Source organism: Streptomyces sp. NBC_01296, assembly GCF_035984415.1.
In the GTDB taxonomy this organism is placed as follows: Bacteria; Actinomycetota; Actinomycetes; order Streptomycetales; family Streptomycetaceae; genus Streptomyces.
Genome location: NZ_CP130720.1, coordinates 5,915,091 through 6,025,706, shown reverse-complemented (window position 1 = coordinate 6,025,706; position 110,616 = coordinate 5,915,091). Strand labels below are relative to the sequence as shown.

The 110,616-nt window shown below is 72.3% G+C and carries 116 protein-coding genes, 1 other RNA gene and 1 pseudogene (2 of these 118 running past the window's edge); 72 read left to right on the top strand and 46 right to left on the bottom strand.

The genetic code is table 11. The features are described 5' to 3' along the window. Positions 1-755, bottom strand: partial view of an ATP-binding protein gene (locus OG299_RS27485; protein WP_327362930.1) — the 5' portion only. Its footprint begins 1,396 nt before the window's first position; the window shows 755 of its 2,151 coding nt (coding positions 1-755); its start codon is at positions 753-755; its stop codon lies off the left edge, out of view. Between the two features lie 138 nt (positions 756-893). Here OG299_RS27485 and OG299_RS27480 point away from each other — a divergent pair, with 138 nt between their 5' ends. Then, the gene (locus tag OG299_RS27480; RefSeq protein ID WP_327362929.1) at positions 894-1,937 is read left to right on the top strand and encodes a DNA cytosine methyltransferase; all 1,044 of its coding nucleotides are present in this window, start codon (positions 894-896) and stop codon (positions 1,935-1,937) included. A 340-nt stretch (positions 1,938-2,277) separates the two neighbouring features. On the opposite strand, the gene OG299_RS27475 is transcribed toward OG299_RS27480, so the two are convergent. Beyond that, positions 2,278-2,682, bottom strand: a complete 405-nt coding sequence (locus OG299_RS27475; RefSeq protein WP_327362928.1) for a hypothetical protein — start codon at positions 2,680-2,682, stop codon at positions 2,278-2,280. A gap of 709 nt (positions 2,683-3,391) precedes the next feature. Between OG299_RS27475 and OG299_RS27470 the strand changes: the two genes are divergently transcribed. Together OG299_RS27470 and OG299_RS27465 are read left to right on the top strand one after the other, a co-directional pair. Continuing rightward, positions 3,392-3,859 carry a MarR family transcriptional regulator gene (locus tag OG299_RS27470; RefSeq protein ID WP_327362927.1) on the top strand — a complete coding sequence of 156 codons (468 nt, stop codon included), beginning with the start codon at positions 3,392-3,394 and terminating at the stop codon, positions 3,857-3,859. Continuing rightward, on the top strand, positions 3,856-4,434 hold the full coding sequence (locus OG299_RS27465) for an HD domain-containing protein (RefSeq protein ID WP_327362926.1): 579 nt from the start codon (positions 3,856-3,858) through the stop codon (positions 4,432-4,434). The genes OG299_RS27470 and OG299_RS27465 overlap by 4 nt, the downstream gene beginning before the upstream one ends. On the opposite strand, the gene OG299_RS27460 is transcribed toward OG299_RS27465, so the two are convergent. Continuing rightward, positions 4,422-4,895 (bottom strand): NUDIX domain-containing protein, encoded by a 474-nt coding sequence (locus OG299_RS27460; protein WP_327362925.1) that lies wholly within the window; start codon positions 4,893-4,895, stop codon positions 4,422-4,424. The two genes, OG299_RS27465 and OG299_RS27460, sit on opposite strands and share 13 nt — an antisense overlap. A gap of 2 nt (positions 4,896-4,897) precedes the next feature. Beyond that, positions 4,898-5,656 (bottom strand): XRE family transcriptional regulator, encoded by a 759-nt coding sequence (locus OG299_RS27455; protein WP_327362924.1) that lies wholly within the window; start codon positions 5,654-5,656, stop codon positions 4,898-4,900. Positions 5,657-6,190: 534 nt separating this feature from the next. On the opposite strand from OG299_RS27455, the gene OG299_RS27450 reads away from it, so the two are divergent. The 14 genes from OG299_RS27450 (at position 6,191) to OG299_RS27385 (ending at position 14,584) form a co-directional block, all read left to right on the top strand. Next, positions 6,191-6,661 (top strand): transcriptional regulator, encoded by a 471-nt coding sequence (locus OG299_RS27450; protein ID WP_327362923.1) that lies wholly within the window; start codon positions 6,191-6,193, stop codon positions 6,659-6,661. An 89-nt stretch (positions 6,662-6,750) separates the two neighbouring features. Beyond that, positions 6,751-7,020, top strand: coding sequence for a DUF6284 family protein (locus tag OG299_RS27445; RefSeq protein WP_327362922.1), 270 nt, complete (start codon positions 6,751-6,753; stop codon positions 7,018-7,020). After that, positions 7,017-7,289, top strand: a complete 273-nt coding sequence (locus tag OG299_RS27440; RefSeq protein ID WP_327362921.1) for a hypothetical protein — start codon at positions 7,017-7,019, stop codon at positions 7,287-7,289. The genes OG299_RS27445 and OG299_RS27440 overlap by 4 nt, the downstream gene beginning before the upstream one ends. Before the next feature lie 56 nt (positions 7,290-7,345). Further along, entirely contained in the window at positions 7,346-8,350 is a 1,005-nt protein-coding gene (locus OG299_RS27435) for a hypothetical protein (RefSeq protein WP_327364603.1), read from the top strand. Next, positions 8,347-8,676 carry an RRQRL motif-containing zinc-binding protein gene (locus OG299_RS27430; RefSeq protein ID WP_327362920.1) on the top strand — a complete coding sequence of 110 codons (330 nt, stop codon included), beginning with the start codon at positions 8,347-8,349 and terminating at the stop codon, positions 8,674-8,676. Before OG299_RS27435 ends, OG299_RS27430 begins: the two co-directional genes overlap by 4 nt. Positions 8,677-8,702: 26 nt before the next feature. Then, on the top strand, positions 8,703-8,939 hold the full coding sequence (locus tag OG299_RS27425) for a hypothetical protein (RefSeq protein WP_327362919.1): 237 nt from the start codon (positions 8,703-8,705) through the stop codon (positions 8,937-8,939). Positions 8,940-8,976: 37 nt separating this feature from the next. Continuing rightward, on the top strand, positions 8,977-9,597 hold the full coding sequence (locus tag OG299_RS27420; RefSeq protein WP_327362918.1) for a hypothetical protein: 621 nt from the start codon (positions 8,977-8,979) through the stop codon (positions 9,595-9,597). A 1-nt stretch (position 9,598) separates the two neighbouring features. Beyond that, positions 9,599-9,814 carry a hypothetical protein gene (locus OG299_RS27415; RefSeq protein ID WP_327362917.1) on the top strand — a complete coding sequence of 72 codons (216 nt, stop codon included), beginning with the start codon at positions 9,599-9,601 and terminating at the stop codon, positions 9,812-9,814. Between the two features lie 473 nt (positions 9,815-10,287). Beyond that, positions 10,288-10,938, top strand: coding sequence for a hypothetical protein (locus OG299_RS27410; protein WP_327362916.1), 651 nt, complete (start codon positions 10,288-10,290; stop codon positions 10,936-10,938). Between the two features lie 17 nt (positions 10,939-10,955). Further along, a complete protein-coding gene (locus tag OG299_RS27405; protein ID WP_327362915.1) occupies positions 10,956-11,348 on the top strand; it encodes a hypothetical protein in 393 nt (130 codons plus the stop codon). Positions 11,349-11,361: 13 nt separating this feature from the next. Beyond that, positions 11,362-13,521, top strand: coding sequence for a hypothetical protein (locus OG299_RS27400; protein ID WP_327362914.1), 2,160 nt, complete (start codon positions 11,362-11,364; stop codon positions 13,519-13,521). Then, positions 13,518-13,979: a DUF6197 family protein gene (locus tag OG299_RS27395; protein WP_327362913.1), complete on the top strand. Its 462-nt coding sequence runs from the start codon at positions 13,518-13,520 to the stop codon at positions 13,977-13,979. The genes OG299_RS27400 and OG299_RS27395 overlap by 4 nt, the downstream gene beginning before the upstream one ends. A gap of 17 nt (positions 13,980-13,996) precedes the next feature. Next, on the top strand, positions 13,997-14,158 hold the full coding sequence (locus OG299_RS27390; RefSeq protein ID WP_327362912.1) for a hypothetical protein: 162 nt from the start codon (positions 13,997-13,999) through the stop codon (positions 14,156-14,158). Positions 14,159-14,404: 246 nt separating this feature from the next. Continuing rightward, positions 14,405-14,584: a hypothetical protein gene (locus tag OG299_RS27385; RefSeq protein WP_327362911.1), complete on the top strand. Its 180-nt coding sequence runs from the start codon at positions 14,405-14,407 to the stop codon at positions 14,582-14,584. Positions 14,585-14,637: 53 nt separating this feature from the next. On the opposite strand, the gene OG299_RS27380 is transcribed toward OG299_RS27385, so the two are convergent. After that, positions 14,638-15,069, bottom strand: coding sequence for a hypothetical protein (locus OG299_RS27380; protein WP_327362910.1), 432 nt, complete (start codon positions 15,067-15,069; stop codon positions 14,638-14,640). 202 nt (positions 15,070-15,271) lie between these two features. On the opposite strand from OG299_RS27380, the gene OG299_RS27375 reads away from it, so the two are divergent. The 6 genes from OG299_RS27375 (at position 15,272) to OG299_RS27350 (ending at position 20,681) form a co-directional block, all read left to right on the top strand. Beyond that, on the top strand, positions 15,272-16,000 hold the full coding sequence (locus OG299_RS27375; RefSeq protein ID WP_327362909.1) for a DNA cytosine methyltransferase: 729 nt from the start codon (positions 15,272-15,274) through the stop codon (positions 15,998-16,000). Next, positions 15,997-16,902, top strand: coding sequence for a bifunctional DNA primase/polymerase (locus tag OG299_RS27370; RefSeq protein WP_327362908.1), 906 nt, complete (start codon positions 15,997-15,999; stop codon positions 16,900-16,902). The genes OG299_RS27375 and OG299_RS27370 overlap by 4 nt, the downstream gene beginning before the upstream one ends. Then, positions 16,899-17,255, top strand: a complete 357-nt coding sequence (locus OG299_RS27365) for a hypothetical protein (RefSeq protein WP_327362907.1) — start codon at positions 16,899-16,901, stop codon at positions 17,253-17,255. Before OG299_RS27370 ends, OG299_RS27365 begins: the two co-directional genes overlap by 4 nt. Then, positions 17,252-18,790, top strand: coding sequence for a YfjI family protein (locus tag OG299_RS27360; RefSeq protein ID WP_327362906.1), 1,539 nt, complete (start codon positions 17,252-17,254; stop codon positions 18,788-18,790). The genes OG299_RS27365 and OG299_RS27360 overlap by 4 nt, the downstream gene beginning before the upstream one ends. 317 nt (positions 18,791-19,107) lie before the next feature. Beyond that, positions 19,108-19,344: a helix-turn-helix transcriptional regulator gene (locus OG299_RS27355; protein ID WP_442817537.1), complete on the top strand. Its 237-nt coding sequence runs from the start codon at positions 19,108-19,110 to the stop codon at positions 19,342-19,344. A 71-nt stretch (positions 19,345-19,415) separates the two neighbouring features. Continuing rightward, the gene (locus OG299_RS27350; RefSeq protein ID WP_327362905.1) at positions 19,416-20,681 is read left to right on the top strand and encodes a tyrosine-type recombinase/integrase; all 1,266 of its coding nucleotides are present in this window, start codon (positions 19,416-19,418) and stop codon (positions 20,679-20,681) included. Between the two features lie 75 nt (positions 20,682-20,756). Here the strand turns inward: OG299_RS27350 and OG299_RS27345 are convergent, their stop codons facing one another. Then, entirely contained in the window at positions 20,757-22,118 is a 1,362-nt protein-coding gene (locus tag OG299_RS27345) for a gamma-glutamylpolyamine synthetase GlnA2 (RefSeq protein WP_266629799.1), read from the bottom strand. Between the two features lie 173 nt (positions 22,119-22,291). On the opposite strand from OG299_RS27345, the gene OG299_RS27340 reads away from it, so the two are divergent. The 4 genes from OG299_RS27340 (at position 22,292) to OG299_RS27325 (ending at position 24,719) form a co-directional block, all read left to right on the top strand. Then, entirely contained in the window at positions 22,292-22,729 is a 438-nt protein-coding gene (locus OG299_RS27340) for a hypothetical protein (protein ID WP_327362904.1), read from the top strand. Positions 22,730-22,801: 72 nt separating this feature from the next. Beyond that, on the top strand, positions 22,802-23,455 hold the full coding sequence (locus OG299_RS27335) for a thioredoxin-like domain-containing protein (protein ID WP_266629795.1): 654 nt from the start codon (positions 22,802-22,804) through the stop codon (positions 23,453-23,455). Continuing rightward, positions 23,452-24,177: a DUF305 domain-containing protein gene (locus OG299_RS27330; protein WP_327362903.1), complete on the top strand. Its 726-nt coding sequence runs from the start codon at positions 23,452-23,454 to the stop codon at positions 24,175-24,177. Before OG299_RS27335 ends, OG299_RS27330 begins: the two co-directional genes overlap by 4 nt. 122 nt (positions 24,178-24,299) lie before the next feature. Further along, the gene (locus OG299_RS27325; protein ID WP_266629791.1) at positions 24,300-24,719 is read left to right on the top strand and encodes a CBS domain-containing protein; all 420 of its coding nucleotides are present in this window, start codon (positions 24,300-24,302) and stop codon (positions 24,717-24,719) included. On the opposite strand, the gene OG299_RS27320 is transcribed toward OG299_RS27325, so the two are convergent. After that, positions 24,704-25,672 (bottom strand): alpha/beta fold hydrolase, encoded by a 969-nt coding sequence (locus OG299_RS27320; RefSeq protein WP_327362902.1) that lies wholly within the window; start codon positions 25,670-25,672, stop codon positions 24,704-24,706. The genes OG299_RS27325 and OG299_RS27320 overlap by 16 nt on opposite strands. Continuing rightward, positions 25,669-26,349 carry a DUF998 domain-containing protein gene (locus tag OG299_RS27315; protein WP_266629787.1) on the bottom strand — a complete coding sequence of 227 codons (681 nt, stop codon included), beginning with the start codon at positions 26,347-26,349 and terminating at the stop codon, positions 25,669-25,671. The genes OG299_RS27320 and OG299_RS27315 overlap by 4 nt, the downstream gene beginning before the upstream one ends. A 110-nt stretch (positions 26,350-26,459) precedes the next feature. On the opposite strand from OG299_RS27315, the gene OG299_RS27310 reads away from it, so the two are divergent. The 4 genes from OG299_RS27310 (at position 26,460) to OG299_RS27295 (ending at position 31,872) form a co-directional block, all read left to right on the top strand. Then, on the top strand, positions 26,460-26,912 hold the full coding sequence (locus tag OG299_RS27310; protein WP_266629785.1) for a DUF6153 family protein: 453 nt from the start codon (positions 26,460-26,462) through the stop codon (positions 26,910-26,912). A 112-nt stretch (positions 26,913-27,024) separates the two neighbouring features. Further along, positions 27,025-28,644: a multicopper oxidase family protein gene (locus OG299_RS27305; RefSeq protein WP_327362901.1), complete on the top strand. Its 1,620-nt coding sequence runs from the start codon at positions 27,025-27,027 to the stop codon at positions 28,642-28,644. Positions 28,645-28,769: 125 nt separating this feature from the next. After that, positions 28,770-30,053 (top strand): DUF4190 domain-containing protein, encoded by a 1,284-nt coding sequence (locus tag OG299_RS27300; RefSeq protein ID WP_327362900.1) that lies wholly within the window; start codon positions 28,770-28,772, stop codon positions 30,051-30,053. Between the two features lie 64 nt (positions 30,054-30,117). After that, positions 30,118-31,872, top strand: a complete 1,755-nt coding sequence (locus OG299_RS27295; RefSeq protein WP_266629779.1) for an NAD+ synthase — start codon at positions 30,118-30,120, stop codon at positions 31,870-31,872. 63 nt (positions 31,873-31,935) lie between these two features. Here the strand turns inward: OG299_RS27295 and OG299_RS27290 are convergent, their stop codons facing one another. Further along, entirely contained in the window at positions 31,936-32,964 is a 1,029-nt protein-coding gene (locus tag OG299_RS27290; protein ID WP_327362898.1) for an endonuclease/exonuclease/phosphatase family protein, read from the bottom strand. Positions 32,965-33,304: 340 nt separating this feature from the next. On the opposite strand from OG299_RS27290, the gene panB reads away from it, so the two are divergent. From panB to OG299_RS27275, 3 genes are all read left to right on the top strand, one after another. Beyond that, the gene (gene panB / locus OG299_RS27285) at positions 33,305-34,165 is read left to right on the top strand and encodes a 3-methyl-2-oxobutanoate hydroxymethyltransferase (protein ID WP_266629775.1); all 861 of its coding nucleotides are present in this window, start codon (positions 33,305-33,307) and stop codon (positions 34,163-34,165) included. 111 nt (positions 34,166-34,276) lie between these two features. After that, positions 34,277-35,311 carry an ATP-binding cassette domain-containing protein gene (locus tag OG299_RS27280; RefSeq protein WP_266629773.1) on the top strand — a complete coding sequence of 345 codons (1,035 nt, stop codon included), beginning with the start codon at positions 34,277-34,279 and terminating at the stop codon, positions 35,309-35,311. Then, positions 35,308-36,168 carry an ABC transporter permease gene (locus OG299_RS27275; RefSeq protein ID WP_266629771.1) on the top strand — a complete coding sequence of 287 codons (861 nt, stop codon included), beginning with the start codon at positions 35,308-35,310 and terminating at the stop codon, positions 36,166-36,168. Before OG299_RS27280 ends, OG299_RS27275 begins: the two co-directional genes overlap by 4 nt. Positions 36,169-36,227: 59 nt before the next feature. Here the strand turns inward: OG299_RS27275 and OG299_RS27270 are convergent, their stop codons facing one another. Beyond that, a complete protein-coding gene (locus OG299_RS27270; protein WP_327362897.1) occupies positions 36,228-39,572 on the bottom strand; it encodes an AfsR/SARP family transcriptional regulator in 3,345 nt (1,114 codons plus the stop codon). Positions 39,573-39,645: 73 nt separating this feature from the next. Here OG299_RS27270 and OG299_RS27265 point away from each other — a divergent pair, with 73 nt between their 5' ends. After that, on the top strand, positions 39,646-40,446 hold the full coding sequence (locus OG299_RS27265) for a site-2 protease family protein (protein ID WP_327362896.1): 801 nt from the start codon (positions 39,646-39,648) through the stop codon (positions 40,444-40,446). Between the two features lie 12 nt (positions 40,447-40,458). Here the strand turns inward: OG299_RS27265 and OG299_RS27260 are convergent, their stop codons facing one another. Continuing rightward, complete coding sequence (locus OG299_RS27260) at positions 40,459-40,644, bottom strand: hypothetical protein (RefSeq protein WP_327362895.1); 186 nt, start codon at positions 40,642-40,644, stop codon at positions 40,459-40,461. Between the two features lie 249 nt (positions 40,645-40,893). Between OG299_RS27260 and OG299_RS27255 the strand changes: the two genes are divergently transcribed. Continuing rightward, complete coding sequence (locus OG299_RS27255) at positions 40,894-42,957, top strand: TerD family protein (protein WP_327364600.1); 2,064 nt, start codon at positions 40,894-40,896, stop codon at positions 42,955-42,957. A 116-nt stretch (positions 42,958-43,073) separates the two neighbouring features. Here the strand turns inward: OG299_RS27255 and npdG are convergent, their stop codons facing one another. Continuing rightward, positions 43,074-43,802 (bottom strand): NADPH-dependent F420 reductase, encoded by a 729-nt coding sequence (npdG, locus tag OG299_RS27250; protein ID WP_266629761.1) that lies wholly within the window; start codon positions 43,800-43,802, stop codon positions 43,074-43,076. A gap of 115 nt (positions 43,803-43,917) precedes the next feature. On the opposite strand from npdG, the gene OG299_RS27245 reads away from it, so the two are divergent. Further along, positions 43,918-44,523 carry a hypothetical protein gene (locus tag OG299_RS27245; RefSeq protein WP_327362894.1) on the top strand — a complete coding sequence of 202 codons (606 nt, stop codon included), beginning with the start codon at positions 43,918-43,920 and terminating at the stop codon, positions 44,521-44,523. Positions 44,524-44,541: 18 nt separating this feature from the next. Here OG299_RS27245 and OG299_RS27240 read toward each other — a convergent pair whose 3' ends face one another. Continuing rightward, positions 44,542-44,781: a hypothetical protein gene (locus tag OG299_RS27240; protein WP_327362893.1), complete on the bottom strand. Its 240-nt coding sequence runs from the start codon at positions 44,779-44,781 to the stop codon at positions 44,542-44,544. Positions 44,782-44,863: 82 nt separating this feature from the next. On the opposite strand from OG299_RS27240, the gene map reads away from it, so the two are divergent. Further along, the gene (gene map / locus OG299_RS27235) at positions 44,864-45,721 is read left to right on the top strand and encodes a type I methionyl aminopeptidase (protein WP_266629755.1); all 858 of its coding nucleotides are present in this window, start codon (positions 44,864-44,866) and stop codon (positions 45,719-45,721) included. 181 nt (positions 45,722-45,902) lie between these two features. Continuing rightward, entirely contained in the window at positions 45,903-46,550 is a 648-nt protein-coding gene (locus OG299_RS27230) for a biliverdin-producing heme oxygenase (RefSeq protein ID WP_266629753.1), read from the top strand. Between the two features lie 64 nt (positions 46,551-46,614). On the opposite strand, the gene OG299_RS27225 is transcribed toward OG299_RS27230, so the two are convergent. From OG299_RS27225 to OG299_RS27210, 4 genes are all read right to left on the bottom strand, one after another. After that, positions 46,615-46,977 (bottom strand): hypothetical protein, encoded by a 363-nt coding sequence (locus OG299_RS27225; RefSeq protein WP_327362892.1) that lies wholly within the window; start codon positions 46,975-46,977, stop codon positions 46,615-46,617. A gap of 66 nt (positions 46,978-47,043) precedes the next feature. Continuing rightward, the gene (locus tag OG299_RS27220) at positions 47,044-47,721 is read right to left on the bottom strand and encodes a PhzF family phenazine biosynthesis protein (RefSeq protein WP_266629749.1); all 678 of its coding nucleotides are present in this window, start codon (positions 47,719-47,721) and stop codon (positions 47,044-47,046) included. A 19-nt stretch (positions 47,722-47,740) separates the two neighbouring features. Further along, positions 47,741-49,198: an HtaA domain-containing protein gene (locus tag OG299_RS27215; protein WP_327362891.1), complete on the bottom strand. Its 1,458-nt coding sequence runs from the start codon at positions 49,196-49,198 to the stop codon at positions 47,741-47,743. Positions 49,199-49,277: 79 nt separating this feature from the next. Then, entirely contained in the window at positions 49,278-50,666 is a 1,389-nt protein-coding gene (locus OG299_RS27210) for an HtaA domain-containing protein (protein ID WP_327362890.1), read from the bottom strand. Positions 50,667-50,791: 125 nt separating this feature from the next. Here OG299_RS27210 and OG299_RS27205 point away from each other — a divergent pair, with 125 nt between their 5' ends. The 6 genes from OG299_RS27205 (at position 50,792) to efeU (ending at position 57,443) form a co-directional block, all read left to right on the top strand. Next, entirely contained in the window at positions 50,792-51,829 is a 1,038-nt protein-coding gene (locus tag OG299_RS27205; protein WP_327362889.1) for a heme/hemin ABC transporter substrate-binding protein, read from the top strand. Position 51,830: 1 nt separating this feature from the next. Further along, entirely contained in the window at positions 51,831-52,991 is a 1,161-nt protein-coding gene (locus OG299_RS27200) for a FecCD family ABC transporter permease (protein ID WP_327362888.1), read from the top strand. Beyond that, complete coding sequence (locus OG299_RS27195; protein WP_327362887.1) at positions 52,988-53,875, top strand: heme ABC transporter ATP-binding protein; 888 nt, start codon at positions 52,988-52,990, stop codon at positions 53,873-53,875. The genes OG299_RS27200 and OG299_RS27195 overlap by 4 nt, the downstream gene beginning before the upstream one ends. Positions 53,876-54,070: 195 nt before the next feature. Next, a complete protein-coding gene (gene efeO / locus OG299_RS27190; protein ID WP_327362886.1) occupies positions 54,071-55,219 on the top strand; it encodes an iron uptake system protein EfeO in 1,149 nt (382 codons plus the stop codon). Between the two features lie 21 nt (positions 55,220-55,240). Continuing rightward, positions 55,241-56,557 (top strand): iron uptake transporter deferrochelatase/peroxidase subunit, encoded by a 1,317-nt coding sequence (efeB, locus tag OG299_RS27185; RefSeq protein ID WP_327362885.1) that lies wholly within the window; start codon positions 55,241-55,243, stop codon positions 56,555-56,557. A 25-nt stretch (positions 56,558-56,582) separates the two neighbouring features. Then, the gene (efeU, locus tag OG299_RS27180) at positions 56,583-57,443 is read left to right on the top strand and encodes an iron uptake transporter permease EfeU (RefSeq protein ID WP_327362884.1); all 861 of its coding nucleotides are present in this window, start codon (positions 56,583-56,585) and stop codon (positions 57,441-57,443) included. 60 nt (positions 57,444-57,503) lie between these two features. Here the strand turns inward: efeU and OG299_RS27175 are convergent, their stop codons facing one another. The 3 genes from OG299_RS27175 to OG299_RS27165 form a co-directional block, all read right to left on the bottom strand. Next, entirely contained in the window at positions 57,504-58,082 is a 579-nt protein-coding gene (locus tag OG299_RS27175; protein WP_327362883.1) for a GNAT family N-acetyltransferase, read from the bottom strand. After that, positions 58,079-58,939 (bottom strand): PhzF family phenazine biosynthesis protein, encoded by an 861-nt coding sequence (locus OG299_RS27170; protein WP_327362882.1) that lies wholly within the window; start codon positions 58,937-58,939, stop codon positions 58,079-58,081. The genes OG299_RS27175 and OG299_RS27170 overlap by 4 nt, the downstream gene beginning before the upstream one ends. A gap of 67 nt (positions 58,940-59,006) precedes the next feature. Further along, positions 59,007-59,768 (bottom strand): SDR family oxidoreductase, encoded by a 762-nt coding sequence (locus OG299_RS27165; protein ID WP_327362881.1) that lies wholly within the window; start codon positions 59,766-59,768, stop codon positions 59,007-59,009. Between the two features lie 108 nt (positions 59,769-59,876). Here OG299_RS27165 and OG299_RS27160 point away from each other — a divergent pair, with 108 nt between their 5' ends. Both OG299_RS27160 and OG299_RS27155 read left to right on the top strand, forming a co-directional pair. After that, positions 59,877-61,232: a Bcr/CflA family multidrug efflux MFS transporter gene (locus OG299_RS27160; RefSeq protein WP_327362880.1), complete on the top strand. Its 1,356-nt coding sequence runs from the start codon at positions 59,877-59,879 to the stop codon at positions 61,230-61,232. Between the two features lie 113 nt (positions 61,233-61,345). Then, positions 61,346-62,353: a small ribosomal subunit Rsm22 family protein gene (locus OG299_RS27155; RefSeq protein WP_327362879.1), complete on the top strand. Its 1,008-nt coding sequence runs from the start codon at positions 61,346-61,348 to the stop codon at positions 62,351-62,353. A 28-nt stretch (positions 62,354-62,381) separates the two neighbouring features. Here the strand turns inward: OG299_RS27155 and ddaH are convergent, their stop codons facing one another. Beyond that, positions 62,382-63,212 carry a dimethylargininase gene (gene ddaH / locus OG299_RS27150; protein ID WP_353962820.1) on the bottom strand — a complete coding sequence of 277 codons (831 nt, stop codon included), beginning with the start codon at positions 63,210-63,212 and terminating at the stop codon, positions 62,382-62,384. 111 nt (positions 63,213-63,323) lie between these two features. Here ddaH and OG299_RS27145 point away from each other — a divergent pair, with 111 nt between their 5' ends. Further along, complete coding sequence (locus tag OG299_RS27145; RefSeq protein ID WP_327362878.1) at positions 63,324-63,953, top strand: TetR/AcrR family transcriptional regulator; 630 nt, start codon at positions 63,324-63,326, stop codon at positions 63,951-63,953. Between the two features lie 205 nt (positions 63,954-64,158). Beyond that, positions 64,159-64,905 carry a bifunctional DNA primase/polymerase gene (locus OG299_RS27140; protein WP_266629718.1) on the top strand — a complete coding sequence of 249 codons (747 nt, stop codon included), beginning with the start codon at positions 64,159-64,161 and terminating at the stop codon, positions 64,903-64,905. Positions 64,906-64,938: 33 nt separating this feature from the next. Here the strand turns inward: OG299_RS27140 and yaaA are convergent, their stop codons facing one another. After that, positions 64,939-65,739, bottom strand: a complete 801-nt coding sequence (gene yaaA / locus OG299_RS27135) for a peroxide stress protein YaaA (protein ID WP_266629716.1) — start codon at positions 65,737-65,739, stop codon at positions 64,939-64,941. Positions 65,740-65,841: 102 nt separating this feature from the next. Between yaaA and OG299_RS27130 the strand changes: the two genes are divergently transcribed. Together OG299_RS27130 and OG299_RS27125 are read left to right on the top strand one after the other, a co-directional pair. Next, complete coding sequence (locus OG299_RS27130; protein ID WP_327362877.1) at positions 65,842-67,287, top strand: RNB domain-containing ribonuclease; 1,446 nt, start codon at positions 65,842-65,844, stop codon at positions 67,285-67,287. Between the two features lie 146 nt (positions 67,288-67,433). Next, the gene (locus tag OG299_RS27125) at positions 67,434-67,700 is read left to right on the top strand and encodes a hypothetical protein (RefSeq protein ID WP_266629712.1); all 267 of its coding nucleotides are present in this window, start codon (positions 67,434-67,436) and stop codon (positions 67,698-67,700) included. A 126-nt stretch (positions 67,701-67,826) separates the two neighbouring features. On the opposite strand, the pseudogene OG299_RS42805 reads toward OG299_RS27125, so the two are convergent. Continuing rightward, positions 67,827-68,006 (bottom strand): annotated as a pseudogene (locus OG299_RS42805) (MerR family transcriptional regulator); the annotation flags it as partial. A 77-nt stretch (positions 68,007-68,083) separates the two neighbouring features. Between OG299_RS42805 and rnpB the strand changes: the two are divergent. Both rnpB and OG299_RS27110 read left to right on the top strand, forming a co-directional pair. After that, positions 68,084-68,484: RNase P RNA component class A (rnpB, locus tag OG299_RS27115), an RNA gene on the top strand. 137 nt (positions 68,485-68,621) lie between these two features. Continuing rightward, entirely contained in the window at positions 68,622-69,128 is a 507-nt protein-coding gene (locus tag OG299_RS27110; protein WP_327362876.1) for a hypothetical protein, read from the top strand. 50 nt (positions 69,129-69,178) lie between these two features. On the opposite strand, the gene OG299_RS27105 is transcribed toward OG299_RS27110, so the two are convergent. The 3 genes from OG299_RS27105 to OG299_RS27095 are packed head-to-tail and all read right to left on the bottom strand — an operon-like array spanning position 69,179 to position 72,107. Next, a complete protein-coding gene (locus tag OG299_RS27105; RefSeq protein WP_266629706.1) occupies positions 69,179-70,510 on the bottom strand; it encodes a bifunctional RNase H/acid phosphatase in 1,332 nt (443 codons plus the stop codon). Next, complete coding sequence (locus OG299_RS27100) at positions 70,510-71,253, bottom strand: zinc ribbon domain-containing protein (protein ID WP_266633587.1); 744 nt, start codon at positions 71,251-71,253, stop codon at positions 70,510-70,512. The genes OG299_RS27105 and OG299_RS27100 overlap by 1 nt, the downstream gene beginning before the upstream one ends. Then, a complete protein-coding gene (locus OG299_RS27095; RefSeq protein WP_266629704.1) occupies positions 71,250-72,107 on the bottom strand; it encodes a Nif3-like dinuclear metal center hexameric protein in 858 nt (285 codons plus the stop codon). Before OG299_RS27095 ends, OG299_RS27100 begins: the two co-directional genes overlap by 4 nt. 209 nt (positions 72,108-72,316) lie before the next feature. Between OG299_RS27095 and OG299_RS27090 the strand changes: the two genes are divergently transcribed. Further along, on the top strand, positions 72,317-73,408 hold the full coding sequence (locus tag OG299_RS27090; protein ID WP_266629702.1) for a hypothetical protein: 1,092 nt from the start codon (positions 72,317-72,319) through the stop codon (positions 73,406-73,408). Position 73,409: 1 nt separating this feature from the next. Here the strand turns inward: OG299_RS27090 and OG299_RS27085 are convergent, their stop codons facing one another. Continuing rightward, the gene (locus tag OG299_RS27085) at positions 73,410-74,588 is read right to left on the bottom strand and encodes an ROK family transcriptional regulator (protein WP_266629700.1); all 1,179 of its coding nucleotides are present in this window, start codon (positions 74,586-74,588) and stop codon (positions 73,410-73,412) included. A 105-nt stretch (positions 74,589-74,693) separates the two neighbouring features. Here OG299_RS27085 and OG299_RS27080 point away from each other — a divergent pair, with 105 nt between their 5' ends. Both OG299_RS27080 and OG299_RS27075 read left to right on the top strand, forming a co-directional pair. Continuing rightward, entirely contained in the window at positions 74,694-74,975 is a 282-nt protein-coding gene (locus OG299_RS27080; RefSeq protein WP_327362875.1) for a hypothetical protein, read from the top strand. Next, on the top strand, positions 74,972-75,559 hold the full coding sequence (locus OG299_RS27075; RefSeq protein WP_266629696.1) for a hypothetical protein: 588 nt from the start codon (positions 74,972-74,974) through the stop codon (positions 75,557-75,559). Before OG299_RS27080 ends, OG299_RS27075 begins: the two co-directional genes overlap by 4 nt. Here the strand turns inward: OG299_RS27075 and OG299_RS27070 are convergent. The 3 genes from OG299_RS27070 to OG299_RS27060 are packed head-to-tail and all read right to left on the bottom strand — an operon-like array spanning position 75,556 to position 78,480. Continuing rightward, positions 75,556-76,497: a 3-oxoacyl-ACP reductase gene (locus OG299_RS27070; RefSeq protein ID WP_266629694.1), complete on the bottom strand. Its 942-nt coding sequence runs from the start codon at positions 76,495-76,497 to the stop codon at positions 75,556-75,558. The two genes, OG299_RS27075 and OG299_RS27070, sit on opposite strands and share 4 nt — an antisense overlap. A 14-nt stretch (positions 76,498-76,511) precedes the next feature. Continuing rightward, complete coding sequence (locus OG299_RS27065) at positions 76,512-77,591, bottom strand: Zn-dependent alcohol dehydrogenase (RefSeq protein WP_327362874.1); 1,080 nt, start codon at positions 77,589-77,591, stop codon at positions 76,512-76,514. Positions 77,592-77,625: 34 nt separating this feature from the next. Next, the gene (locus OG299_RS27060; RefSeq protein WP_327362873.1) at positions 77,626-78,480 is read right to left on the bottom strand and encodes an enoyl-CoA hydratase ChsH3; all 855 of its coding nucleotides are present in this window, start codon (positions 78,478-78,480) and stop codon (positions 77,626-77,628) included. 273 nt (positions 78,481-78,753) lie between these two features. Between OG299_RS27060 and OG299_RS27055 the strand changes: the two genes are divergently transcribed. After that, the gene (locus OG299_RS27055) at positions 78,754-79,170 is read left to right on the top strand and encodes a response regulator (protein WP_266633586.1); all 417 of its coding nucleotides are present in this window, start codon (positions 78,754-78,756) and stop codon (positions 79,168-79,170) included. Positions 79,171-79,282: 112 nt separating this feature from the next. After that, complete coding sequence (locus tag OG299_RS27050; protein ID WP_266629688.1) at positions 79,283-79,708, top strand: hypothetical protein; 426 nt, start codon at positions 79,283-79,285, stop codon at positions 79,706-79,708. A gap of 207 nt (positions 79,709-79,915) precedes the next feature. On the opposite strand, the gene OG299_RS27045 is transcribed toward OG299_RS27050, so the two are convergent. The 4 genes from OG299_RS27045 to OG299_RS27035 all read right to left on the bottom strand — a co-directional run bounded on the left by OG299_RS27045 (position 79,916) and on the right by OG299_RS27035 (position 84,751). After that, positions 79,916-80,395, bottom strand: coding sequence for an SUKH-3 domain-containing protein (locus tag OG299_RS27045; protein WP_266629686.1), 480 nt, complete (start codon positions 80,393-80,395; stop codon positions 79,916-79,918). Positions 80,396-80,505: 110 nt separating this feature from the next. Next, positions 80,506-81,084, bottom strand: a complete 579-nt coding sequence (locus tag OG299_RS42800) for a YwqJ-related putative deaminase (protein WP_353962819.1) — start codon at positions 81,082-81,084, stop codon at positions 80,506-80,508. Between the two features lie 331 nt (positions 81,085-81,415). Beyond that, a complete protein-coding gene (locus tag OG299_RS27040) occupies positions 81,416-82,606 on the bottom strand; it encodes a lipid-transfer protein (protein WP_266629684.1) in 1,191 nt (396 codons plus the stop codon). Positions 82,607-82,618: 12 nt separating this feature from the next. Then, the gene (locus tag OG299_RS27035) at positions 82,619-84,751 is read right to left on the bottom strand and encodes an acyl-CoA dehydrogenase family protein (RefSeq protein ID WP_266629682.1); all 2,133 of its coding nucleotides are present in this window, start codon (positions 84,749-84,751) and stop codon (positions 82,619-82,621) included. Positions 84,752-84,907: 156 nt separating this feature from the next. On the opposite strand from OG299_RS27035, the gene OG299_RS27030 reads away from it, so the two are divergent. Next, positions 84,908-85,309, top strand: a complete 402-nt coding sequence (locus OG299_RS27030) for a hypothetical protein (RefSeq protein WP_266629680.1) — start codon at positions 84,908-84,910, stop codon at positions 85,307-85,309. A 9-nt stretch (positions 85,310-85,318) separates the two neighbouring features. On the opposite strand, the gene OG299_RS27025 is transcribed toward OG299_RS27030, so the two are convergent. The 4 genes from OG299_RS27025 to OG299_RS27010 are packed head-to-tail and all read right to left on the bottom strand — an operon-like array spanning position 85,319 to position 89,490. After that, positions 85,319-86,890 (bottom strand): serine/threonine-protein kinase, encoded by a 1,572-nt coding sequence (locus tag OG299_RS27025; protein ID WP_266629678.1) that lies wholly within the window; start codon positions 86,888-86,890, stop codon positions 85,319-85,321. Next, positions 86,887-88,419 carry a serine/threonine-protein kinase gene (locus OG299_RS27020; protein ID WP_266629676.1) on the bottom strand — a complete coding sequence of 511 codons (1,533 nt, stop codon included), beginning with the start codon at positions 88,417-88,419 and terminating at the stop codon, positions 86,887-86,889. Before OG299_RS27020 ends, OG299_RS27025 begins: the two co-directional genes overlap by 4 nt. A gap of 2 nt (positions 88,420-88,421) precedes the next feature. Beyond that, complete coding sequence (locus tag OG299_RS27015) at positions 88,422-88,682, bottom strand: DUF397 domain-containing protein (protein WP_266629674.1); 261 nt, start codon at positions 88,680-88,682, stop codon at positions 88,422-88,424. Next, positions 88,642-89,490, bottom strand: a complete 849-nt coding sequence (locus tag OG299_RS27010; RefSeq protein WP_266629672.1) for a helix-turn-helix domain-containing protein — start codon at positions 89,488-89,490, stop codon at positions 88,642-88,644. Before OG299_RS27010 ends, OG299_RS27015 begins: the two co-directional genes overlap by 41 nt. 84 nt (positions 89,491-89,574) lie before the next feature. Here OG299_RS27010 and OG299_RS27005 point away from each other — a divergent pair, with 84 nt between their 5' ends. Next, the gene (locus OG299_RS27005) at positions 89,575-90,042 is read left to right on the top strand and encodes an ATP-binding protein (RefSeq protein ID WP_442817536.1); all 468 of its coding nucleotides are present in this window, start codon (positions 89,575-89,577) and stop codon (positions 90,040-90,042) included. Between the two features lie 74 nt (positions 90,043-90,116). Continuing rightward, a complete protein-coding gene (locus OG299_RS27000; RefSeq protein WP_266629671.1) occupies positions 90,117-91,121 on the top strand; it encodes a polyprenyl synthetase family protein in 1,005 nt (334 codons plus the stop codon). Between the two features lie 371 nt (positions 91,122-91,492). Here the strand turns inward: OG299_RS27000 and OG299_RS26995 are convergent, their stop codons facing one another. Continuing rightward, positions 91,493-92,167 carry a hypothetical protein gene (locus tag OG299_RS26995; RefSeq protein WP_266629669.1) on the bottom strand — a complete coding sequence of 225 codons (675 nt, stop codon included), beginning with the start codon at positions 92,165-92,167 and terminating at the stop codon, positions 91,493-91,495. A 189-nt stretch (positions 92,168-92,356) separates the two neighbouring features. Between OG299_RS26995 and OG299_RS26990 the strand changes: the two genes are divergently transcribed. The 4 genes from OG299_RS26990 (at position 92,357) to OG299_RS26975 (ending at position 96,245) form a co-directional block, all read left to right on the top strand. Continuing rightward, on the top strand, positions 92,357-92,998 hold the full coding sequence (locus tag OG299_RS26990; RefSeq protein ID WP_266629667.1) for a class I SAM-dependent methyltransferase: 642 nt from the start codon (positions 92,357-92,359) through the stop codon (positions 92,996-92,998). Positions 92,999-93,173: 175 nt separating this feature from the next. Further along, entirely contained in the window at positions 93,174-94,136 is a 963-nt protein-coding gene (locus OG299_RS26985) for an N-acetylmuramoyl-L-alanine amidase (protein WP_266629665.1), read from the top strand. A gap of 134 nt (positions 94,137-94,270) precedes the next feature. Beyond that, positions 94,271-95,086: a DUF5336 domain-containing protein gene (locus OG299_RS26980; RefSeq protein WP_266629664.1), complete on the top strand. Its 816-nt coding sequence runs from the start codon at positions 94,271-94,273 to the stop codon at positions 95,084-95,086. A gap of 148 nt (positions 95,087-95,234) precedes the next feature. Beyond that, a complete protein-coding gene (locus tag OG299_RS26975; RefSeq protein WP_266633583.1) occupies positions 95,235-96,245 on the top strand; it encodes an LLM class F420-dependent oxidoreductase in 1,011 nt (336 codons plus the stop codon). Here the strand turns inward: OG299_RS26975 and OG299_RS26970 are convergent. After that, entirely contained in the window at positions 96,242-96,664 is a 423-nt protein-coding gene (locus OG299_RS26970) for a hypothetical protein (RefSeq protein ID WP_266629663.1), read from the bottom strand. The genes OG299_RS26975 and OG299_RS26970 overlap by 4 nt on opposite strands. Before the next feature lie 78 nt (positions 96,665-96,742). After that, positions 96,743-97,237 (bottom strand): hypothetical protein, encoded by a 495-nt coding sequence (locus OG299_RS26965; RefSeq protein ID WP_442817598.1) that lies wholly within the window; start codon positions 97,235-97,237, stop codon positions 96,743-96,745. 328 nt (positions 97,238-97,565) lie between these two features. On the opposite strand from OG299_RS26965, the gene OG299_RS26960 reads away from it, so the two are divergent. Then, entirely contained in the window at positions 97,566-97,868 is a 303-nt protein-coding gene (locus OG299_RS26960; protein ID WP_266629662.1) for a hypothetical protein, read from the top strand. A gap of 81 nt (positions 97,869-97,949) precedes the next feature. Here OG299_RS26960 and OG299_RS26955 read toward each other — a convergent pair whose 3' ends face one another. From OG299_RS26955 to OG299_RS26945, 3 genes are read right to left on the bottom strand one after another with little or no spacing between them, the layout of a single operon-like run. Then, complete coding sequence (locus OG299_RS26955; protein ID WP_266629660.1) at positions 97,950-99,032, bottom strand: prenyltransferase/squalene oxidase repeat-containing protein; 1,083 nt, start codon at positions 99,030-99,032, stop codon at positions 97,950-97,952. Continuing rightward, positions 99,029-99,763 carry a class I SAM-dependent methyltransferase gene (locus OG299_RS26950; protein WP_327362872.1) on the bottom strand — a complete coding sequence of 245 codons (735 nt, stop codon included), beginning with the start codon at positions 99,761-99,763 and terminating at the stop codon, positions 99,029-99,031. The genes OG299_RS26955 and OG299_RS26950 overlap by 4 nt, the downstream gene beginning before the upstream one ends. Positions 99,764-99,821: 58 nt before the next feature. Beyond that, entirely contained in the window at positions 99,822-101,138 is a 1,317-nt protein-coding gene (locus OG299_RS26945) for a glycosyltransferase family 4 protein (protein ID WP_266629656.1), read from the bottom strand. A gap of 260 nt (positions 101,139-101,398) precedes the next feature. On the opposite strand from OG299_RS26945, the gene OG299_RS26940 reads away from it, so the two are divergent. Further along, the gene (locus OG299_RS26940; RefSeq protein ID WP_266629654.1) at positions 101,399-102,061 is read left to right on the top strand and encodes a TetR family transcriptional regulator; all 663 of its coding nucleotides are present in this window, start codon (positions 101,399-101,401) and stop codon (positions 102,059-102,061) included. A gap of 78 nt (positions 102,062-102,139) precedes the next feature. On the opposite strand, the gene OG299_RS26935 is transcribed toward OG299_RS26940, so the two are convergent. Next, complete coding sequence (locus tag OG299_RS26935; RefSeq protein WP_266629652.1) at positions 102,140-102,373, bottom strand: ferredoxin; 234 nt, start codon at positions 102,371-102,373, stop codon at positions 102,140-102,142. After that, the gene (locus OG299_RS26930) at positions 102,373-103,836 is read right to left on the bottom strand and encodes an aldehyde dehydrogenase (RefSeq protein WP_266629650.1); all 1,464 of its coding nucleotides are present in this window, start codon (positions 103,834-103,836) and stop codon (positions 102,373-102,375) included. The genes OG299_RS26935 and OG299_RS26930 overlap by 1 nt, the downstream gene beginning before the upstream one ends. A gap of 215 nt (positions 103,837-104,051) precedes the next feature. Here OG299_RS26930 and OG299_RS26925 point away from each other — a divergent pair, with 215 nt between their 5' ends. From OG299_RS26925 to OG299_RS26905, 5 genes are all read left to right on the top strand, one after another. Beyond that, entirely contained in the window at positions 104,052-105,164 is a 1,113-nt protein-coding gene (locus OG299_RS26925; protein WP_266629648.1) for a Strvi_7410 family MBL fold metallo-hydrolase, read from the top strand. A 309-nt stretch (positions 105,165-105,473) separates the two neighbouring features. Continuing rightward, positions 105,474-106,712: an SCO2321 family membrane protein gene (locus tag OG299_RS26920; RefSeq protein WP_327362871.1), complete on the top strand. Its 1,239-nt coding sequence runs from the start codon at positions 105,474-105,476 to the stop codon at positions 106,710-106,712. Next, the gene (locus OG299_RS26915; protein WP_266629644.1) at positions 106,712-107,380 is read left to right on the top strand and encodes an SCO2322 family protein; all 669 of its coding nucleotides are present in this window, start codon (positions 106,712-106,714) and stop codon (positions 107,378-107,380) included. Before OG299_RS26920 ends, OG299_RS26915 begins: the two co-directional genes overlap by 1 nt. Before the next feature lie 251 nt (positions 107,381-107,631). After that, on the top strand, positions 107,632-108,738 hold the full coding sequence (locus OG299_RS26910) for an energy-coupling factor transporter transmembrane component T family protein (protein WP_406514159.1): 1,107 nt from the start codon (positions 107,632-107,634) through the stop codon (positions 108,736-108,738). Continuing rightward, positions 108,735-110,616, top strand: partial view of an ABC transporter ATP-binding protein gene (locus OG299_RS26905; protein WP_266629640.1) — the 5' portion only. 164 nt of this gene lie beyond the right edge of the window; only the first 1,882 of its 2,046 coding nucleotides appear in the window; it begins with the start codon at positions 108,735-108,737; its stop codon lies beyond the right edge, outside the window. The genes OG299_RS26910 and OG299_RS26905 overlap by 4 nt, the downstream gene beginning before the upstream one ends.

Here is a 110,616-nt window from a genome sequence, read left to right as displayed (position 1 = left end):
CAGTCGATTCGCTGAATTCCGAATCGCGCCGACAGTTGTCGGTGAAGTTCTTGGCCGCTCGGCACCTTCTTGCGACGGAAGTCTCGAAGTTTGATGGTCGTACCGTGATCGGGGGCCCATGTCCCGTTCTGTGGGCCAGGAGTCGGGTGATATACCGTATCCGTGTCGTCAAGAATCTCGTTCAGAGAGAGGATGAGGTGGGCGACCTCGTAACCCTTCTCGGTCTTGACTCCGCCTGCCGTGATTACCTCTACCGTTTCACAAATACCGAAAGGGGCCAGCTTGCCGATGCCTTTCCTTCCCATGACCGGCCTGTTCTTGTCTCGGGATGAATCTTTTCCGAAGCGCTTTCGGCGGTCTGAGCCTACGGTGAGGTAATTGCTGTTGACTTCCTCTGCCGTCATGCCGTGCCCGTCATCCTCGATCAAGATCTCGTACGGGCCTACCGGAGCGCTTCCCGGCTTGGCCGCCAAGAAGACGCCCCAGGGGAGACGTACCTTCACGTGCTCGGCGTCCGCGTCGTACGCGTTCGCGATCACTTCGGCCAGAACGGCGGAGACCCTGTCGTACATCTTGATGCCGAGTTTGTCCACTGTGAGGCGACTGATCCGCATTGCGTATGGCTTGCCAGGGTCTGCCGCGAGGGTGGGCTTGACGGTGTCGTGGCCCCCCGTCGCCTGTGAGGGGACTGCGTGGAACAGCATCCCGTCGTTGGCAGTCGGGTCGTCGCCCTCGTGTGTGTTGTTCTGCGTCATCGTGCCCACCCCTCCCGTGAACGACCTGCATCTTGAAGTGATGCTCGGTCACCGCTGGTGCACATAGTGTGATCCACTGCCCATCAACGCGCCAGGGAGACTGGTGCATTGACACTCCCTCAGGGCTAAGATCGCTGCATGTTCAGACCCAGCGCCATCGACCTCTTCGCTGGGGCCGGAGGCGCTACTAGGGGACTGCGCGACGCCGGCCTCAACGTTCTCGCTGCTGTCGAGAATGACCCTGAGGCCGCGGAGACGTACCGCGCGAACCATTCACGAGTTCGCCTATTTAGGGCAGACATTCGAGAGATCACCCCCGAGATGCTTCTTGAGTCAGTCGGGTTGCAGCGGGGGCAGCTCGACGTTCTGAAGGCATGCCCGCCGTGTCAGGGGTTTTCGACTCTGGCTAAGGGGGAAGTTGATCAGGAGCGTAACGACCTCGTACTCGACGTAGCGAGGTTCGTTGAGGGCATGCGGCCGAGGGTTCTTCTGCTGGAGAACGTTCCCGGATTGCGGCGTGATGCTCGCCTCGCGGAGCTGTTGCAGCGGTTGGCTGCCGCGGGGTATGTGTTCCGGGCGGACTCTCTCGACGCCACGGCGTTTGGTGTCCCGCAGCGGCGGAAGAGATTCATCCTATTTGGAGTTCGCGAGGATCTGAACTTTCCCGGCGACGGTGGCATCCTCGACCTACTGCCAGCCTCCTTTGCCACATCGGCTCGAACGGCTCGTCATGCCCTAGGGCACCTGAAGCGTCATGCTCGTGATGGAGATCCACTCGACGTTCACCGTGCGAGTAACCCTGCTGTGCGCAGTCGCATTGAGTCGATCCCAATAGGAGGCAACAGGTTTGATCTGCCGGAAGAGCATCAGTTGGACTGTCACCGCAAGCTAAAGACGCGGTCCGCGGCGAGCTCCTACGGCCGGATCAAGCTAGACGAGCCAGCGCCAACGATGACGACTCGCTGCACAACTCCCGCCTGTGGTTCATTTGTTCACCCAACTGAGCATCGAGGGCTCACTCTTCGGGAAGCTGCTACATTTCAGACCTTCCCGGTGGGGTACGTATTTCACGGCTACTACGGATCTATCGAGCGTCAAATCGGTAATGCAGTGCCTGTCCGCATGGCTAAAGGCCTCGGACTCATCGCGCTTGAGATTCTGCGCGGGGCGAAGGAAGCCTGACGATCGACTCTGGCTGGTGTCCCACCCTGGCCTGCGGTTACGCGTGAGCAGGGGCCGACGACCGTGGTGGCCTGTGGGTGAGCCGCCCACCAACGCCCCAACCGGCGGCTGGGCTGTCGCCGGCTGCCAGCATTGGTCACCACTGTGCGCCCTCCCACGGCCCGGAGGGCGCACACTTCCCAAGTCTGTTGGTCCAGATCAGGGTGATATTCGGGGGTGTTTTCCCGCGTTCGGGGGCGTTCAAATCTGATGGGTGGCTGGCCTGCGGACTGCATGCGAACTCCGACGTACGGAGGTGAATGAGACGGAAACTGAGACGATGCGCTGGCTCCCAGGGGTCTCATCCGATCTTGTCGAGGCTGCCTTCCACGGTCTGGTGGCGCCCTGCTCGCGTAATGCCCGAGTAGCGGAAGCTGAGGGTCTCAGGACCCTCCAGCGTGATGACGATTGAGCCTCCGGGTAGACAGGGACCGCCGTCGATGCGTTCGCCGAGTCGAAGGGTCTTGCCGCTGGCGGACTGAAGGCGCACGGTTCCCCAACAAGGACCCTTGGCGATTTCGTAGTACGTCTGGCCAACTTCGGAGTTAGTTCTGCCATCCCGCAGCGTGAGAGTGGTGCGATATTTCGCCACCTGTCCGTTGCGCTCTGTGGTTACTCCCTTCCAGCTACCCACAAACGCCGACGGTACGGCGCTCACGTTGTCGCTTCTGGCGTCGGGCTTGTGGTAGGTCACGTAGAGGGTCACGACGCCCCCGATCACTACGGGGGCTACCGCAATGATCAAGTTTCTATGCCATTTCTTCACTCCTTCAGAGTGGGCCCTGACCACACTCAACGCGCTCCTGGTTGCTGCGTCCGAGCGATGGCCCCTTGCGCGGAGTCGACGGCATTAGCCACAGTGCGCCCCGCTGTCATCCCGTCTGCCGTCGACCCACACGGAGTGATAGCAGAGCAGGCTTCTGGGGCCCAGGTGGAGCGCCCCTGCTGGACGAACGACCTGGGCCCCAGAAGCCTGCTCTGCTATGGCTTGCCTGGGTCGACGGCAGGCGGGATGACAGCCCCCACCCCGAACCACAACGCACCCGCGGCCGCACGGCGGGCCCCCGCATCCCGGAGCTGGCGCGCCCCCGCCGGAGGCATGTCGGTGAGGGATGGAATCCGCGGCCGTTGGGGCTCGACTCATGCCCTTTGGCCTATCCCGCTGGAGGGGCGGGCGTCGGCGCAGCGGGGGCGGAGCGGGCCGAAGGCAGGAGCGTCGCCCCGAGCGGAGCCGGGAAGCCCGCCCGGCGGAGCGGAGCGCAGCCGGGTGCTTGATGAGGTAGAGAAACTCTTACCGCAATGCCTTCTTGCTGCCAGCATCCACCTGCCCACCAGCTTGGACGGCTGGCTCCCCCGCCCGCGGGACGCTTCGTCGTGCGACGCTTGGTTCAGTTGTTGGCGGACAAGGAGATTGAGTGACGGAGCAGGCAAGCCCTCGCGGGACCTTCATGAAGATCGCTGACCACATGAAGGGGCGGATCACTACTGAACCCGCCATGGCCGAGCTGCCTTCGCTGGCGGAAGTCATGGATGAGTACAGCGTGAGCCGAGGTGTGGCCCTCCGCGCCTTCAAAGTGCTTCAGCAGGAAGGTCTAGCCGTTCCAGTGCCTGGGTCGCGTTGGCGCGTCGTACGTGCCGGGACACGCATGGATCGGCGACCGCTCTCCGAGAGGATCGCCGAGCTCATTACGGCTGAGGGACTAGAGGTGGGGGCACCCTTCCTGAGCGCAGGGGAGCTCAGCGCCCGCCTGGGAGCGTCGCGCCCCACCATCAGCAAGGCACTGGCCCAGTTGGAAGTCGCCGGCCTGCTCACCGAAGGGGGGCAGGGGAAGCGCCGCTCCGTCCGAGCCTTGCCGTCACAACAGGAGGACTTGAAGTCTTGACCACCGCCACGCTCACGGAATGGGCCTATCCGCTCGCGGAGTCACTGCTGGCCGAGCCGCTGCCCCGCCGCTGGAAGCACTGTCTCGGCGTCGCTGAGCGGGCGCGCGCCATCGCGGAAATCCTGGGGTCGGATGCCGAGCTGCTGGAGGCTGCGGCCGTTCTGCATGACATTGGGTACGCGCCCGACCTGGCGAAGACGGGGTTCCACCCCCTCGACGGTGCCCGCTACCTCCGCAGTGTCGGTGCTGACGAGCGCGTCGTACGGCTCGTCGCCCACCACTCCTGCGCCTGGATGGAGGCTGAGGCTCGGGGTCTGCGAGAGGAGCTGGAAGCCGAGTTCCCGCGTGAGGAGGAGCACTTGGCGGATGCGCTCTGCTTCTGTGACATGAACACCACGCCGGACGGGACTCCCACGAACCCCGTGGACCGAATCAACGAGATCGCAGGTCGCTACGGGCCCGACAGTCTGATCGGGCAGTTCATCCGGCGCGCCGAACCGGAGATCCTGCTGTGCACGGTTCGCGTGCTCACCAGGGTCTCCGAGGCGAAGTCCACCGCAAATCAGCCGATGTAGGGCGTGCCCTGGGTCGCGTCAAGGGCGTGCTGGATCCGGAGCCGCATCGTCGAGTGGATGTCGAGGTCGGCCAGGTCCGCTGGGGGCACCCAGCGGACCTGCGTCGTCTCGCTGCTCGTGCGGATCTCCCCGCCCACCGGCCGTGCCCGGAAGCAGATGCTGAACTGCTGTCGCGCCTCGCCGTCGTCGTAGAGCATTACGTGTCCGGGGTCGGTGTAGATGCCGGACAGGTCGAGGACTTCAGCCTTGATGCCTGTCTCTTCCCAGACCTCGCGTACGACGGTGTCACTGATGGACTCGCCCACGTCGTGCCCGCCGCCGGGGAGGGCCCACCGGCCGTTGTCGGAGCGCTGGATCATCAGCACCTCGTCGGCATCGTTCTGGACGAGGGCTACGACGGAAGGGACGACGCTGTTGGCGGGCGGTGCGTCGGGGTCGTGAAGGTAGTCGATGCGTCCCATGGTCATGCTCCCGTGAAGTCGTGGTCGGTCACCTGGCGCGCCCGCCCCCAGGTCTGTTCGATGCTATTCGCGTACGTGTCGAAGAGGCCGCCCCCAGGGAGCCGCCGTAGGTGGAGAACCGGGGCCAAGTAGGCTCCGATGCCGTACACATGGGTGTTCACGAGCATCTCGTCGTCGGCGCGAAACAGCGAGTTGTACAGCGTCGCGTCGTGCAGCCGGATCCCGATGTCCGGGTGGCTGGCGAGTAGTGGCCGGTAGTTCATGAGGGCATTGCGGATCTTGCCATCCATGATCCTGTGCCCCTCGTCGATACCGCGCTGTCGGACGGCATCGCATGCGGGATCCCCGAGCAGGAGTCGCACTTGGGCGTTGTCCGACACCTTGCTCTTCAAGATCTTGTGAAACTCCGGGTCCTCCGACAGCCAGAGTCCCGCGTAAACGAGCACGTCAACGTACGTTTGGGCATGGTCGTACATCTCGCGCCACAGCCCCGCCGGCACCATGTGCCTGTGGGGGTAGACGGTCACGATTTCGGCTTTGCTCAGGTCGGTGGACGACTCGACCGCCCGTTCGTCGTCCCACAGAGTGGTGACGCCGACGCCCAGCTCAGCCGCTACGGCGTACTGGTGGCGCCGGTACGGGACTTTGCCCTGCGTGATCCAGCGTTCCACGGTCTTCGCGTTGACGCCGATGGCATCGGCGAGTTGCTGGATGGTCGTCCCCTTCGAGAGCAGGGCCGACCGTAAGCGCTCGTTAGGCATCTACACCCCCGGTGGGACGTCTTGGGAGCTCTTGACGGTAGCCAGAACGCCCCGACGTGTCCACGCGTGGGGTAAACAACGCCCCTGACCTGGCGCGATTCTGATGAGGCGCCAGGAAGTCCCGGCGCGAAGCAATGAACCTCCGCGGATCTGCTTGACGCCAGTCGATGCAGTACCTGTAATAGAGGTACTGCATCGGTTCCGCGAGGAACGCGGAGCGAAGCCTTACCCCTGCCATGCCTGCTCCGGCTGGTCCCCGTGCTTCACGCACGGGATCCCTCTGGGTTTCCACGTCCAGTCGGGAGCGCCTGCGTCCTTGACAACTGAAATGTGTGGTCACCGCCTCCTGTAGCTGAAAAGGCGGTCAGCGCGGCAAAGGTTCGCGCGCTCAACTCCCGCAGCGTCGTGCTGCGGCCGGTTGCCTCCCCTGCCCGTCCGACGCTTCGGCGTCGTACGGGCGGGGTTGAGGGGAGCCGGGGCCGGTTCGTCCGGCCGGTTTCACATCGTCTTCGCCTGTTCTCGTCTGGAGTTCTCGTGCACGCTGCAACGTTCGCTGCCGTCTTCGCTGCCCTGTACGTCGCTCACAGCGTGGGCGACCACTGGGTGCAGTCCTCCTGCCAGGCCGCCGACAAGGGCAAGCCGGGCTGGACCGGCCGCCTGGCCGACACCCGCCACGTGGTCGGGCTGACCGTCACCAAGCTGGTCGTCCTGCTGCCGGTCGCCTTACTCCTCGACCTGCACCTCACCGCCGCCAGCCTGGTGGTCGGTCTGGGCGTGGACGCGGTCACCCACTGGTGGGCCGACCGCCGCTCCACCCTCGCCTGGCTCGCCAAGGTCACCGGCAAGAGCGAGTTCTACAGCCTGGGCACTCCCGCCCACCCCGTACACCCGGCCACCGCCGCCGGCACCCCGGCGGCCCACCTCGGGACCGGCGCCTACGCGCTGGACCAGTCCTTCCACCACGTGTGGCTGCTGGCTGCCGCGCTGATCATCACCACCGTCTGACCCACTCCACCTGCCAAACGCAGTGCAGCCCCCGGCGTTCCCGCGCCGAGGGCTGCTGAGCCGTACACCTGCTAGGGAGAACACGACTCATGAACCACATCGCTGCACTTCAGGACGTTGTTACGCCGTGGTCCGACGGTTTGGAACCCTCGGACTCGGAGCTGAACGAGATCGAGGCCGAGATGCCCGTGGTCCTGGCCGAGGTCGAGTTGCTGGACGCGCTGATCGTCCTGCTGGACCGGCTGGCGTCTGAGTTCGACGCGCGCCGCCTCCGCCGGGCCCACAACCGGGTGCTGACCGCCCGCCGGGACGCGGCCAACCGCGGCGCCGGTACGCAGGCCTCGGGGGACGCGGCATGAACGAGCGCACCGAAGCGGCCCACGTCGACCTGCTGGACGCGATCGTGGAGGCACTGCACCTGCCGCTGCCCTCGATCGCGGAGGCGGACGAGCGGCTCTACTACCGGCTGCTGGCGCGCCGGGCACTCGCCGTGCGGATCGTCATCGAATCGAACCGCGCCGTCAGCCGAGACCCCTGGCTGGCCGCGGACGCGATCCGTACCCAGACCGCTGAGGATCCCGTCACCTATGCCCTGTTCGAGGCCGAGCAGGACGGGGGCGAGTGGTGACCGGCCGCCCGCTGACGGGAGTCCAGAGGTTCGTCCTGGGCGCCGCGTTCGCCCCGATGCTCGCCACGGGCGCGGCCGGTGGCTACGGCACCTACTCCAACATCAAGGGCTCCTACAACTCCGGTACCGCCCTCGGCGCGGTCGCCGCGGGCGAGGGTGCGACCGCGGTCCTGGCGCTGGTGTTGCTGGGGCTGACGATGCTGGGGCAGTCCTCCCCTGCCGTGGTCCGCGCCGGGCTGTGGGCCCTGCCGGCCGCCGCATCGGCCATGTCCGCCGTCGCCGCCCCCGACGGGCCCCGCACCGTGATCTACGCGATCACCCCGCTGGGCATGTCGGTCTCGGCCGAGGGCATGGCGTTCCTGGCCCGCCGGATCGTGGTGCATGTCGACGGCCGGGACGCCGAGGCCGAAGCGCGGGCGGCGGCCGTGGTCCAGTCCCTGGCCTACCACCGCGCCCGCGCCGCCAACCACCCCGACAAGAAGATCCGCAAGCGTTCGGACCGGGCGTCGTGGCGCCTGGCCCGCAAGGTCGGCACCGCCGACACCACGCTCGGGGCCCGGCTGTTGGACGTCCAGCGGGAGCGGATCACCACCGGCGCGGACGTCGCCCTGGGCGACATGTTCGCGATCACCGTCACACCCCCGACCCAGCCCGTCACGGGTGGCCGTGACGCCGTCACGGCAGCCGTGACTCCCGCCCTCCCTCCAGTACCCGAACCGGGTTCCGGGGAGAGTCCCGTCACGGGTGGGCGTGACGGGGAAGACACGCAGGTCAACGACCCGCTGACCGGCCTGGACGGGGAAGGCGTCACGCCTGCCGTCACACCCGTGACGCTCGACCAGCTCGCCGCCATCGCCGGGGTCTCCACCCCGCTGATCGGTGAGCCGCTGACCGACGAACAGATCGTGGTCGTCCTCAGGTTCCTGCGCTACTCCGCCGACCCGCCGCTGTCCTACCGGCAGACCGCCGCCGCGTTCCGCGAGTCCGGATTCACCGGCGGCGAAGCCCGGATCCGGGGCGCCTGGGCCACCCTCATGGCCCAGGAAGAGAGCCCCCGATGACCACCCGCTACTCCTGGCGCCTCGCCCCCGACGGGCTCGCCACCCGCCGACAGCTCCGCACCCTCGGCCTCCGGCCCGGCGGCCAGGACGTCGCCGCACAGGTCGAGCGGCCCCGCCGCCGACGCGGACCGCTGGTGGCCTACCTGTACCGGATCGACCTGGCCCGGCCGGTGCGGCCGATGACCGCCCGCAGGGCCGCTGCCCTCGCGAAGGCCAATGCCGCACGCCGCTGGTGCCCGGCCTGCCGACGTGATGCCGGGTACGTGATCCCGGCCTCGCTCGGCATGTGCGTCCCCTGCGCGGACACCCCGCGCCTCGCCCCCTGAACACCCTGACTCTTCAAGGAGTTCCAGTGACCTCCCAGACCTCCACCACCACCCCGGCCGCCGCGCAGGGCTCCCACATGTGGGTGCTGACCCTGGAGGTGCCCGGGCGGGGGATGACCACGCAGTACGGAACGTGGACCCCGCCCACCGGCGCCACCCGCTGCGACGTGCTCGTCGCGCTCCAGGGCCACATCGTGGCCCAGCACCCGGAGATGTCCTCCGCCAACACCGTCTTCTTCAGCCTGGAGCCCAACCAGCTCTAACCCTGCGCGGCCCAAGCCCTGGAAGGAGGGAGCCGCCATGTCCGGAATCGACTGGGACGAGGAGTTCACCCGCATGAACCCCGAAGCCCCTGAGGAGCCCAGCACGTCGTCCAAGTTCTCCGTCAAGATCGGAAAGCTCGGCGGGGTCCGCCGCAACACGGCCGCGCTCGCCGTGTGCGGCACCATCGCCGTCCTTGCGGTGTGCGGGACGGTCGTGGCCGTCACCAGCATGCAGGGCGAGCAGGCCGCCCAGGACCGTGCCCGGGCGAAGGAGAAGGCCGCGAACACGCTCGTCGAGGCGCAGGCCGACAAGGAGCGGGCGCAGACCGAGGAAGCTGCGGCCAAGACCCTCTACGAGCGGGAGCTGGCCGTCTACCTGGAGTGCATGAAGGTCCGGGCGGCGGCTGTGGCCAAGGCTGCCTCGTACGAGGTCGCGAAGATCCCCGCGTGCGCCGCCCCGACCCTCGGCGGCGGTGCGGCCCCCAAGGCGCAGGAGTCCACCGGCGCCGGCGGCTCCATCACCTCCAGCCCCTGGCTGTGGGTGGCGCTCGTCGGCGGCGGCGGACTTATCGCCTACAAGAAGCTCTCCGCACCCTCCGGTTCCGGTGCGGTCACCCCCGCGAACAACAAGGGATTCACCTTCGAGAAGGGTGCATGAAATGACGCTCCAGTTCTTCGCCCTGGCCCTGTTCTGCTGGGCCCTGTTCTTCACCTTCAAGAAGACCAAGGGAAAGCAGATGGCGATCTGCCTGATGCTGATCGTCTCCGGGATCTTCCTGCCGTACACGCCGTTCAGCACCGAGATCCGCAGCACCCTCGAATCGGTCTTCAACACGGCGAACACCACGGTCAGCAACATCGGAACGTCACGCTAGGCGATCTCCCGCACTGGTTACCGGTTACCGGTTACAGGCCACCGACGCCCGTTCGGACCCACCTGAGGGGCCCGAACCCCCGTCCACAGGACCTGTAACCGGTAACCGGTAACCGCCCATCAACTACACAGTGTTATCGAAGGAGGGTCGTGGAACTCCTCGTTCTCCTCGCCATCACCTACCTCTTCGGCGTCGACAACACCCACGGAAAATACGAGCAGGCGGGCATCAAGAAACCCCCGCCGAAACCGAAATCCAAATGGTCTCCGACCAGGGCGCCGGACACCTTCCGAAACGCCGCCTACAACGCCGCTGCGAAAACGCATTACGGGCTGCTCGCAGGTGCCCACTGGGCCGGGGGCCTCCGGGATGGATGGCGTTCCGCCTACCTCAAAAAGCCGGACACTGGGCCTTCCGGTTCGCCTTCCGCCGAGCCTCCGCCGGGGCCCTCTGCGCCTACTGCGGGGGCCACCGTGCCGCCGAAGCCGACCACACCCCCGACGGTCCCGCCGCCGAAGCCGACCACGCCCCCGACGACGCCGCCCACTCCGCCCGCCGCCGCGCCGCCAGCGGGGCCGACGATCCCGCCGCCCGGCACGATCCCGCAGCCCCGCACCGTCACCCTCCCCGACCAGATCAGGAAGGACCCCGCGATGCAGCCCAACCCGCCCGTTCCGCACACCGCGACCGTCGACGCCAACGGCGTCCACGTCACCACCGCCGCCGGGAAGACCCGCACCTACAGCGGCGGGGAGGTCATCACCCTCACCCAGGTCATCGACCTCGCCGAAGGCGCGGCCACCCTGTGCCAGACCAGCTCCGACACCTGCCTGGAACTCGTCGACGAGTCCACGCAGCTGGCCGCGGACTGCGACGTCCTCATCGCCGAGATTACGGACAAGGACGTCGGCGAGAACCTCATCGGCAAGTGCGAGCACCTCAAGGAACAGCTCGACCACCAGGCCGCCGCCGCCCAGAAGCTCCACGACCAGATCCAGGGCGGTGAAGAAGCCTGCCGGACCGCGTCCGCGAACGCCGAGGTCCGCCACGGCCAGATCTTCCGGGCCGTCGCCGACTCCCCCCTGACCAAGCCCGCCGAACGCGACTTCTACAACGCCCGATAGACGAGAAGAGGCCCTGGATGTCTGCCACCGAATCCCTCAAGGACGCCGCGACCTACGCGGCCCTGCGCACCAAGTTGGCCTGGCTCACCCACCAGGTCCACGTCCACGCCGACACGGTCACCCAGCTCGCCTCCGATGTCGACGAGACCGCCGAGCAGATGCAGGACGCCTCAGAAACGATGAAGGCGCTGGCCGTCGACGGGGCCACCATCGCCGAGTTCGCGGACGCGGCCCTGACCATGACCGGCGCCAAGGACGCAGCGGGCGCCTACACGGCCGCGGCGGACGGTGCGGCCGCGGCCGCCGACGACGCGAAGACGACCGTGGAGAGCGACCACGGGGGCATCGCGGATGCCGTGGACACCTCCCCCGTCGAGATGGCCGAAGCCGCCTTCTACGCCCAGCAGTAAGGAGAGCAGGACCATGGGGCCGACCCGAGCACAGTTCATCCAGTACGCGCCCGCCGCTCTCGCGGTGGCCTCCGCCACCGCTGGCCCCTGGTCCGCCCTCGCCGCCGCAGCGGCCGGAGCGGGGGCGTGGGCCATCGACGCCTCCGTCCCCACGCTGCGCTCCCTGATCGCCTGCGGGATCACGGCCACCGGGTGCGGCATCGCCGCGCACCAGGTCCTGGCGAGCGGCATGAACCCGCTGTTCGCCCTCGGGCTCGCAGTCCCGGCCGGAGCGGCCGTCCTGGCACACCACCGCAACACGGCCAGCGGGCTCCCCGCGCTCCCCGCCACGACCACGACCGGGCAGACCTCTCAGGCGCAGCTCATCACCGCCTGGTGGAAGGAGTTCATCTCCGGCCCGACCCAGACTGAGGGCCGCAAGCTCATCCAGGCCGGCGCAGGCCTCGCGCACCTCGTCCTCGACGTCGGTGAAGACCACGCGTCGTTCACCGGGGTCATCACGCTGCCGCAGGGCCAGCAGGTGAGGGTGAAGGCCGCCGACATCGCCGCCGTCTACCAGATCCCCGTCTCCCAGGTCGAGATGGGCGACCCCAAGCACTACGCCCCGAACGCGCTCCCGATCACCGTCCACCTCAAGAAGCCGTCGGCAGCACCACAGATCGCGGCCGCCGGCGCACCCGCGACTCCCGAGGAGCTGTGGGCCGCGCACGTCGCCGTCCCGGAAGGAGCGATGCCCGGCACCACCCTGACCCTCACCCGCTACGACGGCCCTCTGGACTGGGAGGGGATCGCCACCCGCGCCCGCAGGGCGATCGGAACGGTCAACATCCACGACCTCGCGGGGAACCTCGATCTGGAGACGATCCAGATCGCCCTCGCGCCCACCGACAAGCCCTCGCAGATGGGGGTGCGCGTGATGCGGGAGCACGCGCTGATGCACGGCACGATGCTCTCCTCGGTCGTGGACGAACTGGCCATGGACTCACGCGGATACGTCCGCCTGGGCACCTACATCGACGCACGCGCCGCCCTGGTTCCCCTGGCGCAGCCCGGTTCCGGCGCCCGCCACCTCTACCTCGTCGGCGGGTCCCGTTCCGGGAAGTCCGGAGTGCTGGAGCAGGTTCTGCTCTCCGCACACAAGTCACGCATCGCGGTGATCCTGTCCTCCCCGCAGGCCGGAACCATCGCCGGAGCAGGCCTGGCCGCCTACTGCGGCGACGGCCTGGACGAAGCGATGGGCGCCCTGCGCCTGGCCTACGCGATGATGCTCGACCGCGAAGCCCGCTACCGCTCCCCGGCCTTCCCCTTCACCGACCCGCTGATCCTGATCGTCATCGACGAAGCGCACATGCTGCTGTCGGTCTCCTCCCAGTACCACGCGGAGGCCAAGGCGATCGTCGAGCAGATGACCCGCCGGTCCCTCAAGCGAGGGATCGGCGTGGTCCTGGCCACCCAGACCCCGCTGGCCGAAGACCTCGGCAACTCCTCGATCATCCGCTCCCAGCTCCTGATCGGCGGCGGCGCGGTCTTCCTGCGCTGCGCCAAGGGCCAGGGCTCCCTCGTCGGCGCGAACGCGGTCGAAGGGGCCGAGGGCATCGACCTGTCGAAGATCCCCCCGCAGTGGCCGGGCCAGTACGCCAAGGTCGCCGACCGGGACATGAGCGGCCTGGACACTACGGCCGTCGCCAATCCCGAGGACGGCACCTTCGGCCTCGGCTACCTCCTCACCCCCGGCTCACAAGCCGTCCAGTTCCGCTCCCTGTACCTGGACGTCCCACCCGCCTCCCTGGCCGGAAGCCAGCCTCCCGTCGCCGTCGAGCACTGCCAGGCCTGGCAACACCGGGACGCGATCACACGCACCCCGATGGTCGACCAGCGAGGCAAGAACCTGATCGGCAGCCTCGCCGACCTCCTAACCAAGGCCCAGCAGAGCCCGCCTGTGCCGCACCAGCGGGCCCAGACCGAACCCGCTGGCCCCGCCGGCCCTTCGGACGGACAGGAGCTGATCAAACCGCGAATCCTCGAACTCCTGCGACAGGAATCCATCCCCATGACCGCCGAGACCATCGCCCGAAAGCTGGGCACGTCCGCGAAGCACATCAAGCCGCGCCTGTCCGAGCTGAAGAGGCGCGACGAGGTCACCAACGAGAACGGACTGTGGAAAGCCGCATGAACACCCGTACCCAGACCCACTTCACCCCCGTCGATCAAGACCTGTACGCGAAGGCATTCCAACTCCTCGACCCCACCCCGGAACCCGTCACCCCCGCGGCCCCCGCCGCCCCGGCACCGGTTTCCCTCATCCTCGCCGCCGCCCCGCCCATGCACCGCCCGGGCGCCGTCGAGAAGACCCTCACCGACGCGCTCGCCTTCCTCGACACCCACGGCTGGGCCAAGCACCGCCTGATCCACCCCGAAGGCGCCCGCTGCTCCATCGGCGCCCTGCGCGCAGCGGCCGGCACCCGCAACGCCGCCTACCGGGACGCAGGCAACCTCCTCCTCGACGAAGCCCGCCACCAGCACGGCAACCAGTGGGAGTCGATCCCCTCCTGGAACGACTCCCACACCAGAGCACAGGTCCGCAGCGTGTGGGAGGCCGCCATCCGGCGCGCCCACCACATGAACATCTGACCCGGCTGGAGCTGCCCGTGTCGTTCTCGTTCACCGACCCCAAGCCGAACAACGAACCCTCCTTCTCCTTCACCGGGCCGAACCCGGCGGACGTGGAAGAGCAGCTGAAGGCGATCGCCGACATGGCACACGAAATCCTCCGCCTCGTCGCCGAGGTGCGCAGGCAGATCAGCAACTGAGCGCGCCGGGCAGCAGTCACGACCGACCCGGCCATCCTCGCCTCTGCCGCCTGGGCCCCGGCCTGGCGGCGGCAGGCTGCAGCCGACCTCATCGCCGTCGGCGCCTTCGCTCCCCTGTTCTTCAAGACCACGAGGGGAGTAGACGGCAGCGCGGCGCCGGTGCAGCACATCACCCAGCATGTGACCGCGTCCGGGATGTTCGCCCGCGCCACCGGAACCATCAACCACCACTGAAAGGCCATCCCCGTGGAGCAGGACCAGCCGCCCCTGTCCCAGCTGCTCTCCGGCGCGGCCGCCCTCCTCGTCGGCAAGCGCACCGTCCGCTGCCCCGAGCCCGGATGCCGAGTGAACGTCCGCTACCGCGCCGTCACCCCCGACGAAGCCGAGCAGCTCATCGACCTGGCCACTGATCACACCCGCCACTGACGACTTCGCCCCAGGGCCAGCCCGTCACCGGTGGTCCGCGTACCGGCAGCACCTCATACGCGACGGCTGGCGGGAGGCTGTAAGTCATTCCGCATCAGCCGTTGCAGCGAATCCAACTCCGCGAAGAACGGCTGTATGACCGCCTGATACTCAGGGGTCTCGAAGGTCACGCCATCGGAGGCAAGCATGTCGCGAGCTTTCCGAAGCTGGTGGTAGATCGGCACGGCGGCCTCGTAGATGTGGTCCGGCGCCGCAATCGCCAGCTCTCGTAGGACGGACTTCGCGTCCGAGTTGTGCGGATCGCTGAGAAACGCGTCGTGGATGGCCTGCGTGCGAGAGGGCCCATCCTCCAGCCGTGCGGCAGCCATCGTCATACGGCTGTGGGCCTGAGCCAGCGCCATCAGAAACCGCACGTAGACGACTCGCTTCGCTTCCGCCCACTGCTGTTGCTGTGCTCGCCGAGAACGCAGGACGTCGGTGATCAACGTGGTCCCGATCCCAAATAAGGCACCAACTGCCGCAATTGCCAGAGTCCCCCACCCCATGTGCGCAGCGTACGAGCTCCGTCACACCGGGTCTAGGTGGTCTCGTTCCAGACCGCAGCAATGCCGAGAGCGGCCCCCTCACGCCAATGACCGGGGCCGCCCTCATCCACAACCCGCAAACCGACCTGTGGAGGTCACCAGCATGACCCAACCCACCGACATCCGGCGAGACCACGACCGTCCCGCCTTACTCGACCTGTTCTGCTGCGCCGGCGGAGCGGCGATGGGCTACCACCGGGCCGGGTTCGCGGTCGAGGGCGTCGACATCACCCCCCGCCCCCGCTACCCGTTCCCCTTCCGGCAGGGCGACGCCCTCACCGTCCTAGCCGCCCTGATCGAGTCGGGGGAGATCGCCGCGTACTCGGCGATCCACGCCTCCCCGCCTTGCCAGGGCAAGTGCGCCCTGACCGTCGGCACCAACCGCGCCATGGGCTGGGGCGGCACCCACAAGGACCTCGTCGCCCCCACCCGCGAACTCCTGGACGCCTCCGGCCTGCCGTACGTGATCGAGCAGCCCGACGGCAAAGCTGACGTCCGCAAGGACATCAGCCTGTGCGGGGAGATGTTCGGCCTCGGCGTGCTGAGGCACAGGAACTTCGAACTCGGCGGCTGGACCGCTGCCCGGCCCAAGCACCTGAAGCACCGCGGACGGGTGCGCGGCTGGCGCCACGGCGCCTACTACGACGGCCCGTACGTCGCCGCCTACGGATCCGGCGGAGGCAAGGCCACCGTCCCCGAGATGCAGACAGCGATGGGCATCAACTGGACCGACGTCCGCGAGGAACTGACCGAGGCCATCCCCCCGGCCTACAGCGAGTGGCTCGGCCGCGCCTTCCTCACCCGCACCCTGTCCTGGGCGGTGGCCGCATGAGCGACCTTCTGACCGCCGCCTTGGCCGTCGCCGAGCGAGGTTGGCCGGTGTTCCCCCTCCGGCCCGGCTCCAAGGCACCCGCCCTGCACCGCGAGACCAAGTGCCCCCGCACCGGTGCCTGCACCAGTGGGCACGCCAAGCCCGAGCAGCGTGCCACCACCGACCCCAACCGCATCCGCACCGCGTGGACCCACGCCCCGTACAACGTGGGTCTGGCCACCGGCCCGGCCGGGCTGGTCGTCATGGACCTCGACCCGCCCAAGCCCACCGATCCGCCCGGCACCCTCAGCGGCGCGCAAATCCTCGAAGGACTCTGCCGCGCCATGGACAAGGAGGTACCGCCCACGTACACGGTGACCACCCCGTCCGGGGGCCGCCACCTGTACTTCACCGCCCCGGCCGGGGTCGCGATGCGCAACTCGCAGGACATCCTTGGCCGGCACATCGACACCCGGGCCTGGGGCGGGTACGTCGTCGCCCCCGGCAGCACCACCCCCGCCGGCGCATACACGGTCACCGACGAACGGCCCCTGGCACCGCTTCCGGCCTGGCTTCAGGCCAAGCTCACCGCCTCGCCCCAGATCGTGGCCCGCCCGCTCCGCAGCCACAGTGCGCCCCCCAGCGGCAGCCGCCGGGCCTCCTACGCCAGCGCGGCCCTGCGCAACGAGGAACAGAACGTCTCGGACGCGCCCGAGGGGGAGCGGAACAAGGCGCTGGTCAGGGCCGCCCGCGCTCTGGGGCGGCTGATCGCGTCCGGCGACCTCGACCACGCGGAGGTTGAGGACGCTCTTAGCAGGGGGGCGGAATCGGCCGGACTTCGGCCGTACGAGTACCGCTCCGCGATCACCAGCGCCCTCAACTGGTCCATCCGCAACAACAGCGGCAGCCGGAGGACCGCATGAGCCCCCGCGGACATGCCCCCGCTAACAGCCCCACCCTGACACCCTCCGGGGCCAGCCCCGCCGAACCGGCCCCCGCCCCGGCCGGGAGTGGGGCGCCGAAGGTCGTCGCCGAAGGCGTCCCTTCAGTACTTCGCTCTGACCCGCACGGCGACGACGGGCGCCAGCCCGTCGCCTGGCTCCGCATCACCGCACCCGGACGCGGTGTCACCCCGTCCGCCCGGTCCTGGTGCGCCTGCGGCAGGGACCTGTTCGCCGCAGGACAGGCTCGCGCCCTCGCCTTGATCGCCGACCACGAGCAGCACCGCGAGCTCTGCCCCCACATCACGCCGCAGGAAGGGAGGAAGGCCGCATGAGCGCCGAGGCTGATCTGTGGGAGGGCTTCGAGGCCCTCGACCCGCAGGACATCACCGGGCCCGCCTGGGACGAACCCATCCCGATCAAGGCCCGCCCCGCCCTGCCGACGTTCCCCGTCCACACCCTGCCCGCCTGGCTCGGGAACATGGTGAGCGGTGTCGCGGAGGAGACGCAGACGCCCGTGGACCTCGCCGGATGCCTGGCGCTGGCGGTCATCGCGACGGCCGCCGGCGGACGGGCCAAGGTGTGCGTGCGCGGGCACTGGCGGGAGCCGGTGAACATCTACACCGCAATCGCCCTGGACCCCGGCAACCGCAAGAGCGCTGTGTTCGACCTCATGGTCCGCCCGCTCCTCGCCGCGGAGAAGACCCTCATCGAACTCTCCGGCCCCGTGCGGGCCGAGGCCGAGACCACCAGGCACCTGGCCAAGTCCGCCGCCGACAAGGCCGCCCAGAAAGCCGCGGCCGCCGAACCCGACAAGAAAGACGCCCTGACCGCCGAAGCCATCAGCCTGGCCCAAGCGGTGGAAGAGATGACCGTTCCCGCCGTCCCGCAGCTGGTGGCGGACGATGTGACCCCGGAGAACGTGGGCACGCTCCTGGACCAGCAGGGGGGACGCATCGCGTGCCTGTCCGCCGAGGGCGAGCTGTTCGACATCATCGCCGGCCGCTACACCGGCAAGCCGAACATGGGCATGTTCCTCAAGGGCCACGCCGGAGACATGCTCCGCGTCAACCGGCAGGGCCGCGAAGCCCAGCACATCGACGCCCCCGCCGTGACCGTGGGCCTCGCCATCCAGCCCGAGGTGCTCGACTCCCTGGCTCGGATCGACGGAGCCGACGGGCGCGGGCTCCTCGCCCGCTTCCTATACTCCAAGCCCCTGTCCCTGGTCGGCAGCCGGAACCTGTCACCCGCCCTGCTCGCCGAGGAGACAGCCGACACCTACACCCGCCAACTCGCTGGTCTCACGCTCGCGCTGGCCGGGATGACTGATCCCGCGATCCTCACCCTGACCCCCGAGGCAGACGCGGTGATGCTGGCCTACCAGAAGGTCACCGAGTCCCGGCTCGGCAAGGGCGGGTCGTACGAGTCCATCGTGAAGTGGGCGTCCAAGAGGGACGGGGCCGTCGCCCGCATTGCGGGACTGCTGCACCTGGCCACCCACCCCGAGGACGGACGGCACCGGCCGATCGAGGCCGCGACCATGGACGCCGCCACGGCACTGGGCGACTACTTCACCTCCCACGCCCTGGACGTCTTCGACGCCATGAGCGCCGACCCCGCCCAGCACGCGGCCTACAACGTCCTGACACACCTCCGGGCCAACCCGGCCGCCAGCTTCTCCAAGCGGGAGCTCTTCCGGGCCCTGCCCCGCGCGGACTTCCCCACCATCGCCGACCTCCACCCCGCCCTGACCCTGCTCGAAGAACACGGCTGGGTCCGCCAGCAGCCCACGCCCCCACGCAACGGCCGGGGCGGCCGTCCGCCCTCCCCCCGCTACGAGACCCACCCCCGCATCACACGCGGAGCCTGACAGAACCCCCAACCCACTGACAGAACTGACAGAACTCCCCGACTAGCACCCTGACCTGCATAAACACCCGTGATCGCGATCGTGACAGAACCTGGTTTTAACTCGACAGAACTCCCCGCCCAAGCCGCAGAGTTCGTGACAGAACCCCCGCCCGGGAGGTTTTGTCGAGTTTTAATTCAGTTCTGTCAGAGATCGCGAGCACGACGAAACCGCAGGTCAGTGCCCTGTCAGCGAGGTTCTGTCAGTTCTGTCACGGGATCCGGGGCTCCGCACCCCCAGTCCAGACGAGAGCACCCCTCACGCCGCCGGAGGCGCCAGTGCCCGCACAGCCCAAGTTCATGGTCCCGCTCCTGCCCTCGCTCCCCGACCGCCTACTCAGGCCCACAGAGGTCGCGTACGTCCTCGACGTCCCGCTGGAGACCCTCTACCAGTGGCGCAAGAAGCGCACCGGGCCGATCGGGATCCGCGTCGGCAAGCACGTCCGCTACCACCCCCAGGCCGTACAGGACTGGTACGCCCAGCAGATCGCCGCCGAACACAGCCGAGCTGCCTGAACCACGACCGTCACCGCAGAGGGCGGGCCCACCCGGGCCCGCCCTCGCTGTTTCCCAGGAAGGCCCCCGAGTTGGCAGGACACATCCAAGACCGCTGGTACAAGACGGAAAACGCCCCCGACGGCAAGCCCCACCGGGTCAAGAGCGACCGCTACGGCAGCGGCATGCGCTACCGCGCCCGGTACATCGGCCCGGACGGCACAGAGAAATCCAAGAGCTTCCCCGACAAGCAGAAGCGCCTCGCCGATAAGTGGCTGGCGCACATCGAGGCGGACATGTCCCGGGGGCAGTACATCGACCCCGCCGCCGGCCGAATCACGTTCCGGGAGTACGGAGAGAAGTGGCTCGCGTCGCTGACGACGGACGTGACCACGCGGTCGTCTGTCGAGGTGCAGATCCGCAAGCACGCGTTCCCGTACCTCGGCACGCGGCCACTCGACTCGTTCCGGCCGGAGCACATCCGTGACTGGCTCAGCGAGCTGGAGCACGCCCTGCCGGTCTCCTCATACCGGCGCGTCATCTTCGCGAGCGTGTCTGCCGTACTCGCCGCCGCGGTCGACGACGAGTTGCTGGCGAAGAACCCGTGCAAGGCCCGTACGGTCCGGGCGCCCGCTCCGGTCGCTCCGCGGGTCAGGCCGTGGACGCCCGAGCGGCTCTTCGCCGTCCGGGCGGCGCTACCGAAGCGGTACCGGTCGATGGCCGATGCCGGCGGGGGGCTGGGGCTCCGGCAGGGTGAGATCTTCGGGCTGCCGGACGACCCGGACGACTTCCGTGGTGATTGGCTTCGGGTGGCCAATCAGGTGAAGGTGGCGAACGGGCACCTCGTCTTCGGTCCGCCCAAGCGGGAAAAGGAACGGGATGTGCCGCTCCCCCGCCGCATCGGGCAGGTGCTGCGAGAGCACCGCGAGGAGTTCCCGCCGGTGGACGTGACGCTTCCCTGGCTGAAGCCGGACGGGCCGCTCGTCACCAAGCGGCTGCTGTTCTCCCTCCCGGGCGGGGGCGCGGTGCGGCGCACCGACTTCAACACCCGCGTGTGGAAGTTCGCCCTCGTGCAGGCCGGCGTCATTCCGCAGCCGCGGCCGGGTGAGCGCCATCAGGCCGCGCGCGAGCACGGGATGCACGCGCTGCGGCACTTCTACGCGTCCGTCCTGCTGGACTCCGGGGAGAACATCAAGGCGCTGAGCACGTACCTCGGCCACGGCGACCCCGGGTTCACACTCCGGGTCTACACGCACCTGATGCCGAGCAGCCACGAGCGCACGCTGAAGGCCATGGACGACCTCTACAAGGCCGCCGGGCCAGCGGCTGACGGCCCACAGACGGCCCAGGAGGGGTGAAACGGGTCCGGGCCGGCGGCTGAGTGCCGCCGGCCCGGGGTGCCGTGTGACTGGGCTATCGCCGCTGACCTGCCCTTACAGCACGGGGAGGTTCTTGCGGAGTTCGAAGGCCGTTACCTCCGAGCGGTACTCCTCCCACTCCTGCTTCTTGTTGCGCAGGAAGAAGTCGAAGACGTGCTCGCCGAGGGTTTCGGCGACCAGTTCGCTGCGTTCCATCAGGGCGATGGCCTCGCCGAGGTTCTGCGGGAGGGGTTCGATGCCCATCGCGCGGCGTTCCGCGTCGGAGAGGGCCCAGACGTCGTCGTCGGCGCCCGCCGGGAGTTCGTAGCCCTCCTCGATGCCCTTGAGGCCCGCCGCGAGGAGCACGGCGTACGTCAGGTACGGGTTGGCGCCCGAGTCGATCGAGCGGACCTCGACCCGGGAGGAGCCCGTCTTGCCCGGCTTGTACATCGGGACGCGGATCAGGGCCGAGCGGTTGTTGTGGCCCCAGCAGATGTACGAGGGGGCCTCGCCGCCGGAGCCGGCGGTGCGGGAGGAGCCGCCCCAGATGCGCTTGTACGAGTTGACCCACTGGTTGGTGACCGCGGCCGTCTCCGCCGCGTGCTTCAGGAGGCCCGCGATGAAGGAGCGGCCCACCTTGGAGAGCTGGTACTCGGCGCCCGACTCGTAGAAGGCGTTGCGGTCCCCCTCGAAGAGGGAGAGGTGGGTGTGCATGCCCGAGCCGGGGTACTCGGAGAACGGCTTCGGCATGAAGGTGGCCTGGACGCCCTGCTCGAGCGCGACCTGCTTCATGACGAGGCGGAAGGTCATGATGTTGTCCGCCGTGGAGAGCGCGTCCGCGTAGCGGAGGTCGATCTCCTGCTGGCCCGGGGCGCCCTCGTGGTGGCTGAACTCGACCGAGATGCCCATGGATTCGAGCATGGTGATCGCCTGGCGGCGGAAGTCCATGCCGACGTTCTGCGGAGTATGGTCGAAATAGCCGGAGTTGTCCGCCGGTACCGGGCGGGTCCCGTCCAGCGGCTTGTCCTTCAGCAGGAAGAACTCGATCTCGGGGTGGGTGTAGAAGGTGAAGCCCAGGTCGGAGGTCTTGTTCAGGATGCGCTTGAGGACGTACCGCGGGTCCGCGAAGGACGGCGACCCGTCCGGCATCAGGATGTCGCAGAACATCCGGGCGGTCCCGGGGGCCTCGGCGCGCCACGGCAGTATCTGGAACGTGCTGGGGTCCGGCTTGGCGATCATGTCGGATTCGTAGACCCGCGCGAAGCCCTCGATGGCCGATCCGTCGAAGCCGATGCCCTCGTCGAAGGCCTGCTCCAGCTCGGCGGGGGCGACCGCGACGGACTTGAGGAAGCCCAGTACGTCGGTGAACCACAGGCGCACGAACCGGATGTCGCGCTCCTCGAGCGTCCGGAGGACGAATTCCTGCTGCTTGTCCATGCCTTCATCCTCGCAGTTCAGACGGCCTGTGCACCACCTCCCCCGAGGGCGGGGGCACAGTCGGGCAGGCCCAGTATCGCCAGCCGCGGTTTCCGCCACATTACGCACCTCTGAAACCTCGTGACACCCCCGCACTGACCTCGGGCCCGCCATGAGCATTACCATCTGCGCCCATGGGGGGCTGGGAGCACATGCGGCGCGGGCGCGCAGGGCGTCGGACGCCTCGGCGTGCCGTCATCACGGTCGCCCTCTGCGTGCTGCTCGGAGCGCTGTTCCTGTGCGTACGACCGGGTGAGCCGCACGCCGTCACCGCCGTGTCCGGCGCGACCGCCCCGACCGGCGTAACCGCCCCGACCGGCGTGTCCGCCGTACGGGGGCCCGCCGGCGGGCACGGGACGCGCGCCGTCTGCGTGTCCCCCGACGTGCCGCCCGGCTGCTCCCCCTTCTCGCACGTGACCCCCGGCGTACTGCCCGCCCCGCCGCCCGCCGTGACCGTGCCGGGCTCCACCCCGGATCCCGTCGGGCGCGCCGCCGGCGGCGGGCCGGGGCGGCCGCACGGGACGCTCGCCCGGGCCCCCGACCTCCATGCCCTCCAAGTGCTGCGGACCTGAAGGGTCCGGGCGCCGTACCGCGCTCCACCGGATCCATCCCTCCACCCCCCTCAGCAGAAGGATTCAGGGCACATGGCCAGCAGGACCCCGTACGACAGCAACTCCCCCCAGGCCCGCATAGCCGAGATGCGGCGCGCCGAGCGGGCCCGCGACCGGCGCAACGCGGCCATCGCGATCACGGTCTCGGTGGCCGTCGCCGCCGGGCTCATCGGCTTCGGCGCGTGGGTGCTGATCGACAAGCAGGACAAGAAGGACGCCGAGGCGGCGGCCCGCAAGGCCCCGGTGAAGGGCGAGCAGACCTGGGACGCGAAGACGCTGGGCCGCAACCACGTCGACACCCCGGTGAAGTACCCGATGAACCCGCCGGTCGGCGGCGACCACAGCCCGCGCTGGATGAACTGCAACGGCGACGTCTACAAGAACCCGGTCCCCGAGGTCAACGCCGTCCACTCGCTGGAGCACGGCGCGGTCTGGGTGACGTACAACGAGAAGGCCGCCAAGGGCGACCTCGACGCGCTCGCCGGGACCGTGGCCAAGACCCCGTACACGCTGATGAGCCCGGTCAAGGAGCAGGCCGGCACGATCGTGCTGAGCGCCTGGGGCAAGCAGCTGACGGTGGACAAGGCGGACGACCCCCGCGTCGCGCAGTTCTTCACCAAGTACGTGCAGGGCCCGCAGACCCCCGAGCCGGGCGCGGCCTGCACCAGCGGGCTGGCCGAGAAGTGACCCGTACGACCCGTACGTACTGGGCGGCCGGGACCGCCGTCCTGCTCGCGCTGCTGTTCGCTGCGGCGGCCACGGTCACTGCCGCGAGCGACAGCGACGGCGGCGGTACGTCGGCCCGCGCGCCGGGCCTCTACTCGCCGGACGCGGGCTTCGCGCGGGACATGGCCGTGCACCACCAGCAGGCGGTGGAGATGTCGTTCCTCGTGCGGGACCGCACCAAGGACGAGCCGGTGCGCGGGCTCGCGTACGACATCGCCAACACGCAGGCCAACCAGCGGGGCATGCTGCTGGGCTGGCTGGACCTGTGGGGGCTGCCGAAGGTGGTGGCCGACGAGCCGCCGATGTCCTGGATGGGAACCGCCGACCAGCACGGCGGCCACACCGGGCACGACATGGCCGGGCACGACATGGGCGGCAATGACATGGCCGGCCACGACATGGGCGGCGGCGCCGCCAAGCCCGGCGCGCTCATGGCCGGCATGGCCACCAAGGAGGAGCTCGCGCAGCTCGGCGCCGCCGAGGGCCGGGACGCGGAGGTGCTCTACCTCCAGCTGATGACCGACCACCACAAGGGCGGGGTCGCGATGGCCCAGGGCTGCGCGACGCAGTGCAAGACCCCCGCCGAGCGGGATCTGGCCCGGGGCATGGTCGAGGCGCAGCAGTCGGAGCTCACCCTCATGGCGGACATGCTGAAACAGCGCGGAGCTGCGCCGCGCGGGTGACGGGCCACGCCCGTACGGTGGTGGGAGGGCGCCCTCATCAGGCCCTCCCCCCACCGGCCTCCGGAGGGTGCCGAGGCGGGCGCGTCCGCGCCCGGCCGCATCGGCATTCAGGGAGGTAACCCATGACCACCGCGGCAGACATCATGCACTCCGGGGCCCAGTGGATCCCCGCCACCGCGACTCTGGACAAGGCCGCTCAGCTGATGAGCCGGCTCAATGTGGGCGCGCTGCCCATCAGCGACTCCTCCGAGCGGCTCTGCGGCATCATCACCGACCGCGACATCGTCGTGAACTGTGTGGCGCAGGGTCTGAACCCGTCCGAGATGACCTGCGGCGACATGGCCCGGGGCACCCCGCGCTGGATCGACGCGGGCGCGGACGTGACCGACGTGCTGGACGAGATGGAGAGCCACCGGATCAAGCGGCTCCCGGTCATCAAGGACAAGAAGCTGGTCGGCATGATCAGCGAGGCCGACCTGGCCCAGCACCTCGACGAACACCAGCTGGCGGGCTTCGTGGAGAAGGTCTACGCGAGGCGCTGACCCGGCCGATCCGCCCGGCCCGGGCCGCCCGGCTCCCTTGCTGCAGCGTCCAGGACCGCCCGTGCCACCCGGCCCGGGCGGTCCAGCATGACCAGGTGTCCCGCCGGTTCGGCGACCTCGAAGCGGGCGCCGAGCCGGTCGGCCAGCTCCGCCTGGCGCGCACACCAGCGCAGGGCCCCCCGCCCGGCCGAGCCGTCGTACCCCGTGACCACGGTGACGGGCACGGCCGGCGGCCGCCCGGTCCGCAGTGCGAGGACCTCGGCGGCGGTCTCCTGGTAGCGGGAGTTCTCCAGCAGGGCGCCGCGCCAGACCCGGCCGGTGCGGTAGCAGCGGCGTACGAGGTCCCGCGGAGCCTGGTCGCGGCCGCCGGTGCGGGAGGCCCGTACGGCGGCGCGGCGGGCGAGCGGACCCAGCGCGGCGGGCAGTCCGGCGGCGGTCAGGGCCCGGCCGAGCACGCGGGCGGCGCCGGTGCGCAGCCCGGCGGGCCAGACCGTACGGGGGTCCTCCTCGATGCTGGTGTCGACCAGGACCAGGGCGGCGGTGCGCTCGGGGTACAGGCGGGCGAAGGCCTCGGCGTGGAACCCGGCGATCGAGTGCCCGGCGACGGTGACCGGGCCGGGCAGGCCGAGCCCGTCGAGCAGCCGGGCGATGCGGCGGGCCTCCCCGGCGGCGGTCGCCGGGACGGTGGCGGGGGCGCTCAGCCCGTGCCCGGGGCGGTCGAAGCGGACGACGGTGCGGCCCTGCGCGACAAGCAGCGCGGCGACGGGGTCCCAGTCGAACCAGGCCATGGCGAGCCCGGCGCTCAGCACCACGGGCGGCCCGCTCCCCTCCACGAGGACGTGCAGCGGGACGCCGTCCACCCGGACGAAGCGGCCGGTCCGGGCGGTGCCGGTGCCGTGTGCGGTGGTGGTGGTGGTGGGGGGCGTCGTGCGCGGTGTCGTGTGCGGTGTCATGTGCGGCGCTCCTTGTGGACCGAGTACGCGAGCAGGCCCAGCCAGAGCGCCACGAACAGCACCTGCAGCCGCTGCCCGGCACCGAGCGCCCAGGTCCCGCGCCCGGCGGTGAACAGCGCGATGGCGGACAGGGTCCAGGCGGTGGCGAGCAGCTCCAGCCCGACCAGGACGGGCCCGAGGCGGGCGAGCGGGGCGAGCCGCCCGTAGCGGCGGGCGGCGACGGTGAGGGCGACGATCCCGACGAGGGCGCCCGTCATGGCGAGGCTGCTGCTGACGGCGTGCGCCTGATGGGTGGCCGGAACCAGGCCGGCGGTCTCCCGGGCGGCGCACACGGGGTCCACGGTGGGTGTGCAGCTCAGCGGGAGCCAGGCGTCGGCGGCGGTGGCCGCGCCGAAGAGGGTGACGCCGGCCCAGCCCACGACCGACCAGGGGCGGCGGGATCCGTCGCGGCGCAGCAGACCGGCCAGGGCCAGCAGGCCGCCCGCGAAGGCGAGCAGGCCGGCGGTGAAGTCGGTGGCCCGGAACAGGCCGCCGAGCGGCTGGTCCTGGGCGGCGAGCTCGCTGACGTACGTCTCGATGGGGTTCAGGCCGGTCGAGAGGACGACTTCGAGGACCCACGCGGTGTACGCGGCGGCTCCCAGCCCGATGAGGAGGGCGACCGGCCACGCACGATGCACGAAGAGCCCTTTCAGCCCCTTTTCGCCTTTTGTGGACATATTGCGCATCATCCTCAACACGACGGACCCGGTCCTACGATCAGATACCCACCCGGGGTAGGGTTCCGCCCATGACGCGCCCTGCCCTGCGCACCGACCGGCGAGCGGCCCGGTGGCCCCGGCTGCTGCTGCTCGCTGCGCTGCTCCTGGGCATCGTCACCATGCACACCCTGGGCCATCCGAGTCGGTCCCACACCATGCAGGACGCGGCTCCGGCCGCCGCCGTTGCCTCGGCCGGGCGTGCCGCCGACCACACGCCGGGCACGGCCACCGCCCCGGCGCACGCTTCCCACGACCGGGGGCCCGCCGCCGAGGCCCCGCCGCCCGGCACCGGCATGGACCCCATGTCGGTGTGCCTGGCCGTGCTCGGCGGCCTCACCCTGCTGATCCTGGGCGCCGGACCGGCCGGCTTCCGCGACGCCGCGCCGCTCGGGGGCGCGGCCCGTCGGCCGGGCCGGTCCGGCGGGCCGGATCCGCCCTCGCCCCGCGAACTCCTCACGAAGCTGGCGGTACTGCGCGTATAGCGACGGGCCCGCTGCCGCCCCCGCACGCCCGGACGCGCCTCGCGCGCCGGGCCCGAGCGGCGGCAGCAGACGGCGCCCATCTGCTCGTACGACCACACCACGAGGTGCTTCCATGCGCTCTCTTCCCAACCGTCCCGGCCGTCCCACCCGCCGCGCCGTTCTCGGCGCCTCCGCCGCCCTCGCCGGTTCGGCGCTGCTCGCCGCCTGCTCCGAGGGCTCCGGCCCGGACCACGGCTCCATGAACCACGGCGGTTCCTCCCCCGCCGCCTCGCCGGGCGGCTACGTCGACCCCGCCGGGCCCGAGGTCCGGGCCGCCGAGGCGGCCCGCAAGGCCACCGGACCGGTCTCGGAGGTCAAGCTGACCGCCACCGCCACCCCGCTCGACCTGGGCGGCGGGCTCACCGTCCGCTCCTGGGCGTACGGAGACCGGCTGCCCGGCCAGGAGGTCCGGGTCACCGCGGGCGGCACCCTCGCCCTGACCCTGGCCAACAACCTCCCGCAGGCCACCTCCCTGCACTGGCACGGCCTCGCCCTGCGCAACGACATGGACGGGGTCCCGGGCCTGACCCAGCGGGACATCGCGCCGGGCGGATCCTTCACGTACGGGTTCGCCGTCCCGAACCCGGGGACGTACTGGTTCCACCCGCACTCGGGCGTCCAGCAGGACCGCGGCCTGTACGCCCCGCTCATCGTCGAGGACCCGAGGGAGCCCCTCTCGTACGACAAGGAGTGGGTGGTGGTCCTGGACGACTGGGTCGACGGAGTCGACGGCTCCACCCCGGACGCGGTCCTGGCCGAACTCCGCAAGGGTATGGACATGCGGTCGGGAGGCGGGCACGCGGGCCACGGCGGCGCGGCCTCGCAGACCCCGGCCGGCGGCGGGCCCTCGCGCCTGCTCATGGGCGGGGAGAGCGACATCCTCGGCAAGGACCCGGGCGATGTCGCGTACCCGCACTACCTGGTCAACGGCCGTACGGCGCAGGACCCGTCGGTCTTCACGGCCAAGCCCGGCGACCGGATCCGGCTGCGGATCGTCAACGCGGGCGGGGACACCGCCTTCCGGATCGCCCTCGGCGGCCACGAACTGACGGTCACCCACACCGACGGCTACCCGGTGGAGCACGCGAAGACCGGCTCGCTGCTGCTCGGCATGGGCGAGCGCTACGACGTACTGGTCACGGCGCAGGACGGGGTGTTCCCGCTGACCGCGCTCGCCGAGGGCAAGGAGGGCAAGGGCGGGTCGGCATCCGCGCTCGCCCTGCTGCGCACGGGGGCGGGGGCGCCGCCCACCGCCGCGACCCGGCCCGCCGAGCTGGCCGGGAAGCCGCTGACGGCGGACCGGCTGCGCGCCGCGGAGCCCGCCGTACTCGCGGCCCGCGAGCCGGACCGCACGATCGGGATCAAGCTGACCGGGGGAATGGAGAAGTACGACTGGGCCTTCGACGGCAAGCCGTACACGGCCGACCAGCGGCACCCGGTGAAGGCGGGCGAGCGGGTCCGGCTGGAGTTCAACAACTCGACAACGATGTGGCACCCGTTGCACCTGCACGGGCACACCTTCGCGCTCGGCGGCCGCCGGGGCGGCGCGCGCAAGGACACCGCGCTGATCCTGCCGAACGGGACGCTGACGGTGGACTTCGACGCCGACAACCCCGGTCTGTGGATGGCGCATTGCCACAACGTGTACCACGCGGAGGCCGGGATGATGACGGTGCTCGGGTACCGGCGGTAGCCCCTGCACGGGGTTCGGCCCCCGGCCTGCGGGCCGGGGGCCAAACCCCTTTGGAGCGATGCGGGGCACATGGCAGTCTTGGTGATCACTGCGCACACCACCCCCCGTGAGGACTTCCGCCAGGTATGAGCACGCCCCCGAACCCGCCCAGCAGCCCGTCCGGTCCGCCGACGGAGCCCGCGGGCACGCCCATACCGGAGCCGGCCTCCGCACCCTCCGCGCCCGCGGCCGAGCCGGCGCAGCCGCTGTCGCTCCAGAAGTCCCCGGAGCCGAAGCCGGAACCGGCCCCGGAACCCGCGCCGACGCCGGAACCCGCGCCCGCGCCGGAATCCGAAGCACAGCCCGAGCCCGCCCCCGCGCCCACGCCGGTGCCCGAACCGCAGCCCGCCGCGGCCCCGGAGCCGGTCCCGGCGCCCGCGCAGCAGCCCGCGCCGCAGCCCGCGCCGGCCCCCGCGCCCGTCGACGCCTTCGCGTCGCCCGCGCCCGGCGCCTTCGCGCCGCCGACCGCGCCCCTGCACGCGGCTCCCCCGGCCCCCTCCTTCGGCGCGCCCGTGCCGCCCGGCGGTCCCGGCGCGCCCGTACCGCCCGGGCCGCCCGCCAACCACTGGGGCGCCCACGCCGGCCCCGGCCCCGGCAACCCGTGGGGCACGCCCGCCCGCTCCGCCACCAACGGCCTGGCCGTCGCCGCCCTCGTCATCGGCATCGCCGCCGTGGTCATCGGCCTCATCCCGTTCGTCTTCTGGGCGGGCGGCCTCCTCGCCGTGGTCGGCATCGGCATCGGCATCGGCGCCCTCGTCCGCGCCTCGGACGGCGCCGGCCGCAAGACGATGGCCGTCGTCGGCACGGCCCTCGCCGTACTCGGCCTCGGCTCCTCCGTCGGCGGCTTCCTCCTCACCGGCCTCGTCATCGAAAGGGCCGACGACCGGCTCGACGACGACTGGAACCCCCCGGCCGACCTCCGCCGCAACATGCCGCCGACCCCGAGGGTCTCGCCCACGCCTTCGCCCACGCAGGTCCCCGGCATGACGACCCCACTGCCGTTCGGCGAGACGTACACGTACCCGAACGGCATCAAGGTGACCCTCTCGACGCCGAAGAAGTACGTCACGAAGAGCAAGTACTCCCAGGTCGGCAACGCGGTGGAGATGACGCTCACCATCACCAACGGCTCGTCCGCCGCGCACAACGTCATCTACGCGATGCCCAACGTCCGCGACGAGAAGGGCATGACCGCCAAGCTCGTGTTCGACGGCGACGTCCCGAAAATGATCAAGGGCGACATCCTGCCGGGCGAGTCCGCCAGCGGGGTCGTGGCCTTCGAGGTGCCCGAGGGCACCGAGCGCATCAGCGCCGACATCTCGCCCGGAGTCATGATGCCGAACGCGAAGTTCAGCGGCTCGATCGGCTGACGGAAACACACGAGAAGTGCGGGGCCCAGGGCATCGCGTCAGAAAGACGATTAGACTGGGCCCCGTGCCTCAACTTCGCCTCGCTCTGAATCAGATCGACTCGCAGGTCGGCAACATCGCCGCCAACGCCGACTCGGTCGTCCACTGGACCCGGCACTCCGCCGAGCAGGGCGCCCACCTGGTGGCGTTCCCTGAGATGATGCTGACCGGGTACCCCGTCGAGGACCTCGCCCTGCGCGGCTCCTTCGTCGACGCCTCCCGCACGGCCCTGCTCGCACTCGCGGAGCGGCTGGCGGCCGAGGGCTTCGGCGAACTGCCGGTCGTCGTCGGCTACCTCGACCGCTCCGACAAGGCCGCCCCGCGGCTCGGCCGCCCCGCCGGTTCCCCGGAGAACGCGGCCGCCGTGCTGTACGGCGGGGAGGTCGTCCTCCGCTTCGCCAAGCACCACCTCCCCAACTACGGCGTGTTCGACGAGTTCCGGTACTTCGTCCCGGGCGACACGCAGCCGGTGATCCGGGTGCGCGGCGTGGACGTGGCCCTGGCGATCTGCGAGGACCTCTGGCAGGAGGGCGGCCGCGTCCCGGCCACCCGTTCCGCCGGGGCCGGCCTGCTGATCTCCGTCAACGCCTCCCCGTACGAGCGCAACAAGGACGACCTGCGCCTCGAGCTGGTGCAGAAGCGGGCCCAGGAGGCCGGCTGCACCCTCGCCTACCTGGCGATGATCGGCGGCCAGGACGAGCTGGTCTTCGACGGCGACTCGATCGTCGTCGACGGCAGCGGCGAGGTCATCGCACGCGCCCCGCAGTTCTCCGAGGGCTGCGTCCTCGTCGACCTCGACCTGCCCGCGGCGCGGGCCGACGCGCCCGAGGGCGTGGTCGACGACGGCCTGCGGATCGACCGCGTGGTCCTCTCCGAGGAGCCGGTGGAGCCGTACGAGCCGGTGGTCACCGGCGGTTACGCCGACCGCCTCGACGACGACGAGGAGATCTACGACGCGCTGGTCGTGGGCCTGCGCGCGTACGTCAAGAAGAACGGATTCCGCTCCGTCCTGGTCGGGCTCTCCGGCGGCATCGACTCCGCGCTGGTCGCCGCCATCGCCTGCGACGCGATCGGCGCGCAGAACGTGTACGGCATCTCGATGCCCTCGAAGTACTCCTCGGACCACTCCAAGGGCGATGCGGCCGATCTGGCCGACCGGACCGGCCTGAACTTCCGTACGGTGCCGATCGAGCCGATGTTCGACGCGTACATGGCCTCGCTGGGCCTGACCGGCCTGGCGGAGGAGAACCTCCAGTCCCGGCTGCGCGGCACGATGCTGATGGCGGTGTCCAACCAGGAGGGTCACATCGTGCTGGCCCCGGGCAACAAGTCGGAGCTGGCCGTCGGCTACTCCACCCTGTACGGCGACTCGGTGGGCGCGTACGGCCCGATCAAGGACGTCTACAAGTCGGACGTGTTCCGGCTCGCGCAGTACCGCAACCGGGCCGCCGCCGAGCGCGGCGAGACCCCGCCGATCCCGGAGAACTCCATCGTGAAGCCGCCGAGCGCCGAACTGCGCCCGGGCCAGGTGGACACGGACTCGCTGCCGGACTACCCGGTGCTGGACGCGATCCTGGCGATGTACGTGGACCGCGACCAGGGCCTGGAGGCGATCGTCTCGGCCGGATTCGACCGCGAGCTGGTCGCCAGGACGCTGCGGATGGTGGACACGGCGGAGTACAAGCGCCGCCAGTACCCGCCGGGCACGAAGATCTCCGCGAAGGGCTTCGGCAAGGACCGCCGGCTGCCCATCACGAACGGCTGGCGCGAACAGGCGTGAGGGAGGTCCGGCGAAGGGGCCCCGCCGCCCATGCGGCGGGGCCCCTTCCGAAACCGGTGCGGGCTACTTCTTCACCGTCAGCCGCGCAGCGATCGGCAGGTGGTCGCTGCCGGTGCGCGGGAGGGCCCAGGAGCCCTCGGGCTTGATCCCGCGGACCATGATCTGGTCGATGCGGGCCATCGGGAACTGGGCCGGCCAGCTGAAGCCGAACCCGTCACCCGCCGCGCCCTGGGTGGAGCGCATCTGCGAGGTGACCTCGGACAGGGAGCGGTCGTTCATGGTGCCGTTGAGGTCGCCGAGCAGGATGACCTTCTTCAGCGGTTCGGCGGCGAGCGCGGCGCCCAGGGCCCCGGCGCTGTTGTCGCGCTGATTGGCGGTGAAGCCGGCGTTGAGCTTGACCCTGACGGAGGGCAGGTGGGCGGCGAAGACCGCGATCTGGCCGTACGGGCTGTCCACGGTGGTGCGCATGGCGCGGGTCCAGCCCATCTTTATGTCGACGGGCGAGCTGGCGCTCAGCGGGTACTTGCTCCACACCCCGACCGTTCCCTCGACGGAGTGGTACTTGTACGTGCCCGCCAGGGCCGCCTCGTAGACGGGGACGACGCTGCCCTTGAGCTCGGTCAGGGCCAGGACGTCGGCCCCGGACTTCGCGACCCGGGCCGCGGTGCCGTGCGGGTCGGGGTTGTCGGCGTCGACGTTGTGGGTGGTGACCATCAGGTTGCCGCCGGTGCCGGACTTGTCGAGGACCAGGCTGCCGAAGAGGTTCACCCATACGACGGCCGTCAGCAGTATCGCGATCAGCGCGGTGGCGGACTTGCGGACGACGGCGGCGACGAGCAGGAGCGGTACGGCCACCCCCAGCCAGGGCAGGAAGGTCTCGGTGAGGCTGCCGAGGTTGCCCACGTCGTTCGGCAGCTCGGCGTGGAAGATCATGACCAGCGAGATCAGGGCGGCCAGGGCCGCGGTCACGAGCCCGCGCCGCCAGATGCCCCGGTCTCTGCGCAGTCCGGCCAGTCGGCGCCGGAGGCGGGATCCGGAGGGCTCGGGCTCCGAGCCGCCGTTCCCCGTCTCCATCATGTACGCCTGTGCCATGCCACTGCCCTCGCTGCCGTGCTTGCGCTCCGTCCCCGCTCCTTGACCCTAGGCGATGGACGCAGCCTTCCGTGCCGTTGTTCCGGCCGTACGTCCGGGAGGACGAACGGCCGTGTGGCCGAGGTTCCGCTTGTCACGAAACGCGCACATTCGCTCTCGCGCGCGTCGAATCGCCGCGGAGGGGACCATGAAGGGGCCAGGAGTGGTCCTGGTGTGAGCCAGGAGTGTGACGTACAGGTCTTCGCGCCACTTTCGCCACGGCCCGGGCAAGTGCCACCATGGTGGGTGAGTCCGGGGACGCCGTAAGGGCGCCTCGAGATGACATCAAGGAGCAGTTGCAATGACGCATGCCGTTTCGCCTGCCCGCGAAGCCGCCTCCCCCACCCTGTACGGAGGCACGGGCACCCGGCGGATCACCGTCCGCGACCTCACCCTCGCCAAGGAGCGCGGCGAGAAGTGGCCCATGCTCACCGCCTACGACGCGATGACCGCGTCCGTCTTCGACGAGGCCGGCATCCCGGTCATCCTCGTCGGCGACTCCATGGGCAACTGTCACCTCGGCTACGACTCCACCGTCCCGGTGACGATGGACCAGATGACCATGCTCTCGGCGGCCGTCGTACGCGGCACGAGCAGGGCCCTGGTCATCGGCGACATGCCGTTCGGCTCGTACCAGGAAGGCGCCGTGCAGGCGCTGCGCAGTGCCACCCGCCTCGTGAAGGAGGCCGGCGTCGGGGCCGTGAAGCTGGAGGGCGGCGAGCGCTCGCTGCACCAGACCGAGCTGATCGTGCAGTCCGGCATCCCCGTCATGTCCCACCTGGGCCTGACCCCGCAGTCCGTGAACGCCATGGGCTACCGGGTGCAGGGCCGCGGCGACGAGGCCGCGCACCAGCTGCTGCGCGATGCCAAGGCGGCGCAGGACGCGGGCGCCTTCGCGGTGGTGCTGGAGCTGGTTCCGGCCGAGCTGGCCGCCGAGGTCACCCGGTCCCTGCACATCCCGACGGTCGGCATCGGCGCCGGCGCGGAGTGCGACGCGCAGGTGCTGGTGTGGACCGACATGATGGGCCTGACCGGCGGGAAGATGCCGAAGTTCGTGAAGCAGTACGCGAACCTCCGCGCGACCATGGGCGACGCGGCGAAGGCCTTCGCCGAGGACGTGGTCGGCGGAACGTTCCCGCAGGCCGAGCACAGCTTCCACTGATCGAACAGGCGCCCGCCCGACAGCCCGCCGACGCGTCGTCGGCGGGCTGCCGGCTTCCCGTCGGCTGCCTGTCGGTCCGCTGTCGGTGCGTTGTCGGTGGCGGATGGTCCCATGGTGCCCATGACGCGAAACGACAAGAATCCCCTGAACGGCTCGAACGCCGTAGAGGTGCGGGGACTGGTCAAGCACTACGGCGAGACCAAAGCCCTGGACGGTGTCGACCTGGACGTCCGCGAGGGCACCGTCCTCGGGGTCCTCGGGCCCAACGGCGCCGGCAAGACCACCCTCGTACGCTGCCTCTCCACCCTGATCGTCCCGGACGCCGGGACCGCGACCGTCGCGGGCTACGACGTGGTCCGCCAGCCGCGGCAGCTGCGCCGCACCATAGGCCTGACCGGCCAGTACGCCTCGGTCGACGAGAAGCTCTCCGGCTGGGAGAACCTCTACATGATCGGCCGGCTGCTCGACCTGTCCCGCAAGGACGCCCGGTCGCGCGCCGACGAGCTGCTGGAGCGGTTCTCGCTCACCGACGCCGCCAAGAAGGCCGCGATGAACTACTCCGGCGGCATGCGGCGCCGGCTCGACCTGGCCGCCTCCATGATCGGCCGCCCGGCCGTGCTGTACCTGGACGAGCCGACCACCGGCCTGGACCCCCGCACCCGCAACGAGGTGTGGGACGAGGTGCAGCGGATGGTCGCCGAGGGGGCCACCGTCCTGCTGACCACCCAGTACATGGAGGAGGCCGAGCAGCTCGCGAGCGAGCTGACGGTCATCGACCGGGGCAAGGTCATCGCCAACGGCAAGGTCGACGAGCTGAAGGCCCGGGTCGGCGGCCGGACCCTGAAGATCCGCCCCGCCGCCGCGTCCGACCTTCCGGGCATGGCCCGTGCGCTGGCGGAGGCCGGGCTCGACGGTGTGGCCGGTTCGCAGGCCGTCCCGGACGAGGGCGTGCTGCTGGTCCCGATCCTGAGCGACGAGCAGCTGACCGCCGTGGTCGGCCTGCTGGCCGCCCGCGGGTACGCGATCGCCGACCTCGGCACGTACCTGCCCAGCCTGGACGAGGTGTTCCTGGCCATCACCGGCCAGCGGCCCACCTCCGTCGAGGACTCCGTTCCCACCGAGAAGACCGAGGAGGTCGCGGCATGAGCACCGTAACCACGACGAAGCCCAGTACCGCAGGGGCCTCCGCGGCCGCGCCGAAGGCCTCCGCGGCCCCGGCCGGCGAGGGCCGGATCGGCCTGCGCGCCAACCTGCGGCACATCGGCGCCCTGGTGCGCCGCAACGCCCTGCAGATCAAGCAGGACCCCGAGTCGATGTTCGACGTCCTGTTCATGCCGATCATCTTCACGCTGCTGTTCGTGTTCGTCTTCGGCGGCGCGATCTCCGGCAAGGGCCAGCAGGAGGCGTACGTCAACTACGTCGTCCCGGGCCTGATGGCCATGATGGGCATGAACATCGCCATGGGCGTCGGCACCGGCGTCAACGACGACTTCAAGAAGGGCGTGATGGACCGCTTCCGGTCCATGCCCATCGCCCGGTCGTCCGTCCTGATCGCCAAGATCGTCGTCGAGCTCGGCCGGATGATGGTCGCCATCGCGATCCTGCTCACCGTGGGCTTCATGCTCGGCCTGTCGATCAAGACCTCGGTGTTCGACCTGCTGCTGTCCATCGGCCTGTCGGCGGTCTTCGGCGCCTCGCTGATGTGGATCTTCATCCTGCTCGGCCTCACCATGAAGACCGCGCAGGCCGTCCAGGGCATGGCGATGCTGGTCCTGATGCCGCTGCAGTTCGGCAGCTCGATCTTCGCCCCGCCGTCGACGATGCCCGGCTGGCTGCAGACCTTCACGGACTACAACCCGCTGTCCAACCTGGCGGACGCGGCCCGCGGCCTGATCAACGGCGGTGCGGTCGCCCACCCGGTGACGGTGACCCTGATCTGGTCGGTGGCCATCACGGCGGTCACCATGCCGCTCGCAGTCCGCAAGTTCCGCCAGAAGACCTGATCCGGACGACCGGTCCGTTCCGGATCGCGTCCCGGACGGGCCCCGCACGGGGGGCCGGGTCAGATGAGGGCGGTGGCCTCCTCCAGGGTGAGGCCGCCGCCTTCGGCGTATGCGGATGCGTACCCGGCGTCCCCGAGCACAGCACGCGTCAGCTCCTCGGCCCGGGCGGCGTCCTCGCGCTCCATGCTGACCGGGAAGTGCTGGGGCGGCAGCAGGGCCCGGTACGCGCCGAGCAGCCGCGCCGCGTCGTACGCGTGCTGCGCGCCGCCGAGGCCGGCGTGGGACAGCGCCGCCGTCATCAGGTACACGGCGGGCATCTGCGGGGCGACCATCAGGGCGAGGGGGTCGTCGGCGGCCTCCATGGCCGGCCGCAGCAGGGCGAGGGCGTCCGCGTACTTGCCCTCCTGGTTCGCCAGCCAGGCCATCGTGCCGAGCAGGAACCCGTCGAAGACGGCGAACGCGCCGAACGCGAACTCCTCGCGCAGCACTTGGAGCTGGTGGTGGGCCTCGGGGATGCGGTCGGTGCGGCCGTAGACGCTCGCGAGGAACATCCGGGCGATCGGCATGACCTCGTTGCCGTAGCCGAGGGGGGTGCTGACGACCCCGGCGAGGATCTCCTCGGCCTCGGCGAGCGCGCCGCTCTCGACGAGGGTCCCGGCCATCCGCACGCGCAGGACCGTGACCTGCGAGGGGGCGCCGAGCCGCTCGGCGTGCTCGATCGCGGCGCGGAAATCGTCGGCGGCCGCCGCGTACTCGCCCCGCTTCTCGCGGGATTCGGCGCGGGCGGAGAGGGCCTCGGCGCAGCCCCAGTCGTCGCCCAGCGCCTCGAAGAGGGCGTGGCTCTCGTCGGCGTCGCGGGCCGCGTCGCCGGACCAGGCGGCCCGGTTGGCCAGTACGTTGGCCCGCACCTGGAGGGCGCCGGCCAGCTCCCAGCGGTGGTCCAGCTCGCGGGCGGTGTCGACGGTGGCGTCGAGGACCTCCCGGAGCAGGCCGGACTCCCCGGCGATCATCACGGCGTAGATCCACAGGCCGGCAGGGAAGCGGCAGGTCTGCGGCAGGCCGGGCCGGTAGGCGGCGAGGACCCCCTCGACCCGGTCCCGGATCTCCGGCGAGGTCCAGCTCATGCTGGTCTGGTCGCGGGAGGCGAGCTGGATCAGCCGGATGCCGCGCCAGGCCTCGGTGAGCAGCTCCCCGGTGTACGGCGGGGGCGTGTCCACGAGTCGTGCGTACACCGGCTCGGCGGGGGTGACGGGCTGGGCGAAGGGGTCGGGGCCGAGCGCGCCGGCGGCATCGGACCAGTGCCGGGATTCGGCGCGCAGTTCGTGCATCTGCCAGTACCAGGTGAGGGAGTGGACCAGGCAGAGCACCTCGTCGGTCTCGCGGGCGGCGATGGCGCGGCGCAGGGCGGTCCGGAGGTTCTCGTACTCGGCGGCGAAGCGGCCGGTGGCCTCGCGCTGGCGGCGGCCGCGCAGCAACGGCTCGGTGGTGCGGGCGAGTTCGCGGTAGTACGTGAGGTGGCGGCGCTCGGTATCGGCGCGGTCCCCGGCGGCCTCGGCCAGCCGCTCGGCGGCGTACTCGGCGACGGTCTCGAGGAGCCGGTAGCGCATGCCGTCGCCCTGGCCGGGGGCGGCGACGACGAGGGACTTGTCGACGAGGGAGCCGAGGACGTCGAGGGTGTCGAGGGTGTCGGGGCCGGCGCACACGGCTTCGGCGGCGGCCACGTCGCAGCCGCCGGCGAAGACGGACAGGCGGCGCAGGACGGCGCGCTCGGGCTCGTCGAGCAGCTCCCAGGACCAGTCGACGACGGCGCGCAGGGTCTGCTGGCGGGGCAGGACGGTACGGGCTCCCCCGGTCAGGAGCCGGAACCGGTCGTCGAGGCGGTCGGCGATCTGGCGCGGGGTGAGCAGCCGCAGCCGGGCCGCGGCCAGCTCGATCGCGAGCGGCAGCCCGTCGAGGCGGCGGCAGATCTCGGCGGCGGCGGCCGGGTCGTCCTCGACGCTGAACCCGGGCCGGGCGGCGGCCCCGCGGTCTCCCAGGAGCCGCAGCGCGACGGGGTCGGGCAGCGGCTCCACCGGCCGCAGCAACTCCCCCGGCACGCCGAGGGGTTCGCGGCTGGTGGCCAGGATCCGGACGCTGGGGCAGCGCGCGAGGAGTTCCTCGGCCAGCTCGGCGGCGGCGCCGACGACGTGCTCGCAGTTGTCCAGGATCAGCAGCATCCGCCGCCGCGCGCAGTGCTCCGCGAGCCGGTCCAGGGGCTGGTCCCCGGCCCGGTCGGTCAGCGCCCGCAGCTCCTCGGCGGCGGCGCCGCGCAGCTTGGTCTCCCGCGCGCCGAGCGCGGTGAGCGCCGCCTCGGCGACGTCCTCGGGATCGTCCACGGGGGCCAGCTCCACCAACCACACGCCGTCGGGCCAGGCCACGGCGGCGCGCTCGGCGGCCTCCTGGGACAGCCGCGTCTTCCCGGCCCCGCCGGGCCCGAGCAGGGTGACGAGCCGAGCCCGCGCCAGGTCCTCCCGGATGACCCGGATGTCCCCTTCCCGCCCCACGAAACTGGTCAGCCGCACCCGCAAGTTCCCCTGTCCGGGCGGTACGGGGCCGCCGGCCGGCTCGGCGCCCGGCCCCTGGCCCGGCTCCGCCGCGGGGGCGGTCCCGGTGGTGCTCCGCCCCGGGCCCGGGGGCTGCGCCGCGGCGGCCGGGGCAGGGGTCAGGAGTTGGGTGTGCAGGGTCCGCAGGGCCGGGCCCGGGTCCGTGCCCAGGCGGGCGGCGAGGGTGCGGCGGACGGTGTCGTAGGCGGCCAGTGCCTCCGCCGGGCGGCCCGCGTCCTGCAGCGCGCGGATCCGCAGGACCTGGAGCGGCTCGTCCAGCGGGCGCTGCTCGCACAGGGCGGTCAGCTCCGGGAGGGCGCGCTCGGCCTCGCCCAGGGCCAGGGCCGCCGCGAGCCGGCCCCGGCGCGCGTCCAGGCGTACGGCCTCCCACCGGGCGGACTCGGCCGCCGGGTCCGGGAGATCCGCCAGCGCCGGGCCGCGCCACAGCGCCAGGGCCTCGTCGTACAGGGCGGCCGCCTCGGCCGGGTCCTGCGCCGCGGCTCCGGCCCGTGCGAGCCGCTCGAAGCGGTACAGGTCGACGTCCTCGCGCGCCGCGACCAGCAGGTACCCGCCGTCCGCCGAGCGCACCGCCCCGTGTCCCAGCGCCCTTCGCAGCCGGGCCACCAGCGCCTGCAGCGCGGCCGGCGCATCCGCCGGCCGGTCCGCGTCCCACACCTCGGCCACGAGCAGGTGCACCGGCACCGCCCGCCCCGGGCGCAGCGCGAGCGCCGTCAGCAGCGCCCGCAGGCGCGCTCCGCCGACGGCGACGGGGGTCCCGTCGTCGCGGATGGCCTGGGCAGTGCCGAGAATCGCGTAGCGCACCGCCCCATTGTCACCGGCCCGCGCCCCGGCCCCGTACTCCTTTTGGCCTCTTGCGCGGGGTAGGTTTCGCCGCATGGGTCATCAGGGCAGCCGCAACGAGCGGCAGATCAGTTCCGTATTCCTCGGCATCTTCGCCGTCATGGCGGTCACCGGTTGGGCCGTGTGGACGGGGTACTCGACGAGCACCGGGCTCGCCGTGTTCCTCTTCGTCACCTCGGCGTGGATCGTCTCGCTCTGCCTGCACGAGTACGCGCACGCCCGCACGGCCCTGCACAGCGGCGACCTCACCGTCGGGGCCAAGGGCTACCTGACGCTGAATCCGCTGAAGTACACGCACGCGCTGCTCAGCATCATCCTGCCGGTGATCTTCGTGATCATGGGCGGGCTGGGCCTGCCCGGCGGCGCCGTGTACATCGAGCACGACCGGATCCAGGGCCGCTGGAAGCACAGCCTGATCTCGGCGGCGGGCCCGCTGACCAACGTGGCCTTCGCGATCGTCTGCACCGCGCCGTTCTGGCTGAACGCCCTCGACGGGGTCCCGATGGCGTTCCGCTTCGCGCTCGCCTTCCTCGCGCTGCTCCAGGTCTCGGCGGCGATCCTGAACTTCCTGCCGGTGCCGGGCCTGGACGGCTACGGGATCATCGAGCCCTGGCTCTCGTACCGGATCCGCCGCGAGGTGGCGCCGCTGGCGCCGTTCGGGCTGATCGCCGTCTTCGCGCTGCTGTGGATCCCGGAGATCAACGGGTACTTCTTCGACGTGGTGCGCAATCTGCTGTCCACGCTGGGCGTGTCCGACCTGGAGACCTACTGCGGCCGCGACCTCTACCGCTTCTGGCAGGACACGAACGGCTTCTGCACGGTCCCGCAGTCCTAGAACCGCGCCTGCCTAGCCGACGGAGCGCGCTGCCTTCTCGGCCTTCGCCTTGCGCAGGTAGTACCAGGCCATGTTGGACGTGAGCCCGGCCAGCAGCACCCAGACGATCCCCAGGAAGCTGCCCTCCACGAAGGCGACCACGGCCGCGGCCACGGACAGGACGCAGACGACGATGGCGAACAGGGCAAGGCGGGGCATGGGGAACAGCTCCTCGGCGACACGGGGTGGGGTCGAGCCCCTCCAGTGTCCCCCATGCCCTGCAGTGCTCCCGTAAAGCCCCGCGCACTCCGCTTCCGACCCTTTTTCCTCGTTTCCCGATCTCCCGCGCACCACGCCGCTACGGTTCGCCGGGGGCGCGCCGCGAATCTCGCGCGACAAGCACGACGGAACGACAGTCCGGCCTGCTCGGTCCGATGCGGACGCTGCCGGGCGACTGGGGGGATGGACATGCAGGAGATCTCCAAGGGTGCGAACGTCAGCCTGACCGCCCTCAGCGAGGACGCCGGGGCCGTGGTCGTCAGCCTGAGCTGGAGCAGCGCGTCGGGGGCGGGCGACGCCGACGTCTCGGTGCTCCTCGTCGACGGGGACGGCAAGGTCCGCAGCGAGAACGACTTCTACTTCTACAACAACCCCGCCGCCGCCGACGGAAGCGTGCAGCTGCTGGGGAAGGCGCCGACCGGGAGTGGTGACGAGGACCGGATCAGTGTGGATCTCACCGCCGTCCCCGAGGGGGTCGCCCGGATCGTGGTGGCGGCCAGTCAGTACGGCGGTGCGCGCTTCGGCGACCTGGACGACCTGCGGATGACGGTCGCGGACCGGGCCGGCGAACCGCTCGTCGGGTTCTCGATCCACGACGCGGGCGTGGAGACCGCGTTCATCTTCGGTGAGCTGTACCGGCGCGGCGAGGAGTGGAAGTTCCGCGCGGTCGGGCAGGGCTACGAGACCGGACTGGCCGGTCTGGCCACGGACTTCGGCATCTCCGTCCTCGAGGAGAGCGAGGTCGGCGGGGAGGGCGGCGGGGTCGCCGCCGATGCCGAACCCGCGGCCCAGGGCGCGCCCGCGGCGGAGGCCGAGCCGGGGCCGCCCGCAGGCCCGGCCGCGGTCCCGCCTGCGGTCCCGGCCGCGGTCCCGGCCGGGCCTGTCGCGCCGGAGGCCGGGGGCAGCGCCGCCGTGCCCGCCCAGGCACGCGGCCGGGGTCCCCGTACGACCAGGAAGAAGGTCACCCTGCCCAAGGTGGCCGGGAACTCGCTCGCCGAGAACGACTCCTGGCGCCCGGCCCGGCTGTTCCCCGTCCCGACGGTGAAGAGCGACAAGGAGCGCGAGGTGCGCGCCACCTCCGTGCTGCTGTCCGTCATGGCGCAGGTGCCGGAGTTCGGCCGCCGCCTCACGGCGGCGTTCGGCGCCCCCGCCGGACGGATGCAGACCTTCACCGAGGTGTCCCTCCCCCACGGCGAGACCCCGCGGCGCCCGGACGGGGTGATCCGGGTCGAGCGCGCCGGAAAGCTCTGGACGGCGCTGGTGGAGACGAAGACGAACGGCAACCCGCTCAAGGCCGAGCAGGTCCAGCAGTACATGGACATCGCCGCCCGCCGCGGCTACGAGGCCGTGATCACGCTCTCCAACGACGTCGCCCTCGAGGGCACCGCCATGGTGGACGTCAAGATCGACGGGCGCCGCAAGCACAAGGTCAGCCTCTGGCACCTGTCCTGGGCCGAAGTGGCCCACCAGGCCCAGATGCTGATCCGCCACGAGGGCGTGGGCAACGCCGCGCACGCCTGGCTGCTGCAGGAGCTGCTGGAGTACCTCCGGCACGAGCAGTCGGGCTGCCACGGATTCCAGAACATGGGGGCCGCCTGGGTGCCCGTACGCAAGGGGATCGAGGACGAAACCCTCGCCCTCGACGATGCGCGCGCCGTCGAGGTGGTCGAGAGCTGGGAGCGGCTGATCCGCCAGGTCTGCCTGCGCCTGGGCGGGGAGCTCGGCCAGAAGGCGCTCCCGGTGCAGCGGGTCCGGCGCGGCAGCGATCCGCAGGCGCGCCGCTCCGCCGCGGCGCAGAAGCTGTGCCGGGACGGACGGCTCTGCGCGGAGCTGCGCATCGACGGGACGAGCAGCGTCATCGCGGTGACCGCCGATCTGCGGACGGGGAAGGTCCGCACCACGGTCGACGTACCGGCGCCGGAGGGCTCGTATCCGCTGACCACGGTCAAGCGGCTGGTCCGGCTGCTGGCCGAGGCGCCGGCGGACCTGCACGTGGAGACCCTCGTCGAGGGCGGGAACGGGCCGCGCGGCACCCTGGAGCGGCTGCGCCCCGAGCCGGGCGACCTGCTGCCCAAGGGCGGCGCGCCGCTCAGCGGGTTCCGGCTGTCGCTGATCAAGGGCATGGGCAACACCCGCGGCAACACCGAGTCCGGGTTCATCCGCAGCGTCGACGAGGCCGTGGACCGCTTCTACCAGGGGGTGGTGGCGCACCTGGGCCCCGTCGAGGCGCGCGCCGGCAGCCGCCGGGGCTGACGGGGTCCGTACCCGGCGGCCGCTGCGAAGGCGGCCGCCGGGTACGGGTCGCCCGGTACGGGGTCGCCGGGTCCGGGGTCGCCCGGTACGGGGTCGCCGGGTCCGGGGCCGGCGGCTCAGACGTCCGTGACGCGCAGGCCCGTGTGGGCCTTGTAGCGGCGGTTCGCGGAGATCAGGTTGGCGACCAGGGACTCCACCTGGTGGGCGTTGCGCAGGCGGCCTGCGAAGACCCCGCGCATGCCCGGGATACGGCCGGCCAGCGCCTGCACGATGTCCGTGTCGGCGCGGGATTCGCCGAGGACCATCACGTCGGTGTCGATCTCCTCGACGGACTCGTCCTGGAGCAGGACCGCCGAGAGGTGGTGGAAGGCCGCCGTCACCCGGGAGTCGGGGAGCAGCGCCGCGGCCTGCTGGGCCGCACTGCCCTCTTCGACGGGGAGGGCGTACGCGCCCTGCTTGTCGAAGCCCAGCGGGTTGACGCAGTCCACCACGAGCTTGCCCGCGAGGTCCTCGCGGAGGGCTTCGAGGGTCTTGGCGTGTCCCTCCCACGGCACCGCGATGATCACGATGTCGCTGCGGCGCGCGCACTCGGCGTTGTCCGCGCCCTCCACGCCGAGGCCCAGTTCGTCGGCGGCGCTCTGCGCGCGGTCGGCGGCGCGGGAGCCGATGATCACCTTCTGGCCGGCCCGGGCGAGCCGGTAGGCCAGGCCCCGGCCCTGGTCGCCGGTGCCGCCGAGGACGCCGACGACGAGGCCGGAGACGTCCGGCAGGTCCCACGGGTCCTTGGCCGGTGCCTTGGCCGGCGCCGTCGCGGGGGAAGTCTGGTTGCTGTCTGTGGAGGTCATGGGGGCGAGGGTAATGCCGGGATCCGCAGAGTCGAACGGGAACGGGGCTGCGTCCGGCCGGGCGAAGCGGGACGAAGCGCTCCCGTACGCCCCTTCCGTGCGGCAGGATGCCGATATGGACGCCGTGAGGGTCGCGCTGCTGCGCGAGGTGCTCGCCGGTACGCAGTGGCCCGGTGCCGCGCGCCGCTTCGCCGGATCGCTGCGGCGCTCCCTCGCACCGGCCGGCGGGAATCTGCTGCTGGTGGGGACCGAGCAGTACGAGCCCTGGCACCTGGCGGCGCACCTGGTGGACGAGGCCGCCTGGTCCGGGCTGCCGGAGCTGGCGCCCACGCTCGTACGCCACCGCGTGCTGCCCGGGGAGCCGGCGCACCTGTCGGTGGGGCTGGGCCGGCTGGAGGCGGCCCGGCGCGGGCACACCCTGCTGGTGGTGGCGCCGGAGGAGCCCGGGGCGGGGCTGCTGGAGCGGGTGCACGACGCCCGCCGCGCGGGGGCGACCGTACTGTCCCTGGACGGTGGGGATGCGGATCTCGCCGCGCTCGCGCACGACGCCCTGTCCGTACGGGAAGGGGCCGGCGAGCTGGACCTGGACACCGTGCAGCACCTGGTCAGCGCGGCGGCCGGGGAGAACAGCCTGCCGGTGCGGCGCGGGCCGCGGCGGCTGCGGGACCGGCTGGCGCGGCTGGCCGACCAGCTGACCGCGCCGCCGCCCAGCCGCTGGTAGGCCTCGGAGCCCCCGGTCCTACGGGGCGGCCGTGCCCTCGTCCTCGTCGCGGGACTTGTCGTTCCACTTGGGGTCGGTCTGCCATTCGAGGTTGCGCTCCTGCGCGGTCTCCATGGCGTGGGCCGCCTCCGCCGGCGTCGCGTACGGGCCGAAACGGTCCTTCGCCGGGCACTCCGGGCCTTCCTCGACCTTGTGGTGGACCAGGCAGTAGTACCACTCGCCGGGTTTGCCCACCTGACGCTTCTTGAACAGGGCCATCGTCCTCGGGCTCCTTTCGATACCTCTCGATACCGCTCTCTGCCGCCATGCTGCCCCATCCCCGCTGGATACACTCGCTTGCATGTCTGGCCAGTCGCTGCTCGTACCAGGCGAGCTCTCTCCCGCCCGTTCCGTTCCCGGAAACATCCGCCGGCCCGAGTACGTGGGCAAGCCCGCGCCCACTCCGTACACCGGACCGGAGGTGCAGTCCGCCGCGACCATCGAGGCCATGCGCATCGCCGGCCGGATCGCCGCCCAGGCGATGGAAGAGGCCGCCAAGCTGATCGCACCGGGGGTGACCACCGACGAGCTGGACCGGGTCGCGCACGAGTACATGTGCGACCACGGCGCCTACCCGTCGACGCTGGGCTACCGGGCCTTCCCGAAGTCCCTGTGCTCCTCGGTCAACGAGGTCATCTGCCACGGCATCCCCGACTCCACCGTCCTGCGCGACGGCGACATCGTGAACCTCGACGTCACCGCGTTCATCGGCGGCGTGCACGGCGACAACAACGCCACGTACCTGTGCGGTGAGGTGGACGAGGAGTCGCGGCTGCTGGTGGAGCGCACCCGCGAGGCCCTGAACCGGGCGATCAAGGCCGTGAAGCCGGGCCGCCAGATCAACGTGATCGGCCGGGTCATCGAGTCGTACGCGAAGCGCTTCGGCTACGGCGTGGTCCGGGACTTCACCGGGCACGGCATCAACTCGTCCTTCCACTCCGGCCTGATCATCCCGCACTACGACAGCCCGCACGCCACGACGGTCATCGAGCCCGGGATGACCTTCACGATCGAGCCGATGCTGACCCTGGGCACGCACGAGTACGACATGTGGGCCGACGGCTGGACCGTCGTGACGAAGGACCGCAAGCGCACCGCGCAGTTCGAGCACACACTGGTGGTGACGGACACGGGAGCCGAGATCCTCACCCTGCCGTAAGGCCGTAAGAGCTGCAAAAGCCGCAGACCCGTAGGAGAATCTTTGCCGGAGGTGTTTTACCGACAAGACGTCGGGAAGACATTGACTTAGGTAAGCCTAAGCACGAGGATCGGGCGTGGCGGACGTGCCGTCACGCCCGGCGGGCCCGCCCGCCTCCTCGTCCCGTCTCCGGAGGATTGTCTTGGACGCCTTCTCTACGGTCATCCGTGTCGCGTCGCACGAGCAGCACACCGAGGCAGAGACCTCGACCTTCATGAGCGACCTGCTGGGCGGCCGGCTCGGGGTGGACGCGTACACGCGCTACACCGAGCAGCTGTGGTTCGTGTACCGGGCCCTGGAGGACGCGGCCGAGTCCCTGAAGGACGACCCGGTGGCCGGACCGTTCATACAGCCCGAGCTGATGCGCGTCGCCGAGATCGAGCGCGACCTGGCGCACCTGCGCGGGCCGTCCTGGCGCGAGACGCTGATCGCGCTGCCCGCGACCGAGGCCTACGCGGCCCGCGTGGCGCAGTGCGCGGCCGGCTGGCCGGGCGGGTACGTCGCCCACCACTACACCCGCTACCTGGGCGACCTCTCCGGCGGCCAGATCATCCGCGACAAGGCGGAGCGGACGTGGGGCTTCACGCGCAAGGGCGACGGCGTCCGGTTCTACGTGTTCGCGGACATCGCCAACCCCGCGGCCTTCAAGCGGACCTACCGCGAGCTGCTCGACGCGATCGCCGCGGACGACCTGGAGAAGCAGCGCATCATCGACGAGTGCAAGCGCGCCTTCGACTTCAACGGCGCGGTCTTCCGCGAGCTGGGCCGGGAGTTCCCCCTGAGCGCCTGACGCCTGGGACGGACGACACCCCCGCCGCCGAGCGGGCGGCGGGGGTGTCGCGCTGCGCGCGCCGTCAGTCGCCCTGGATCAGCCAGACGGCCAGCCCGATGCCGATGAGCACGACCTCGACGCCTTTGGCGTAGACGAGCGCGAGCACGGCACCGATGCCGCCCGCCACGATGCGGTTCGTCCGCTGCGCCGGGGTCTGGGGCGGCCGCCAGGTGAGGGCCGCCAGGCCCAGCGGGATCAGGTACGGGAGCGAGAGCCAGAGCGGGGAGCGCGGCAGGTCGGAGGCCGCGTAGCTCAGGCCGCCCGCCACCAGCGTCAACGCGGTGAAGAGCACGGGGACCAGCAGCCACTGCCGCGTCTCGTCGGGGTGCGGGTGCGGCGGCGGGCCCGGCTGCGGGTGCCGGCCGGCACTCGGTGTCGTGTTCATGCCCCCATGAAACCGCAGCACGGGGCCCCGCTCCCAGGGCGTACGTACTCAATCAAGGCTGCGCACCTACTCAGTCCCGGTGCGCGCCTCGGGCAGCTTCGCGAAGCGGACGCGGCCGCCGATCTCGACGGTGCCGTCCGGGCCGGGCGCGGTGAGGATCTGGGAGCCCGCGCCCTGGGTGATGTTCAGGGCGCGGTTCAGCTCGGCGGTCAGCAGTATCGCGGCCGATCCGGTGGCCTCGTCCTCGGCGATGACCCCGTCGGGGCGGCGCGGGAAGCCGCGGGCCCGGATGCGGCCAGCGGTCTCGTCCTCCCAGGCCCAGGCGTACAGCCAGCCCTCGCCGGGCGGCGGCGCGGGCAGCGCGTCGACCTCGGCGGGGCTCGCGTACTGCTCGGTGCGCTTGCCCTCGACCCACTCGGGGAGGGCTGTGATCCAGGTGAACTCCCCGTCGTCACGGGCCCATACGGAGCCGGCCGGCGGCTGGAGCTCCTCGATGTCGAGCAGCCACGCGACCCCGACCAGCGGATGGCCGGCGAAGGACATCCGCGTCCCGGGTGTACGGATGTCGACGACCCCGCGCTCGGGGTCGTCGACGAACACCGTCTCGCTGTAGCCGAGTTCGGCGGCCAGCGCCTGGCGCGACGCGTCGTCGGGGCAGGTCCGGCCGTCACGTACGACGCCCAGCAGGTTGCCGTGCCTGCCGTCGCCCGCGCAGAAGACCTTGAGTACGTCGAGATCGTTCACGCGGGAATTGAAACACGGTTCAGATCCGGACGGCGCGCCGCCTGCGTGCGAGGAAGACCGCGCCGGCACCGGCCGCGACGACCGCACCCGAGGTGGCGAGCAGGGTTCCGGCCGGGACTTCGGCGCCGGTGCTGGCGAGGTTCCCGCCGACGCTGCCGCCGCCGCCCACGGTTCCGCCCGTGCCGGCGGTCCCGCCGGTGGTGGCCGTCGTGGGGGCGCTGGTGGGCGCGGTGGTGGGGACGACGACGTCCTTGTCCACGGACACGGACAGGGTGACGGCGTCGGTCGGCTTGCCCTCGGCGTAGTCCGGGCTCGGGGCGCCGATGGCGGCCGCGCCCTCCGCGGTGAAGGCGGCCGGGACGGCGTTCAGGGTGAGCAGGCCGCCCGAGGTCCGGTACTCGGCCTTCGACAGGTCGAGCGTGGCGAAGGGGACGTCCGCCTTGGTGGCGGTGGGCGTCTTGACGTCCAGGACGAGCGTGCCCTTCTTGCCCTCGGCGTTGACGCGCAGGTTCCCGAAGGTCATGTCGATGCCGTGGTCGGCCCGCTGGAAGCGCAGGTTGCCCGCGAAGGAGGCGGTCAGCTTCTGCTTCTTGACGTCGAGCTCGCCCTTGCCGAGGGGGAAGGCGAAGGTGTCGCCGCTCGCGACGGCTCCGCCCGCCGGGGTGACCGAGCCGCCGCCCTTCACCACGTACGAGCGGAAGGAGTCCTTCACGCCCCAGGTCAGCCGGCCGCCGAGGAGCTGCTGCGGGCCGTCGGCCGCCGGGGAGCTCGCGCCCTGCGAGGGGGCCTGGGAGTTCGACGGGGTCGACGGGGTCGGGGACGGGCCGGTGGAGGCCGACGCCGACGTCGTCACGGACGCGGAGGGGGAGGGGGACGGCTGCGCGAACTGCAGGGCGGCCGTGAGCGGGTCGCCGGCCAGGCCGACGTACTTGTCCGAACCCAGCTGCTCCGCCGCCTCCTTGGTGAGGGTGGTGCCCAGCTTCTCCATCGCCGGCCCGCCGAAGGCCACGTCCGCCATCGGGACGCCGGGGGTGAGGGTGCCGTTCTTGGTGACGTCGGCGGTCAGCTTCTTCGTCCCCGTGTCGAAGCGGAGGTTGGCGAGGGTCACCTTGAAGCCGTGGGCGGGGGCGTCGAACGTGACGCTGCCCTTGAAGGCGGCCGTCACGACGTGTCCGCCGTCCTTGTCGTACCGGCCGGTCGCCGAACCGAAGCGGAAGGTGCCGTCCGCGTTCAGCGTGGCCCCCTCCGCCGGGGTGATCGTGCCCTTGGCGATGGTGAGGACGTACGAGCGGTAGCTCGCCAGGACGCCCCAGTCGAGGGTGCCGTTCACGATCGGTATCGGCGCGGCGGCGACGGCCGCGGAGGCCTGCCCGCCGCCCGCCGCCGTGGCGGGCAGGACGAAGGCGGTGGCGCCGAGTGCGGCGGCGGTGGCGACGGCGGCCGCGAGGGCGAGCGGACGGCGGTGGGACGAGGGCATGGCGGGGGCCTCCTGAAAGGCGACGGGGGGTGGCTGACGGGGGTGAGGTGCGAGGGGGTGTCTTGTCGATCGGGCCGGATCAGGGAGCGGCACGGCGGTTGCGGCGCAGCACGAGGGAGGCCGCGCCGCCGGCCAGGACCAGGACGGCCACCCCGAGGGCGGCGTACAGCCCGGTGTTCGAGGACTCCGCCTCCTTCGCGGCAGGAGCGGCGGACGCGCCGGGGGCCGCAGGCGCGGCGGGCGGGGCCGTGGAGCCCAGGTCCGGCAGGGCCGGCAGCTTGGCCGTGGCGTCGAGCGCGACGGCGAGCGAGACGGGGTCCATCTCGGTGCCCGCCCGGTACAGGGAGTTGAAGGCCTGCGAGCCGCCCTCGGTGAGGGTGGCCGGGGCTTCGGCGAGGGTGGCGAGCGCGCCCTCGGTCTTCAGCCCCTTGGCGTCGAATTCGACGAGCGCGACGGCGTTCTTCGTCTCGCCGCCGGTGGTGACGTCGGCGGACAGGACGCCCTTGCCGTTCTCCACCTTGACGCCCAGCTTGCCGAGCTTCAGGTCCAGATGGGCGCCGGTGAAGTGGACCGTGCCGGCGAAGGCGGCGTCGAGCGTCCCCTTCAGGCCGTCGTACGCGCCCTTGCCCTGCGGGAAGCGGAACAGCGCGCCGCCGTCCTGGGCCCCCTCGGCGAGGGTCCACTTGCCCTGGCCGATGGAGCCGGTGACGTACTCGCGGAACGTGCGCCGGACACCCCAGTCGACGGCGGCGTCGGCGAACGCGCCCCGGGCGGCCTGCGGGTCCTGCGAGGGCCGGGCCGGGTTGCTCGGGGACGGCGAGGCCTCGGCGGCCGGGGCGGCCTTGACGTCGGCGGAGAGCGAGACGGGGTCGAGCTGCGCGCCCGCCGCGTAGTAGCCCGCGAAGGCCTGGGCGCCCTCGCCGGTGAGGGTGGCCGGGATGTTGGTCAGGGTGATGGGGCCGGCGCCGCCCTTCATGTCGACGCCACCGAGGCCGAGGGTGGCGAAGGGCACCTGGGTCCGGGTGGTGACCGCGCCGGTGTCCTTGGCCTTGCCGGAGATGTCCGCGTAGAGGGTGCCGCTGCCGCCGTTGATCTTGATGGTCGGGCGGCTGACCGTCAGGTCGAGCTCGTGCGAGCCGTCCGGCTTCTGGTGGCCCTGGAACCCGACGCCGCCGGTGAAGGCGGCCTCGAAGGCGCCGGTGTCCGGATCGTAGGAACCGGTGGCCGAGTGGAAGCGGAACAGGCTGCCGCCGACCGTGGCGGCACCGTTCTTCAGCTGGAAAGAGCCTTTCGCGACCGGGCCGGTGACATAACTCTGGAAGGACGATTTGATGCCCCAGTCGAGCCGGCCCCCCTGCACGGTGCCGCCGGCCGCACGGGCGGCGGTGGTCGGGAGCAGGGCGCCCAACAGGGCCGCCAGGGTCGCGAACAGGGCGACTGCGGATGCGCGGGCGGGTCGCGAGGGCATGAATGCCCCTTCCGGGTCTGGTTAATAAGGTTAGGCTAACCTAAGCTACCTCCCGTCAGAGGGGAACCCCTGACTCCCCGGAACCTCAGCCCGACCTCCAGCCGGACGATCAGGACGGTGCCTACGTGCCTACGCCCGCCGCGTCAACGCGCGCCCCCCGCCGCGCCCTTGCCCTTGCGCTCGCCTTCTCCGCGCTGACACTGGCCGCCCTGACGGGCTGCACAGGCACGTCCGCCACCGGACCCGGCGCCGCCGCCCGCCCGGCCGCCGCACCGGACCGGGTGGAGCCGCTCTCCCCGGCGCCGCTGCCGGCGCTCCCGGTGACCGTTCCCTCGGCGGACGGCCGCCAGGTGACGGTCGCCTCGGCGGAGCGGGTGGTCCCGCTGACGGGCAGCCTCAACGAGATCGTCCAGACGCTGGGCCTCGGCCCCCGGGTCGTCGCCCGCGACATCACCGCCACGTTCGAACAGGCCGCGCAGCTGCCGGTGGTGACCCGGGGCCACGACGTCTCGGCGGAGAGCGTGTTGTCGCTGCGCCCGACGCTGGTGCTGGCCGAGACCACCTCCGGCCCCGCCGAGGCGATCGGGCAGATCCGCGACGCGGGCATCCCGCTGCTGGTGGTGGCCCCCGCCAAGTCGCTGGAGGACGTGCCGAAGCGGATCGAGACGGTGGCCGGCGCGCTGGGCGTCAAGGACGCCGGGGCACGGCTGAACCAGCGCACCGCGGACCGGATCGCCGCGGCCCGCAAGGCCGTCCCCGCCGATGCGGCCACCGGGAAGAAGCCGCGGGTGGCGTTCCTGTACCTGCGCGGCACCGCGTCCGTGTACCTGATGGGCGGCTCCGACTCGGGCGCGGCCTCGCTGCTCGAAGCGGCCGGCGCCGTGGACACGGGCAAGGAGTCGGGGCTCGGCAAGGACTTCACGCCGATCACGAGCGAGGCGCTGGCGGCTGCCGCGCCGGACGCGATCCTGGTGATGTCCAAGGGGCTGGAGTCCGTGGGCGGTACGGACGGCCTGGTGAAGATCCCGGGCGTCGCGCAGACCCCGGCGGGGATGGACCGGCGGGTCGTCGCCGTCGACGACGGCGTGCTGTTGAACTACGGTCCGCGGACCGACCAGGTGTTGAGCTCGCTGATCTCCCAGCTGTACGGAAAGACCGCGTGACGTGACGGGACGGAACACGGGCGCGGCCGAGTCGCCGGGGGCCGGCCCCCGGACCCTCCCCCAGCCCCCGCCGGGCGGAGCTCCGGCGCCCCGGACGCCGGCGGAGCCGGATCCGCCCCGGGCGGGCAGGGCGCCCCGCCGGACCGGTGCCTGGTTGATCGCGGCGTTGGTCCTCGTGCTCGGCGGGCTGGCGTTGGTGTCCGCCGGGGTCGGGGCCTACGGGATTGCGGTCGGGGACGTGCTCGGCTCCGTGCAGCACCGGCTGGGGCTCGGCGGAGCCGCGCTCGACCGGGTCGGCGAGAGCGTGCTGTGGAACGTACGGCTCCCCCGGGTGGTCCTCGCGCTGCTCGTCGGCGCAAGCCTGGGCTGCGCGGGGGCCCTGATGCAGGGGGTGTTCGGCAATCCGCTCGCCGAGCCCGGCGTCATCGGGATCTCCGCGAGCGCGGCCGTCGGCGCGGTGGCCGCCATCGGGCTCGGGCTCAGCTTCTTCGGCAACTGGACCGTGACCGCCTGCGCGTTCGTCGCCGGGCTCGTCACCGTCGGCTCCGTCTACCTCCTGTCCCGCAACGGCGGCAAGACCGAGGTCGTCACGCTCATCCTCACGGGCATCGCCGTCAACGCCTTCGCCGGCGCCCTGATCGGCCTGTTCGTCTTCTTCGCGGACAGCGGCCAGGTCAACCAGATCACCTTCTGGCAGCTCGGCTCCCTCGCCCAGGCCACCTGGCCCAAGGTGCTCGCCGTCCTGCCGTGCGCCCTCGCCGGCCTGCTGATCGCCCCCTTCCACGCCCGCAAGCTGGACCTGCTCTCGCTCGGCGAGCGGCCCGCCCGCCATCTCGGCGTGGACGTGGAGCGGCTGCGCCTCGTGCTCATCCTCGTCGTCGCGCTGCTCACCGCGGCGGCGGTCGCCGTGGCCGGCGTCATCACCTTCGTCGGGCTGCTCGTCCCGCACCTGCTGCGCATGGCGAACGGCCCCGGCCACCGCTTCCTGGTCCCGGGCAGCGCGCTGGCCGGCGCCGTGGTCCTGCTCGGCGGCGATCTGGCCGCCCGGACCATCGCCCGGCCCGCCGAACTGCCGCTCGGTGTACTGACCGCGCTGATCGGCAGCCCGTTCTTCTTCTGGCTGCTGCGCCGGACCCGACGCAAGCAGGGGGGCTGGGCATGAGCATCCCGTTCCTGCGGCGCAGCAGGCGCAGTGTCCCCGCCCGGCCGTCCCCCGGCGCCGCCTTCGCCGAGGCCGTCGGCCTCCACGTCCGGCTCGGCGAGCGCGCGGTGCTGGCCGGGATCGACCTGACCGCGCGGGCCGGCGAGGTACTGGCCCTGGTCGGCCCGAACGGCGCCGGCAAGTCGACCCTGCTGGCCGCCCTCGCGGCCGATCTGCCCGCCGCCGAGGGCCTCGTACGGATCGACGGGCGCCCGGTGGGCGACTGGGCGGCCCCGGATCTGGCCCTGCGCCGGTCCGTGCTCCCCCAGTCCGCGGAGATGTCCTTCCCCTTCCCGGTGGGGGACGTCGTACGGATGGGCCGCGCCCCCTGGGCCGGCACCCCGCTCACCGGCTCCGACGAGGAGGCGGTGGCCGCCGCCATGGCCCGGGCGGAGGTGGCCGGCTTCGCCGCCCGCCCCTTCTCCGCGCTCTCCGGCGGCGAGCGGGCCCGGGTCGCGCTGGCCCGGGTGCTGGCCCAGCAGGCCCCGCTGCTGCTGCTCGACGAGCCGACCGCCGCCCTGGACCTGCGCCACCAGGAGCTGGTGCTGCGGATCTGCCGGGAGCGGGCCGCGGCCGGGGACGCGGTGGTGGTCGTCCTGCACGACCTGGGCCTGGCCGCCGCGTACGCCGACCGGGCCGCCGTTCTGCACGAGGGGCGGATCGCGGTGGACGGACCGCCGGCCGAGGTGTTCGGGGCCGAACTGCTGGGCCGGGTCTACCGGCAGGCCGTGGAGGTCCTCCCGCATCCGCGGACCGGGGTCCCGCTCGTGGTTCCCGTACGGGACGACGACCGTTCCGCCAGGGCGGCGGCCCTTCCGCCGTACGGAACGGCCACCTCGGCTTGACCTCCGCTTGACTGTTTCTTGGGTTGCTCCTGAAGGTGCCGTGACGACCCCGTGTCCGACGGTCGTACGTGTGGGCTGAATCACTGGACGCGCGGGCATGGGTCAGGTAAGCCTCGGTTAAGTTAGGTCCGCCTCACCGGCCGCCCTCTTGATCGGGGCGGCCGTCTGCCGAACGCCAGACAGCCAGGAGCCCGCATGCGTCCCGCCCGCCTCACCGTCCTCACCGCGGTCGCCGCCGTGGCCGCGCTCACCGCAGTCACCGGCTGCGCCGAGAAGAGCGGCGCCGGCGACGGGGCCGTCAAGGTCGCGGCCTCCGACAGCGCCTGCGAGGTCTCCAAGACGGAGTTCCCCGCAGGAAAGGTCACGCTCGAGGTCGAGAACAAGGGCTCCAAGGTCACCGAGGTCTACGTCCTCTTCCCGGACGACCGCATCGTCGCCGAGCGCGAGAACATCGGCCCCGGCACCAAGGCCTCCATCACCGCGGAGATCAAGGCCGGCGACTACGAGATCGCCTGCAAGCCCGGCATGAAGGGCGACGGCATCCGCCAGAAGATCAAGGCCACGGGCAACGGCGCCGCCGAGAAGCGCAGCCCCGAGCTGGACGCCGCGGTCGCCGAGTACCGCAAGTACGTGCAGGAGCAGGCCGACCAGACCCTCCCCAAGGCCCAGGCCTTCGCGGACGCGGTCAAGGCCGGCGACGTCGAGGGCGCCAAGAAGGCGTACGCCGCGTCCCGCCTCGGCTGGGAGCGCACCGAGCCGGTCGCCGAGTCCTTCGGCGACATCGACCCGAAGGTCGACGTCCGCGAGGACGGCCTGGAGGCCGGCCAGGACCCGGCGAAGGACTGGACCGGCTGGCACCGCCTGGAGAAGGCCCTGTGGGCCGACAACAAGATCGACGACGGCGAGAAGAAGCTCGCCGACCAGCTGATCACCGACCTCACCGACTGGCAGAAGAAGGTCGGCCAGGCGGAGATCACCCCCACTTCGATGGCGAACGGTGCCAAGGAGCTGCTGGACGAGGTCGCCAGCGGCAAGGTCACCGGTGAGGAAGAGCGCTACAGCCGCACCGACCTCGTCGACTTCAAGGCCAACGTCGAGGGCGCCCAGAAGGCGTACGAGCTGCTCAAGCCGGTCGCCGCGAAGAACGACCCGGCCCTGTCCGCGGAGCTGGACAAGCAGTTCGCCGCGATGAACACGCTCCTCGACAAGTACCGCGCCGACAAGAACACCTACGACTTCACCTCGTACGAGACCGTCGGCCAGGACCAGCGCAAGGAGCTCTCGGACGCGGTCAGCGCCCTCGGGGAGCCGCTGTCCAAGCTTGCCGCAGCCGTCGCCAAGTAACGCGGATCAGGGGTAACGGACATGTCTGACGACACCATCACCACCGGCGGGGCCGCCGAGGCCGCCGCCGCGGACGCCGCCGGTGAGGCAACCGGCGAAGCAACCGGCGGGCCCTCCCGCCGGTCCGTGCTCGGCTGGGGCGGTGCCGGGCTCGCGCTCGGCGCCGCCGCGGCGGGCGGTACGGTCGCCGCGCTCACCGACACCACCGACCCGGTTCCGGCTGCGCTCAGCGGCTCCGCCGTGCCGTTCCACGGCAAGCACCAGGCCGGTATCGCCTCCGCCGTCCAGGACCGGCTGCACTTCGCCGCGTTCGACGTGAAGACGAAGGACCGCGCGGAGCTCGTCCAGCTCCTCAAGGACTGGACGCGGGCGGCCGAGCGGATGACCGCCGGACTCCCCGTCGGCGAGGGCGCCGTCGGCGGCCTCCCCGAAGCCCCGCCGGACGACACCGGTGAGGCCCTCGGCCTCAAGCCGTCCCGGCTGACGCTGACCATCGGCTTCGGCGCCTCGCTCTTCGCCAAGGACCGGTTCGGCCTGGAGGGCATGCGCCCCGAGGCCCTGATCGACCTGGAGCAGTTCCCGGGCGACAACCTGGACCCGGCCAAGAGCGGCGGCGACCTCTGCGTGCAGGCCTGCGCGGACGACCCGCAGGTCGCGGTGCACGCGATCCGCCAGCTCGCCCGGATCGGCTTCGGCAAGACGGCGGTGCGCTGGTCGCAGCTCGGCTTCGGCAAGACCTCGTCCACCACCCCGGACGAGCAGACCCCGCGCAACATGATGGGCTTCAAGGACGGCACCCGGAACGTCTCGGGCACCGACACCGCCGCCCTCGACAAGCACGTATGGGTCTCCGACGAGGCCAAGGGCGCCTCGGCCTGGATGGCCGACGGCTCGTACCTGGTCGCCCGCCGGATCCGTATGCGCATCGAGACCTGGGACCGCACTCCGCTCCAGGAGCAGGAGGACATCTTCGGCCGCGACAAGGCCGAGGGTGCGCCGGTCGGCAAGTCCAAGGAGCGCGACGAGCCGTTCCTGAAGGCGATGAAGCCGCAGGCGCACGTCCGCCTCGCGCACCCGGAGAGCAACAGCGGTGCCACCATCCTGCGCCGCGGCTACTCGTTCACCGACGGTTCGGACGGACTGGGCCGGCTCGACGCGGGCCTGTTCTTCCTCGCGTACCAGCGGGACGTCCGCAAGGGCTTCGTCCCCATCCAGCGCAACCTGTCCAAGAACGACGCGCTCAACGAGTACATCCAGCACGTGAGCTCGGCGCTGTTCGCCGTCCCGTCGGGCGTCCGTGACAAGGACGACTGGTGGGGCCGGGCGCTGTTCGCGTAGTTCCGCGGCACGGAAAGGAACCGACGTGTTCAGCAATTATCTGATCGGCCTGCGCGAGGGGCTCGAGGCCAGCCTGGTCGTCTGCATCCTCATCGCGTACCTGGTGAAGACCGGGAACAAGGACAAGCTGGGGCCGCTGTGGCTCGGCGTCGGCCTCGCGGCCGCGCTCAGCCTGGCCTTCGGCGCGGGGCTCGAATTCGGCACCTCGGAGCTGACGTTCCAGGCGCAGGAGGCGATCGGCGGCAGTCTGTCGATCGTCTCGGTGGGCCTCGTGACGTGGATGGTCTTCTGGATGAAGCGCACCGCGCGGCACATGAAGACCGAGCTGCAGGGCAAGCTCGACGCGGCCCTCGCGATGGGCACGGGCGCCCTGGTCACCACGGCGTTCCTGGCCGTCGGCCGGGAGGGCCTGGAGACCTCGCTGTTCGTGTGGCGGTCGGTGCACGCGGCCGGTGACGGCGCGGGTCCGCTGGTGGGCGTGCTGCTCGGGATCGGCTCGTCGGTCCTGCTGGGCTGGCTGTTCTACCGCGGCGCGCTGAAGATCAACCTGTCCAAGTTCTTCACCTGGACCGGCGGGATGCTGGTCGTGGTCGCCGCGGGCGTGCTCGCGTACGGGGTCCACGACCTCCAGGAGGCCGAGTTCCTGCCCGGCCTCATGAACAAGGCCTTCGACGTCACCTCGGCGGTCCCGCCGGACAGCTGGTACGGGACGCTGCTGAAGGGCACGTTCAACTTCCAGCCGGACCCGACCTGGCTCCAGGTCGCGGTGTGGGCGGCGTACCTGGTCCCGACGCTGCTCCTGTTCCTCGGGGTGCTCGGCCGTAAGACGGCCGCGGCAGCCCCGGCGGAGCCCGTCTCCGCGCAGAGCGGGACCAGCGGCTCGTGAGGCATGCGGAAGGGGCCCGGATCGGGATGATCCGGGCCCCTTCGGCATGTCCGGGCCGGGTCACCAGAGGCGGTCGACGAGCCCCGGGTACAGGGCGATCCGCGCTCCCGCGAAGGCCGCGGGATCGGCGTCCGGGCCGGGGAAGTCGGCCAGGACCTCCTTGGCGAAGCCGGGCGCGTCCGTGGCCAGCGGCTCCTCGGGCGTCCCGCCGACCAGTACGGTCCCGGGCAGCCGGGTGAAGCCGGCCGCCTCGTAGAAGGGGACGAGCGGCCGGTCGCAGCTGAACAGCACCAGGTCCACGTCCGGGTCGGCGGCCAGCGCCGCGCGGGCCGCCGCCACCAGCCGGCCGCCGTACCCGCGGCCCCGCACGGTGTCCCGGGTCACCACCGCGCTCAGCCCGGCGGCGCGGTACGTACGCCCCGCGTGCCGGACCGGCTTGTGGAGCAGCGCCAACGAGGCGGCCACCGTGCCGTCCTCGTCCAGCAGCAGCATCACCCGGGGCGCCAGCGCGGGGTCGTGCCCGGCGCGGGCGCCGGGCCAGGCCTGCGCCTCCAGCGCCGCGACCTGCGCGGCGAGCCCGGCCGGCAGCTCGGCTTCCGCGTACGTCAGCACCGTCGCCGCGTGCGGGGCGGGGCTCATCCGATCCGGACCCCGCTGCCGCCCACCCGCACCCGGGAGTCACCGGAGCGGAGTTCCACCGTCAGGACGCCCGGGCGTCCCATGTCCTCGCCCTGGCGGAGGGTGAGCACGGCGTCCGCCGGGGCCAGGCCGAGCTCGCGCGCGTACGCCCCGAAGGCGGCCGCGGCGGCTCCGGTCGCCGGGTCCTCGACCACGCCGCCGACGGGGAAGGGGTCCCGTACGTCGAACAGCGCCGGGCCCGCCCGGTGCACCAGCTGGACGGTGGTCAGGTCCAGGCGCCGCATCAGCGCCTCCAGCCGGGGGAAGTCGTACGCGAGGTCCGCGAGCCGGGCCCGGGTGGCGGCGCCGAGCACCAGGTGGCGGTTTCCGGCATAGGCGATCCGCGGCGGGAGAGCCGGGTCCAGGTCGGCCTCCGGCCAGTCCAGCGCGGCCAGCGCCTCGGCGAGGTCGGCCGGGTCGACGTCCTCGACGTGCGGTTCGACGCTGGTCAGGACGGCCCGCAGGCCGCCCTGCCCGTCCGCGGTCACCGACACCGGCACCGTGCCCGCGCGGGTCGCGAAGACCAGCTCGCCCGGCCCGATCCGCTCGCCCAGCGCGACGGCGGTGGCCACCGTGGCGTGCCCGCAGAACGGGACCTCCGCCTTCGGGCTGAAGTACCGCACGGTGAAGGCCCGTCCGGCCTCTGCGCCCAGGCCCTCGGGCGGGGCGGTCAGGAAGGCCGTCTCGCTGTAGCCCAGGCCGGCCGCGATCTCCAGCATCCGGTCGTCGTCCAGGCCGCTCGCATCGAGCACGACCCCGGCGGGATTGCCGCCTTCGGGGTCACCGGAGAACGCCGTGTAACGCAGCACGTCAGTCATGATCACCCCAACTCCCGGCCCGCCGCCCGCATTCCCATGACTCCGGCAGGCTCCCCCGGCCAGGGGATCAGCCGCGCCCGATGTACGGCATCGTCGTCGCCATCACCGTCGCGAACTGCACGTTCGCCTCCAGCGGCAGCTCCGCCATGTGCAGCACCGTGCGCGCCACGTCGGCGGCGTCCATCACCGGCTCCACCGCCAGCTGCCCGTTCGCCTGGAGGATCCCGGTCTGCATCCGCTCGGTCATCTCGGTGGCCGCGTTGCCGATGTCGATCTGCCCGCAGGCGATGCGGTACGGCCGCCCGTCCAGCGAAAGCGACTTCGTCAGGCCCGTCATCGCGTGCTTGGTCGCGGTGTAGGCGACCGAGTTCGGCCGCGGCACGTGCGCGGAGATCGAGCCGTTGTTGATGATCCGGCCGCCCTGCGGGTCCTGCGCCTTCATCTGCCGGAAGGCCGCCTGCGCGCACAGGAAGGACCCGGTCAGGTTGACGTCGACCACCGAGCGCCAGGCCTCGTACGTGAGGTCCTCCAGCGCAACGCCGCCCGGGCCGAAGGTCCCGGCGTTGTTGAAGAGGAGGTCGAGGCGCCCGTGGTGCTCGCGGACCGCGGCGAACAGAGCGGCCACGTCGTCCGGATCGCTCACGTCCGCCCGTACGCACAGCACGTCCCCGCCGGCCCCGGCCGCCTTCACCGTCTCCTCCAGCGGTTCGGTCCGGCGGCCGGCCACGGCCACCGACCAGCCGGCGGCGGCCAGGGTCAGCGCCACGGAGCGGCCGATGCCGGAGCCGGCTCCGGTGACCAGGGCGATCTTCTTCCCACTTGCGTTCATGGGGCCGCAGGTTACGTCACATGTCGCATCGGTCCACGGACGTTCCGACAGCTGAGAGCATGGGTCGGTCGGGGGTGTGAAAAGACGACGAAAAGACTGGAGTTCCGCATGCCGGAGAGAGGCCCCGCGACGGCCCCCTCGCACGAGCCGTCGCCCGAGACGCCCTCCGCACCGCAGACCGCTTCCGCACCGCAGACCGCTGCCGCACCGAAGACCCCTTCCGCGCCGGGGCCCGCTTCCGCCCCGCTCACGTCCGCCCGCCGTACCGGACTGCTCGTCACTTTCATACTCGGCGGGCTCAGCGCTCTCCCCCCGCTGTCCATGGACATGTACCTGCCGGCCCTGCCGGAGGTCACCGACGCCCTGGACAGCCCGGCCGCCACCATCCAGGTCACCCTCACCGCCTGCCTCGCCGGCATGGCGCTGGGCCAGCTCGTCATCGGCCCGATGAGCGACAAGTGGGGCCGCCGCCGGCCGCTCCTCTTCGGCATGGTCGTCTACGTCCTCGCCACCGCGATCTGCGCCCTCGCCCCGACCGCCGAGCTGCTGATCGGCTTCCGGCTGCTCCAGGGCCTGGCCGGGTCCGCCGCGGTCGTCATCGCCCGGGCCGTCGTACGCGACCTGTACGACGGGGTCGAGATGGCCCGGTTCTTCTCCACCCTGATGCTCATATCCGGCGTGGCCCCGGTCGTCGCCCCACTCATCGGCGGCCAGGTGCTCCGCTTCTCCGACTGGCGCGGGGTGTTCGTCGTCCTCACGGCCGTCGGCGCCCTGCTCACCCTGGTCGTCTGGCGCAGCCTCGGCGAGACCCTGCCGCCCGAGCAGCGGCAGACCGGCGGTGTGGGCTCCGCGCTGCGGACCATGCGCGGGCTGCTCGCCGACCGGGTCTTCGCCGGGTACACCCTGGCCGGCGGCTTCGCCTTCGCCACGCTCTTCTCGTACATCTCCGCCTCGCCCTTCGTGGTGCAGGAGATCTACGGGGCTTCGCCGCAGGCCTTCAGCCTGCTGTTCGGCCTCAACTCGGTCGGCCTGATCGCCGCCGGGCAGGTCAACGGCAAACTGCTGGTCGGCCGGGTCCGCCTGGACAAGGTGCTCGCGGGCGGGATCGCCGTCATCACCGCCGCGTCGGTGGCGCTGCTGCTGATGGCGGCCGGGGTGTTCGGGGAGGTCGGGCTGGTCCCGATCGCCGCCGCGTTGTTCGTGCTGATGTCGGCGATGGGCGTGGTGCTGCCGAACACCAACGCGCTGGCGCTGATGCGCACCCCGCACGCGGCCGGGTCGGCCTCGGCGCTGCTGGGCACCTCCTCCTTCCTGGTCGGGGCGATTGCCTCGCCGCTGGTCGGCATCGCGGGCGAGGGCACGGCGGTGCCGATGGCGGTGGTCCAGCTGGTGTGCTCGCTGCTGGCGGCCGCCTGCTTCGCCGGCATGTGCCGGCCCTGGCAGAACAGGGAGTCCGCGGTCTGAGCCGGACGCCCGGGCCCCGGCCGGCCGGCGGGGTGCGGGCCGGACGCCCCCGATGCCCGGACGGGGGCGTCGGCACGGCGTCCGGGGTGTCCCGGGCGCCGTAAACTTCGCAGGTGAACGCCTCCGCCTCCGTCCCCACCACCGCCGATACACTGCGGTCCGCGCTCGGCGGGCTGCTCGACGGGCTCCCGCCGAAGCAGGCCACCGCCGCCGTCGACCGGCTGATCGCCACCTACCGCGGCCGGACCCCGACCGACGCGCCCATCCTGCGCGACCTCTCGGACGTGGCGGCGTACGCGGCGTACCGGATGCCGGCCACCTTCGAGGCCGTACGGTCCGCCCTGGACGCGCTCGCCGAGGCCGCGCCGCAGTGGTCCCCGGCCTCCCACGTCGACGTGGGAGGCGGCACGGGCGCGGCGACCTGGGCGGTGGACGCCGTCTGGGACGGCCCGCGCGGCACCACGGTCCTGGACTGGGCGGAGCCGGCGCTGGCCCTCGGCAAGGAACTCGCGGCGTCCTCCGGCTCGGAGGTGCTGCGCACCGCCGAGTGGCGGCGGGCCGTCATCGGATCCGGGCTGGCCCTCCCCGATGCGGACCTCGTGACGGTGTCGTACGTACTCGGCGAGCTGACGCCGGAGGCCCGCCGGGCCGTGGTCGCCGAGGCGGCCCGCGCCGGGCAGGCCGTGGTGCTGATCGAGCCGGGCACGCCCGAGGGCTACCTGCGCATCCGCGAGGCCCGCGACCAGCTGATCGCGGCGGGGCTGAAGGTCGCCGCCCCCTGCCCGCACGACGGCACCTGCCCGATCGAGGTCGGCCAGGACTGGTGCCACTTCTCCGCGCGGGTCAGCCGGTCCTCCCTGCACCGGAAGGTCAAGGGCGGGTCCCTCCCGTACGAGGACGAGAAGTTCAGCTACGTGGCCGCGACCCGCTTCCCCGTGGAGCCGGCCCCCTCCCGGATCACGCGCAGGCCGCAGATCCGGAAGGGGCTCGTCCTGCTGGACCTGTGCGGTCCGCAGGGCGAGGGCCTGACCCGGGTCAACGTGACCAAGCGCCACGGTGACCTGTACAAGGCGGCGCGGGACGCCGACTGGGGTCAGGAGTGGCCGCCGGCCACCCCGTAGCTGCGCGGACGCGGCCGCGCAGCAGTCGCTACATCCGCAGCTCCTGGGTGCAGCACTTCACGCTGCCGCCGCCCTTGAGCAGCTCGCCCAGGTCCATCGGGACCGGCTCGAAGCCCCGGTCCCGCAGGGGTGCGAACAGCCCGGCCGCCGCCTGCGGGAGCAGGACGTGCCGGCCGTCGGAGACCGCGTTCAGGCCGAGGGCCGCCGCGTCCTCGGCGCCGGCGATCAACGCGTCCGGGAACAGCCGCCCGAGCACCGCCTGACTGCCGGGCGAGAAGGCCGGCGGGTAGTACATGACCTCGTCGCCGTCGAGCACGCACAGCGCCGTGTCCAGGTGGTAGTACCGGGGGTCCACCAGGTCGAGGCCGATGACCGGCCGGCCGAAGAACTCCTGCGCCTCGTCGTGCGAGAGCGGGCTGGAGCGGAAGCCCCGGCCGGCCAGGATGTAGCTCGCGGTGACCGCGAAATCGCCCTCGCCCTCGTTGACATGGGACGGCTCGTGGACGTCCTGGAAGCCGTGGGTCCGGAACCAGTCGAGGTGGATCTCCGCCTCGGCGGCGCGCTCCGGGTAGGCGAACCGGGCGCCGAGCACCCGGCCGTCGACGACGAGGGCGCCGTTCGCGGCGAAGACCATGTCGGGCAGCCCGGGGTCCGGTACGAGCGTCTCGACGGTGTGGCCGAGGGAGCGGTAGCGGTCCCGGAGGTCTTCCCACTGGGCATGTGCGAGGGGCAGGTCCACCGGTTTCGTGGGATCCATCCACGGGTTGATGGAGTACGTGACCTTGAAGTGTGCGGGTGGGCACATCAAGTAGCGCCGGGGTGTGGCGTCTCTGCGCAAAGAAGGCTCCTCACGACTCACGGGAGATGTGGAGAGAATCGTCTCTCCTCGACGGAGACCGCGCAGTGAACTGATTGGGTGGTTTACGGAATGACACAAAGACGAGACGTCTCGCGTTGATAATTTGTCCGAATGAGCAGCAGAACGTCCGACGGCAAGGCCCCCGACCCCGCCCGCCGCAGCGACCGCTCCCGGCGGGCCATCCTCGACGCGGCGCTCGCACTGGTCGGGGAGGTCGGCTACAACAGGCTGACCATCGAGGCCATCGCCGCCCGCGCGGGCGTCGGCAAGCAGACGATCTACCGCTGGTGGCCGTCGAAGGCGGCGGTCCTGCTGGACGCCTCGCTCGCGCTCGCCGGGGACGCGCAGACGGAGGGCGGCTGGACCGGCTTCCCGGACACCGGGGACCTCGCGGCGGACCTCAAGCTGGTCCTGCGGGCGACGGTGGACGAGTTCAACGACGAGGAGTACGAGGCCCCCGCGCGCGCCCTGACCGCCGCCGGTGCCACCGACCCCGAGCTGGGCGCCCGCTTCACCGAGCAGCTGCTGGAGCCGCAGCTCGCCCTGTACGAGGCACGGTTGCGGGCGGCCCGGAAGGCCGGGCAGCTCGCGGCGGACGTGGACCTGCGCCTGACGGTGGAGATGCTGCTCGGGCCGCTGACGTACCGCTGGCTGCTGCGGACGGCGCCGCTGACGCACGCTTATACGGACGCACTGGTGGACCGGGTACTGGGCGGGGTGGCGAAGGTCACCGCCGGCTGACGGGAGGGTGACCGGCCGGTGGTCGGCGCGTGACGGCGGGGACAATTGGCCGAATTTCACTGGAATGTGACGGTATTCCGCCTACCGTTCCGCACGCTCCGTGCACCACTCCACCACCCCCCGGTTGGGGAGAGCGGTCACCCGGACCGCAGGATGGTGGGACCATGTGAGGGTCTGCCGGGGAAACGGTGAGGTGAGGGGATAGATGGGGTCTGAGTCCGGCCGCGTCAAACGCGGCGAGCAGAGCAGGATTTCCCAGTGGCTGCGCCGGCGGCCCAAACCCTCCCCCGAAGATCCCGAGCGCGCACGCGAGGCTCTTCTGCTGGCCGTGGCAGCCGCGGGCCTGCCGCTCGCCCCCGCCGCCCACCCCGCCGGCTACCGGTGTTCGTGCGAGCGGATCGGCTGTCCCACGCCCGCGCGCCACCCCCTCTCCTTCGCCTGGCAGACGCAGTCGTCGACCGACCGCGCGCAGATCGAACGCTGGGCGCGCAACCAGCCGCAGGCGAACTTCATCACCGCGACGGGCATGGTCCACGACGTCCTGGACGTCCCCCTCGAAGCCGGGGCGAGCGCACTGGCCCGCCTGCTGGCGGCGGGCGTCGAGGTCGGCCCGGTCGCGGAATCGGGCGGTACGGGCGACCAGGCCCGGATGCTCTTCTTCACGGCGACGCGCGGCACCCCCGAGGACGAGGACGAGTGGTGGCCGTGCGAGCTGGACTGCCACCCGGAGACGATGGACGAGCACCCGGGCCTGCGGTGGCACTGCCGTGGCAGCTACGTCCTGGTTCCCCCGGCCGCCCTCCCCGGCGACCTGGCGGTGACCTGGATCCGCGGCATGGAGCACCCGCTCCCCGACCCCCTCACGCTCCTGGAAACGCTGACGGACGCCTGCGCCACGTACGCGGACGCGTCCGACAGAACGCCCTCGGCGGCCTGGCCCCTGAGCCGCTGACCCCGGCAGGCCGGGGTCGCGGACCGGCGGCGGTCAGTGGATCTGGGCGACCACCACGTCCAGGGCCCAGGCCTTGGCCGGCTTTGCCGGGGCTTCGGCCTCGACGACGTAGCCCAAGTCGCGCAGCGCCGTGACCAGGTCCGCAGGGGTCGAGGGGACGGCGCCCGCGACGAGCAGGTCCCGCACCAGCCGACCCTTCGTGGCCTTGTTGAAGTGGCTCACCACCGACCGCTTCTCCACCCCGTCCACGACCTGCGCGTGCAGCACCCGCACCGTCGCCGTCCGCCCCGCCACCTCGCCCTTGGGCTTCCACGCCGACCCGTACGCCGAGGACCGCAGGTCCAGTACCAGCCCGTCCCCCGCCGCAGCCGGCATGACCGCCGCCATCGGCTCCCGCCAGTACGCACCCAGCGCACCCAGCGCCGGCAGCTTCACGCCCATCGAGCAGCGGTACGAGGGAATCCGGTCCGTCACCCGGACCGCGCCCCACAGCCCCGAGAACACCACCAGCGACCGCTCCGCCAGCGCCCGCGCGCCCGCCGGCAGGTCCGCCAGGCCCAGCGCGTCGTACAGCACGCCGGTGTAGATCTCCCCCGCCGGCCGGGCCACCGCGGTCCGCAGCCCGGCGTTCTTCGCCACCTCGCCGCGCAGCCCCTCGCTCAGGCCGAGCACCTCGCGGGCCTTCAGCTCGTCCCCCGCACACAGCTCGACCAGTTCCGCCAGCACGGCCGCCCGCGCCTCGGCCAGTCCGGGCAGTGACAGCGTCTCCGGCTCCAGGGGCGCGCCGGAGCCGCCGGCGGCCTTTCCCTCGGACGGCGGCAGCAGCACGAGCACGGTGATTCTCCTTCAGTACGACACGGCGCAGGGGGTGCGGCCCCCGAGCCAGGGTAAGGCTCTCGCCGCGCCCCCTGCGCCCACCCGACCTACGCTCGACCCATGCCACGCCGTCATATGCACATGACCGGCCCGGACGGGGCTGCCCTGCGGACCGCGCTGCATGAGCTGCGGACCGCGCTGGGCGTGCCCGGGGAGTTTCCAACCCCCGTGCTCGCCGAGGCCGAGCAGGCCGTCCGCAGTCCGCGGCTCCCGGACCTCGACGCCACCGACGTCCCCCTGTTCACCATCGACCCGCCGACCTCCCGCGACCTGGACCAGGCCATGCACCTGGCGAAGCGCCCGAACGGCGGCGGCTACCGCGTGCACTACGCCATCGCCGACGTCGCCGCCTTCGTCACCCCCGGCGGCGCCCTCGACGCCGAGGCCCACCACCGCGTCACCACCCTCTACTTCCCCGACGGCAAGATCCCCCTGCATCCGGCCGTGCTCTCGGAGGGCGCGGCCAGCCTGCTGCCCGGCCAGACCTGCCCGGCGCTGCTGTGGCGGTTCGACCTCGACTCCGCCGGCCGCGTGGAAACCACCGAGGTCCGCCGCGCCCTGGTCCGCAGCCGGGCCAAGCTCGACTACGACGGCGTCCAGCAGGCCATCGACTCCGGGACCGCCGAGGAGCCCGTCGCCCTCCTCAAGGACATCGGCCGGCTCCGCGAGACCCTGGAGCAGGAGCGCGGCGGCGTCTCGCTGAACGTGCCCGAGCAGGAGATCGTCGCGCAGGACGGCTCGTACACCCTCGCCTACCGGGCCCCGCTCCCGGCGGACGGCTGGAACGCGCAGATCTCCCTGATGACGGGGATGGCCGCCGCCGACCTGATGCTCGCCGCCGGAGCCGGCATCCTGCGCACCCTCCCCAGCGCCCCCGACGGGGCGGTCGGCCGGCTCCGGCGGACCGCCGCCGCCCTGCGGATCGACTGGCCGCACCACATGCCGTACGCCGAACTCGTGCGCACCCTCGACCCGCACCTCCCCGCCCACGCCGCGTTCCTCCAGGAGTGCACGGCCCTGCTGCGCGGCGCGGGCTACACGGTCTTCACCGGCGGCGCGACCCCGGACCCCGTCCTGCACGCCGCGGTCGCGGCCCCGTACACGCACTGCACCGCCCCGCTGCGCCGGCTCGTCGACCGGTACGCGGGCGAGCTGTGCGTGGCGGCGGTGGCAGGGGCCGAGCCCCCGCAGTGGGCGCTGTCCGCACTGGCCGCGCTCCCGCAGCGGATGGCCGACGGGAGCAGGCTGGCCAACACGGCCGAGCGGGAGTGCGTGGACCTCGTCGAGGCGGCCCTGCTGAAGGACCACGTCGGCGAGACCTTCGAGGCGACCGTGATAGACGTCAAGGACCACGAGCCGAAGGTGGGCACGGTCCACCTGGAGGAGCCGGCGGTGGTCGGCCGCGTCGAATCGCCGTCCGCGCAGCTGCCGCTGGGCGACCGCATCCGGGTCCGGCTGACGGAGGCCGACCCGGGCCGGGCGAAGGTGCTGTTCGCGACCGCCTGAGCGGTGTCCGGCGCGGGGCCGGCGTGCGTGCGGCGGCGCTCTGCCCTAGCGTCGAAAGGGGAGGGGCAGCCGTCCGGCACCCCGACCGGATCCGCGAGCGACCGGATCCGCGAGTCCCCCGACCGCCCGGAGAGCAGGTGCCTCCCATGCGCACGTCGGTTCGTATCGCCGGTGTCCTCACCGGCCTGACCCTCGCACTCGGCGGCGGAGCCTTCGCCGCCCACGCGGACATCCCGGCCTGCACGAACCTGGTCGCGCAGTCGGGCGTCGACGTCTCGGACGCCGTCACCTCGGCCTGCGTCCAGGGTGTGCACGGTGACGTGCAGGGCTGTGTGGGCGCCCTGACCGCGGCCGGTGTCGCGGGCGGCGCCGCGAACGGCGCCTGCCGGTACGCGGCCACCCCTCCTCGGTGACCCGCCACCCCGTGCTGGCGTAGGACCCGGTGTCACCACGTCGAGGACCAGCACCAGAGCTCGTCGAGCCGCTCGTACAGGGCGAGGACCGCCGGATCGGCGGCCACCGGGCCGAGCGCCGCGTACAGTTCGGCCCCCGAGCTCGGTGAGCCGGCGCACCCGCGCCAGCAGGACGGCGTCGCGCACGCTGTACGCGCGGTAGCGGTTGGGGCGCCGCTCCGGCTCCGGGAGCAGCCCGACCTGGTGGTAGCGCCGGATGGCCCGGGTGGTGACCCCGACCAGCGCGGCGATCTCTCCGATCCGCATGCCCTCCAGCAGAAACCCTGCCGCTGCGTCAAGGTCAAGCGCGGCGCCGGGCGCGGGTAGCATGGTCACTCGCAGAACAACCGGAGCGGGCGGCCGCGTCGGGATCCCCGGATCCCGCCGAGGAACGTCCGGGCTCCACAGGGCAGGGTGGTGGCTAACGGCCACCCGGGGTGACCCGCGGGACAGTGCCACAGAAAACAGACCGCCGGGGCTTCGGCCCTCGGTAAGGGTGAAACGGTGGTGTAAGAGACCACCAGCGCCTGAGGTGACTCAGGCGGCTAGGTAAACCCCACCCGGAGCAAGGTCAAGAGGGGCCGTCTTCGGACGGCTCTGCGCGAACGTTCGAGGGCTGCCCGCCCGAGTTCGCGGGTAGACCGCAGGAGGCCGGCGGCAACGCCGGTCCTAGATGGATGGCCGTCTCCCCGGCGACCGCGAGGTCACCGGGCGACAGAACCCGGCGTACAGCTCCGGTTGTTCTGCACTCGACGAAGAAGAAGGGCCCGTCCCCGTCAGGGGGCGGGCCCTTCCGTCGTTTTTGCGACCGCCCACCACGGGACTATTCTGAACGCGTTCACATGAACATGTTCAGAAAGATCATGGGGGGTTGGCGTGCGCATGCCCAAAATTCGGCTCCGGGGGAAACAGGCGGCAGCAGCGCTCGGGGTTCTCGTCGCCCTGTCGCTGCTCGGCGGCTGCGGGCACTCCAGGCAGGAGGTGCTCGACGCCCTGCACGTCGAACTCCCGCCCTGCGAGCCGAAGGTGCACAGCTTCGACTACGAGGACGGCTGGTGGCCGCCCGGCTCCCTGCAGACGCACTACACCGCCCCGAAGGCCTGCGTGGACGACTACCTCCGCGGCTACGGAGTGGACCTGGAGCACCCGGTGGACAACTGGCCCGGCGAGCGGTGGAGCGTCGGCGGCCGCCACCACGAACCGGGCGATCCGCCGTTCGCCGACAGCCAGATGAAGCAGTTCCGGCTGAAGCTGGACCCGAGCCGGACCTATCCGATCCACTCGTTCAAGACGCCCTACGGCTCGGAGTTCAGGGTGCTGCTGGACGAGCAGGGCGACACCACCCGCGTCTACATGGACACGAGCTTCGGCGGACCCCACATGCTCTGAGCCGACCGCCGCCCCGGAGCCACGGCGGGCCCGGGGCGACCGGACAGGCCCTAGCGCAGGTGCGAGGTGTCGTTCAGGAGACGGACCGAGGCGTTGCCGTCGGCGTAGTAGGCCACCGCCGAGAGGGAGGCCGCGGAGAGCTCCATCTTGAACAGCGCCTCCGGCGGGGCGCCCAGCGCGAGCCGGACCAGGATCTTGACCGGGGTCACGTGCGTGACCAGCAGCACCGTGCGGCCCGCATGCGCGGCCAGCAGCCGCTCCCGGGTCGCCGAGATCCGGCGGGTGGCGGCCGTGAAGCTCTCGCCGCCGCCCGTCGGGGCCGCCTTCGGGGAGTCCAGCCAGGCCTGGAGGTCGTCCGGGAAGCGCTCCTGCACCTCGGCGAAGGTCAGGCCCTCCCAGGCGCCGAAGTCCACCTCGCGCAGCCCCTCCTCGACGGTGACCGTGAGCCCGAGGCGGTCCGCCACGGCCTGCGCGGTCTCCCGGCAGCGGCGCAGCGGGGAGCTGACGATCGTCTGGACGGTGCCGCGCGCGGCCAGCGCCTCGGCCACCGCCGAAGCCTGGCGGCGGCCGGCCGGGGACAGCTCCGGGTCGGCGCCGCCGCTGCCGGAGAAGCGCTTCTGCGGGGTGAGGGCCGTCTCGCCGTGGCGCAGCAGGACGAAGGTCGCCGGGGTCCCCATGTCGGGGCCCCAGCCCGGCGTGGCGGTCGGGGCCTGGGCCTGGGCGGCCGCCGGGGCGGGGACGTGTCCCGGGGCGGTGGCGCCGGGCTCCGCGAACAGGGCGTCGGCTCCGGCCTCCTCGCGTGCCGGTGCGGTGGCCGACGTACGGGACGTCGAGGCGAGGGCGGCCCGTACGGCCGCGGCCCCCTTCGCGGCATCCCCCGGAGGGCCTGCCGGCGCGGTGGCCAGGGCGCGGGCCGCCGAGGTGTCCAGGGCCGCCGAGGAAGCCGACGGCTCCCACTGCTTGCCGCGCTTGCCCGCGTCCATCGCCTCGTTGGCGAGCCGGTCCGCGTGCTTGTTCCGCTCGCGCGGGATCCACTCGTACGTGACCTGCGCACGGGGCAGGATCGTCGCCGCCTCCGCCGCGAGGGGCTTCATGTCCGGGTGCTTGATCTTCCAGCGGCCCGACATCTGCTCGACGACCAGCTTGGAGTCCATGCGGACCTGGACCACGGCGTCCGGGGCCAGTTCGCGGGCGGCCCTGAGGCCGGCGATCAGCCCCTTGTACTCGGCCACGTTGTTCGTCGCGACGCCGATGTACTCGGCGCGCTCGGCCAGCGTCTCGCCCGTCGCCGGGTCGAGGACGACCGCGCCGTAGCCGGCGGGCCCCGGGTTGCCCCGGGAGCCGCCGTCCGCCTCCACGACGAACCGGACAAGCCTCTGCATCAGATGCCCGAGTCGGCCGTACGGACCAGGATGCGGCCGCAGTTCTCGTGACGTACGACCTGGTCGCGGGCCGCGGCCTTGATCTCGTTGACCTCGGCCATGTCGAGCTCCAGGCGGCAGCCCTCGCAGCGGCGCTGGTAGAGGCGGGCTGCGCCGACGCCGCCCTGCTTGACGCGGATCTTCTCGTACAGGGCCATCAGGTCGGTCGGCATCGAGGCGACGATGACCTCGCGGTCCTTGGTGATCTTCGCGGCCTCGGCGTCGAGATCGCCGGTGGCCGTGTCACGGCGGGCGGTGGCGTCCGTCAGCTTGGCCTCGAGGGCGGAGACCCGCTCGGTGAGCTCGGTGACCCGCTCCTGCGCGCCCTCCAGGCGCTCCATGACCTCGAGGACGACGTCCTCCAGGTCGGCCTGGCGCTTGGCGAGGGAGACGACCTCGCTCTGCAGGTTCGCCAGGTCGCGGGCCGAGATGCCGGCGCCGGAGTCGAGCCGCTGCTGGTCGCGGGCCGCGCGCTGGCGCACCTGGTCGACGTCCTGCTCCGCCTTGGTCTGCTCGCGGGCGGCGTCGCTCGCCTGCGTCTGGGCCGCCACGAGCAGGTCGCGCTGCTGCGTCAGGTCCTTGCTCAGGGACTCGACCTCGGTGTGCTCCGGCAGCGACTTGCGCTTGTGGGCGAGCTGAGACAGCCGGACGTCCAGGGCCTGGATGTCGAGGAGTCGGATCTGGTCGGCGGGCTCGGCGTTCAGTTGGGGGCTCCAGAGATAGAAGGGGGTGTGACGGACGGCTCGTGCACCGTCCAAGGGTCGGTGACCGTGCGCGAGACGTGGGTGCGCAGACCCCAGCCGTGGCGCTCGGAGATCGCGTCGAGCTGCGCTGCCGCCTGCTCGCACCAGGGCCACTCGGTGGCCCAGTGCGCCGCGTCGACGAGGGCGAGCGGGCTCTGCTCGCGGGCCTCGGACACGGGGTGGTGGCGCAGGTCGGCGGTGAGGTAGACGTCCACGCCGGCGGCGCGGACGGCCGCGAAGTTGCTGTCGCCGGAGCCGCCGCTGACGGCGACGGTACGGACGGGCATGTCGGGGTCGCCGGCGACGCGGATGCCCTGCGCGGTCTGCGGCAGCCGGGCGGCGGCGCGGGCGGCGAACGCGCGCAGGGTCTCGGGGTGGTCCAGCTCGCAGATCCGGCCGAGGCCGCGGCGGCCCTCGGGGTCGGTGGGATCGGGGATCAGCGGGCCGGTGATCCGCAGGTCGAGGGCGCCGGCGAGGGCGTCGGAGACGCCGGGGTCGGCGGTGTCCGCGTTGGTGTGGGCGACGTGCAGCGCGATGTCGTTCTTGATCAGCGTGTGCACGACGCGGCCCTTGAAGGTGCCGGCCTCGACGGTGGTGGTGCCGCGCAGGTAGAGGGGGTGGTGGGTGACGACGAGGTCGGCGCCCAGCTTCACGGCCTCGTCGACGATCTCCTGCACGGGGTCGACGGCGAACAGGACCCGGGAGACCTCGGCGTCGGGATCGCCGCAGACGGTTCCGACGGCGTCCCACTGCTCGGCCCGCGAGGGGGGCCAGAGAGCGTCCAGCGCTGCGATGACTTCAGAGAGACGGGGCACAGGCCAAGGCTACCGTCCGTACGGGAGCGGCAGAGTCCGTACGGGGCCCCGGCGGCTGCGGCGAGGGCAGCGCCGGTCCCGCACAGCACAACCGCCCCCGCCACCACAGCCGAACCGCCGGGCGGCCACCCGTATGTGTGAAGTGGGCGAGGTCGTGCCGTTCGCGCCGACGTGCGAAAACTAGCTTCCCTCCCGGAGGTGACGCACGGATGACTGTCTGTGCCATCGAGATCACGACGACGGCCCCGTTCACCATCGCCGCGGACGGGTCGTACGCAGCCCGGCTCGCCGGGGAGGGTGAGGCCCGCTTCCCCGAGCGCTGGACGCTGGCCGGGCCCGAGCCGTACACGGTGCCGCTGCCGCTCGCGCAGCCCGAGGAGGCCGACAGCGAGGTGCTGGCGCTGGCCGACGGGCGGGTGCTGATCCACCGTCGGGTCGCGCAGCGGCACGCCTTCGCGCTGCTGTACCCGACGGGCGGCGCCGCGGCCGGGCCGCGGACCGGGGAGCTCCCGCTGGGTTCGGTGGAGCCCGGGGGCGAGGGCGTACGGGTGTCCCTGCTGCCCCCGTCGCCGGACGGATGCGGCGCCTTCGCCCTGGCCGCCTCGGACGCCGGGACCACGGTCTGGCAGGTGGCCGGCGGCCCCTTCGGGCAGGTCGCCCGGGTCCCGGGCCGGTGCTCGGGCGGGGTCTGGCTCGACCGGGCCGGCCGGATGCTGGCGCTGGACCGCGAGCTGGACGGCACCACCAAGGCCGTCGCGGTGGACCTGGGCCGCGGCGGCGAGGTGTCCCCGCTGCTCCAGATCGCGGAGGGCAGCGACGACCGGCTGCTGCTGGCCGACCCCGACAGCGGGCTGCTGCTGATCCGCTCGGACGCCCCGGGCGAACCGCGCCTGGGCTGGGGGGTGCTGGGCAGCTCCCTGCCGGTGCGCTTCCCGGAGTGCCTGCGCGGGGAGGCGGGGACCCCGTTCGCGGTGCAGCCGGGGCAGGCCCTGATGCCGGAGACCTGCGGGGTCGCGCTCCGGCTGGAGGACGGTGGGGGTACCCCCGGCGGCGGCTGGGGGAGGATCGGCCTGTGGCGGCCCGCCGACCGGCACGTCTTCCGCCTCGGCGCGCCCGACGGCTGGCTCGGTACGGGGCTGTGGAGCCGGGAGGGCCGGCTGCACCTCCCGTACGCCACCCCCGAGGTCCCGTGCGGGATCACCAGCCTGACCCTGCCGGTGGCCCCGCCGCCCCCGGTCAGGCTGGACCCGCTGCCGGCGGCGGCGCCGCGGCCCGTGCCGCTGCAGCAGGCTCCGCTGTAGCTCAGCGGCCCTCGAAGGCCAGGTCGCGGGCCGCGTCCAGCGCCGTGGCCACCGCGCCCAGCAGGACCGCGTCCTCCCCCAGGCTGCTGGGCGCCACCTTCGGCCGCAGCGGTGTGAGGGTGCGCAGCGTCTGCCGGACCGTGCGCAGCAGCAGGTCGGCGTTGTGGCCGACCCCGCCGCCGAGGACGACGAGGTCGGGGTCGAGGACGGCGGAGACCGCCGCCACGGTGTGGGCGAGGCGTTCCCCTTCGAGTTCCACCGCCCGGGCGGCGGCCGCGTCTCCCGCCCGGGCGGCGTCGAAGACGTCCTTGGCGGTGAGGGGCCCGGTCATCCCGTGGGCGCGGGCCGTCTGGACCACGGCCTCGGCCGAGACGGCGTCCTCCATGCTGTCGGCCTCGGGCTCCGGCTCCCGGCGGCCCGCCCACGGCAGGAAGCCGATCTCGCCGGCCCCGCCGTGCGCCCCGGTGAACAGCCGGCCCTCGTTGACGATGCCCATGCCGAGGCCGGTCCCGATCATGACGTAGACGAAGAGCCGGCTGCCCGCGCCGACGCCGTACGTGTACTCGCCGAGCGCCGCGAGGTTGGCGTCGTTCTGGACGGCGACGGGCAGGCCGAGCCCGTCGCGGATCCGGTCGAGCAGCCCCGGGCGGCCCCAGCCGGGCAGTTGCTGGGCGTACCGGACCCGGCGCTCGTCCTCGTCGTAGACGCCGGGCGTGCCGACGACGGCCTGGGTGACCTTGCCCGGGTCCAGTGCGGAGTCGGCGACGAGCCCGCGGGCGGCGGACACGGCGAGGTCGGCCATGCTGTTCGCGGTGCGGGCCTGGTTGCGGACGTCGGAGCGGGCGACGACGGTGCCGTCGAGGTCGGCCAGCGCGACGCGCAGCCAGCTCCGGCCGATGTCGAGCCCGAGGGCGTAGCCGGCCGTCGGATCGGGGGCGTACAGCACGGCGATCCGGCCCCGCTCGGGTGCGTGCGTACCGGCCTCGCGGACCAGGCCGGCCTGTTCGAGGGCGGCGAGCGCGCTGGAGACGGTGGGCTTGGACAGCCCCGTCTCGCGGGCGAGCTGCGCCCGCGAGGCCGCCCCGCCGGACCGCAGCCGGTCCCACAGCAGCCGCTCGTTGGCGCTGCGCTGCCGTTGGGGGTTCCAGGGCTGCTCGGCGCCCTCGTCACTGCTGGTCATCAGACCATTCTCGCGCAGCGGGGAGCACCGGCACCGCTCTCCGGGAGACGGAAGGAGTGTCAAGGAATTCTTGACAACTCGACCGTGTCAAGGTTTCCTTGACGCATGTCGATCTTGAATTCAAAGGCCCGGCACCGGGTCGCCTTTCCCACCGCTGCACCCATGGCCGCCGCGCTGCCGCTCGCCGTGAGCCTGCCCGCCATGGCGGTGGTTTTCGGCGACCGGCTCGGCACCGCCGCCACCGTCGCCCTGATCGTCCTGGGCCTCGTACTCATCGCCTGCACGGCCGGCCCGGCCGCCCGAACGGCGGCCCGTGACGCCGAGCAGATGCGCCGCGACGAGGAAGTCCTCGACGCCCTCGAACCCCTTGCGGGACTGCGCCGATGAACGACGGACCCCTGCTCCACCCTGCGGAGATGGACCGGATCCGGGAAGGGATCGCCGCAGCCGTCCTCGGCGCGCCCGACGGACTGGCCGACTCGCTCGAGCACGACGCACACGGCTACCTGCGCCTGGTGGACGCCTCGCGCGTCGGAGCCGAGGAGGCGAGCCGGCTGCTGCGCGAGGCCGTCCAGGGCGCCAGGGCCGCCGGCCACAGCTGGGACACGGTGGGCCGCGTCCTGGGAGTGAGTCGCCAGGCCGCCCAGCAGCGCTTCTCGGACAAGACCGCGGGCTCGTCGTCGCCGCCCGCCGAGGGACCGAACGCCCCGAAGCGCCGCACCCTCAGCGGATTGACCGCGTTCAACGAGATGGCCGCCCTGGACGAGGCCGGCCGCGACGGCTGGCACATGGTCGGCTACGGCCCCTTCTTCCACGAGGTGGAAGCGTCCACCCACCCCTGGGAGCACTGCCGGGTGACGCTCCCCTCCCTCGCGCGACACCGGCGGATGGAATCCGAAGGCTGGATCCCGGTCGGCGCCGGCTGGTTCCCGTGGCGGTACTACAAGCGGCCCCTCCGCCCCGCCGACTAGTCGTGCTTGAGGCTCAGGACCTCCACCGCGGCGAACGTCTCGTTCGCCGGGCGGGAGTCGTAGTGCGCGGTGAGCAGCTCGTCCAGCTCCTCGTAGGAGAAGGCCTCCTTGCCCGTGTCGAACTTCGCGGCCACCTTCGGGCGTTCCATCACGACCACGATCCCGCCGTGCACGACGAACAGCTGCCCGTTGGCCTTCGCCGAGGCCGGCGAGGCCAGGTAGCCGACCAGCGGCGAGACGTGCTCGGGGGCCAGCGGGTCGAGCCTGCCCTCCTCCGGGACCTGGAAGCCCGCGAAGACGTCCTCCGTCATCCGGGTCCGGGCGCGCGGGCAGATGGCGTTGGCCGTCACCCCGTACTTGGCGAGGGCCAGGGCGGTCGAGGTCGTCAGGCCCACGATGCCGCCCTTGGCCGCCGCGTAGTTCGGCTGGCCGGCCGAGCCGCCGAGGAAGGCCTCGGAGGAGGTGTTGACGATCCGGCCGTAGACCGGCCCGCCCGCCGCCTTCGAGCGTTCGCGCCAGTGCACGGAGGCGAAGTGGGTGGTGTTGAAGTGGCCCTTGAGGTGGACCCGGATGACCGAGTCCCACTCCTCCTCCGACATGGAGAAGACCATCCGGTCGCGCAGGATGCCCGCGTTGTTGACCAGGATGTCGAGCTTCCCGAAGCTGCTGACCGCCAGCTCGACCAGCTCGCGCGCCTGCGCGAAGTCGGCCACGTCGCCGAGGTGCGCCACCGCCTGCCCGCCGGCGGCGCGGATCTCGGCGGCCACCTCCTGCGCCGGGGCGGCCGAGGCCTCCCCGGAGCCGTCGCGTCCGCTCTGGCCGAAGTCGTTGACGACCACGCTCGCGCCGAGCCGCGCGAGCTCGATCGCCTCGGCCCGGCCGAGCCCGCGGCCGGCGCCGGTGACGATGGCGCAGAGCCCCTCAAGTGGCAGTGACATCTGGCGGATTCCTCTCAGAGTTCGATGCAGGTGCGCAGGGCGACACCCGTACGCATCTGGTCGAGGGCGTCGTTGATCTCGGCGAGGTGCACCCGGTGCGTGATCAGGCCCGCCAGGTCCACCCGGCCCGCCCGCCACAGCGCGATGGTGCGCTCGTACGAGCGGAGCACGTCCCCGCCTCCGTACATCGACGGCAGGATCTTCTTCTCGTCGAAGAACAGCGAGAACATGTTGATCGAGTAGTTGTCGTCGAGCGCGCCCGCGCCGACCACGACGACGGAGCCGCCGCGCCGGGTCATCTCGTACGCGGTCTGCGTGGTCGCGGACTTGCCGACGACCTCGAAGACGTAGTCGAAGCCCTCACCGGCCGTGATCCGGTTCTTGGCGTCGGCGAAGGCCTCCGGTGCGACCCCTTCTGTCGCACCGAAGCGCAGCGCCGCCTCGCGCCGCGAGGCGACCGGGTCCACGGCGATGATCTGCGCCGCGCCCTGCACCTTGGCGCCCTGGATGACGGAGATGCCGACGCCGCCGCAGCCGATGACGGCGACGCAGGACCCGGCCTCGACCTTGGCGGTGTTGATGGCCGCGCCGAGGCCGGTGGTCACCCCGCAGCCGATCAGCGCGGCGATGTCGTACGGCAGGTCGTCGGGGATCGGGATGGCGCACGCGGCGGGCACCACCATCTCCTCGGCGAAGGTGCCGGTGCCGGCGAAGCCGAAGATGTCCCCGCCGCCCGCGCGGCGGAAGTTGGGCGTGGCCACGTTCGCGAAGGACTCCAGGCACAGGTGGCCCTGGCCGCGCTTGCAGGCGGGGCAGTGCCCGCACGGCGGCAGCCAGCAGACGAGGACCCGGTCGCCGATGGCGTGGGTGGTGACCCCGTCGCCGACGTCGACGATCTCGCCCGAGCCCTCGTGGCCGGGTATGAAGGGTGCGGGCTGCGGCAGCACGCCGCTCATCGCGGAGAGGTCCGAGTGGCACAGGCCGGTGGCCTTGATGCGGATCTTGACCTTGCCGGGGCCGAAGCCCGCGGTCTCCATGTCCTCGACGACTTCGAGCTTGTCCTGGCCTATCTCGCTCTGCAGTGCTGCGCGCACGGTGCGGCTCCTTGTGTGTCGCGAAGGTCGGGCGTTACGCGTGTTCGACGACGGTGTCGGCGAGGACCGGCGCGTCGTCCCGTTCGACTGCGGTCACCGAGACCCGGACCTGCCCCGGCTCCTCCCACATCCGGATCCGCAGGGTCTCGCCCGGGAAGACGATCCCGGCGAAGCGCGTGCGGTAGGCGCGGACCCGCGAGACGTCCCCGCCCAGCGCCGTGTCGACGACGGCCTTGAGGGTCATCCCGTACGAGCACAGGCCGTGCAGGATCGGCCGGTCGAAGCCGGCCAGCTTGGCGAACTCGGGGTCGGCATGCAGGGGGTTCCAGTCGCCGGAGAGCCGGTACAGGAGCGCCTGCTCCTCGCGGATGTGCCGCTCCTCGACCCGGTCGGGCGCCCGCTCGGGCAGCTCGGTCTTGACGGAGGGTCCGCGGTCGCCGCCGAACCCGCCCTCTCCGCGTACGAAGATCTGCGCGTCGCTCGTCCACAGCGGCCCGTCGGCGTCCTCGACCTCGGTGCGCAGCACGATCACGGCGGCCTTGCCCTTGTCGTAGAGGGCGGCGACCTTGGCGGAGGAGGTGGCGCTGCCCTTGACGGGGATGGGCCGGTGCAGCTCGATGGACTGGCCGCCGTGCAGGACGTGGGCGAGGTTGACCTCGATCCCGGGGGCGGCGAGGCCGCCCATCATGGCCATCCCGGCGCCGGCGACGGTCGCGAAGCTGGGGAGTACGTGGAGTTTGGACTCGAGGGTGTAGCGCAGCTCGTCGGGGTCGGTGGCGGGGCGGCCGGCGCCGAGGCCGAGGTGGTAGAGCTGGATGTCCTTGTGGTCCCAGGCGATGTTCCCCTGGCGGGGGTCCGCGGCGAGGGCCCTGGCGGCATCGATCGGCATTGAGGATGCTGCTCCTTGTTCGGTTCTTCGTTCGGTTCTTCGGTTCCCATTGCGTGGAAGACCTCGGTGCGGCCGTCCGCACCGTCGGCCGCACCGAGGTCGTTTGCGGGACCGGTTCGGTTCTAGAACGCGTTCTAGGATCGAGCGGTGAGGAATGTATAACGCACGCCCCAGCAGTTGGGAAGACTCCTGACCTAGCGTCAGACCCCGTTTGGCCGAGGCGTGTTGCCGGAGCACCCGAGGGCGGGGCCCTAGGCTGCGGGGGTGGACGAGATGCCCCGGAATTTCCGTACGACGAGGTCTTTGCGGGTCCTGCTGGCGGGGGGTCCGGGCACGTCGGCCGACGCGCTCGCGGTCCTGCTCGGGCTGGAGCCGGACCTTGACGTGATCGCCCTGGTCGCACCCGGTGCGGACCCGGGCGCGGCGGCCCTGACGGCCTGCCCGGCCGTGGCGCTGGTGGACGCGGACCGGCCGGACGTGTTCGCGGAGGTGGCGGCCGTGTGCGGCGGGGCCCCGGAGTGCCGGGTGCTGCTGCTGGCCGGGTCGGCCCGGCCGGGCCTGGTCGAGGGGGCGCTCGCCTCGGGGGCGGCCGGGGTGGTGCTGCGGGACGGCCCTCCCGGGGCGCTGGCCGACGCCGTCCGCCGCGCCGTGACGGGCGAGGCGGTCACGGACCCGGCGTTCGAGCCGTGACGGGCCGGGCGGAAGGCCTTTCTCGGCCACCGAATTGACGGGTTCCGCCGCAGCGCCGGTCCGCGTACCGGACCAGTATGAGCCTCCCGCTACCTGGTTTCCTGGAGGAATCATGCGCGTATCCGCACTACCCGCCGCTCTCGTGCTGGTGGCCGCCGCGCTCGCCGCAGGAGCGGCTCCGGCCGCTGCCGACACCGCGGGGCCGGTCCTCACGGTCGACCTGGAGGCCGGTACCGCCGCCCTCCACCACAACACCGCGAGGGTGACCTACGAGCGCGTCGACGGCGCGCTGAACTCGGTCAGGATCATCTCGGTGGAGATCGTCAGCGGCGAGCGCGACTGCGCCTGGGTGGCCTGGAACGACCCGCACAACGTGAACGACTGGTCCAACCTGACCAGCGAACCTTCCTGCAACGGCACCGGCCTGTTCGAGTCGCACGACCAGATCATCAAGGCACCTGCCGGCCACCCGCTCAAAGTGCGGCTGGCCGCCGACCACGGCTCCGACGTGGTGCACAAGGACATCGAGAAGCTCTGACTGGCGCGGAGCCGGATCCGCTCGATACCACCGGAAGGTCACCCGACCAGGGACACTGTTCGCCCTGCGCGTCCATGATCGGTTGAGATGGGGCCGAGCAAGCAGGGCCTCGGGCCCTACCAGCCCCGAGGCCCTGCAATGTCGGTGCTGCTTCAGTCCGACGAGGGGTTCGGCTTGTGTGGCCACGCCTGTTGGCCACTCCACGGCTTACCCCTGGCCGAGCACCTCAGCTTCGTAGCCAAGCAGCATCTTTTCGAAGGCCCCCGGGGCCTGCCCATAAGTCGCGGCAATGCCACTGCCCAGCGAAATCACGGCACCATGCTCGTCGATCGCAAGGAAGGCCACACCTTCCGCGCGTTCCCCGATCGGGAAAAGAGACAGAGCCAGTTCCTCGCCCCACTCAAGGAATACTTCCTCTTCGCCTTCGCATACCGACGGGTCGAGCAGGAACGGCTCCCGGGCGCACTCGACACCCGGCCCCGAGAACATGAATCGCAGTCCACCGAACTCTGCCAGAAATGCTCGTGCCGCGGTATGCGCCGCCAGCCCCCCTTCTTCCAGGGGGGCAACCCAGCCGTCTACGTCTACGGACCGTCCGGGCTCCCAGCCGGCAGCCCGGAGCTCCTCCACCACCGCAGGGGAATATTCGATACTCAAAGTCCGCGAGTCCAATGATTCCGTCGACATCGTCCAAGTGGAAGGGGTCATCCATACCTCCCACCGTCGTGAAGTCTAGTTCGAAGGCATCCTCAAGGGCCACGCAGCTGTCACACGGCCCGACTCGCCCCCCGTGGTCCTTATGTGTCACGTTTTTGCAGATCTTGACCGCAGCAACCCGTCCCACCCATTGGATTCTGGCAAGCATTGAGTGCCTGTGAGACACAGACCGGCAGTCCACACTTTCCGTGAGTTCCAGGTGCCCGGTCGCCTGCAGGCACCGAATCCAGAACTTCTTGGACGAAGGGATGAAGCGGACGCTGCTCGCCGCTGCTGGTGGCCGAGTACACCCGGCCGTTGGCGAGCTCCAGTGACTCAGCGACCTTCGGACGAGACCGAGACGTGAAGTTCTTCTTGTCCAGCGAGGTCTTATCGGCCAGCTCCCTGGCCGCTTCCAGGACTCCGCTCCCATCCGACGAATCAGCCCCGGATGCACCACCCTCGCCTGCTGGCGCCTTGGACGTACCTGCGCCCGGCCCGCTCGGTGCTGCCGCCCCGGGGGCGTTTTCGTGCGGGGTTTCCTTCGTTGACGGGGTCGGGACGTCGTCATCGAGGAGCTTCTTCAGGGGCGCGGCGCTGCCTTCGGCTGCCTCTGCTGCTGCCCTGGCCGCACGGAATGCCTTGACCGCCTTGAATGCTCCGACGCCGTCTACGAGCACCGAGCCGATGACACCTGTCCAGAAGCCCTCCTGGTACTTCTCCGAGCTCGGGTCGGTACCGGAGAGCTCGGCGGCCGGATTGTCGCCCCAGAGGTTGGGGACTTCGAAGTCGCCGCCCTCCGAGCCCGTCCAGTCGTTGAAGGTCTCGTTGTCGCCGTTCCAGATGTCTACGCAGTTGTCGAGGGCCCAGCCGCCCGGGTTGAGCCAGGCCTCGTTGGCACCGCCAAAGACTCCGTCGATAGCCCCGACGCTGGACAGACTGAGGCCGGTGGCCGTGTCCGTGGGCTGGCCCAGGTATCCGCGGTTCCGTCCGGGCGGGCCCCTGCCGGTGTCAGCGCCGCAGCAGGGTCACCACCGCCGCTCCGCCCAGGCCTATGTTGTGGGCCAGGCCGACCCGGGCCTGCGGGACCTGGCGGGGGCCGGCCTGGCCCCGTAGCTGCCAGACCAGTTCCGCCGCCTGCGCCAGCCCCGTCGCTCCCAGCGGGTGGCCCTTCGAGATCAGGCCCCCGGAGGGGTTCACCACCCACCGCCCGCCGTACGTGGTCGCACCCGACTCCACCAGCTTCCCGGCGGCGCCCTCCCCGCACATGCCCAGCGCCTCGTACGTCAGCAGCTCGTTGATCGAGAAGCAGTCGTGCAGCTCGATCACGTCCACGTCCTCGATCCCGAGCCCGGACGCCGAGAACACCTGGCGCCCCGCCGCCTCCGTCATCGGCTTGCCGACCACGTCGATGCACGAGCCGGAGGCGAACGAGGACTCCATGTCCGTCGTCATCGCCTGCGCGACGATCTCCACCGCCTTGTCGTGCAGCCCGTGCCGCACGACGAACCGCTCGGACACCACCACCGCGGCCGCCGCCCCGTCCGAGGTCGGCGAGCACTGGAGCTTCGTCAGCGGCGCGTGGATCGGCTTGGCCCCCAGGATCTCGGCCACCGTGTACACGTCCTGGAACTGCGCGTTCGGGTTGTTCGCCGAGTGCCGGTGGTTCTTCGCCCCGACCGCCGCCAGCTGCGCGGCCGTGGTCCCGTACCGCTCCATGTGCTCGCGGGCCGCGTTCCCGAAGATCTGCGCGGTCGGCGGGGACATCTCGAACCCGTGCCCGGCGGCCATGATCCCGTAGTGCCGGGCGACCGGAGAGGTCTTGAAGTCGGAGCCCGCGTCGGCGCCGCCGCCCAGCGCCCCCTTCTTCATCTTCTCGAAGCCCAGCGCCAGCACGCAGTCGCTGATCCCGCCCTCCACGAACTGCCGCGCCATCATCAGCGCCGTCGACCCCGTCGCGCAGTTGTTGTTCACGTTGTAGACCGGGACCCCGGTCAGCCCCAGTTCGTACGCGGCCCGCTGGCCGGCCGTGGAGGCCTGGAAGCAGTACCCCACCGGCACCTGTTCCACCTGGTCGTACGCGATCCCCGCGTCCGCCAGCGCCGCCGTCCCCGCCTCCTTCGCCATGTCCCAGTACTGCCAGTCCCTCGACTCCGGCTTCTCGAACTTCGTCATGCCGACGCCCACGATGTACGACTTCATGCCCGACTACTCCTAGTCCCTGGGGAGGCCGAGGATGCGCTCGGCGACGACGTTGAGCTGGACCTGTGTGGTGCCCCCGGCGATGGTCAGGCAGCGGGACATGAGCATCCCGTGCACCGCTCGCTCCCCCGCCCCCTCCCGTACCGCGCCCGCCGGGCCCAGCAGTTCGAGCGCGAGCTCGGCGGTCCGCTGCTGGTGCGGGGTCTGGACGAGCTTGCGTACGGACGCACCCGCGCCAGGCTCCAGCCCCGACACCTGCTGGAGCGTGGTGCGCAGCCCGATGCAGGCCAGGGCGTGCGCCTCGGCGGCGAGCGCCCCGATCCGCGCCCGGTACGCGCCGTCGAGTTCGGCCGAGCGGGCGATCAGCGCTTCCAGTCCGGTGTCGAAGGTCATCTGGTCGGCCATGTGGACCCGCTCGTTGCCGAGCGTGTTGCGGGCGACCTTCCACCCGCCGTCGGGGGCGCCGACGAGGGAGTCCGCGGGCAGCAGGACGTCGTCGAACCAGACCTCGTTGAAGAGGGCCTCGCCGGTGATCTCCTTGAGCGGGCGCACGTCGATCCCCGGGGTGTTCCTCATGTCGACGACGAAGTAGCCGAGCCCCTTGTGCTTGGGGGCGGCCGGGTCGGTCCGGGCCAGCAGGATCCCGAAGTCGGCGCTGTGCGCGGAACTCGTCCACACCTTCTGTCCGTTGACCTTCCAGGAGCCGTCCGCCGTCCGCTCCGCCCTGGTCCGCAGCGAGGCCAGGTCCGAGCCCGCCCCCGGCTCGGAGAACAGCTGGCACCAGGTGACGTCCCCGCGCAGGGTCGCCGGCAGGTACCGCTCCCGCTGCGCGTCGGTCCCGTACGCGAGCAGCGAGGGCACGACCCAGGTGGCGATCCCGAGGTCGCTGAGCCTGACCCCGGCCGCGCGCAGTTCCTGCTGGACGACGAGCTGCTCGACGGGCCCGGCGCCGAGCCCGTAGGGCGGCGGCAGGTACGGGGCCGCGTACCCGGTGGGAGCCAGGATCCGCCGGGCGGCCGCCGGGTCGAGTCCGCGCGCGTCCTCGATGGCGGTACGGGCCTTCGCGCGGTGGGCCTCCGCCTCCGCGGGCAGTTCCAGGCGCAGCTCGCGCCGGGCTCCGGCGGCGGCCAGCCGGACGGCCCGTACGCGGTGCCCGTCCCCGGGCCCGAGGAGCTGGCGGGCGACGACGGCCCGGCGGAGGTGGAGGTGGGCGTCGTGCTCCCAGGTGAAGCCGATCCCGCCGAGGACCTGGATGCAGTCCTTGGCGCAGGAGTAGGCGGCATCGAGGGCGCTCCCGGCGGCCAGCGCGGCCACGAGCGAGCGCACCGGGGCCGGCTCGTCCATCACCCGGGCGGCGTCCCAGGCCAGCGCGCGGGCCTGTTCGAGGCGCACCAGCATGTCGGCGCACAGGTGCTTGACGCCCTGGAACTGCCCGATGGGCCGGCCGAACTGCTCGCGCACCTTGGCGTACTCGGCGGCGGTGTGCAGCGCCCAGGCGGCGGTGCCGCAGGCGTCGGCGGCGAACAGGGCGCAGGCCAGGTCCCGCACCAGGGCCGCGTCCAGGCCGAGCAGGCGGCCGGATGGCACGCTGACGGCGCGGGCCCGTACCTCGGCGGTGGGCCGGGTCGGGTCGGCGCTCTCGTGCGTACGGATGTCCAGTGCGGCGGCGTCCACGGCGAACCAGCAGGTGCCGTGCGCGGCCTCGGCGGCGAGCAGCACGAGGTCGGCCTCGCCGGCGCCGAGCACCGGGGGTGCGTCGCCGTCGAGCAGGTATCCGCCGCCCGGGTCGGCGACGGCGACCAGGGTCCCCGGGCCGAGGGCAACCGCGCCGACCCGCCCGCCCAGGGGCTCGGACCCGGCCCGGTCGAGCAGTACGGAGGCCAGCGCGCTCGGCAGGAACGCCCCGGGCAGCGCGGCCCGGGCGGCCTCCTCGACGACGACGGCCAGGTCGAGCAGGGTGCCGCCCTCCAGGTGCGGCTCGAGCAGCCCCTGCGCGGCCATGGCGTCCCAGTAGGCGGGCCGCACCCCGGTCTGCGGCGGGGTGTCGAGCAGCTTGCGCACCTCCTCGGGCGGCACGGCCCGCGCCGCCCAGCCGCGTACGGCCTCGGCCAACTCCCGTTGTTCCCCAGTGATTCCGATGCCCATGCGCGGCAGGCTAGAACACGTTCCATTCCGACGGAAGCCCAGAACGAGAACGTGTTCTTCTTCGGTGGGACGCACCCCGCGGCAGAGGGAGGCGTTGCCGCACGGGCCCGCTCGGCGTGATGAACTGCCTTCTGCCGTTGACCAAGAGGGGGAGACATGACTGCCGAGACTCCGTCCGCACAAACGCCCGACCCGGCAACTGCCGCAACTGCCGCGCCGGATCGCGGCGAACAGGAGCGACGGGCAGCGAGCCGCATCGAGGGGTGGTCGATCGCGTGGATGCTGCTGGCCCTGATGATCTGGGGCTGGTTCGCCTTCCTCATGCTCGCCGACTACGGCCCCGAGTTCGACCACAGAGCCATCTGCCGGGGCCCGCTGGTCGGCCCGCTGTCCAACGACCGACAGTGCCGCGACGAGCTGCACCAGTGGCCCGCGCTGCTGGGCGTCCTCGCCCTGGCGGCACTGGCGACCGTTGTTGCCGCGGCGACGACGGTGTACGCCAAAGTCCTGTTCCGCCTGGCCCACCGCGAGGGGCCCGGCGCGCAGCCGCAGGAGTGAGCCTGCGGCTCAGCGCGCGACGGCCGCCAGCGCGGCCCGGGCGATCTCCTTCGCCTCGCTCTCGCAGGTCGCGGCGGGATGCTGCGGGCCGCCGAGGGCCACCCTCACCAGGAGGTTGCCGTCGCTCGCGCCCAGCGCACAGGTCTGCTCGGTCATCGGGGTCGACCAGCGCGCGCCGTCCCCCACGCCGAGACCGGTCTCGGGCCGCCCGGTGCCCAGGTTGAACCGCGTGCGCTCCGTCCCGCTGCCCGGGACACGGCCGCTGCGCTCCACGGACCAGCTGACGGTCGCGTGCGGCGGCGGCTTCTTCTCGCCGGCGGAGTCGTCGAAGGCCGCCACCCAGTCACAGGCCACGTGCGACTTCACGGGTGAATCGCTGTCGCCGGCCTCGCGCATTTCCTGCTGCGGCAGCGCCAGCTTCCCGGCCGCCTCCGTGCAGAGCGGCACGCTCAGATACCGGTCCGCTGCGACCGGCGGCGGCTCCTCCAGCGCGCGCAACCCGTACGTCACCCCGGCCCAGGCCGCCACGAGAACGCCCGCGGCCAGCAGCAGGTTCCGCGGGCGCAGGCGCAGCCGCCGGCCGCGCGGCGCGTGGGCCCGCTCCGGGCGGACCGCCGCCGCGGTCGCGGTCGCCGCGTCCGGATCCACGTCCGGATCCACGGCGCGGCCCCCGCCCGCGCCGGCCGTGCCGTCCGGGTCCCGGAGCAGCCCGTCGATCTCCTCCTGCTGGGCGGCGGCCAGCCGCTCGACCGCGGGCGGCCACCGCGTGCTGTCGGCCGCGCCGGTCAGGCCCAGGATCTCGGCCGGGGACGGCCGGGCCGCCGGGTCCTTGGCCAGGCACCGGGCGACGAGCCCGCGCAGGCCCGGCGGGAGGCCGAGGAGGTCGGGTTCGGTGTGCACGACGTTGTACAGGGTCAGTACGACCGTCGCCGCCGCGAAGGGACTGCGCCCCGTCGCGGCCAGCACCAGGACGGACCCGAGGGAGAACACGTCGCTCGCCGGGGTCAGTTCACGGCCCTCGGCCTGCTCCGGCGACATGAACGCGGGCGAGCCGATCACCGTCCCGGCCCGCGTCAGCTCGGTGACCTCGCCGGGCCGGGTCACCCGCGCGATCCCGAAGTCGATCACCCGCACCCCGTCCCGGGCGAGCAGCACGTTGTCGGGCTTGAGGTCCCGGTGCACCAGCCCCGCCCGGTGGATCTCGGCGAGGGCCGTCGCCAGCCCGGCGGCGAGCCTGCGCACCGCCTCCTCGGGCAGCGCCCCGGCGCTCTCCACCGCGGCCCCCAGCGAGGGCCCGGCCACGAACACCGAGGCCAGCCACGGCGCGTCCGCGTCCGCGTCGGCATCCAGGACCGCGGCCGTGAAGGCGCCGGACACCTTCCGCGAGGCGGCCACCTCCCGCCGGAACCGCACCCGGAAGCCGTCGTCGTCGGCGAACCGGGCGTGCACCTGCTTGACGGCGACGAGCCGCCCGTCCGGTGCGGCGCCGAGCAGCACGCGGCCCATACCGCCCCGGCCGAGCTCGGCGAGCAGCCGGTACGGTCCCGCCGTGGCCGGATCGGCCTCCTTGAGCGGTCTCATCGGCTCCCCACCGACTCCACGACCGAGGCTGCGAGCTCCCGCGTGACGGCCGCACACGTGTCGGTCGGGTAGCGGGGGCCCGTCACCGAGACGTGGAGCGTCATGTTGACGTCCCGTACGTACAGCCGGCAGTTCGGAAACCTGTCGTCCTTGGGCGGCGGCTGCCACAGACCCTCGTCGGCGAACCCGAGGTCGATGTCACGCCGGGTCTTGCCGGGTTCGTTGAAGATCTCAAGGCGGTGCTTCGCCCGCTCGGCCCCGGTGCCCTCGCCCTTGCCGGTCGCGAAGAACGTCCACTCCGCTTCGATCTCGTCACCGGTCCGGTTGGTCCAGGTGCAGCGGGCATAGGCCGAGCCGGACTGCTCGACCGGCCCGAACCCGGCCGGCTGGTCGAAACCGGACGGCACGCGCACCTTGTCCCGGACCTGTTCACAGGACGGGGGCATCGCCGGGTACTTGTCCTTCTTCTGCGCCAGCCCTGCCGACCGGACATCCGATATGAATTCGCGGTAGGTGTCCACGAGGTACGACCGCCCCACGGTCAGCCCGGCCACGGCCACGACGCCCGCCGCGGCAACCGCCACGATCAACGGCCGGGGCCAGCGGCGACGCCACCAGGGGACCGCTTCGGGAGTCGTTTCGGGAGCCGTTTCGGGACCCGTGGCCCGGCGCAGCAGCGCGCCCATCACGACCAGCTGGTCGTGGATCAGCGTGTTCACCGCCTCCGGCCACGGCCGCGCCGACGGCGTCAGCCCGCCGACTCTGCTCAGCAGCTCGCGCGGGGTCGGCCGGTCGGCCGGATCCTTGGCCAGGCACCACGCGATGACCTCGCGCAGGCGGGGCGGCACCTCGCTCAGGTCCGGTTCGGCGTGCACGACCTCGTGCAGGATCCGCGGCACCGAGCTCCTGGCGAACGGCGGCTTCCCCGTACAGGCCATGACGAGGGTCGCGCCGAGCGAGAACACGTCGGAGGCCGGGGTGAGCTCCTGCCCCAGGACCTGCTCGGGCGACATGTACGCGGGCGAGCCCACGAGCGAGCCGTCGTGCGTGATCCGCGTCTGGTCGCCGACCGCCCGCACGATGCCGAAGTCGATGACCCGTACGCCGTCCTCGGCGAGCAGGACGTTGGACGGCTTGAGGTCCCGGTGGATCAGCCCCGCCCGGTGTACGTCGGCCAGGGCGTGCGCGAGCCCGGCGGCCAGCCGGCGCACCGCCTCCTCGGGCAGCGGCCCGGCGGTCTCCACGGCCCGGCTCAGCGAGGGCCCCGGCACGAACTGCGAGGCGAGCCACGGAACCTCTGCGTCGGGATCGGCGTCGATCACGGCCGCGGTGTAGCCGCCGGCCACCCGCCGCGAGGCATCCACCTCACGGCGGAACCGCGCCCGGAACCCCTCGTCCTCGGCCAGCTCGGCATGCACCTGCTTGACCGCGACGTACCGCCCGTCCGGCCCCACCCCCAGCACCACCCGGCCCATCCCGCCCTGGCCGAGTACGGAGACCGTCCGGAACGGCCCTATGTGCTGCTCCACTCCTAGAGGGCGCCGACGAACGCAGCGAAGGCGGCGGGGCTCACGGTGAAGGCGGGGCCTTCGGGGTTCTTGGAATCCCGGACGGCGATCCGGCAGGGCTGGGCCGCAACCTCGACGCAATCGCCGCCGGTGTCTCCGCTGTACGAGGCCTTGCGCCAGGCGGCGGTGCCGAGGGGGGCGCACTCGACACACTGGCCACCTGTGTCACCGCTGTACGAGGACTTACGCCACCTTGAGCCCGTCAGGTTCTGGTTGGTGCCCATAACGCTCCTCCATTACGCGGGCGATCCGCGCCGCCGAGTCCTCCACGGAGAGCGCGGCGGCCTGCAAGTGATCGTAACGGAGCGAACCCTCCCTGAGAGCTTGCGGATTGGCCGTCATATGGCCCTGGACAAAGTCCTCGGTATAGACAATGTCCGGGTCGTCCTCGAACCGCAGGAGGTTGAACGAGCCCATCAGCCCCGTATGGGCGCCCGCCTCGAAGGGCAGGATCTGCACCTTCACCCACTCCCGCCTCCGCAGGTCCAACAAATGGGCGAGTTGGTTCCGCATGACCTCCCGGCCACCGATCTCCTGATAGAGCACGGCTTCGCTCATCACCACCCACATCAGTGGCGGGTTAGCGCGGTCCAGGATGCGCTGCCGCTCGATCCGGGCGGCCACCTTGGCATCGAGATCCTCCCCACTCCGCACCCCCAGCACGGCCCGCGCATACGCCTCCGTCTGCAGCAGGCCATCCACCAGCTGCGCTTGGTACGAGTAGATGTACGCCGCTTTCGCCTCCATCTCCGCGTACGGCTGGAACCAGTGCGGCAGCTGACTCCTCAGCACCAGCCCCACCAGCCGCGAGAGTTCCCCTCCCGTCCCCAGCGCCGCGTCGACCCGCTCCGAGAAGTCCCGCGTCGGGACTTTCCTCGCCGTCTCGATCTGCCCGATCAGCGAGGCCGTGCAGAACACGATGTCCCCGAGCTGCCACTGTTTCAGCTTGGCCTCCTCCCGCAGCCGACGCAGTTCCGCGCCGTAGTAGTCCAGCGGGGACGCGCTGGGATCGAGATCGCGGATGTTGACCATGAGGCGGTCACCCCCAAGTACACGCCTTGCGGCGTTCGTTTCGGTCCGTAGCCGAGCGTAACCACACCACCGCACCCTGGTGACGTGAATCACGCAACTGAGCACTCAGCAACCGGACTTGGCGAGAGCTACCGCATGGGCTTCACCGTGAGTGAGCACTCCGCCCGGCACATACGGCGCATCCTGCGGATCTACCTGGCCAGTTGGGGCCTGGCCGGGCTGACCCACGCCGCCGAGCTGGCGCTGACCGAGCTCGTCTCGAATGTCGTCCGGCACGTTCCCGGCCGGGCCTGCTCGGTGCTCATCCTGTGCGGGCCGGGCGGGCTGCGGGTCGAGGTGACGGACGACTGCCCGAGCCCGGTGCGCATGGTGCACGGCGAGGGCGGCGGGGAGCTGGCCGACGGCGGGCGCGGGCTGCGTCTGGTCGGGGCCGTGACCGACCGCTGGGGCGCCGAGCCGACGGCCACCGGGAAAACGGTGTGGTTCGAATGCGACCCGCCCGGCACCGAACCGCGACGGGCCAGTACCGGCCAAGTCCGGAAATCGCTCTAGATCGCCTCGGTACCAAATGATCCAATCTGGGGCGTTAACGCCGACCCCATTTCACTTCAGGAAGGAAATCGCCCGTGAATTGCGTGACGTACGTGGACCTGCACCGGCAAGTCTCCTTGGACATCGAGGCGGAATTGGAGACCGCACTCTTACGACTGGCCCCGACCTCGGGTGCGGGCGCCGCCAAGAGCGCGGTGAGCAGACTCCTCCGGCATCAAAAACTGAGGCATCCCCTGTCCGTGCTCCCGATGATGGTGCACGCCATCGAGACGGGGGATCCCGGACCGGCCGTCCCGCTGTCCGCCGTGCACGTGCTGTGGTGGACCTCGGCCTGCTACCTCGACGACCTGGCCGACGGGCACGGTACGACCGCTTCCGACAGCCTGAGCCAGAACGAGGCGCTGCTGGCCTCGGTGCTCAGCGGGGCGGTGCTGCCGATCCAGATCATCCGGTCCCTCCCGGTGTCGGCGGCGGTCCAGGTCGCGCTGACGGCCGAGATCGCGACCGGCTGGGTGGTGGGCACCGAGGGGCAGCTGACCGACATCGACGGAGATGCCGACGGCGCCACCCGGAACTCGGTGGTCGAGGCCTACCGCGGGAAATCCGGCGGGCCGTTCTCGATGATCACGGCGATGGCGGCGATATTGTCGGGCGCGAGTGACGAAAGAGTAGAACTGTGGCGGGAGTTCGGCTACATATTCGGCATCCTGTGGCAGTTGTTCAACGACCAGGAAGACATCCTGTCCGGCCGCAATGAGGACCTCCTCAACGGGACGGTCACTTATCTCCTCACCTGCGTCCTCGAAGAAGCCGGCACGCCCGGGGCCCGGGAGGACGTCCTCGGCTGGTGCGCCGCCGCGCGGAATTCCGAGGAGGCGCGCGCTGAGCTGACCCGCCTCCTCCTCGCGCCGGCGGTGCTCGACCAATACACCGCGGACCTCGACGCGTTCCGCGCCGAGGCGCACCGCCTGCTCACCACCCTGGACGGCGACGCGCACCACGTACCGGGCATGCGGCATCTCGTGGACCACGCGGCGCAGATGCTCCTGCAGACACACCTCGTCCCGGCCGCCGTGTAGGCCACCGCCCTCGCCTTGGACGCCTTGTCCGTCCAGTAGGCCCTCGGGCGGGCACTGGCGGTCGCCGTTGCGCTCGCCACCGCTCCCGCCGCTCAGGCCGCAGAACGTCCGAGCGGCGCCACCGCCGGCGCCCAGGCCGGTCCCCTCAGCCTCGACAACCTCTTGTCCCTCGGCTTCCTCGCTCCGACGCTCCGGGACGCGAAGCGCCAGGTATCCGGGCTCACATCCGGACTCTCACCGGCCCCGGCCAATGCCGTCGGCCTGGGCCGCCTCCTCAAGTAGAGAAGCGGGAGACCGGTGGCGGTCCCGCCGGGATCGCCACCGGTGGCGACGCTCACCTCGCCGCACACTCCTGAGCCGCGTGCCCGGGTTCAGGGCGCGTTCAGGCCGAAGTGCTGTGTGGCGGTGTTGCTGGCGCCGGGGCTCTTGATGTTGTTGTTGACGTTGATGTTGTTGAACATCGGGAGAACGCCGCTGAGGTCGATCGGCAGGATCGACCCGGTGCCTCCCCCGGTGTCTGCGCCGGCCTGGTCGTAGGTGATGGTCACCGTGGCCGGGCCACCGCCGAGTCCGGAGGTACCGCCCACCGGGACGCGGCTGGACCCGCCACCGCCGCCACCGGGCCCATACGCCCCACTCTCGATGCTGTTGCAGCCGCCGCCTCCGAACCAGCCGGCTCCGCCGCCTCCGCCGCTGTAACCACCTCCGCCGTTGCCGCCGGTACCACTGCCGCCGGGGGTGCCCGGTGTGGCGGGGAGAGCGGGGCATGACGCTCCACCCGCGCCGGGGGTCGTCTGAGTTCCTCCGCCTCCTCCGCCGCCTCCGCCGCCCACCCCTCCCCTGAGCCCGTTCTGCCCTGCGGCACCGGTGGCGGTGATGGTCAGCTGGGTGACGCCGGACGGGACGGTGAAGGGCTGGTTGGCGCCGGAGGGGAAGGTGACGGTCACGGGCGCCGCCTCGGCGGGGGTGGCCAGAGGCACCACCAACGCCGCCGGCAGCGCCGCCGTGGCGAGCACGAGGGCGCTGCGCCGGACCGGATGCCGCACCCGTTCGGCACCCGACCGGGGGTCCGGGGCTCGCCCCGGGAACGGTGAAAGGGCGGGGCGGGGAGACGGCCCCGCGCAGCGGCACCCCACCCCCACCCCGGAGGGCCCCGGCATGGTGCCCTACCAGCCGGTAAGGCACCATGGGCCGCCCAGCCCACCGCAACACGCCCCACCCCCTCGGAGGAACACATGGCCACCCCCAAGCCGGAGACCCTCGCCGCCTTCGAGGCCGCCAAGGGGTTCATGCCCGTGGGCGAGGGCCTGGCCCTGTACGAGGCCGCCACCGCGGCAGCCGCACTGGGGCTGCCCCTCCTGGAGGTCGGCACGTACTGCGGCCGCTCCACCATCCTGCTGGCCGACGCCGCCCGCGAGGCCGGCGTGGCCGCCATGACGGTCGACCACCACCGCGGCAGCGAGGAGCAGCAGCCCGGCTGGGAGTACCACGACCCGACCGTGGTGGACCCGGAGGTCGGACTGATGGACACCCTCCCGACCTTCCGCCGCACCCTCCACCGGGCGGGCCTCGAGGACCACGTCATCGCGATCGTGGGCCGCTCCCCGCAGGTCGCCGCGGCCTGGGGCGGCAAGCTCGGCCTGGTCTTCATCGACGGCGGCCACACCGACGAGCACGCCACGGGCGACTACGAGGGCTGGGCCCCGCACGTCGCCGAGGGCGGCACGCTCGTCATCCACGACGTGTTCCCGGATCCGGCCGACGGCGGCCAGGCCCCGTACCGGATCTACCGGCGCGCCCTCGCCTCCGGCGCCTTCGAGGAGATCTCGGTCACCGACTCCCTCCGCGTCCTGCGCCGCACCGCCCCGGGTATCTGAGGCCGCCGCGGCCCGGCCCGGCCGGCGCTCCGGGCCGGTGGTACGGACCCGGGGGCGGGCAGGCCGGCGGCGCGCCAGGGTCAGGACATCCGGACACATAACCGGATAACCCCACCACGCCCCCGGATGGCCCACGGTCCGCGCCGGCGGCCGGTGGCCGGATTAGCATCGCGACGTGCCCTACGACGACAGTCCCCCATCCCCCGAGTCCGCCTCCTCGGTCAGCCCGGAGCGGCGGTGGTTCGCACGCCGCTCCGGCCTCGCCGTCGCAGCCGCCGTGCTCGCCCCGACCGCCCTGGCGGGGTGGGTCCTCGTACAGGTGACGACCGGGGCGGGGGCGGACGACGCCCGCCCGCCGCGGATCGTGATGCCGGCCGCCTCCCCCACGGACGCCGCGGCGGCGACCCCGAGCTCCGCCCCTGCCGAGGACCCCGCCAAGGACCCCGCCAAGAGCCCTGCCAAGGGCCCGCTCGCCGGCAAGACCGTGGTCATCGACCCCGGCCACAACACCGGCAACTTCAAGCACACCTCCGAGATCGACAAGAAGGTCGACATCGGAACCAACCGCAAGGAGTGCGACACCACCGGCACCACCACCAACTCCGGCTACATGGAAGCCGAGTTCACCCTCGACGTGTCCCGCCGGCTGCGGACCGTCCTGGAGGCCAAGGGCCTGAAGGTGGCCCTCACCCACGAGGCCGACCGCCCCTTCGGCCCCTGCATCGACGAGCGCGCCCGCATCGGCAACGAGGCCACCGCCGCCGCCGTGGTCTCGGTCCACGCGGACGGCGTCTCCGAGGGCAACCGCGGCTACCACATCATCCTCCCGGCCAAGGTCAAGGGCGGCGCAGCGGACACCGCCAAGATCGTCGGCCCCTCACGGGACCTCGGCGAGCGGATCGCCTCGAACTTCGCCCGCACCACCGGCTCCGCCCCCGCCAACTACCTCGGCAGCGGTACCGGATTGGTCGTCCGCGACGATCTCGGCGGACTCAATCTCTCGACACAGCCCAAGGTGTTCATCGAATGCGGCAACATGCGTGACGCCAAGGACGCGGCGCTGCTGACGAGTCCGGAGTGGCGGCAGAAGGCGGCCCAGGGCATCGCGGACGGCATCGTCGGCTTCTTGGGCGGGTAGTCCCACCGGGACAGCCTGCCGCCCCGATCCTCTCGGCCGCGGGGAACCTCCGTACCATGGTCCCGCCCGCCCCGCTCCTGCGCGTGCGACCGCGGCACCACGAGACGACCGAGACCGAGAAGGACACCTAAGACGTGAACATCCGCTCCCTCACTCGAGGCGACGGCGTGGTGATCGGAGCAGCGGCGCTGCTGTTCATCGCCTCGTTCCTCGATTTCTACTCCGCGACCGGCCTCGACCTGCCGAGCGTGTGGGACACCGACGTCTACCGTCTGGCGCTTCCCACCATCTTCCTGCTCGGCTTCATCGCGGCCGGCCTGATCATCGCGGCCCGCTTCCAGCCGGAGACCCGAAAGCTCGCGGGCCTGCCCCTGGCCGCGTGGGGGACGGTTCTCGCGGTCGCGGCCGCCTGGTCCTCCCTGTGGTCCCTGATCACCAGCCCGCGCGGCGCCGACCTCGGCGCGGGCTGCATCATCGCCTTCCTGGCCACCCTCGCGCTGGCCGGTGTGGCCGTCGCGGGCAGCAAGATCCCGGCGCTCGCCGGCGCGCTGGTGCCGGAGGCCAAGCCCGTCGCCCCCGCGCCGTACGGGGCCCAGCCCCAGCCCGGCACCGGGTACGGCTACCCGGGCGCCCAGCAGGCCCAGCCGTACGGGGCCACCCCGCAGCCGGCCCCGCCGTACGGCGGCACCCCGACCCCGGCTCCGGCCCCGGCGCCGGCGCCGCAGGACCAGGCGCCCGCCCCGGCGGGGGACTTCACCCCGTTCTGGTTCGCGGTGCCGGTGGCCCGCCCCCTCTTCCCCGAGGACGGCTCCCCCACCCCGATCGCCGAACTCGCTCCGGGCACCTGGTACCTGGCGGTGGACCAGCGCGGCCCCGCCACGCTGATCGCCCAGACCCAGGACGGCCGCCGCGGCGTCCTGAACGACACCTCGGGCATCCAGCGCGGCTGACCCCGCGCCCGACGGCCGGTGCAGCGCCCCGACGGCCCCCCGCCCTTCCGGGCGGGGGGCCGTTGCCCTACAGTCACCTGACGCATCGTCAGATACGGCTGTGGCGCGGCACGCACGGCGCCACCACGGCATCGCGGAGGGGACGTACATGCGCCTCGGACTCGCACTCGGCTACTGGGGCCGCGGCCCCGACCCGGCCCACCTCGACCTCGCCACCGAGGCCGAGAGCCTCGGCTACGACTCGGTGTGGACCGCCGAGGCCTGGGGTTCGGACGCCTTCACCCCGCTCACCTGGATCGCCGCGCACACCTCGCGGATCCGCCTCGGGACCGCCATCGCCCAGATGGCCGCCCGCTCCCCCACCGCCACCGCCATGCACGCCCTGACCCTGGACCACCTCTCCGGCGGCCGGATGATGCTGGGCCTGGGTCTCTCCGGCCCCCAGGTGGTCGAGGGCTGGTACGGGCGCCCCTTCCCCTCGAGCCCGCTCACCGCGACCCGCGAGTACGTCGACGTCGTCCGCCAGGTGCTGCGCCGCGAGGCCCCCGTCACGCTCGACGGCCGCTTCCACCAGCACCCGTACCGCGGGGAGGACGGCACCGGCATCGGCAAACCGCTGAGGCCCATCACCCACCCGCTGCGCGCGGACCTGCCGCTCCTGCTGGGCGCGGAGGGCCCGAAGAACATCGCCCAGACGACCCGGATCGCGGACGGCTGGCTTCCCCTGTACTGGTCGCCGACCCGCACGGACGTCTACCGGGCCTCGCTCACCGACCTGCCCGAAGGGTTCATGATCGCCCCGATGGCCCGGGCCAAGGTCTGCGACGACGTGGCCGAGGGGCTGCTGCCCGTCAAGGCGATGCTCGGCTTCTACATCGGCGGGATGGGCCACGCGGCCCGCAACTTCCACGCCGATCTGATGGCGCGGATGGGCTACGAGAAGGAGGCCCACCGCATCCAGGAGCTGTTCCTCGCCGGGCGCCGGGAGGAGGCGGTGCTCGCCGTGCCGGACGCGTTCGCGGACGAGATCTCCCTGATCGGGCCGCGCGAGCGGATCGCCGAACGCCTCGAGCTGTGGCGGGGGGGCCCGGTCACCGACCTGCTCCTGACGGCCCCGGACCCGCACACCCTGCGCGTCCTGGCGGAGCTCAACGCCTAAGGCGCGTCCGTCTCCGCCTGCGGGACGGCCTCCAGCAGCTCCTGCAGGTCCAGTGGCATGACGGCGATCTCGATGCTGCCGCCGCCCTCGCCGGTCCCGCCGTCCCCGCCGGTCCCGTACGTGCAGGCCACGATCCGCGATCCGGGATTGATGGACATGCCCTCCTTCACGGACGGCGCCCGCACCCCGGTGGCCCGGCCGCCGGGCAGCGGTACGGGCTCACCGCGCCGGGGCACCCAGCGGGCCCCGCCGGGGCCGGGGAACACCCGGCCCATCCGCCAGCGGCCCGCGCCGGCCGGGTGCCGGGCCATGCACGGGATCCCGTCCGGGCTCCCGGCGGCGACCCGTTGCCGGTGTCTGCGCCGGACGAGCCATCCGACGCCGACGGCGGCGGCCGCGAGGGCCAGGAACTCGATCATCCGCCCATTGAAACAGGCGGGCAGACCGGCAGGCCGGACGGGCGGCGCTGCCCGGCCGGCCTGCGGCGTGAGAAGGGCCTATCCGCCGTTCAGCTGGGAGAGGCTCGGGACCTTGTCGGTCACCGTGGCGCCCGCACCCTGGCCCGCGTCCTTGACGCCGTTGATGACGCCCTCGAACGAGCTGATGTCGGCATCGCCCGCATCGCCCTTGCGCAGCTTGGAGCCCAGGCCCTTGAGGGACGCGATGCCCGCCGTCAGCGGGGCCACCGCCTTCGACAGCAGCGGGTCGCCCTTGGCGTTGTCCGCCGCCGCCTTCAGCCGGTTGTACGCGAAGGCGCCTGCGAGGCCCGCCTTGATGAGCGCGAACGTACGGCCCTTGGCGCCCTTCTTGAACTTGCCCGCGCGGTACGGCTTGATGATCCACTGGTACGTGGCCCCGGCCGCGAGCCCCGCGTTGGCGACGAAGCGCGCCTTGGAGAACTTCTGCTTTTCCGCGGAGGTGCTGGGCGTGGGCTCGGCGGCGGGCACCTCGTCGGTGACCTCCCGCGCGGCCACCGCCTCTGCGGCGAACACCTGCGCGGCGAGCGCCTCGTCGACAACCGCCTGCTGCGCGGCCACGGATACGGGGACCGCCTCGCGCTGGCCCCTGCTGCCGGCGGCGCTGCTGCTGCTGCACGCGGTGCCTCCTGCAACCAGCGCGGTGGACACGAGCAGCGCCGTGAGGGCGCGGCGGAGCCGGGAAGTTCCGGGTATGGACACGCTGGGTATGGACTCGCTGGGTTTGGACACGTTGACCTCCGGGGAGTGAGGTGTCTCCCGCAGAGTCACCCGGGCCCCGGCGATCCGCCACTTGGGGGACCCGTTCGGGTTTGCTTCGCCCAGTCGGGGCAAGACGCGCAGCATGCGCACACACACCCGAGTACACGCCCGCGGAGGCGTTCAGGCCGGCCGGGTCGTCGCTGCGGTGGCGGACGTGCTGGCCTTCGTGATCGCCTTGTGGATCCTGCTGTATTTCCTCGACGCCAACCGGGGCAACGGCCTCGTGGAGTTCGTCCACGACGCCGCCACCTGGCTGGCCGGCTGGTCCTACGACCTGTTCACCTTCGACCGGGAGTGGGTCCAGGTGGTGGTGGGCTACGGCGTGGCGGCCGTGGCGTACCTCGTCATCGGCCACCTCGTCGCGGGCCGGCTCTACCGCCAGTGACCGCGAGTTCCCATACGGGCAGGCCTCCGTCCGCGGCGGCCTGCCCCCTTCTTGCCCGCAGCGCGCAGCGCGCGGCCCGGCCTACCGGCAGCAGTCCGGCTCGAGTCCGGACGGCAGCTCCAGCCCCCCGAACACCGTCCCGGTGGCCTCGTCGCCGCCCAGCGCGGCCACGGCGAGCAGCAGCGACCCGGCCGTCCAGGTCGTCTGCTCGACCGGCCACACCGCCTTGTCCTCGAAGACGTAGCCCGTCCAGTACATGCCGTTGTCGGCGCGCAGGTGCGTGATGGAGCGCAGGATGTCCAGCGCCCGGTCCGACTCGCCCGTCGCCCACAGGGCCAGGGCGAGCTCGCAGGACTCCCCGCCCGTCACCCACGGGTTCGGCAGGACGCAGCGCACTCCGAGGTCCGGGACGACGAACTCGTCCCAGCGCTCGTCGATCCGCGCCCTGGCGTCCGCGCCGGTGAGCGCGCCGCCCAGCACCGGGTAGTACCAGTCCATCGAGTACCGGGACTTGTCCAGGAACCGCTCCGGGTGCCGCCGGATCGCGTGCCCGAGGGCACCCGCCGCCAGCTCCCAGTCCGGCTGGGACTCCTCGCGGTGCTCGGCGATCGCCAGCGCGCACCGCAGCGCCTGGTGGATCGAGGAGGAGCCGGTGAGCAGCGCGTCCGTGACGGGGCTGCCGTCGGCCTCCCGCTTCCAGCCGATCTCGCCGCCCGGCTGCTGGAGCCCGAGCACGAACTCGGTCGCCGCGTAGACGACGGGCCACATGCGGTCCAGGAACGGGTCGTCGCCGGTGGCCAGGTAGTGGTGCCAGACGCCGACGGCTATGTACGCGACGAAGTTGCTCTCCCGGCTCGCGTCCTGCGGCTCGGCGGTGTCCACCCCGTCCGGCCGGTCGGCGTACGCCGCGTACCAGGAGCCGTCGGCGTTCTGGTGGCGGGCCAGCCAGTCGTAGGCCCGCTCCGCCGCCTCGTGCTCGCCGGCCGCGTCCAGGGCCATCGCGGCCTCGGTGTGGTCCCACGGGTCGAGGTGGTGCCCGCGGAACCACGGGATGGCCCCGTCGGAGCGCTGCGCGGCGAGGATGCCGGCCACCGTCCCGGCGGCCTCCTCGGCGGTCAGCACCCCGTCCAGGACCAGGCGTTCGGTGCGCCCGGGCGAGCTCACTTCGCTGCGCCGACGGGAAGGTGCGGCTTCGTCGCGTACGCCACGAAGCTCTTGCCGATGAGCGGGTTGAGCGCCTGCTCCGCGAGCCGTGTGGCCAGCGGCTTCTTCATGATGTCCCAGACCAGCAGCTTGTGGTACGCCTTCACCGGCAGCACCTGGTCGTTGTCCACGCCGAAGGCGCACTTGAGCCACCAGTACGGGGAGTGCAGCCCGTGGGCGTGGTGCGTGCCGTACGGCTTGAGGCCCGCGGCCTTCATCTTGCCGAGCAGCTCGTCGGCCTTGTAGATGCGGATGTGGCCGCCCTCGACCTCGTGGTACGCGTCGGAGAGCGCCCAGCAGATCTTCTCCGGGCCGTAGCGCGGCACGGTGATGGCGATGCGGCCGCCGGGCTTGAGGACGCGGACCATCTCGGCGAGCACGCCCTTGTCGTCGGGGATGTGCTCCATCACCTCGGAGATGATGACGACGTCGAAGGAGTCGTCGGGGAAGGGCAGGGCCAGCGCGTCGCCCTCCATGGCCGTGGCGGTGGCGCCGGCCGGGGCCTCACCGGCCTCCTTCATGGCGGCGAACCACTTGGCGACCTCGCGGATCTCCTCGCCGTTGCGGTCGACTGCGACCACCTGGGCGCCGCGCCGGTAGCACTCGAAGGCGTGCCGGCCGGCGCCGCAGCCCAGATCGAGCACACGGTCGCCTGCGGCGAGCGGGAACCGGGAGAAATCGACGGTCAGCACGGGGTCCTGCCTTCGCGGTCGCGGGGGTGTTCGGGGGTGGTGTGGAAAAGGCGGAAGGTCACCGCGCGCGGCGGGCGCGGCCGGCTGCCTGCTCGATGGCGGCGCGGTAGTGCGCGGCGGTGCCCTCGGCGGCTCTGGCCCAGGTGAACCGGGCCAGCACCCGCTCGCGTCCGGCGGCGCCCAGGCGGGCCCGCAGCTGCGCGTCGCCCAGCAGCCGGCCCAGTGCGGCGGCCAGCGCACCCGCGTCGCCGGGCGGCACCGCGAGGCAGGTCTCGCCGTCGGGGCCCGCGACCTCGGGGATCGCGCCGCCGGTGGTGGCGACCAGCGGGGTGCCGGTGGCCATGGCCTCGGCGGCGGGCAGCGAAAAGCCCTCGTACAGCGAGGGCACGCAGGCGATCTGCGCGCTGCGCACCAGGTCGACGAGCTCGGCGTCGGTGATGCCCTTGACGAAGCGGACGGCGTCCTGGAGCCCGTACGTCTCGATCGCGCGGGCGACCGGCCCCCGCTCGGCACGCTTGCCGACGACGACGAGGTGCGCGTCGGGCTGCTCGGTGCGCAGCTTCGCGAGCGCCTCGACGAGGTGCACGAGGCCCTTGAGCGGGACGTCGGCGCTGGAGGTGGTGACGATCCGCCCCGGCACCTCGGCGACGGACGCGTCGGGCGACCACAGGTCGGTGTCGGCGCCGATGTGGACGACGTGGATGCGCTCGTCCCGCACGCCCAGGTGCTCGGCGATCTCCTGCCGGGAGGAGCCGGAGACGGTCAGCACGGAGGGCAGCCGGCGGGCGACCCGTCCCTGCATCCGCGTGAAGGCGTACCAGCGCCGGACGGAGAGCCGCTTCTTGCGGTCCTTGGCGGCTTCGAGGTCGAGCTTGCGGTCCACGGTGATGGGGTGGTGGATGGTGGTGACCAGCGGCGCGCCGAGGTCGGCCAGCAGGCCGTAGCCGAGCGTCTGGTTGTCGTGGATGACGTCGAACTCGCCCGCGCGGGCGGCGAGGTGGCGCCGGGCCCGCAGCGAGAAGGTCAGCGGCTCGGGGAAGCCGCCGGTCCACATGGTGGCGACCTCGAGCGCGTCGATCCAGTCCCGGTACTCGTCGCGCTTCGGCGTGCGGAACGGGTCGGGCTGCCGGTACAGGTCGAGGCTCGGCAGTTCGGTGAGCGTGGCGCCGGTGTCGAGGACCGGATACGGCTGCGCGCCGATGACCTCGACGGAGTGCCCCAGCCTCACGAGCTCCCGCGAGAGGTGCCGGACGTAGACGCCCTGGCCGCCGCAGAACGGGTTCCCCTTATAGGTGAGGAGTGCGATGCGCAACGGGCGGTCGCCGTCGGTGGCGGAACCCGCGAAAGGGCTCGCCACCATGGCCTCAGCGGTCACTCTCGGCCCCCTTCTCCCTGCACTTTCGCCGGAGCGTAACCGCTCGCATAATGTAGAACAAGTTTCAGACTTGATCCGTCGAAGACCATTGAATCTACCGGCCGGAAACCACACCGTAAGAGGCGGAGCAGGTGATTCACGCCACGGCTCCGGCGCCTGACATGCTGGCTGTCGATCACCGGCCGATCGCCTGCCGATCACGATGTGAACAGCCCGGAAATCAGCACCGCAACGACACGGAACGCCATGGAACGGGACAGATGACAGCGGATGCGAAAGCCCTCGCCACGACGGCGTCCCCTCCCCTGACGGAGCGCCAGGAGGCGCGCCGCCGCCGGATCCTGCACGCCAGCGCCCAGCTGGCCAGCCGGGGCGGTTTCGACGCCGTCCAGATGCGGGAGGTCGCGGAGGCGGCCGGGGTCGCGCTGGGCACCCTGTACCGGTACTTCCCGTCCAAGGTGCACCTGCTCGTCGCGACGATGCAGGACCAGCTCCAGCACATGCACACGACGCTCCGCAAGCGGCCCCCGGCGGGCGAGGACCCGGCCGCGCGGGTCGCGGAGACGCTGATGCGGGCCTTCCGCGCGCTGCAGCGGGAGCCGCAGCTCGCCGATGCGATGGTCCGCGCCCTGACGTTCGCGGACCGGAGCGTGAGCCCCGAGGTGGACACGGTGTCCCGGCTGACCACGGCGATCATCCTGGACGCGATGGGCCTGGACGCCCCGCCGACGGCGGAGCAGCTCTCCGCGGTCCGGGTGATCGAGCACACCTGGCACTCGGCACTGATCACCTGGCTCTCGGGCCGCGCCTCGATCGCCCAGGTCAAGATCGACATCGAGACGGTCTGCCGCCTGATCGACATGACGGCGCCGCCGGCTGCCGGCGGGGCCGGCGGGGCTGCCGGGACCGCGCGAAAGGCCTGATCCCGCCGTACGCGCGCAGCGGCCCGGCGGCGGCAGGTGTCCGCCGCCGGGCCGGGCCGCCGCCCGGCGCTTGTGCGGTCATTCCTCCGGGGGGAACACGGCCTCGCCGGTGGCCGCCAGGGTGATCATGATGGCCTCCACCGGGCAGCCTTCCGCCGCCGTCAGGACCGGCTCGTTCGCGTCCGTCTCCGGATCCCGCGGATGCGACTGGCGCGCGGAGTCCAGGACGAAGCCGTCCGGCGCGTGGTTCACGCACATCCCCGAGCCGATGCAGACCCCCCGGTCCACCTCGACCTGCCAGCGGTCACCCATCAGGCACCCGCCGCGTAGCCCGCCGGCAGGTGGATCATCTTGTGCTCCAGGTACTCGCTCAGCCCCTCGGGCCCGAACTCCCGCCCCACGCCGCTGTTCTTGTAGCCGCCGAACGGCCCCAGCATGTCCAGGCTGAAGGTGTTCACGTTGAACGTGCCCGTCCGCACCTGCCGCGCGAAGTCGATGCCGTGCTCGACGTCCCCCGTCCAGACGCTGCCGCTCAGTCCGAACTCCGAGTCGTTGGCGACCCGCACCGCCTCCGCCTCGTCCCCGTACGGGATCAGGCAGACGACCGGTCCGAAGATCTCCTCGCGGGCGATCCGCATCGAGTTGTCCACGTCCCCGAACAGCGTCGGCTCCACGTACCAGCCCCGCTCCAGCCCGGCCGGGCGGCCGCCGCCCGCCAGGACCTTCGCGCCCTCCTCCTGGCCGATCCGGATGTAGTCCAGCGACCGCTGCTGCTGCCGCCTGGCCACCAGCGGCCCGAGCTGCGTCGCCGGGTCCAGCGGGTCGCCGACCACCAGCGCGCCGGCCGCGGCCGCGAGCGCCTCGGCGACCTCCTCGTACCGGCTGCGCGGCGCGAGGACCCGGGTCTGGGCCACGCAGGCCTGCCCGTTGTTCATCCAGGCCGCCGGGACGATGCCGGCGATGGTGGACTCGAGGTCGGCGTCCGGCAGGATCACGGCGGCGGACTTGCCGCCGAGTTCGAGCGTGACCCGGGTCAGGTTGCGGGCGGCGACCTCCATCACGCGCCGGCCGGCCGCGACCGAGCCGGTGAACGCCACCTTGTCGACGCCGGGGTGGCCGACCAGGTACTCGCTGACCTCCCGGTCGGCGGGCAGGATCGACAGCACGCCCTCCGGCAGCCCGGCCTCCCGCGCGATGTCGGCGAGGATGTACGAGTCCAGCGGCGACTCGGGGGACGGCTTGAGGATCACCGTCGACCCGGTCAGCAGCGCCGGAGCGAGCTTGGCGGCGGCCACGAACTGCGGCACGTTCCACGGTATGACGGCCGCGACCACGCCCACCGGCTCCCTGCGCACCAGGATCGGCCCGAGCACCCCCTGGCGGTGCTCCTCGTACGGGTAGGCGCGCGCGACCTGGATCGCGGCGTCGTAGACCATCATCGGGCCGAGCGCCTGCGCGAGGACGCTCCAGGAGTACGGGGACCCGTTCTGGGAGCTGATCGACCGGGCGATCTCCTCGTGCCGGACGGCGATCGCGTCCTTGATCCGGGTGACGACGGCGATCCGCTCGTCCAGGGACATCCGGGGCCAGGGGCCCTCGTCGAAGGCCCGGCGGGCGACGGCGACGGCGCGGTCCACGTCCGCGCGGGAGGCGTGCGGGACGCTGCCGATGACCTGCTCGGTGTGGGGGGAGACGATCTCGATCGTGTCGGTGCCCAGCGGATCCGTCCACTCCCCGCCGATGAACAGGTGTCCGTGTTCCACGAGCTCGGTCATGGCTGCTGCCTCCTGCGGCTTGGCGTTCCCGAACTGATACCAGTTCTAGTTCTAGGAGTCCACGGCCAGGACGGAACGGCCCGGAAGATCCAACGGAGGGTTACGACTAGTCAGAACGGGCCGCAGATGGTCGACTTGGGCGACTACTGCAACACGTTCTCGTTGAGAGTGAGCCGGGCGGCGCAGACGCGGCCGGGCGCAGACAGGGAGCCCTCATGCCGCAGGACACGCCGCCGCAGGCCGCACCGCCCGCCGAACCCGGGGCCACGCCCCCCGTCACCCCGGCCGTCACCCCGCACGTCACCGACCACGGCGGCGGCGTCCACGGCATCAAGGTCCCGATCCCCGACAACCCGCTCGGCCACACCCTCGTCCACGTCCTCGACACCGGCCGCGGCCCCGTCCTCGTCGACACCGGCTGGGACGACCCCGAGTCCTGGGGCACCCTCGTCGCCGGCCTCGCCGCCCTCGGCATCCCGGTCGCCGACGTCCACGGCGTGCTCATCACCCACCACCACCCCGACCACCACGGCCTGTCCGGCCGGGTCCGCGAGGCCTCCGGCGCCTGGATCGCGATGCACGCCGCCGACACCGAGGTCGTCGTACGGACCCGCTCCACCGAGCCCGGCACCTGGTTCGACTACATGAGCGAGAAGCTGGCCACCGCCGGAGCCCCCGAGGAGCACGTCGCCCCCCTGCGGGCGGCCCGCGCGAGCGGCCGCATCCGCACCCTGCCGGGCCTGCGGGCCGCCGTCCCCGACCGGGAGATCGTCCCCGGCGAGCTGCTCCCCCTCGCCGGGCGGCGGCTGCGCGCCATCTGGACCCCCGGGCACACCCCCGGCCACGTCTGCCTGCACCTGGAGGAACAGCACCCGGCGAACCTCCCCGGCAACGGCCGCCTCTTCTCCGGGGACCACCTGCTGCCCGGGATCTCCCCACACATCGGCCTCTACGAGGACCCGTCGTCCGAGCTGGTCACCGACCCCCTCGGCGACTACCTCGACTCCCTCGAGCGGATCGGCCGACTCGACCCCGCCGAGGTGCTCCCCGCCCACCAGCACGCCTTCACCGACGCCCCGGCCCGGGTCCGCGAGCTGCTGCGCCACCACGAGGACCGGCTGACCGGGCTGTGGGAGCTGCTGGCCGAGCCGCTGACCCCGTGGGCGCTGGCGCAGCGCATGGAGTGGAACCGGCCCTGGGAGCAGATCCCGTACGGCTCCCGCAACATCGCCGTCTCCGAAGCGGAGGCCCATCTGCGGCGGCTGGTGAAGCAGGGCCGGGCCGAGGCGGTCCCGGGCAGCGACCCGGTCACCTACCGCGCACTGTGACGGCGCCAAGCCCTCCGGTAAGGGGTGCTACGGGCCGACGCCACCCTGCCGGATTGCTACGGGCCGGTACAGTGAGCCCGTCGTCCACCCTTCCGTACGGGAAGAAGCCGGTGAAATTCCGGCGCTGACCCGCAACCGTGACCCGCCCCGGCCCCGCCGGGCGGGGAGCCGGACCGCCCCGTACGCGAGGTGCGCGGCGCGCGCCGCCGGAGCCCCCGGCGGCCGGCACCGTCGAGGTAAACGGAGCCGGAGCCCGGCGCCCTGTGCGCGCCTGCCTCCTGCTCCCCAGCACGAGAGGCACCCGCCCCCATGAACGTCCGCCGCAGCGCCGCCGCGCTCGCCGCCTCCGCCGTGCTCTGCGTGGGCGCCGCCCCCGCAGCCCTCGCCGCGCCCTCCCCCTCCACCCCGCCGGTCCCGGTGATCCCGTCCGGGCTGTACGGCAAGAACGACCCGACGTACGACGGTGTGTGGCGGCAGTCCTTCGCGCTGCTGGCCCAGCAGACGGTCGGCGTCAAGCCGGCCAAGGAGGCCGTCGCCTGGCTCGTCGGCCAGCAGTGCGCGAACGGCGGCTTCGCCTCCTTCCGCGCGGACGCGGGCGCTGCCTGCGACGAGAAGACGATGTTCGACACGAACGCCACCGCGATGGCCGTGCAGGCGCTGAAGGCGCTGGGCGGCCAGGACGCGGCGGTGAAGAAGGGCGTGGACTGGCTGAAGTCCGTCCAGAACGAGGACGGCGGCTGGGCCTTCGTCCCCGGCACCCCCAGCGAGGGCAACTCCACCTCCCTCGTGATCGGCGCGCTGGCCGTGGCGGGCGAGACGCCGGCCGAGGTGAGGTCGAAGGCCGGCAAGTCCGCGTACGAGGGCCTGCTCGCCTTCCAGCTGGGCTGCGCCACCGAGCCCGCCGCCGACCGGGGTTCCTTCGGGTACCAGCCGGCCGACGGCAAGCTCCCGGCCAACGCCGATGCCACGGCCGCCGCGGTCCTGGCCGGCCTCGGTCAGGGAACGCTCGTGCCCCCCGCCTCGACGGACACCCCCGCGACCGCGCTGGCCTGCCCGGCGGGCGCCACCGACCCGGCGACCGCCGCCCAGGGTGCGGCCGGCTACCTGGCCGAGACGCTGAAGCAGGACGGCCACCTCACGGCCGTCACCCCCGGCGCCGACCAGCCGACCGCGGACACCGGCAACACCGCCGACGCGGTGATCGCGCTGGCCGCGGCCGGGCACACGCAGTCGGCGGCGGGCGCGCTGGAGTGGCTGAAGGCCAACTCGGCGCAGTGGGCCAACGGCAGCCCGGCCGCGCTCGCCACCCTGGTGCTGGTCGCACACGCGACGGGCACGGACCCGAAGTCGTTCGGCGGCACGGACCTGGTGACGGCCCTGAACGCAACGGGCCCGGCCCCGCAGACGGGTGAGGCCGCGGAGAAGCCCAAGGAGGACAAGGCTTCGGACTCGAACCGGAACGTGTGGTGGATCGTGGGCGCGGGCCTGGCGGCCGGCATGGGCATCGGCGTCCTGCTGAGCGGCCGCCGGAAGAAGAACCAGCTCTGATGCGTCGCCGCAGCCTGACCCCGCGGGCCCTCGCGTTCGGCATCCTCCTCACCCTCCTGGCGGCCTCGCCCGCGCTGGCGGCGGGCTACCGCTACTGGTCGTTCTGGGAGGGTTCGGGAGGCCAGTGGCAGTACGCCACGCAGGGCCCCTCGACGGCCCGACCGGCGGACGGCGCGGTCCTGGGCTTCCGCTTCGCGGTGAGTCAGGACGCGGCGGCCGAGGCGGCGAAGCCGCGCGCGGCGGCCGACTTCGCGTCGGTCTGCGCGGCCACTCCGGCCGCGGAGGGCCGCAAGCGGATCGCCGTGGTCATCGACTCCGGCGTCCCGGCGGACGCCCCGGCGGGCGACTCCCCGCCGCAGGACACCCCGCGCACGGCCTGCGCCCAGGTCGCCCCGGACGCCACGGCGGCCGAGGCCCTGGCAGCGGTGGCCAAGCCGCTCCGCTACAACAGCGCGGCGCTGCTGTGCGCGGTGTCGGGCTACCCGAAGCAGGGCTGCGGCGAACCGATCGCCGGCGCGGAAGAAAAGCCGCAGGCGAACGCGACGCCGAAGCCGTCGGCGCAGGCCGAGCCCGAGGACGGCGGCCCGTCGACGTCCCTGCTGGTCGGCCTGGCGGCGGTGGCCACCCTGGCGGCAGCCGCGGTCTGGCAATCCCGCCGCCGCCGATGACACCACCCACCACCCCCGGCTCACCCGAGTCCCCCCGCCCGGCGGAGCCCGCGGACGCGGCGGTGGCCGGCGTGCGCGGGGCCGGGAGGGTCACCGGGGCCGGTGGGTACGGCGGCCTTCGGCAGGCCACGGCGGGCGGTGCGGGTACGGTCCGCCCCCGCCGGCCCGCGGACGAAGGGGTGACACCGCCCGGGCCCGGGCGGGCCGGGGCGGGTGGTCCCGGGTCGGGGCCGACGTACGAGAAAAGCCGGATCCGCCGCGTGGCGGCGCCGCAGGCCCGTCGGGGGAACGCCCTGCACGCGGGAGCGTGGTGGCTCTGGGCGCTCGGCCTGGCCACGGCCGCCTCCCGCACCACCAATCCCCTGCTCCTCGGCCTGATCGTCGGCGTGGCCGGCTACGTCGTGGCCGCCCGCCGGACCTCCGCCCCCTGGGCGCGTTCCTACGGCGCCTTCCTCAAGCTCGGCCTCTTCGTCATCGGGCTCCGCCTCCTCTTCTCCGTGGTGCTCGGCTCCCCGATCCCCGGCGCGCACGTCCTGCTCACCCTCCCCGAGCTCCCGCTCCCCGCCTGGGCGGCCCAAGGCATCCGCATCGGCGGCCGCGTCACTGCCGAGCAGCTCGTCTTCGCCTTCTACGACGGCGCCAAGCTGGCCGCCCTCCTCGTCTGCGTCGGCGCCGCGAACGCCCTCGCCAATCCGGCGCGGCTGCTGAAATCCCTCCCGGCCGCCCTCTACGAGGCCGGTGTCGCCGTCGTCGTCGCCATGACCTTCGCGCCGAACATGGTCGCCGACGTCGCCCGCCTGCGGACCGCCCGCCGCCTGCGCGGCCGCCCCACCGGCGGCGTCAAGGCGATCCTGCAGATCGGCCTGCCCGTCCTGGAGGGCGCCCTCGAGCGCTCCGTCGCCGTCGCCGCCTCGATGGACGCCCGCGGCTACGGCCGCAGCGCGCAGGTCCCGCCCGCCGTCCGGCACACCACCAACGTCCTCACCCTCGGGGGCCTGCTCGGCATGTGCGCCGGCACGTACGGGCTGCTCGCCGCCGAGGGCGCCGTGTACGGGCTGCCGGTCCTGCTCATCGGCCTCGTCCTGGCCCTCGCGGGGCTGCGCCTGGGCGGGCGGCGCAGCATCCGGACCCGCTACCGGCCGGACCGCTGGGGGTGGCGTGCGTGGCTGGTCGCCGGGTCGGGTGCGGCGGTCGCGGCCGTCCTCGTCCGTGCCGCGGCCGTGGACCCGGACGCCCTCCTCCCCGGCGTCGTCCCCCTGGTCGCCCCCACGCTCCCGCTGTGGCCGGCGGCGGCGATCCTGATCGGCCTGCTCCCCGCCTTCGTGGCGCCCGTACCTCCGAAGGAAACAGCACTGTGATCCGCTTCGAGCAGGTGTCGGTCACGTACGACGGCGCCGCGCAGCCCACCCTGTGCGATGCCGATCTGGTGATCCCGGAGGGCGAGCTCACGCTCCTGGTCGGCCCGTCGGGCGTCGGCAAGTCGACCCTCCTCGGTGCGGTCTCCGGCCTGGTCCCGCATTTCACCGGGGGCACGCTGCGGGGCCGCGTCACCGTCGCCGGCCGCGACACCCGCACCCACATGCCGCGCGAGCTCGCCGATGTCGTGGGCACGGTCGGCCAGGACCCGCTCGCGCACTTCGTGACGGACGTGGTCGAGGACGAGCTCGCCTACGGCATGGAGTCCCTCGGCCTGGCCCCGGCCGTCATGCGCCGCCGGGTCGAGGAGACCCTGGACCTGCTGGGCCTGAACGAACTGCGCGACCGCCCCATCGCCACCCTCTCCGGCGGCCAGCAGCAAAGGGTCGCGATCGGCTCGGTCCTGACCCCGCACCCCAAGGTCCTGGTCCTGGACGAGCCCACGTCGGCGCTGGACCCGGCGGCGGCCGAGGAGGTCCTGGCGGTCCTCCAGCGCCTGGTCCACGACCTGGGCACGACGGTCCTGCTGGCGGAGCACCGCCTGGAACGCGTCGTCCAGTACGCGGACCGGATCCTCCTCCTCCCGGCCCCTGGCGCGGCGCCGGTCCTCGGCAGCCCGTCCTCGATCATGGCGGTCTCCCCGGTCCACCCCCCGGTGGTGGCCCTGGGCCGCCTGGCGAACTGGTCCCCCCTCCCCTTGTCGATCCGCGACGCCCGCCGCCGCTCCGCCCCCCTCCTCTCCCGCCTCCCCAACACAACCTCCACCCCCCAGCCCGCCCAGACCCGCCCGATGCCGCCCGCCGAGGCCCAGCCGACATCGCCCACCCCAGCCCGCCCGGTGCCGCCCGCCCAGGCCCAGCCGGTATCGCCTACCCCCCAGCCCGCCCAGGCCCAGCCGGTATCGCCCACCCCCCAGCCCGCCCAGGCCGCGCCGCACCACCCAGCCCCGCCGGCGTTTGAGGCGCGGGGTCTGGGGCGGAGCCCCAGGATCGGGAAGGGGCGGGGTGGGGAAGAAGCCCCGCGCAGCGGCCCCGCCCCCCGCCCCGGCATCCTGGCCCGCCTGCTCCGCCGGAGCGAGCCGTCCCCCGGCCCCGCCACCGGTACCGGAACCGGCAGCGCGACAGCGGCCGAAGCCGGTACGGGCACAGGCACAGGCACACACACCGCCACCGCCCATCCGGCCCCCGTGGCCAAGGCAACCGCCCTCTCCCTCCGCCGCGGCCGCGCCGAAGTCCTCCACGGCATCGACCTCTCCGTGGCCCCCGGCGAGACCATCGCCCTCATGGGCCGCAACGGCGCCGGCAAGTCCACCCTCCTCGCCACCCTCATCGGCACGCTCGCCCCCACCACCGGCACGGTGACCGTCGGCGGTCGCACCCCCCACCGCACCGCCCCGCAGGAGATGGTCCGGCGCGTGGGCCTCGTCCCGCAGGAACCCCGCGACCTCCTCTACGCGGACACCGTGGCCGCCGAGTGCTCCGCCGCCGACGCCGACGCCGGCGCGGCCCCCGGCACCTGCCGGGAGCTCGTCTCCGCCCTGCTTCCGGACGTCCCCGACGACACCCACCCCCGGGACCTCTCCGAGGGCCAGCGCCTGGCCCTCGCCCTGGCCCTCGTACTCACCGGCCGCCCCGCGCTGCTCCTGCTCGACGAGCCCACCCGCGGTCTGGACTACGCCGCCAAGGCCCGCCTGATCGAGATCCTGCGCGGCCTCGCCGCCGACGGGCACGCCATCGTCCTCGCCACCCACGACGTGGAGCTCGCCGCCGAGCTGGCCCACCGGGTGGTGATCCTGGCCGGCGGCGAGATCGTCGCGGACG

Excerpts from the sequence above, each read along its gene's own strand:
- OG299_RS27480 (WP_327362929.1), top strand. The coding sequence starts at position 894 with ATGTTCAGACCCAGCGCCATCGACCTCTTCGCTGGGGCCGGAGGCGCT.
- OG299_RS27460 (WP_327362925.1), bottom strand. The coding sequence starts at position 4,895 with ATGGGACGCATCGACTACCTTCACGACCCCGACGCACCGCCCGCCAAC.
- OG299_RS27455 (WP_327362924.1), bottom strand. The coding sequence starts at position 5,656 with ATGCCTAACGAGCGCTTACGGTCGGCCCTGCTCTCGAAGGGGACGACC.
- OG299_RS27445 (WP_327362922.1), top strand. The coding sequence starts at position 6,751 with ATGAACCACATCGCTGCACTTCAGGACGTTGTTACGCCGTGGTCCGAC.
- OG299_RS27440 (WP_327362921.1), top strand. The coding sequence starts at position 7,017 with ATGAACGAGCGCACCGAAGCGGCCCACGTCGACCTGCTGGACGCGATC.
- OG299_RS27435 (WP_327364603.1), top strand. The coding sequence starts at position 7,346 with ATGCTCGCCACGGGCGCGGCCGGTGGCTACGGCACCTACTCCAACATC.
- OG299_RS27430 (WP_327362920.1), top strand. The coding sequence starts at position 8,347 with ATGACCACCCGCTACTCCTGGCGCCTCGCCCCCGACGGGCTCGCCACC.
- OG299_RS27420 (WP_327362918.1), top strand. The coding sequence starts at position 8,977 with ATGTCCGGAATCGACTGGGACGAGGAGTTCACCCGCATGAACCCCGAA.
- OG299_RS27415 (WP_327362917.1), top strand. The coding sequence starts at position 9,599 with ATGACGCTCCAGTTCTTCGCCCTGGCCCTGTTCTGCTGGGCCCTGTTC.
- OG299_RS27405 (WP_327362915.1), top strand. The coding sequence starts at position 10,956 with ATGTCTGCCACCGAATCCCTCAAGGACGCCGCGACCTACGCGGCCCTG.
- OG299_RS27400 (WP_327362914.1), top strand. The coding sequence starts at position 11,362 with ATGGGGCCGACCCGAGCACAGTTCATCCAGTACGCGCCCGCCGCTCTC.
- OG299_RS27395 (WP_327362913.1), top strand. The coding sequence starts at position 13,518 with ATGAACACCCGTACCCAGACCCACTTCACCCCCGTCGATCAAGACCTG.
- OG299_RS27375 (WP_327362909.1), top strand. The coding sequence starts at position 15,272 with ATGACCCAACCCACCGACATCCGGCGAGACCACGACCGTCCCGCCTTA.
- OG299_RS27370 (WP_327362908.1), top strand. The coding sequence starts at position 15,997 with ATGAGCGACCTTCTGACCGCCGCCTTGGCCGTCGCCGAGCGAGGTTGG.
- OG299_RS27365 (WP_327362907.1), top strand. The coding sequence starts at position 16,899 with ATGAGCCCCCGCGGACATGCCCCCGCTAACAGCCCCACCCTGACACCC.
- OG299_RS27360 (WP_327362906.1), top strand. The coding sequence starts at position 17,252 with ATGAGCGCCGAGGCTGATCTGTGGGAGGGCTTCGAGGCCCTCGACCCG.
- OG299_RS27345 (WP_266629799.1), bottom strand. The coding sequence starts at position 22,118 with ATGGACAAGCAGCAGGAATTCGTCCTCCGGACGCTCGAGGAGCGCGAC.
- OG299_RS27340 (WP_327362904.1), top strand. The coding sequence starts at position 22,292 with ATGGGGGGCTGGGAGCACATGCGGCGCGGGCGCGCAGGGCGTCGGACG.
- OG299_RS27335 (WP_266629795.1), top strand. The coding sequence starts at position 22,802 with ATGGCCAGCAGGACCCCGTACGACAGCAACTCCCCCCAGGCCCGCATA.
- OG299_RS27325 (WP_266629791.1), top strand. The coding sequence starts at position 24,300 with ATGACCACCGCGGCAGACATCATGCACTCCGGGGCCCAGTGGATCCCC.
- OG299_RS27320 (WP_327362902.1), bottom strand. The coding sequence starts at position 25,672 with ATGACACCGCACACGACACCGCGCACGACGCCCCCCACCACCACCACC.
- OG299_RS27310 (WP_266629785.1), top strand. The coding sequence starts at position 26,460 with ATGACGCGCCCTGCCCTGCGCACCGACCGGCGAGCGGCCCGGTGGCCC.
- OG299_RS27305 (WP_327362901.1), top strand. The coding sequence starts at position 27,025 with ATGCGCTCTCTTCCCAACCGTCCCGGCCGTCCCACCCGCCGCGCCGTT.
- OG299_RS27300 (WP_327362900.1), top strand. The coding sequence starts at position 28,770 with ATGAGCACGCCCCCGAACCCGCCCAGCAGCCCGTCCGGTCCGCCGACG.
- OG299_RS27290 (WP_327362898.1), bottom strand. The coding sequence starts at position 32,964 with ATGGCACAGGCGTACATGATGGAGACGGGGAACGGCGGCTCGGAGCCC.
- panB (WP_266629775.1), top strand. The coding sequence starts at position 33,305 with ATGACGCATGCCGTTTCGCCTGCCCGCGAAGCCGCCTCCCCCACCCTG.
- OG299_RS27280 (WP_266629773.1), top strand. The coding sequence starts at position 34,277 with ATGGTGCCCATGACGCGAAACGACAAGAATCCCCTGAACGGCTCGAAC.
- OG299_RS27275 (WP_266629771.1), top strand. The coding sequence starts at position 35,308 with ATGAGCACCGTAACCACGACGAAGCCCAGTACCGCAGGGGCCTCCGCG.
- OG299_RS27265 (WP_327362896.1), top strand. The coding sequence starts at position 39,646 with ATGGGTCATCAGGGCAGCCGCAACGAGCGGCAGATCAGTTCCGTATTC.
- OG299_RS27260 (WP_327362895.1), bottom strand. The coding sequence starts at position 40,644 with ATGCCCCGCCTTGCCCTGTTCGCCATCGTCGTCTGCGTCCTGTCCGTG.
- OG299_RS27255 (WP_327364600.1), top strand. The coding sequence starts at position 40,894 with ATGCAGGAGATCTCCAAGGGTGCGAACGTCAGCCTGACCGCCCTCAGC.
- npdG (WP_266629761.1), bottom strand. The coding sequence starts at position 43,802 with ATGACCTCCACAGACAGCAACCAGACTTCCCCCGCGACGGCGCCGGCC.
- OG299_RS27245 (WP_327362894.1), top strand. The coding sequence starts at position 43,918 with ATGGACGCCGTGAGGGTCGCGCTGCTGCGCGAGGTGCTCGCCGGTACG.
- OG299_RS27240 (WP_327362893.1), bottom strand. The coding sequence starts at position 44,781 with ATGGCCCTGTTCAAGAAGCGTCAGGTGGGCAAACCCGGCGAGTGGTAC.
- map (WP_266629755.1), top strand. The coding sequence starts at position 44,864 with ATGTCTGGCCAGTCGCTGCTCGTACCAGGCGAGCTCTCTCCCGCCCGT.
- OG299_RS27225 (WP_327362892.1), bottom strand. The coding sequence starts at position 46,977 with ATGAACACGACACCGAGTGCCGGCCGGCACCCGCAGCCGGGCCCGCCG.
- OG299_RS27215 (WP_327362891.1), bottom strand. The coding sequence starts at position 49,198 with ATGCCCTCGTCCCACCGCCGTCCGCTCGCCCTCGCGGCCGCCGTCGCC.
- OG299_RS27210 (WP_327362890.1), bottom strand. The coding sequence starts at position 50,666 with ATGCCCTCGCGACCCGCCCGCGCATCCGCAGTCGCCCTGTTCGCGACC.
- OG299_RS27195 (WP_327362887.1), top strand. The coding sequence starts at position 52,988 with ATGAGCATCCCGTTCCTGCGGCGCAGCAGGCGCAGTGTCCCCGCCCGG.
- efeO (WP_327362886.1), top strand. The coding sequence starts at position 54,071 with ATGCGTCCCGCCCGCCTCACCGTCCTCACCGCGGTCGCCGCCGTGGCC.
- efeB (WP_327362885.1), top strand. The coding sequence starts at position 55,241 with ATGTCTGACGACACCATCACCACCGGCGGGGCCGCCGAGGCCGCCGCC.
- OG299_RS27175 (WP_327362883.1), bottom strand. The coding sequence starts at position 58,082 with ATGAGCCCCGCCCCGCACGCGGCGACGGTGCTGACGTACGCGGAAGCC.
- OG299_RS27170 (WP_327362882.1), bottom strand. The coding sequence starts at position 58,939 with ATGACTGACGTGCTGCGTTACACGGCGTTCTCCGGTGACCCCGAAGGC.
- OG299_RS27165 (WP_327362881.1), bottom strand. The coding sequence starts at position 59,768 with ATGAACGCAAGTGGGAAGAAGATCGCCCTGGTCACCGGAGCCGGCTCC.
- OG299_RS27160 (WP_327362880.1), top strand. The coding sequence starts at position 59,877 with ATGCCGGAGAGAGGCCCCGCGACGGCCCCCTCGCACGAGCCGTCGCCC.
- OG299_RS27145 (WP_327362878.1), top strand. The coding sequence starts at position 63,324 with ATGAGCAGCAGAACGTCCGACGGCAAGGCCCCCGACCCCGCCCGCCGC.
- OG299_RS27140 (WP_266629718.1), top strand. The coding sequence starts at position 64,159 with ATGGGGTCTGAGTCCGGCCGCGTCAAACGCGGCGAGCAGAGCAGGATT.
- OG299_RS27130 (WP_327362877.1), top strand. The coding sequence starts at position 65,842 with ATGCCACGCCGTCATATGCACATGACCGGCCCGGACGGGGCTGCCCTG.
- OG299_RS27125 (WP_266629712.1), top strand. The coding sequence starts at position 67,434 with ATGCGCACGTCGGTTCGTATCGCCGGTGTCCTCACCGGCCTGACCCTC.
- OG299_RS27110 (WP_327362876.1), top strand. The coding sequence starts at position 68,622 with ATGCCCAAAATTCGGCTCCGGGGGAAACAGGCGGCAGCAGCGCTCGGG.
- OG299_RS27105 (WP_266629706.1), bottom strand. The coding sequence starts at position 70,510 with ATGCAGAGGCTTGTCCGGTTCGTCGTGGAGGCGGACGGCGGCTCCCGG.
- OG299_RS27090 (WP_266629702.1), top strand. The coding sequence starts at position 72,317 with ATGACTGTCTGTGCCATCGAGATCACGACGACGGCCCCGTTCACCATC.
- OG299_RS27085 (WP_266629700.1), bottom strand. The coding sequence starts at position 74,588 with ATGACCAGCAGTGACGAGGGCGCCGAGCAGCCCTGGAACCCCCAACGG.
- OG299_RS27080 (WP_327362875.1), top strand. The coding sequence starts at position 74,694 with ATGTCGATCTTGAATTCAAAGGCCCGGCACCGGGTCGCCTTTCCCACC.
- OG299_RS27075 (WP_266629696.1), top strand. The coding sequence starts at position 74,972 with ATGAACGACGGACCCCTGCTCCACCCTGCGGAGATGGACCGGATCCGG.
- OG299_RS27070 (WP_266629694.1), bottom strand. The coding sequence starts at position 76,497 with ATGTCACTGCCACTTGAGGGGCTCTGCGCCATCGTCACCGGCGCCGGC.
- OG299_RS27060 (WP_327362873.1), bottom strand. The coding sequence starts at position 78,480 with ATGCCGATCGATGCCGCCAGGGCCCTCGCCGCGGACCCCCGCCAGGGG.
- OG299_RS27055 (WP_266633586.1), top strand. The coding sequence starts at position 78,754 with ATGCCCCGGAATTTCCGTACGACGAGGTCTTTGCGGGTCCTGCTGGCG.
- OG299_RS27050 (WP_266629688.1), top strand. The coding sequence starts at position 79,283 with ATGCGCGTATCCGCACTACCCGCCGCTCTCGTGCTGGTGGCCGCCGCG.
- OG299_RS27045 (WP_266629686.1), bottom strand. The coding sequence starts at position 80,395 with ATGTCGACGGAATCATTGGACTCGCGGACTTTGAGTATCGAATATTCC.
- OG299_RS27040 (WP_266629684.1), bottom strand. The coding sequence starts at position 82,606 with ATGAAGTCGTACATCGTGGGCGTCGGCATGACGAAGTTCGAGAAGCCG.
- OG299_RS27035 (WP_266629682.1), bottom strand. The coding sequence starts at position 84,751 with ATGGGCATCGGAATCACTGGGGAACAACGGGAGTTGGCCGAGGCCGTA.
- OG299_RS27030 (WP_266629680.1), top strand. The coding sequence starts at position 84,908 with ATGACTGCCGAGACTCCGTCCGCACAAACGCCCGACCCGGCAACTGCC.
- OG299_RS27025 (WP_266629678.1), bottom strand. The coding sequence starts at position 86,890 with ATGAGACCGCTCAAGGAGGCCGATCCGGCCACGGCGGGACCGTACCGG.
- OG299_RS27015 (WP_266629674.1), bottom strand. The coding sequence starts at position 88,682 with ATGGGCACCAACCAGAACCTGACGGGCTCAAGGTGGCGTAAGTCCTCG.
- OG299_RS27010 (WP_266629672.1), bottom strand. The coding sequence starts at position 89,490 with ATGGTCAACATCCGCGATCTCGATCCCAGCGCGTCCCCGCTGGACTAC.
- OG299_RS26990 (WP_266629667.1), top strand. The coding sequence starts at position 92,357 with ATGGCCACCCCCAAGCCGGAGACCCTCGCCGCCTTCGAGGCCGCCAAG.
- OG299_RS26975 (WP_266633583.1), top strand. The coding sequence starts at position 95,235 with ATGCGCCTCGGACTCGCACTCGGCTACTGGGGCCGCGGCCCCGACCCG.
- OG299_RS26970 (WP_266629663.1), bottom strand. The coding sequence starts at position 96,664 with ATGATCGAGTTCCTGGCCCTCGCGGCCGCCGCCGTCGGCGTCGGATGG.
- OG299_RS26960 (WP_266629662.1), top strand. The coding sequence starts at position 97,566 with ATGCGCACACACACCCGAGTACACGCCCGCGGAGGCGTTCAGGCCGGC.
- OG299_RS26940 (WP_266629654.1), top strand. The coding sequence starts at position 101,399 with ATGACAGCGGATGCGAAAGCCCTCGCCACGACGGCGTCCCCTCCCCTG.
- OG299_RS26935 (WP_266629652.1), bottom strand. The coding sequence starts at position 102,373 with ATGGGTGACCGCTGGCAGGTCGAGGTGGACCGGGGGGTCTGCATCGGC.
- OG299_RS26930 (WP_266629650.1), bottom strand. The coding sequence starts at position 103,836 with ATGACCGAGCTCGTGGAACACGGACACCTGTTCATCGGCGGGGAGTGG.
- OG299_RS26925 (WP_266629648.1), top strand. The coding sequence starts at position 104,052 with ATGCCGCAGGACACGCCGCCGCAGGCCGCACCGCCCGCCGAACCCGGG.
- OG299_RS26920 (WP_327362871.1), top strand. The coding sequence starts at position 105,474 with ATGAACGTCCGCCGCAGCGCCGCCGCGCTCGCCGCCTCCGCCGTGCTC.
- OG299_RS26915 (WP_266629644.1), top strand. The coding sequence starts at position 106,712 with ATGCGTCGCCGCAGCCTGACCCCGCGGGCCCTCGCGTTCGGCATCCTC.